The following is a 115,343-nucleotide window of genomic DNA, read 5'->3' as shown; positions in this document are numbered from 1 at the left end:
TCTCGAAGGCCATCCCGGCCTTCTCGCTGCCCGAGGTCTTCCTCGGCCTGGTTCCCGGCTGGGGCGGCTGCGCCATCCTGCCGAACCTGATCGGCGCCGAGCGCGCGGTCTCGGTGATCATCGAGAACTCGCTCAACCAGAACAAGCAGCTGCGCGGCAAGCAGGTCTTCGACCTGGGCATCGCCGACGCGCTGTTCGAGGGCGCGGACTTCCTGGAGCAGTCGCTCCTGTGGACCGCGAACGTCCTGAACGGCACCACCGAGGTCGTCCGCGACGAGATCGACCGCGGTGAGGCCTGGGACGCGGCCGTCGCCAAGGGCCGCGCCATCGCGGACTCCAAGGTGCACGGCGCCGCTCCGGCCGCCTACCGTGCCCTGGACATCATCGCCGCGGCCAAGTCCGGCGACCTCCAGGCCGGCTTCGACGCCGAGGACACGGCGCTGGCCGACCTCATCATGGGCGGCGAGCTGCGCTCGGGCATCTACGCCTTCAACCTGGTCCAGAAGCGCGCCAAGCGCCCGGCCGGTGCCCCGGACAAGTCCCTGGCCCGTCCGGTCACCAAGGTCGGCGTCGTCGGCGCGGGCCTGATGGCCTCGCAGCTGGCGCTGCTCTTCCTGCGCCGCCTGGAGGTGCCGGTGGTCCTCACCGACATCGACCAGGAGCGCGTGGACAAGGGCGTGGGCTACGTCCACGCCGAGATCCAGAAGCTGCTCGGCAAGGGCCGCATCAACCAGGACAAGGCCAACCGCCTGACCGCCCTGGTGACCGGCGTCCTGGACAAGGCCGAGGGCTTCGCGGACGCGGACTTCATCATCGAGGCCGTGTTCGAGGAGATGTCCGTCAAGCAGAAGGTGTTCGCGGAGGTCGAGGCGGTCGCCCCGGCGCACGCGATCCTCGCCACCAACACCTCCTCGCTGTCGGTGTCGGAGATGGCGTCCAAGCTCCAGCACCCGGAGCGCGTGGTCGGCTTCCACTTCTTCAACCCGGTCGCGATCCTCCCGCTGCTGGAGATCGTCCGCGGTGAGCAGACCGACGACGCCTCGCTGGCCACGGCCTTCGGCGTCGCCAAGAAGCTGAAGAAGACCGCGGTCCTCACCAAGGACGCCCCGGCGTTCGTCGTGAACCGCATCCTGACCCGCTTCATGGGCGAGATCCAGAACGTCATCGACGAGGGCACCCCGGTCGTCACGGCGGAGAAGGCCATCGAGCCGCTCGGCCTGCCGATGTCCCCGCTGGTGCTGCTGGAGCTCGTGGGTCCGGCGATCGGCCTGCACGTCTCCGAGACCCTGAACCGCGCCTTCCCGGAGCGCTTCACCGTCTCGCCGAACCTCAAGCGGGTCGTCGAGGCCGGCAAGCGCGGCTTCTACGTCTACACCGCGGAGAACGGCTTCAAGCCGGAGCTGGACCCCGAGGTCGCCGCTCTCCTGGTGCAGGGCGACGTCGTCCTGACGGAGGAGCAGGTCCGCGACCGCGTCCTGGACGCGGTGGCGCAGGAGATCGGCCTGATGCTGGAGGAGGGTGTCGTGGCCGAGGCCCAGGACATCGACCTCTGCCTGATCACGGGCGCCGGCTGGCCCTTCCACCTGGGCGGCGTGACGCCGTACCTGGACCGTGAAGGCGTCTCGGAGCGCGTGAACGGCAAGAAGTTCCTCGCCCCCGGCGTCGCGAGCATCCCGGCCTAGTCCGGGTCTCAAAGGGTCGTTCGACGGCTCGGCCCGCCCCTTCCGGGGGGCGGGCCATCGCCGTTCGAATACCTGTCTAAGATTCACCCCCATGACGGAAAAGCACGCGCGGCCCAGACGCCGCCGCCGCATTCTGCGGATCACCCTGCTGCTGGTCGCCGTGCTGATCCTGGGCACGGCCGGGGCCGGCTGGTGGACGTACAGCCACCTCAACTCCAACATCGACAGCGTCGACCTGGACCAGGCGATCGGCGACAACCGGCCCGCGAAGGTCGTCGCGAACGCCCAGAACATCCTGGTGCTCGGCTCCGACTCGCGCGCCGGGGCCAACGGCGATCTCGACCACGGCGATGTCAGCGGTGCCCGCTCGGACACCGCGATGCTGGTGCACATACCCGAGGGCCGGGCCAAGGCGACCGCGGTGAGCATCCCCCGCGACACCCTGGTCACCCGGCCCGAGTGCAAGGACGGCAAGGGCAAGACGCTGCCGGCCGCGAAGCGGGTCATGTTCAACTCGGTCTACTCGCTCGCCGGACCGGCCTGTGTGGTCAACACGGTGGAGCAGCTGTCCGGCGTCCGCGTGGACCACTTCGTCGAGGTCGACTTCGCCGGCTTCAAGGGCCTGGTCGACGCGCTGGGCGGGGTCACCGTCACCCTGGACAAGCCGATGAGCGGGGCCAAGGGCGGTTTGAAGCTCGACGCGGGCACGCACCGGCTGGACGGCACCGACTCGCTGAAGTTCGTCCGTACCCGCTACGGCTACGGCGACGGCAGCGACCTCGGACGCATAGGCCTCCAGCAGCAGTTCATGCTGGCGATGCTCTCCGAGATCAAGAAGCAGGACGCCCTCGGCAACCCGGCGCGCCTCTACAAGCTCGCGGACGCCGGCACCAAGTCGCTGACCACCGACTCCGACCTCGGCTCGCTCACCGCGCTCGCCGACTTCGCGCAGAGCATGAAGGGCGTGAACCCGGAGACGATGGAGACGATCATGCTGCCGGTCGCCTACGACAAGGTGGACCCCAACCGCGTGATCGTGGCCGAGCCGCAGGCGACGCAGCTGTGGGACGCCATCCGCAAGGACCAGCCGGTCCCGGCTTCGGCGAAGAACTCCCCCGCCAAGGGCTGAGCAGCTCAAGGGGCCCGGGCCCGCGTCCGCCGCCCGGGCCGCGGCCCGTCCTCACCCGGCGCGCCGCCCCCGCACCGCCCAGGCCCGGGCGGTGAGCTCGACGGATCCGCCCGGCCCGCACGGGAGCGCCGCGCGGAGCGCGTCCCGCACCCTCTCCCGGTCCGCCGCGGACAGGGTGGCCAGGTATCCGGGGGCCGGGCCCTGCCCCGTCAGGAACGGTTCCCACAGGTCCGCGAAGTCGGCGAACACCGTGGGCACCTCGATCGGGGCGACCGACACCTCGCCGAGTCCCGCCTGCGTCCACAGCGCGCCCAGCGCGTCCGGACGGCACAGGGGGAAGCGCCGGCGCTCGTCCAGCGCGGCCGCGGACGGGTCCGCGTCGACGGCCGCGCCCCAGAAGAGCCGCAGGAGGTCCATGCCTCCCGCGTAGTCCCACACGTACGCCGCGACCAGGCCGCCCGCGCGGACCGTGCGGACCATCTCGGCGACGGCCGCGGCGGGCGGCGCGAGGAAGTTCAGGGTCAGGCCGCTGACCACCGCGTCGCACGCCCCGTCGCGCACCGGCAGGTCCCTCGCGTCCGCCACGACGACGTGGGTCCCGGCCGTGGCCGCGGCCCGCGCCCAGCCGGCGTACCCCGGTGACCGGTCGATCGCCAGGACCTCGAGGGGACGGCACCGGGCGGCCACCGCGGCCGACAGCCCGCCGGTGCCGCATCCGACGTCGAGCCACCGCAGCCGCTGCGGGCGGCCGAGCCAGTACGTGAACCGCTCCGCGACGGGGCGGCTCCACCGGCCCATGTACCGCTCGTAGCCGGCACCGGCCGTCCACACGTCGAACCGGTGCTCCTCCCCGTGCGCCATGACCGTCCCCGGGGTCCGGGACCCGCCGCCGGCCGCGGACCGGCGCGGGTCGTACGGGTGGCCCGTACGACCCACGCCGGTCCGCCGCGGCGGACGGGTCGGCGGCTAGAACTCCGCGTCCTGGCCGACCTTGTGCAGGCGGCTGCTGCGGTAGCCGTAGGCGAAGTAGACGATGATGCCGACGGCCATCCAGATGCCGAAGCGCAGCCAGGTCTCGGCCGGCAGGTTGAGCATCAGCCAGAACGAGGCCGCGATCGACAGGATCGGGACGAACGGCACCCACGGGGTGCGGAAGGCCCGGTGCAGGTCGGGGCGGCTCTTGCGGAGGATGATCACGCCGAGGGCGACCACCACGAAGGCGAACAGGGTGCCGATGTTCACCAGTTCCGCGAGGGTCTCCAGGCTGGTGAAACCCGCGACGACCGCGATGACCCCGCCGAGCAGCAGGGTCGCCCGGTAGGGGGTGCGGTACTTCGGGTGCGTCACGGAGAAGACCCGCGGCAGCAGTCCGTCACGGCTCATCGCGAAGAACACGCGGGTCTGGCCGAGCAGCAGGATCATGCACACGGTGATCAGACCGACGGCCGCGCCGAGGCTGATGGCACCCGAGAAGAACGGCTGGTTCACCGATTTGAAGGCTTCGGCGAGCGGCGCGGTCGGGGACATCTCCGAGTACTTCTGCATGCCGGTGACCACCAGGGTCACGGCGACGTAGAGCACGGTGCAGATCAGCAGCGAGCCGAGGATGCCGCGCGGCATGTCCCGCTGGGGATTCTTGGTCTCCTCGGCCGCCGTCGCCACCACATCGAAACCGATGAAGGCGAAGAAGATGAGCGAGGCCGCCGTGAAGATGCCCATGACACCGAAGTTCGTGGGCTCGTAGCCGAAGAGCAACTGGACCAGGGGCGAGTGCCAGCCGCTGACGCCCTCGGCCTGTGGCTGGGCCGGCGGGATGAACGGCGAGTAGTTGTCGGCCTTGATGAAGAACAGGCCCGCGACGATGACCAGCAGGACGACCGTCACCTTGATGGCGACGACGACCGCGGTGATGCGGGCCGAGAGCTTCGTACCGACGACCAGGATCCATGTCAGCGCCAGGACCAGCAGGAACGCCAGCAGGTCGAAGTGGCCGCCGGCATCGGGGCCGGACAAGGACGTCGGCAGGGTCCAGCCGAGGTTGGTGTCCATGAGGTGGCGGACGTACCCGGACCAGCCGACCGCGACCACCGCCGTGCCGAGTGCGAATTCCAGTACCAGGTCCCAGCCGATGATCCAGGCTGGCAGCTCACCGATCGAGGCGTACGAGAACGTGTACGCCGACCCGGCCACCGGGACGGTGGACGCGAACTCGGCGTAGCAGAGCGCCGCCAGGGCGCAGACGATGCCCGCGGCCACGAAGGCCAGGGCGGTGGCGGGACCGGCGTTGTTCCGGGCGGCGATGCCCGTGAGGACGAAGATGCCGGTGCCGATGATGACGCCCACACCGAAGACCGTGAGGTCCCAGGCGGAAAGCGACTTCCGGAGCGCGTGTTCCGGCTCCTCCGTGTCGCGGATGGACTGCTCCACCGTCTTGGTACGGAATGGGCTGTTCAGATCCTTGCTCACCGACGCCTCCGAGAGGTGACGACGCACGAACGGGCCGGGAGGCCCACTCTTCCAGAGTGATCTCCCGGCCCGTGACGTGCAACCGCGCGTCGATCTACGAGCGGCGCGCGTGGCGAGATCCGGACTAGTCGACGGCGGCGGCCGGCTCGCTCTCGTAGCGGCCGTCCAGCTTCGCGACGAGGCCGGTGACCTGCCGGGCGATGTCCGGCGCGGTCAGGCCGATCTCGGCCATGATCTCCTTGCGGAGGGCGTGGTCGAGGAAGCGCTGCGGGATGCCGAAGTCGCGCAGCGGTACGTCGACGCCCGCGTCCCGCAGGGCCTGCGAGACGGCGGCGCCCACACCGCCGGTACGGCCGTTGTCCTCGACGGTGACGACCACGCGGTGCCGGTCCGCGAGCGGGGCCAGGGCCTCGTCCACGGGCTTGACCCAGCGGGGGTCGACCACGGTCGTGGAGATGCCCTGCTTGTCCAGCAGGTCGGCGATCTCCAGGCACATCGGGGCGAGCGCACCGACCGAGACGAGCAGTACGTCCGGACGGGTGACCTCGGCGCGCGGGGCGCGCAGCACGTCCATGCCGCCGATCTTGCCGACGGCCGGGACGGCCGGGCCGACGACGCCCTTGGAGAAGCGCACCACGGTCGGCGCGTCCTTGACCTCGACGGCCTCGCGCAGCTGGGCGCGCAGCTGCTCGGCGTCGCGCGGAGCGGCGAGCCGCAGGCCCGGGACGACCTGGAGGATGGACATGTCCCACATGCCGTTGTGGGAGGCGCCGTCGGTGCCGGTGATACCGGCGCGGTCCAGGACGAAGGTGACCCCGCACTTGTGCAGGGCCACGTCCATCAGGACCTGGTCGAAGGCGCGGTTGAGGAAGGTGGCGTACACCGCGAAGACCGGGTGGGCGCCGCCGGTGGCGAGGCCCGCCGCCGAGGTGGCGCCGTGCTGCTCGGCGATGCCGACGTCGTAGATGCGGTCCGGGAAGGCGTCCGCGAACTTCTTCAGGCCGACCGGCTGGAGCATGGCCGCGGTGATGCCGACGATGTCCTTGCGCTCCTGGCCGAGCTTGACCATCTCGTCGGCGAAGACGGAGGTCCAGCTGGCGGCGTCGGTGCTGACCGGCAGGCCGGTGTCCGGGTGGATCACGCCGACCGCGTGGAAGCGGTCCGCCTCGTGCTCCAGGGCCGGGGTGTAGCCGCGGCCCTTCTGGGTGAGGCAGTGCACGATGACCGGGCCGCTGAAGCGCTTGGCGCGCTGCAGGGCGGACTCCAGGGCCTCGATGTCGTGGCCGTCGATGGGCCCGATGTACTTGAGCCCGAGGTCCTCGAACATGCCCTGCGGGGCGATGAAGTCCTTGAGGCCCTTCTTGGCGCCGTGCAGGGTCTCGAAGAGCGGCTTCCCGACGACCGGGGTGCGCTCCAGGATCTCCTTGCCGCGGGCCAGGAAGCGCTCGTAGCCGTCCGTGGTGCGCAGGGTCGCCAGGTGGTTCGCGAGGCCGCCGATGGTGGGGCCGTAGGAGCGCTCGTTGTCGTTGACGACGATGACCAGCGGGCGGTCCTTGGCGGCGGCGATGTTGTTCAGCGCCTCCCAGGCCATGCCCCCGGTCAGCGCGCCGTCGCCGATGACGGCGGCGACGTGGTGGTCCTCGCGGCCCAGCACCTCGTTGGCCTTGGCGAGGCCGTCGGCCCAGCCGAGCACGGTGGAGGCGTGCGAGTTCTCGATCACGTCGTGGTCGGACTCGGCGCGCGAGGGGTAGCCGGACAGGCCTCCCTTGGAGCGCAGGTTGCCGAAGTCCTGGCGGCCCGTGAGCAGCTTGTGGACGTAGGCCTGGTGGCCGGTGTCGAAGAGGACCTTGTCCTTGGGCGATTCGAAGACCCGGTGCAGGGCGATCGTCAGTTCGACCACGCCGAGGTTGGGGCCGAGGTGCCCGCCGGTCTTGGAGACGGCGTCGACGAGGAAGGACCTGATCTCTGCCGCGAGCTGGTCGAGCTCCTCCTGGCTGAGCCGGTCCAGATCGCGCGGTCCCTTGATGCGGGTCAGCAGCACCCGTGCCTCCTTGCAGTTGCTTGCTGGTCTGTCGAGTCTAATGTTCCGTCCCCGGCCGCGGTCATCGGGCCGTCCCGGGGGCGTCACACCTTTGTCATACATGTACGCACGGCCTGACGGCCACACATCACATACGGGCGTATACCCGTACATGAGTACCCCGTACATGCACGCACGGATGCCCGGCGCCACGAGAAGTGGCGCCGGGCACTGTGACCGGTCTTACCGCCGGAGGTGAGTCCGGCGCGGGGTCGGGCGCGCGATCAGGCGCGTCCGGCCGTCTTCTGGGTCTTGCGCGTCACCGAGTCGATCACCACGGTAGCCAGCAGCACCGCGCCGGTGATCATGTACTGGATCGGCGTCGCAATGCCTTCCAGAGCCAGACCGTACTGGATCGAGACGATGACCATGACGCCGAGGAGGGCGTTCCAGGTACGGCCCCGGCCACCGAAGAGGCTGGTGCCGCCGATGACGGCCGCGGCGATCACGTTCATCAGCAGGTCGCCGGCGCCGGCGCTCTGGTTGGCCGCCGCGATCTTGGAGGCCCAGAACAGGCCGCCGATCGCCGCGAAGGTGCTGGAGATCGCGAAGACCGTGATCCGGATCCGGGTCACGTTGATGCCCGCACGGCGGGAGGCCTCGACGCTGCCGCCCAGTGCGAAAACGTTTCGCCCGAAGGTCGTGCGGCGCAGCAGGAAGTCCGTGACGACCAGGGCCAGCAGGAAGAGCACCACCGCGAGCGGCAGGCCCTTGTACTGGTTGAACAGCACGGCGGGGCCGAAGGTGCACAGCGCGAGCAGGCCGATGCGCAGCAGGATCTCGACGAGCGGCCGGGAGGGCATCCCGGCGGCCTCGCGGCGCCTCGCGTCGAGGAAGGCCGCAATGAAGTAGCCGGCCACCGCGAGTGCGGCCAGACCGTAGGCGACGGCCACCTCCGAGAAGAAGTACGTGGTCAGCTGGCCGACCACGCCGTCGGAGTCGATGTTGATCGTGCCGTTGCTGCCGAGGATCTGCAGCATCGCGCCGAGCCAGAAGAGCAGGCCCGACAGGGTGACGGCGAAGGCCGGGGCACCGACCTTGGCGAAGAAGAAGCCGTGGATGGAGCCGATCAGGGCGCCTCCGACGATGGCCGCGAGGATGGCCAGCCATTCGTTCACGCCGTGGGTGACGGCGAGTACGGCGACGATCGCACCCGAGACACCGCTGACCGAGCCGACCGAGAGGTCGATCTCACCGAGGAGCAGCACGAAGATGATGCCGATGGCGATCATGCCCGTGCCGGTCATCGTGATCGCGATGTTGGTGAGGTTCTCCGGGGAGAGGAAGTTCGAGTTCAGCCCCTGGAAGATGGACCAGATCACGATCAGGCCGATGACGACCGGGAGGGAGCCCAGGTCGCCGGCCTTCATCTTGCGCTTGAACTCGCCCCAGTAGCCGGCGAGCCCCTCCTCCCTGACGAGCAGGCGGGGGTCCACGGCCGGGATCGCGTCGTGCGCGGCCGCCGGGTTGACCGGGTCGATGTGCTCCTGCTGGTCGACGGAGCCCTTGTCCAGTGGACCGGTGGCAGGGTTCTGGGTGCTCACTTGCCGGCCTCCGAGGTGCGGGCCGCCCGGCGGGTCACGGCGTTGTCCGTGGCACCGGTGATGGCGGAGATGATCTCTTCCTGCGAGGTGTCGGCGACGTTGAAGACACCGTTGTTGCGGCCCAGCCGCAGGACCGCCACCTTGTCGGCGACGGCCTTCACATCGGCCATGTTGTGGCTGATGAGGATGACGGCGTGGCCGCGCTCGCGCAGCCGCTCCACCAGGTCGAGGACCTGTGCGGTCTGCTCGACGCCGAGGGCGGCGGTGGGCTCGTCGAGGATGACGAGCTGGGGCTCGCCCAGCATGGAGCGGGCGATCGCCACGGTCTGACGCTGACCGCCCGACAGCGAGGCGATGGGGATCCGGACACTGGGGATCCGGATGGACAGGGTGGTCAGGAGCTCGCGGGCGCGCCGCTCCATCTCCACCTCGTCGAGGACGCCGAACTTCTTGAGCTCTCGGCCGAGGAAGAGGTTGCCGACGACGTCGATGTTGTCGCACAGCGCCAGGTCCTGGTAGACCGTCGCGATGCCCAGGTTCTGGGCGTCGTGGGGCTTGCCGATGGAAACCGGGCGCCCCTCCCACTCGATGACACCTTCATCGATGGGGTGCACGCCGGCGATCGTCTTGACCAGCGTGGACTTTCCGGCACCGTTGTCGCCGACGAGGGCGACCACTTCACCGGAGTGGATCTCGAGTTCTACGTCGGTGAGGGCCTGAACGGCGCCGAACCGCTTCGAGACCCCTCGCAACGCCAGCACGGGCGCAGCGGACACATGAACCATCTCCTTCGCCGCCTGACCGGCGGGGATGTCGTGCAAAAGAGCAGGAGCGGGACGAATGGGGGAGGAACGTTTCTGCCCGGCGCCCCGCCCGGTGGCGGGGATGGAGTGGGAGGGGCGCCGGTCAGGCACGTGGGGCCGCCTCACGGGGAGGCGACGGGGGCCGCTACTTCAGGCCGGCGGCGGCGCAGGCGGCCGCGTACTTGTCGGTGCAGATCTCGTCGACCGTGTAGACACCGTCCTTGACGACGCTGTCCTTGATGTTGGCCTTGGTCAGCGAGACGACCGGGATCAGCACGGAGGGAACGCCCTTGGTGGTGGGGCTGTCGACCGTGGAGGTGGTGCCTTCGGGCTTCCCGCCCTTGGCGAGGGCGACGGCCATCTTCGCGGCGGCCTCGGCCTCGGGGGCGTACGGCTTGTAGACGCTCATGAACTGCTCGCCCGCGACGATGCGCTGCACACCGGCGAGTTCGGCGTCCTGGCCGGTGACCGGCGGCAGGGGGGAGACGCCGGCGGCCTTGAGGGCGGTGATGATGCCGCCGGCCATGCCGTCGTTGGCGGAGTAGACGCCGATGACCTTGTCCTTGCCGAGCGCGGAGAGCGCGGCCGCCATGTTGGTGTTGGCGTTCTCCGGCTTCCACTCGACGGTGTCGTACTCCTTGCCGACGTTCACCTTGCCGTCGAGCTCGGAGTGGGCACCGGACTTGAAGAGCTTGGCGTTCGGGTCGGTGACCGAACCGTTCATCATGACGATCTGGCCGTCCTTGGCCTTGTCGCCCAGCGCCTCCAGCAGGGCCTTGCCCTGGACCTTGCCGACCTCTTCGTTGTCGAAGGAGGTGTACGCGTCGATCGGGCCCTCGGCCAGGCGGTCGTAGGAGACGACCGGGATGCCGGCGTCCTTGGCCTTCTTGACCGAGCCGGCGATGGCCTTGGAGTCCACCGCGTCGATGATCAGGACGTCCACCTTGTTGGTGATCATCGTGTCGACCTGGGAGTTCTGCGTGGTCGCGTCCTGCTTGGCGTTGGCGTAGACGACCTCGCCCTTGCCACCGGTGAGCTCGGCGACCTTCTTCTCGATCAGCGGCTTGTCGAACTTCTCGTAACGCGCGGTCTGGTTCTCCGGCAGGAGCAGACCGACCTTGATCGCATCGCCCTTGGCAGCGCCGGAGGACGCCTTCGTCGTGTCGCCGGCCTCCTTCGCACTGCCACAAGCGGCGAGCGAAACGGCCATGGCACCAGCGGCGACAGCTACGGCGGCTCTGCGCATACGCGTGTTCATTACTTGAACCTCCCTGACGAGGCCGCAGCGGCGCGGCCGAGGTGGATGTGAGTCAACCCCGGCCGCGTTTTGCCGTCAAGGAGTGAATTCTTAACGAGATGACAACGGTGCCATTCGTTATCTACCTGAAGACAAGACGGCTGGAGCTCGCACTCCACTTCCATGATCTGACAAAAGTGTCGAATCGCCCATCTCGCTGAGGACGAGCGCCAGCGCGCCCAGCACCTCGGCCCGCCCGCCCAGGTTCCCCGTCAGCACCGACAACTGTCGGGCCGCACTGGGGATCGCGTACCGTCCCACCGATTCGCGGATGGGGGCGAGGACGAGTTCACCGGCCTCCGCCAGCGAGCCGCCCAGCACCACCCGGCTGGGGTTCAGCAGGTTGCACAGACTGGCCACCCCGCTGCCGATGTGCCGGCCCACGTCCGTGATCACCCGGCGGCAGCCCGGGTCCCCCTCGCGGGCCAGCTCGACCACCCGCTCCATCGTCAACTCGGGGCCGTGCGTGCCCTGGAGCAGCGGCAGTACGTACCGTGCGGCCGCGAACGTCTCCAGGCAGCCGCGGTTGCCGCAGCGGCAGACCGGGCCCGATTCGTCCAGGGTGATGTGCCCGATCTCGCCCGCCGTGCCGCCGGGTCCGCGGTAGATCTGGCCGTTGATCACGAGGCCCGCGCCCACGCCGCTGGCCACCTTGATGTAGGCCAGGTCCTTCACTCCCCGCCCGCTCCCCCAAACGAGTTCGCCGAGGGCGCCGAGGTTCGCGTCGTTGTCCACGTACACGGGCACCCCGAGGCGCTGGGAGAGCTCCTGGCGGGGGTTGATGCCCGCCCAGCCCGGCAGGATCGCGGTCGAGCCCAGGGTCCCGGACTCCACGTCGATCGGGCCGGGCACGCCGAGCCCGACGCCGATGACCTTCTCCAGCCCCACGCCGATGTCCGCGATCAGCCGTCCGACCAGGGCTTCCGCCCGGTCGAAGCCGTCCGCCCAGGACGCGTCGACGTCCAGCGGCTCGGTCTCCTCGGCCAGCACCTGGTGGGCCAGGTTCCCCACCGCCACCCGCAGGTGGGTGTGTCCGAAGTCGACACCGATGACGATCCCCGCGTCGCCGCTGAGCGAGACGCTGCGCGCCCGGCGGCCGCCGGCCGAGGTGTCGGTGACCTCGACGGTCCCGCCGTCCTTCAGTTCCCGGACGATGTTGGAGACCGTGGCCGCCGACAGTCCGGTGGCGCGGGCGATCTCCGCCTGGGTCAGCGATCCCGCGAGCCGCACCGCCCGCACGACCCGTTCGAGATTCGCGCGATGCAGTGACGACTGCGATCCGGGAGTCTGCACGACTCATCCACTCCTGCCCATTAGCGACGGCCAACCGTCGCCCCCCGGCCGGGGCACGTCACGGCTTCACGCTCCGAGACCCGGCATCTCTCCAACTTGTGAACCTTAAGTCGAGCCTTTGCACATCCAGACGTCAAGAGGCTGACGCGGCATGAAACAGCCCCTACTGACCTAAAAGGGGAGAGAAGCGGCCCCTTGGATCGTGTTACGGTCACTGGGACGCCGATCATCTGTGGCCTTTCCCGCCGGATCGGGCGTTTCGTCATGACCGCGCTACGCAAGGAGGTGTTCGGGATGAGTCCCGATCGAAGTCCTTGCAGCGCTCTCGTCGGCTGACCTTGTAACCGGCTGACCTTGTGACCGGCTGACCTTTCCCTGCGTACGCACGGCAGCGGTGGACCGCTGTCCCCGTGCGCGCTCGCGTTGCTGCGCGTTCCCTTCTTCCACACTCCCTTCCTTCCGCATGCCCTGCCAACTCCGCCGGGCGTGCGTCATCCGTGCCCGTCGGCGTGCCCGCGGCCCATCGGGGTCCCCGCACGCCGACCCCCGATCACTCCACGTGACCGCTCGGCTCCGCGCTGCCCGGACACCGTGGAGGGAGGTATTCGTCATGACCATGCTCACCCCCCGTACCCCGACCAAGCTCGCACCGCCGGGCCCCTCCCGCCGCGAGCGCAAGGCCGCCGAGCTCCAGGCCCGTACCCGGCTCGTCGGCGAGCGCCTGGCCTCGATCAGTGCCCGCTCGGGCGTCCAGGTCCTCCAGGATGTGGACACCTCCCCGGCCGGCCTCACCCACGCAGAAGCCGCGCTGCGCCTGGAGCGGCACGGCTCCAACACCGTCGCCCACGAGCGCGCCCCCCGCTGGTACCGCCAGCTGGCCAAGGCCTACTGGAACCCCTTCATCGGCGTCCTGGTCTTCCTGGCGGCGGTCATGTACTGGCAGGACCCCGCGGACCCGGGCGTCGTCATCCTCTCCGTGATGGTGGGGATCAGCGGTCTGCTGCGCTTCTGGCAGGAGTTCCGCTCGGGCCGCGCCGCCGACGCGCTGAAGGAGCTCGTCACCACCACGTGCGCGGTGCAGCGCCGGGCCGGCAGCGGCTCCGCGCCCACCACGTTCGAGGTGCCCATGGACCAGGTGGTCCCGGGCGACGTGGTCAAGCTGGCGGCCGGCGACCTGATCCCGGCCGACCTGCGCATCGTCACGGCCAAGGACCTGGGCGTCAGCCAGGCCGCGCTGTCCGGCGAGTCCCTGCCGGTGGCCAAGGCCGACACCCGTGCGCAGGACCTCGGCCAGCAGGACACCACCGACCCGGTGGAGGCCGACAACCTGGTCCTGATGGGCACCTCGGTCACCTCCGGCACCGCCACCGGCGTCGTGGTCGCCACCGGCGCCGACACCTACTTCGGTTCGATGGCCGGCTCGCTCGTCGGCGAGCGCCCGCAGACCAGCTTCGACACCGGCGTGCGCAGGGTCAGCTTCCTGCTGATCCGCTTCATGCTGGTGATGGTCCCCGTCGTCTTCATGATCAACGGTTTCACCAAGGGCGACTGGGACGAAGCCTTCCTCTTCGGCATCGCCGTCGCCGTCGGGCTGACCCCCGAAATGCTGCCGATGGTCGTCTCCGCCAACCTGGCGCGCGGCGCGGTCGCCATGTCCAAGCGGAAGGTGGTCGTCAAGCGGCTGGGCGCGATCCAGAACCTGGGCGCGATGGACGTGCTCTGCACGGACAAGACCGGCACCCTCACCGAGGACCGGATCGTCCTGGACCGCCACCTCGACGTGCACGGCAACGAGGACGGCGAGGTGCTGGAGTACGGCTACCTCAACGCGCGCTTCCAGACCGGCCTGAAGAACCTGATGGACCAGGCGGTCATCGACCGCGTGGACGAGGCCGAGGAGGTTGTCGTCGACGCACGGTTCTCGATGGTCGACGAGATCCCCTTCGACTTCGCCCGGCGCCGGATGTCCGTGGTCCTGGCCCGCAACCCGCTCGTCGGCGACGCCGCACAGCGCGAGCACATCATGATCACCAAGGGTGCCGTGGAGGAGGTCCTGGACCGATGCACGCACCTGACGGACCGCGGCGAGAGGGTGGAGCTGACCGAGCAGCTGCGGTGGCACGTCACCCGGATCGCCGAGGACGACAACCGGCAGGGCCTGCGCGTCCTCGCCGTCGCCACCCGCACGATCGACACCCCGCGCGAAACGTACGCGGTGGCCGACGAGGACGGGCTGACGCTGGTCGGCTTCCTCGCCTTCCTCGACCCGCCGAAGGCCGACGCCGCCCGGGCCCTGACGGGCCTGGCCGACAAGGGCATCGCGGTCAAGGTCGTCACCGGCGACAACGACCTCGTCGCCGCCCGGGTCTGCGCCGACGTCGGCATCGACGTCGGGCAGGTGGTGCTCGGCCCCGAGACCGACCGCCTCGACGACGCGGAGCTGCGCCGGCTCGCCGCCCGTACGACGGTCTTCGCCAAGGTCAACCCGGTCCAGAAGGCCCGGATCGTCCGGGCCCTGCAGGCCGACGGACACACCGTCGGGTTCCTCGGCGACGGCATCAACGACGCGGCCGCGCTGCGCGACGCCGATGTCGGCATCTCGGTGGACACTGCCGTGGACATCGCCAAGGAGTCGGCCGACATCATCCTGCTGGAGAAGGACCTGACCGTCCTGGAACAGGGCGTCGTCCAGGGCCGGACCACCTTCGGCAACACGATCAAGTACATCAAGATGACCGCGTCGTCGAACTTCGGCAACGTCTTCTCGGTCCTGGTGGCGAGCGCCTTCATCCCCTTCCAGCCGATGCTCGCGATCATGCTGCTGGTCCAGAACCTGGTCTACGACATCTCGCAGCTGGCGACCCCCTGGGACCGGATGGACGAGGAGTACCTCCGCGAGCCCCGCAACTGGGACGCCAAGGGCATCGGCCGCTTCATGGTCACCATCGGCCCGATCAGCTCGATCTTCGACATCTCGATGTTCCTGATCATGTGGCACGTCTTCGCGGCGAACAGCGAGGCGAGCCAGTCCCTCTTCCAGTCCGGCTGGTTCATCGAGGGCCTGCTCTCGCAGACCCTGATCGTCCACATGATCCGCACCCGGAAGATCCCCTTCATCCAGTCCCGCGCCTCCTGGCCGGTGATGGTGATGACCGTCCTCGCCGTGCTGACCGGCCTCTGGCTGCCCTTCTCGCCGCTGGCTCCCTCGCTGGGCTTCGTCGCCCTGCCGGCGAGCTACTTCCCTTGGCTGATCGGCGTACTCCTCGCGTACTGCACGCTCACCCAGTTCGTGAAGACGTGGTACGTCCGCCGGTTCGACACCTGGCTGTAGGAGCCACGACGAAGGAGCTCGGACTCGGAGCGGCCATCGGCCTGGAGCGGTAGCGGCGGGCCCGCCTCGCGGGGCTGCGTACGCTGCTCTCGCAGTACGGCTTCCTCAGCGCGGCCCCGGAGGTGGAGTACGACGGCTCACGGGTCGCCGCCCAGATCGTGTCCGGGATCGGCTTCCCCGGGGCCGGTGTGATCATGCGGGACGGAGTGAGCGTGCGGGGCCTGAACACGGCCGCCACCCCGTGGTGTTCGGCGGCCGTCGGCTGCTTGGCCGGCGTCGGCCTGTTCGTCCTCGCCGTCTGCGGCACGGCGGGCGCGGTGGGAGCCAACCTCCTGCTGCGCCCGCTGGGCCGGCGCCCGGACCGGCGGTCAGCTGGTCGGTGGTCCCCTCGTGAGGCGGGCAGGACGAATGAATTGAACACGTTCAGCCCGGCTGGCACTATGGATCCAGGACGTCGCCGGCCGGGCGGACCCGTGGGTCCGCCGTGCCACGAGGGGGATTGATCGTGCATCAGAAACGGTCGTACGGGGTCGTGCTGGTGGTCTCGACGCTGGTGGGGCTCCTGGAGGTCGCGCTCACCGTCGTGGTGGTCCTGCTGTACGTACGGACGCAGCCGCCGCCGGACAAGGCCCCGAACTACGTAGAGATCGGGGCGGCCCTGGTCGGCACCGTGCCCCTCATCGGCTTCATCTCGTTCCTGCTGTCGCTGGTCTTCGTCCTGCCTGCGGTCGCGCTGGCCGACCTCCTCGGCCGCTGGCTCGGCAGGCGCGCGGCCTGGTGGTCGGCGCCGCTGATCGTGGCGGCCCTGCTGGCACCGCCCGTCTTCGGCTTCGCGGCGTACAACGACGCGCAGACGCGGGCCACGCTGCTCTTCTGGGTCTCGGCCACGGCCTCGCTCTCGCTGGGCGCGCTGATCGCCCTGCCCCGGGACGAGGGACTGCTGGGGCGGGTGGCGCGGTGGGGCACGGCGGCGGTGGCGGGGACGGGCCTGTTCGGCGCGCTCGGGCTCGCCGTCGGCCTGCTGCCCGCGTACGAGCCGCCGAGGATCGGGCCGGAGACCATGGTCGGCCTCTGGAACGACCGCATGGGCCACGACCTGGTCTTCACCTCGGACGGCCGGGTCACCGCCACCGGCGTCGGCGGGCGCTACGCCAACGACTACCCCAACGACCCGTCGCCGGGCTGCTGGGGCTCCGGGACCTGGGTCTACGAGGGCGGCCGGGACGTCTGGACGCAGCGGGTCCGCATAGACATCCCGGGGTGCAGCTCGCCCACGTGGGAGGTCGGCGGCACCGCCGAGGACCTCCGGATCTTCCAGCACATCGGCGGACCGGGTTCCGGAGATCTCTACAGGCTGGACAAGGCCCCCGACGGCTCCTGGCCCCGGGGCTCTACTTCAGGGTCGCCGAGGTGAGGCCCGCCTGGATCTGGCGCTGGAAGGAGAGGTAGACCACCAGCATCGGGACCATCGCGATGGTGGCACCGGCGAACAGCACCGGCAGGTCCGTCTCGTAGCCCATCTGGTACTGGAGCTGGATGAGCCCCTGGGTGAGCATGTACCGCTCCGGGTCGGCGCTCGTCTGCGGCTGCATCAGCACGGCGGGCAGGATGTATTGGTTCCACTGGCCCAGGACGTTGAAGATCCCGACGCTGATCAGGCCGGGCTTGGCCATCGGCAGCATCACCTGGAAGAAGATCCGGGTGTCGGAGGCCCCGTCGATGACCGCCGCCTCGTGGATCGCGGTGGGCAGCGTCCGGAAGAAGGAGTGCATGAAGAAGACCGTGAAGGGCATCGAGTAGGCGACGTACACCAGGACCAGGCCCTGGTAGGTGTTCAGCATGTCGAAGCGCTTGACCATGAAGAAGAGCGGTACGAGCGCCAGGAACACGGGGAACATCGCCCCGCTGACGAAGAAGTAGTAGATGAGCCGGTTGCCCGTGAAGGGGTAGCGGGCCAGTACGTACGCGGCCATGGAGCCGAACAGCATCGTCAGCGGGACCGAGAACACCAGCACGATGAGGGTGTGGGCGAAGTACCCTCCGATGCCCTTCGTCCAGGCCCGCCCGAAGGCGTCGAGGTGCCAGTTGGAGGGCCAGCTCAGGGCCGAGCCGCCGATCTGCGCGTCGGTCTTGAAGGCGCCGAGCGCGAGCCAGAGCAGCGGCAGGACGATCATTATCGCCCAGACGACGAGGAAGCCGTGCGAGAAGACGTTGAGGGTCGTGCCCTCGGAGCGGCGTCCCTCCCGCTTCCCCGACCGCCGTGCGCCGCCGGACCGCTCCGGGGCCTGCTCGCCCGGAGCCTTGATCACTGTGGACTGTGTGGTCATCGTGGAACTCCGCTCAGAACTCGATGCGCTCGCGGCGGGTGGCGCGCAGCGTGATGACGGAGAGGATCATGGTCAGGGCGAGCATGACCACGCCCATGGCGCAGGCGTATCCGCTCTTGCCGAAGTAGAGGAAGTTGCGCATCAGTACCGTCGACATGACCTCGCTGTGGTGGTCGGGTCCGCCGCCGAACTGGCCCGAGGTCATGGTCGACACCAGCACGAACATGTCCATCGCGGCGATGCCCAGGTAGACCGCGGAGGTCTGCACGGAGTCCCACAGCAGGGGCAGCGTGACCTTGAAGAAGGTCTGGGCGCGCCCGGCGCCGTCGAGCAGCGCGGCCTCGTAGATGTCCTTGGGGACGGACTGCATGGCCGCGGAGAAGAGGACGAGGTAGAAGCCGACGCCGTGCCAGACGACGACGAGGAGCAGGCACCACAGGACGAGGTCCGGCTCGTTGAGCCATTCGACCGGGTGGTTCGCGTCGATCAGGCCGAGCTTGGTCAGGAAGCCGTTGAGCAGGCCGCCCTCGTCGCTGCGGTAGATCGCGCCGAAGAGCACGGAGAGGATGGCGAGGGAGAGGACCTGCGGGAAGAAGTAGACGACCTTGTAGAAGCGCGAGCCGCCGACCCCCTGCACTCCGCCGGCCCCGCCGCGCCCGCCCGCGTTCACCATGAAGGCGAAGAAGAGGGCGAGGAGGATGGTGACGAGCGGGACGAACACCAGGAGCAGCAGGTTGTGCCACAGCGCGCCGCGGAAGACCTCGTCCTTCAGCAGGGCCGCGTAGTTGTCCGTGCCGACGAAGTCGAACGTCGGTGACTGCCCGGTCCAGTTGGTGAAGGAGTAACCGAACGTCTGCACGTACGGCCAGATGACGAAGGTCAGGTACAGCGCGAGGGGAGCGAAGAGGAAGCCGGCGATGAAACCGTACTTCCCCCTCCCCTGGGCTACATGGCTCATGGTGTCCGTCCCCGCAGTGGTCAGCTGCGCTTGTTGTTCTTGGCGTTCGGGTCCTGGGCCGCCTTGTTCACCGCGGCCTGGGCCCGCTTGATCCACTCCTTGGGCTGGATCCGCTGCGCCATGAGCTCATTGGACGCGTTCTGGATCTCCGTGTCCATCTCGCTGTACCAGTCGGGGTAGCGGTAGCTGAAGGTGTTGCCGCCCGCGGCCTTGAGCGCCTCGACCGCCGACTGGGTGCCGGGCCGCAGCGTGACGCTCGGGTCCACGCCGTCCTTGACCACCGTGAGCGAGTTGGCCTGCTGGGCGAAGATCGTCGACCATTCCCGGGACAGCATCGAACGGAGGAACTCCAGGGCCGCGGCCTTGTTGGCGGCCTTCTCGGGGACGATGAACGGCTCGTCGACGCCGGCCCGGATGGCCTCCAGGGGCATCTTGCTGTCGGCGAGCAGGGGCACCGGCAGGAACTTCATGTCGAAGTCTTCGGGGGTCTGCTTGAGCTGCTCGTTCTCCAGCCAGGAGCCGGAGGGGATGAAGGCCGCCTTGTACTGGTTCCAGGCCGTCTGGGACTCCGTGTGGGTGAGGCCGTTGGTGCCCGGCATCAGCAGGCCCTTCTCGACCACCTCGTAGACCGCCTCGACCGCGGCGAGGGCGGCCGCGTTGCCCTCGAAGGCGTTCGGTTCGAGGTTGTCGATCGCCTTCACCGCGTCCAGACCGCCCTTCTTGGCGATCAGGTCCATGATGACGACGTTGATGTAGTACGGGAACTTGCCCTGGTGGGCGAGGCCGCCGATGCCCGCGTCCTTGGCCTTCGTGCAGACGTCGAGGAACTCGTCCCAGGTCTTGGGCGCCGCCCAGCCCTTCTCCTTGAAGAGCTTGCCCGAGTACCAGAAGCCGAACACGGCGTACACGTACTTCAGGACGAGGTACTTGCCGCCCAGCATGCCCTGTTCGACGGCCCCGTCCACCAGGGTGTCGCGCACCTTCTTGCTCGGGTCGTCGAGCGAGGGCGCGTCGAGCACGGCGTTGAGGTCGGCCAGCTGGCCGCCCTTGCCGAGCACGTCCAGCGGGATCTTCTGGGCACCGGAGTCGTCGACGACGTCCGGCGGGTTCCCGCCGTTGAAGCGGGGCTGCAGCTTGGCGGTGATCTCCTGGGTGCCCAGGTGGGAGCTGGTGGTGCCCCACTTCTTGTCGAAGGCGGCCTCCCAGGCCTTCGCGTAGTCGTCGCCGAACCCGCCCTTGAAGACGACGACGTCCAGCTTGCCGCCCTTCGCGACGCCGAAGGGGTTCTCCTTGGTCACCGCCGCCTTGGCCGGGCCCTTCGTCGAGTTCTCCGCACCGCCGGAGGCGCAGGCGGACAGGAAGCTCATCGTCGGTACCGTGATCAGTCCGAGTGCTGCCGAGCGCTTGATCAGGTCGCGGCGTCCGAGGCCCTCACCAGTGGATCCCATGCTCATGTCCTCGCCTTCGTCAGAAGTGTGAAGGAGGCCGGAGATTCACGGTGGTGGCCGTGCATGCGGACATCACCACAGGGCCCCGCCCGTCCCCCGGCCCGGAGCCACTCGCCTCGCGGTGATCCGGACGGGCACAGGTATAGTCCACTTGCGCTCGTGTGAGCAAGATCATGCACATTTATGGCCACCAGTTTTTCCGAGTTGAGACCTGTCCGTCACATGGACACGCCGCCGGACGAACGGAAGGGCCGTACCCCCTGGACGGGGGTACGGCCCTTCGGCGCCTATGCCGTGGCTCAGCCGCGGATGAGGTTCCGGAGCACGTACTGCATGATGCCGCCGTTGCGGTAGTAGTCCGCCTCACCCGGCGTGTCGATGCGGACGACCGCGTCGAACTCCACACCGGTGTCGGTGGTCACCTTGACGGTGCGCGGGGTGGTGCCGTTGTTCAGCTCCTCCACACCGGTGAAGGCGAAGGTCTCCTCGCCGGTGAGGCCGAGGGAAGCCGCGGTGACACCCTCCGGGAACTGCAGGGGCAGGACGCCCATGCCGATCAGGTTGGAGCGGTGGATGCGCTCGTAGGACTCGGCGATGACGGCCTTGACGCCGAGCAGCGCGGTGCCCTTGGCGGCCCAGTCGCGGGACGAGCCCGAGCCGTACTCCTTGCCCGCCAGGATGACCAGCGGGATGCCGGCGGCCTGGTAGTTCTGCGAGGCGTCGTAGATGAACGCGACCGGCGCGCCGTCGACGGTGAAGTCGCGGGTGAAGCCGCCCTCGGTGCCCGGCGCGATCTGGTTGCGCAGGCGGATGTTGGCGAAGGTACCGCGGATCATGACCTCGTGGTTGCCGCGGCGGGAACCGTACGAGTTGAAGTCGCGGCGCTCGACGCCGTGCTCGGTGAGGTACTTGCCGGCCGGGGTGTCGGCCTTGATCGCACCGGCCGGGGAGATGTGGTCGGTGGTGACCGAGTCGCCCAGCTTCGCCAGCACGCGGGCGCCGGCGATGTCGGAGACCGGGGTGGTCTCCATGGTCATGCCCTCGAAGTAAGGGGGCTTGCGCACGTAGGTGGACTGCGGGTCCCACTCGAAGGTGTTGCCGGTGGGGATGGACAGGGCCTGCCACTGGGCGTCGCCCGCGAAGACGTCCTGGTAGGACTTGCTGAACATGTCCTCGCCGATGGCGTTCGCCACGACGTCGTTGACCTCGGCCTCGGACGGCCAGATGTCCTTCAGGAAGACCGGCTTGCCCTCGGTGTCGGTGCCGATGGCGTCCTTGGTGATGTCCACCTTCATGGAGCCCGCGATGGCGTACGCGACGACCAGCGGCGGGGAGGCCAGGTAGTTCATCTTGACGTCGGGGTTGATCCGGCCCTCGAAGTTGCGGTTGCCGGAGAGCACCGAGGTGACCGCGAGGTCGTGCTCGTTGATCGCCTTCGAGATCTCCTCGTCCAGCGGACCGGAGTTGCCGATGCAGGTGGTGCAGCCGTACCCGACGAGGTTGAAGCCCATCTTGTCGAGGTACGGGGTCAGGCCGGCCTTGTCGAAGTAGTCGGTGACGACCTTCGAGCCCGGGGCCAGGGTGGTCTTGACCCACGGCTTGCGGGACAGGCCCTTCTCGACCGCCTTCTTGGCCACGAGCGCCGCGGCGACCATGACGTAGGGGTTCGAGGTGTTGGTGCACGAGGTGATCGCGGCGACGGTGACGGCGCCGTGGTCGATCTCGAAGGAGGTGCCGTCGGCCAGGGTGACCTGGGTCGGGCGGCTCGGCACGCCGTTGCTGGAGGCCGGGGCGTCGGAGGCCGGGAAGGACTCCTTGCCCGCCTCGTCGTCGTCCTCGACGTAGTTGCGCACGTCCTGCGCGAACTGCTGGGCGGCGTTGGCGAGGACGATGCGGTCCTGCGGGCGCTTCGGGCCGGCGATGGAGGGGACGACCGTGGAGAGGTCGAGCTCCAGCTTCTCGGAGAAGTCCGGCTCGGCGGCCGGGTCCAGCCACAGGCCCTGCTCCTTGGCGTACGCCTCGACGAGCGCGACCTGCTGGGCGTCGCGGCCGGTCAGGCGCAGGTACTTCAGGGTCTCGTCGTCGATCGGGAAGATCGCGGCGGTGGAGCCGAACTCCGGCGACATGTTGCCGATGGTGGCGCGGTTCGCGAGGGAGGTGGCGGCGACGCCCTCACCGTAGAACTCGACGAACTTGCCGACGACGCCGTGCTTGCGCAGCATCTCGGTGATGGTCAGCACCAGGTCGGTGGCGGTGGTGCCGGTGGGCAGCTCGCCGGTCAGCTTGAAGCCCACGACGCGCGGGATCAGCATGGAGACCGGCTGGCCGAGCATCGCGGCCTCGGCCTCGATGCCGCCGACGCCCCAGCCCAGCACGCCCAGGCCGTTGACCATGGTGGTGTGCGAGTCGGTGCCGACGAGGGTGTCGGGGTACGCCTGGCCACCCCGGACCATGACCGTGCGCGCCAGGTGCTCGATGTTGACCTGGTGGACGATGCCGGTGCCCGGCGGGACGACCTTGAAGTCGTCGAAGGCGGTCTGGCCCCAGCGCAGGAACTGGTAGCGCTCCTTGTTGCGGCCGTACTCCAGCTCGACGTTCTGCGCGAAGGCGTCCTTCGTGCCGAACTTGTCGGCGATGACCGAGTGGTCGATGACCATCTCGGCGGGCGACAGCGGGTTGATCTTCGCCGGGTCACCGCCGAGCGCCTTCACGGCCTCGCGCATGGTGGCGAGGTCCACGACGCAGGGGACGCCGGTGAAGTCCTGCATGATCACGCGGGCCGGCGTGAACTGGATCTCCTCGCTGGGCTGGGCCTGCGAGTCCCAGTTGCCGAGCGACCGGATGTGGTCGGCGGTGATGTTCGCGCCGTCCTCGGTGCGGAGCAGGTTCTCCAGCAGCACCTTCAGGCTGTAGGGAAGGCGGGCAGCGCCCTCAACCTTGTCCAGCCGGAAGATCTCGTACGACTCGTCGCCCACCTGCAGCGTGCTGCGGGCGTCGAAGCTGTTCGCCGACACGACAGTCTCCTTCATGCATGAATTCGCGCGTATTACCGCAATCCTGCCGCCACGCCCCTTGGCCAATCCGCTAAGGTAGGGCTAAGTTAGGTAACCCTTACCAGCGGGGGCGGCTGCGGTACGCCTTCGGCAGATATCTCGATGTCGAGATAACTCTAGTACATGTCCGGGGGGAGGGACGAGGCGCGCACCCGCAGTCCCGCAGGAACCGTCAGCTGACCAGGCGATTCCGCATGCCCGGATTCGATCAGGTTGACCAGGACAGACACCGCCGAAGCGGCGATCCGCTCGGGATTGAGGGTGACGGTGGTCACGGCGGGTTCGATCTCGGCGTAGGCCGGATCCTCGCTGGCGCAGACGAGCAGCAGCCCGTCATGCCCCGGTTTGCCGGTTGTGCCGGGCGCGCCGGGTGTACGCAGACCGTGGCGCGCCGCGGCGGCCAGCACCTGCCGGCCCCCCGGGTCGTACACGCAATAGACGGCGTCGGGGCGGTCCGGCCCGGCGAAGGCGGAGTCGAAGGCGTGCCCCGCGGCGTCGTCCGGGTCGAAGGGGATCAGGAGGGGGGCCAGGCCGCGCTCCGCGCACCACTGTTCGTAGGTCGAGGTGACGGCCCCGGTGTAGAACTCCCGGCCGTAGCCCGTGTGCAGTGCGATCCGCCGCGCCCCGGACGCCGCGAGGTGGTCGAGCACCTCCCGGGTGGTGGCGGTGTGGTCGTTGTCCACCCACACGTCCCCCGGCCAGGGGTCGGGCGGCCGCCCGTCGAAGACCACCGGCAGTCCCCGCGCCCGCAAGGCCCGCAGCACCGGGTCGCCGGCCGGGCTGTCGAGGAGCAGCATCCCGTCCACGGCGAGGGTGTGCCACAGCGGCTCGGCGCCCCGGTCGGCGGGCAGGGTCGTCAGGGCGTACCCGTGCGCGTGCGCGGCCGAGGTCGCGGCGGTGAGCAAGCGGGAGAAGTAGGCGATCCCCACGAAGTCCCAGGCGTCCCCCGCGTACGTGGTCACCGCGACGCCGAGGGTACGGGTGCGCGGGCCGCGGCGGGCTCCGTAGCCGAGCGCGCCCGCCACCTCGCGGACCCGTCGCCGGGTGGACTCGCCGAGGCGGCCGGTGCCGTTGAGCGCGTGCGAGACGGTCGCGGTGGAAACCTCGGCGGCGCGCGCGATGTCGGCGAGGGTCGGTCCCGGCGTCGGTCCCGGCGTCGGTCCCGCCGTCGGTCCCGGCGCGGGTGGGTGCTCTGGCACGCGGCCATCGTACGGATTTCGTCGCCGGAGGCGGCTTCTGGTTAAGCGGTTAATCAAACAGTGTCCTGGTCACATCAACGTTTGGAGTGGGCATGACGTCTTCTTCGCACCTTTCCCGCCGGGGACTCCTCGCCGCCGCGGGGATCACCGGGGTCGCCGGGGCCGCGGGCCTGCTGGGGGCCGCTCCGGCCGCGGCCTCGCCGGCGCCCTCGGCCGCTCCCTCCACCGGGCGCGGTTCGGCGGCCCTGGTGGTCCACCACGCGTCGGTGTTCACCGGGACCGGCGGCCGGGCGCCCGTCGAGGCCGTCGAGGCCGTCGCGGTCGGCCGGGACGGCAAGATCTGTGCCACCGGGACGAACGCGGCGCTGCGCCGGTACGTGGGCCGGGACACCGAGGTCGTCGACGCCCGGGGCAACACGGTCATGAGCGGCATCCACGACGGCCACGTCCACCCGCTCGGCGCGGGCGAGCGCTCGCTGTCCCCCTCGCTGGAAGGCGCGGAGACCACCCTGGCCGCGCTCCAGGAGCTCCTGACCGGCTTCCTCGCCGAGACGGGAGGCGCGGGCGCGGAGCCCGACCGCTGGCTGGTGGTCGAGGACTGGAACCCGGTCGGCCTGCTCCCCGTGGGCACCAACCCGCACCACACGATGCTGGACGCGCTCCCGACCCGGCGGCCGATCGCCCTCGTCGGCGGCGACGGGCACAACCTGTGGGCCAACCAGCGGGCCCTGGACATCGCCGGGATCACGGCGGCCACGCCCGACCCGGTCGGCGGCAAGGTGGTCAAGGGCCCGGACGGGCGGCCGACGGGCGTCCTGAAGGACGACGCCCAGGGCCTGGTACGGCGGCACGTACCGGAGCCCACCCGGGCCGACCTGGTCGCGGCCTGCGCCAAGGTGCTGGAGCTGGCGGCCGCGTCCGGGGTCACGACGATGATGGACGCGCTGGTGGGACGGCACGAACTGGAGCTGTACCAGGCCCTGTCGGCGGCGGGGAAGCTGCCGCAGCGGATCGTCCCGGCGATCCGGCTCGAGGCGGAGCAGACCAAGGACCCGGCGGGGGCGCTGGCGTACGCGCGGGGCCTGCGGCGGGAGTTCGCGGGCGTGCGGGGGCTCCGGTTCGGGATGGTCAAGGTCTTCCTGGACGGGGTCATCGAGTACCCGGCGCAGACCGCCGCGCTGCTGGAGCCCTACCTCGACGGGCAGGGCCGGCCGACCGCCAACCGGGGCGAGCTCTACACCTCGGCGGCGGACTACGGCCGGCTCAGCGCCGCCTTCAACGGGGCGGGTTGGCAGATGCACGCGCACGGACTCGGCGACCGTGCGGTGCGCACCGCTCTGGACGGGTACGCGTACGCCAAGCGGGTGACGGGGCTGCGGGACGCCCGCAACGCCGTGGCACACCTCCAGCTCGTGGACCCGGCGGACCTGCGGCGTTTCGCACAGCTGGGGGTCACGGCGTGCATGCAGCTCCAGTGGGCGGCGAAGGACACCTGGACGATGGAGGCGCTCCTGCCCTACATCGGACCCGAGCGGCACCGGTGGATGTACCCGGCGCGGAGCCTGGAGAAGGCGGGGGCGCGGCTGTCGGGCGGCTCCGACTGGCCCGTGGACGCCCTCCAGGTGTGGAACCAGCTGCGGACGGCGATCGACCGCCAGGGCGCCTTCGGGGCGGGCCCGCTGTACCGCGAACTGGAGGGGCTCGGACGGGACGCGGTCCTGCGGATGCACACGTCGGGGACGGCGTGGCAGCTGCGCCAGGAGGAGCTGACGGGCACGGTGGAGCCGGGCCGGGCGGCGGACCTGGTGGTGCTGGACCGGGACGTGACGCGCTGCCCGGTGGCCGACATCAGCGGGACGGGGGTACGGATGACCCTGGTCGGCGGCCGCGTGGTGCACGACGCGGATTCGGCGTCGGGCAGGGCGGCCTCGGCGCGGGTGGCGGGCGCCGCCTCGGGCCCGCGCCCGGCCTCGTACGCCACGGTGCACGCCGGAGGGCGCCACCACGCCTGCAAGCACTGAGCGGGGCGCCGCCGGACTCGGCTCCGGGCTCGGATCCGGGCTCGGCCCCGGGCTCGGATCCGGGCTCGGCCCCGGGCTCGGCTCCGGGTTCAGCCCGCCGCGAGGCCGTGGCGGACGGCCCAGGAGTTGACGGCGGCGGCGATCTCCTCGGGCCGGTCCTCGGGGCAGAGGTGGGCGGCCGGGCCGCAGTACTCGGTCTCCAGCGCGGAGACGTTCTCCTCGCACCAGGCGACCGTCTCGGGGCCGACCATCAGGGCCGGTGAGCCGTCGAAGGTGAGCAGCAGCTTGGGCACGTCCGGGCTGTCGGCCAGCCAGGCGTCGTACGTCTCGACGACGGCGTGCACATCGGCCGGATCGCCGTCGATGGGCAGCGAGCGGGCCCACCGCAGCATGGGCAGCCGGCTCTCGCGGGTCGGGTAGGGGGCGGCGTAGACGGCGTGGTCCGCCTCGCCCATCGGGTTCAGCACCGTCTGCCGGATGCTGTCCTCGATGAAGACGTTCCGGTCCAGCACCATCTCCTCCCCCACGCCCGGGGTGCGGATCGCCTCGAACCGGGCCCGCGCGGCGGGCGGGTACTGCGCCCAGCTCAGCGGCCGCACGATCGTCTCCATGAAGGCGATGCCGCGGACCCGCCCGGGGTGGCGGGCGGCCCGGTCGAAGGCGAGCGCCCCGCCCCAGTCCTGACCGACCAACACCACCTCGTCGAGCCCGAGGGCGTCGAACCACGCGTCCAGGTAGCGGGCGTGGTCCTCGAAGCGGTACTCCCCGCCCGGCTTTCCGGAGCGGCCCATCCCGATGAGGTCCGGGGCCAGGACGCGGACCCCGGCCTCGATCCGGGGCAGGACGCCCCGCCAGAGGTGGGAGGAGGTCGGGTTGCCGTGCAGGAACACGAAGGGGACGCCGCCGGAGCGGGCGCGGTCGGCACCGAGGTCTTCGTAGTGCATCGTCGAGTCGAGTACGTCGATCGTGGGCATGGGAAGCCCCTTCCGCAATCGTTGGCCTGACTAACGTTGGTGGCGCGAACGAAATTATATCGTTAGTGCCACTAACGCAATGGGTAACATCGCCCCCATGACCACGGAAGAGAACGGACCCCTCGTCCCCGCACGGCTGCGCGAACTGCCCAGCCGCCTGCTGGGGCAGGCGTCCACCCACGCGCAGCGACTCGTGACCGAGGGACTGAGCGGGGCAGATGCCCACAAATGGCATTACGCGGCCCTGGTCGCCCTGGAGGAGTGCGGCCCGGCGAGCCAAGCCGCCCTCAGCGCCCGCACCGGCATCCACCGCAGCGACCTGGTCGCCGTCATCAACGAACTCGCCGCGCGCGCACTGGTGGAGCGGACCCCCGACCCCGAAGACCGCAGGCGCAACGTCATCACCCTCACGCCGCCCGGCCGGCGACACCTGCGCACACTGGAACAGATCCTCGCCACGGCCCAGGAGGAGCTACTGGCCCCGCTGTCCACCGGGGAGCGCGAACAGCTCACCCGCCTCCTGGGTCGCATCGTCGACCATCACGCGTACGGGGAACCCGCCATGGGACCTGATGGCCGGTAACTTCCACTCAATTCACCCATTTGCCGCACCCAACGCAAGGGTCATCTCATATCTGAGATAGCGTGCCCCCATGGCAGACGACTACCTCGTACGCATCGGCAAGCTCATCCGTGACGCCCGGCAGCACCGGGGCTGGACACAGAGTCAGCTCGCTGACGCCCTCGGCACCAGCCAGAGCGCAGTGAACCGGATCGAGCGCGGCAACCAGAACATCAGCCTTGAGATGATCGCCCGCATCGGCGAAGCGCTCGACAGCGAGATCGTCTCCCTGGGCTACGCCGGTCCGATGCACCTGCGCGTGGTGGGCGGCCGCCGACTGTCCGGCGCCATCGACGTCAAGACGAGCAAGAACGCGTGCGTCGCCCTGCTCTGCGCCTCGCTGCTCAACAAGGGCCGTACGGTGCTGAGGCGAGTGGCCCGCATCGAGGAGGTCTACCGCCTGCTGGAGGTCCTGAACTCCATCGGCGTGCGCACCCGCTGGATCAACGACGGCGTGGACCTGGAGCTGATCCCGCCGGCCCGCCTCGACATGGAGGCCATGGACGCGGACGCCGCCCGCCGGACCCGCTCCATCATCATGTTCCTGGGCCCGCTGTTGCACCGGATGGAGACCTTCCGGCTCCCCTACGCGGGCGGCTGCGACCTCGGCACCCGCACCATCGAGCCGCACATGATCGCCCTGCGCCGCTTCGGCCTGGACATCACCGCGACCGAGGGCATCTACCACGCGAAGGTCGTCCCCGGGATCTCCCCGGACCGCCCGATCGTGCTGACCGAGCGCGGGGACACCGTCACCGAGAACGCGCTGCTGGCCGCGGCCCGGCACGACGGCGTGACCGTCATCCGCAACGCCTCCTCCAACTACATGGTCCAGGACCTGTGCTTCTTCCTGGAGGCCCTGGGCGTCCGGGTCGACGGCGTCGGCACCACCACGCTCACCGTCCACGGCGTCCCGAGCATCGACGTGGACGTGGACTACTCCCCCTCCGAGGACCCGGTCGAGGCGATGAGCCTGCTCGCCGCCGCGGTCGTCACGGAGTCGGAACTCACCATCCGCCGGGTGCCGATCGAGTTCATGGAGATCGAGCTCGCGGTCCTGGAGGAGATGGGCCTGGACCACGACCGCTCGGCGGAGTACAACGCGGACAACGGCCGCACCCGCCTGGTCGACCTCACGGTCCGCCCCTCGAAGCTCGAAGCCCCGATCGACAAGATCCACCCCATGCCGTTCCCCGGGCTGAACATCGACAACGTGCCCTTCTTCGCGGCCATCGCCGCCGTGGCGCAGGGCCAGACCCTGATCCACGACTGGGTGTACGACAACCGGGCCATCTACCTGACGGACCTGAACCGCCTCGGCGGCCGCCTCCAGCTCCTCGACCCCCACCGCGTCCTGGTCGAGGGCCCCACGCGCTGGCGCGCGGCAGAAATGATGTGCCCGCCGGCCCTGCGCCCGGCGGTGGTCGTCCTCCTGGCGATGATGGCGGCCGAGGGCACCTCGGTGCTGCGCAACGTCTACGTGATCAACCGCGGCTACGAGGAACTGGCCGAACGCCTCAACTCGGTGGGCGCCCAGATCGAGATCTTCCGCGACATTTAAGTACGCCGGGGGGCAGGACGGGCTCCCGTCCCCCGGGCCGACGACGGTCTTGCGCGCTCGCGTTGCGCCCGCGAGCGCCCTCGCCGCCGACCGGCGTGCTCCTAGCGCGGAGGCGGAGACCAGTTCGTGGGGTCCGACGCCGTCTGCTCGCCCGTTGCCAGATTCTTCACCTCGTGCGCCGCCCCCTCCTCGAAGGGCGGGAACCAGACGAACGCAATGCCCTTCCGGGACGCGTAGCGGACCTGTTTGGCCACCTTGTCGGCCTGGTGGTAGAGCTCGACGTTCATCCCCCGCCCGCGCAGGCGCGCGGCCGCGGTCTCGGCTTCCTTCCATCGATCGGCCCGCGGGACGACCACGAGAACGTCACTGGGGCACTTCGCGCCGGTCTCCAGGAGCCCCTCCGCCAGGAGCTTGGCGAAGATGCGCGTCAGTCCGATCGACATTCCCACGCCCGGAAGGCTGCGCCGGATGAAGGATCCGGTCAGGTTCTCGTAGCGCCCGCCGGAGCAAATGCTGCCGTAGTTCGGCCAGTCGACGAACTTTCCTTCGTAGACCGTTCCCGTGTAGTAGTCGAGCCCACGCGCGATCGAGAGGTCGGCGACGACGCTGCCGGCCGGCAGGTCGTCCAGGGAATCCAGTACGTAGCTCAGCTCGTCGAGGCCTTCGGTGAGCAACTCGGACGTCACGCCCAGACCCTTGACGCCGTCCACGACGGCCGGGCCGCTGCCGCGCATCCGGGCGAGCGCGAGGCAGGAGTCGACGGTCCGTGCGGACAGGCCGACTTCGCCGGAGAGGATCCTCGCCACGCCCTCGGGACCGACCTTGTCCAGCTTGTCGACGGCACGGATCACGGCCAAGGGATCACCGATGCCGAGCCCCTCGTAGAAGCCCTGAAGGACCTTCCGGTTGTTGATGTCGAGCGTCCAGGCGGGCAGGTTCAGGCCGGTCATGACCTCGTGGATCAAGCGCGGCAGCTCGGCGTCGAAGTGCAGCGGCAGGTGGTCGACGTTGATCACGTCGATGTCACATTGGGTGAATTCACGGAATCGCCCGTCCTGAGCCCGCTCGCCGCGCCATACTCGCTGCATCTGATAGCGCTTGAACGGGAACACGAGCTCGTTGAAGTGCTGGGCCGTGTAGCGCGCGAACGGCACGGTCAGATCGAAGTGAAGGCCGATCCGGGAGTCACCGGCGTCATCACCATCTTCCTGCAACCTCCTGAGCGCATACACCTCGTTGGAGGTTTCGCCTTTGGCGGTGAGCACGGAAAGGGGCTCCACCGAGGGCGTCTCGATCGAGCAGAATCCATACCTCTCGAATCCCGACCGAATGAGATCGAGCCATTTCTGCTCCACCATGCGGACTTCGGGTAACCATTCGGGAAATCCGCTGACGGGAACAGGGCGGACCAGCGGGGACTCGGTCATCGGCGGCACTCTCTCTTCGCTCTGAGCGACCCAGCGTCCTACAGAGACCCGTGCGCCATCAACCGAGTTGAAGCGGTGTGCGACGGACTTCGGCGCGTCGAACCACTCGCATCTCCAATTCATCCCCCGCACACACTAGTAGCGAATTCAACTTTCTGGGTATCTTGAACGCCGCTCAACAAACACTCACGACCCAGGAGTTCGCGATGACCACCATGCCCCGCGGTAAGTCGATGAAGTTCAAGCAGGGCTGTAGAGGCGCCGTCGCCGTCATAGCCGCCGTTCTGGCGCTCGCCGCCTGCGACCCGGCCGCGCCGGCCACCACCCCGAGCACCAGCGCCGCCACCACCGCGAGTGCTAGCCCCAGCCCCTCCGCGGTGTCGGCCAGCCCGAGTCCGAGTGCCAGCGCGACCCCGACCGCCGACCCCACCACGGCGGCGCCGACGCCTGCGGCCCCGGCCGCCGAGCCCACCACCCAGGCGCCGGCGCCCACCAAGGCCGCCCCCGCCCCGCCGGCTCCCACCCGCACCCAGGCCCCCGCGCCGGCGCCCACCAAGGCGAGCACCGACTGCTATCCCCGCTCCAACGCCGGCAACTGCTACAAGGCCGGTCAGATCTGCCGGAAGGCCGATGTCGGCACGTCCGGCCGGGACGCCAACGGGCGCACGATCCACTGCCGCGACGACGACAGCGTCGGCCAGCGCTGGGGCTACTGACACCGCCCCCGGTGACCCTGCCGCCCGTCGCGCTGAGCGCTCACGGCCGCAGGCGTTCTCCCTGCGGATCGAAGCAGACGAGTCCGTGTTCACGGGCCAGCGCGGCGGCGTACTCCGATACTTCCTCAGCCTTGCCGTAGGACATGAGCAGGTACACGATCGGGCCCGATGCCTCGTCGATGACCGGCGGTGAGGCCCAGACGGCCTCCAGGTAGCGCTCGTAGAGCTCGTCATGGGTCGAGCCCGCTTGATGGTCGTCGCGCGGACGGTCCCCGTCCCACACTGCAAGGCCATAACTCACAGGCGGATCGTCGCAGGCAGCAGTTCCGCCGACGCCGGCGCCGACAGGCCGCTTCGGGAACCGGTCCGGCCGGCAACACGGCGGGTACGGCGGGGAGTACGACGCCGCCGAACCGTACGGCCGCACCCACCGGTGCCGTCCCGTCGCCGGTCCTCGGCGCCGTCGGCTGATCCGGCGCCAGGCCTACGCCGCCTGCGGGGTGAAGGGGTGGAGGGAGTCCCTCCCCGGCTCGACGATGCCGAAGGTGCTCTCCGGGACCTCGTTCCAGGCGCCGGGGAGGTCACCGAGGGGTTCGGAGACCACCAGGCGGGTATCGTCCGAGACTTCCTGGAGGAACTCCATGTCGGGGTGGAGCCTGCGCAGCGCGTCCACCCGGCTGCTGTAGAACAGCGTCCTCGACGCGCTCTGGCTGGAGTAGCGGAAGGCCCAGAGGCGTTCGCCGTCGCTGATGGCGAGGGTCATCTGGAGCGGGTACTCCACACCGTGCTCGCGGCCGACGCGTTCCACCACGCCCGCCATCTGGGCCACCGCGCCCGGCGGGTCCGCCTCCAGACCGAAGGTGAGGGCCAGGTGGAACATCACCTCGGAGTCCGTCGTCCCCTCCACATCGGGGTACAGCGCGGGGTCGACGAGCAGGGTGAGGTCCCGCCGCATCCGGTGGAACTCGGTGATGGCCCCGTTGTGCATGAACAGCCAGCGGCCGTGCCGGAACGGGTGACAGTTCGTCTGCTGCACCGCCGTGCCGGTCGATGCCCGGATGTGGGCGAAGAACAGCGGGGAGCGGACGTGGTCCGCGATCTCCCGCAGGTTCCGGTTGTTCCAGGCGGGACCGATGTCCCTGAAGGTCGCCGGGGTGGCCGTGGGCTCCTGCGTGTACCACCCGACGCCGAACCCGTCGCCGTTCGTCGTCTCCACGCCCATCCTGGAGTGCAGGCTCTGGTCGATCAGCGAGTGGGCCGGTTTGTAGAGGATGGTTTCGAGCAGCAGGGGTGTTCCCGAATACGCGAGCCATCGGCACATGACCATCACCTCGGGGTGCAACGCAGATAACCCCTCCATTGTGGCCGCGCCCCCTGCTGACCGCCACGCGGAACGGGCCGGGCCACCGGCGGCAAGGTGGCCATCCGGCCACTCTTCGGCCTGATGGGACGCCGTCCTGGCCAGGGGCGCGCGGGCGCGGCAGAATCGGGCTTCCGTAGGACGAAGGGGGCGGCCGTGGCCGTGGGAACGAACTCCGCAGCGGAGACGGGGAAGGCGGTGCCCGGGCTCGCCGGGGTGCCGTTGCTCGGGTCGCTGTTCGACCTGAAGTCCGACTCCCTCGGTACCTATCTGCGGGCCCAGCACCAACACGGTGACCTGGTACGCATCACGGCCGGTCCGCCCGGGATGCGCGCCGAGCTCTACTGCGTCTTCTCCCCCGCGGGCGCCCAGCAGGTGCTCGCCTCCGACGCGGCCCGCTTCCGCAAGGACAACCACTTCTACCAAGAGGTCCGGGAATCCTTCGGCAACGGGCTGCTGACCAGTCAGGACGAGGACTACCTGCGCCAGCGCCGGCTCGTGCAGCCGCTGTTCACCCGGCGCCGGGTGGACGGCTACGCCGGGGCGATCGCCGCCGAGACCGCGTCGGTCATCACCGCCTGGGGCGACGCCCCGGGCGGCATCGTGGACGTCTCCGACGAGATGGCGCACCTCGCCCTGCGCGCCGTCGCCCGCATCCTGTTCGGCACCGACGTCGAAGCCACCGCCCACGTCGTGGCCGAATGCTTCCCGGTCATCACCGACTACGTGCTGCGCCGCGGCTACTCCCCCGCCAACGTCCCGCGGCACTGGCCCACCCCCGGCAACCGGCGGGCGGCCGCCGCGATGGACGAGCTCTACGGGGTCTGCGACAGGATCATCGCGGAGCGCCGGCGCGCCGGGAACGGGGCCGGGACCGGGGCCGGGGCCGCGACCACGACCGGGGCCGGGGCTCCCGGCGAGGACCTGCTGACGCTGCTCGCCGCCGCCCGGAGTTCGGACGACGGGGAGTTCGACGCCGCCGAGCTGCGCGACCAGGTGCTGATCTTCCTGCTCGCCGGGCACGAGACGACCGCCACCTCCCTCTGCTTCGCCCTGCACCTGCTGGCCCGCCACCCCGAGCAGCAGGACCGGGCCCGCGAGGAGGTCTCCCGCGTCCTGGGCGGCCGTACCCCCGGCGCCGCCGACCTGGAGCGGCTCCCGTACCTCACCCAGGTCCTGAAAGAGGCCATGCGGCTGTACCCGGCCGCGCCGGTCATCGGGCGCAAGGCCGTCGCCACCACCCGGATCGGCGAGCACACCGTCCCCGCGGGCGCGGACGTGATCCTGGCGCCCTGGGTGACGCACCGCCACCCCGCCTACTGGCCGGACCCGGACCGCTTCGACCCCGAGCGCTTCACGCCCGAGGCGGAGGCGGGGCGGCCGCGCTACGCCTGGTTCCCGTTCGGCGGGGGCCCGCGCGCCTGCATCGGGCAGCACTTCTCGATGCTGGAGTCGGTGATCGCGCTGGCGATGATCCTGCGGGCCTACTCCTTCGAGGCCGTGGACACCGAGATCCCGGTCGGCGCCGGGATCACCCTGCGGACGAACGGCCCGGCGCGCTGCCGGATCCATCGCCTGGACACCCCGTAGGGGGTGCCTTGTCACGGAAATACGGGATGCGGGCAGGTCAGGGCAGGCAATAGTGTCGATGCCCGTGGAACCACTCACCGAGAAACAGATCCGCTCGTCCTTCGTGAACTGTACGAAGGGCGAGGCGGCGCGACTGCGCCTGCCGCTCGACTTCGCCGAACTGCCCTGGAAGGACCTGGACTTCCTGGGGTGGGTGGACCCGGGAGCGCCCCTGCGGGCCCATCTCGTGCTGCCCCGGGAAGACGCGGGCGGTCCGCTGGGGATCTCGCTGCGGGTGCCGGCCGTCGGCCGCACCAGTGTGGTGAAGTCCAGCCTGTGCCAGATCTGCCTGACGGGTCACGCCTCCTCCGGGGTCACCCTGCTCGCCGCGCCACTGGCGGGCGCCCGCGGCCGCGAGGGCAACACGGTCGGCACGTACATCTGCGCGGACCTCGCCTGCCCCCTGTACGTACGCGGCAAGCGCCAGCCGAAGCTGCGCGCCGGGCGGTACGAGGAGTCCCTGACGCTGGACGAGCGGCTCGCCCGCATGTCCGACAACCTCGACGCCTTCGCGGCCCGCGTCACCGCGGCGTAGGGAGGGGTAGCGCCACCGGGGCCCCCGTCCCTCAGGTCCGGTCGACCGCCGGCTTGTGGTTGCCCTGGAGGCGCGCGAGGTCCGAGGGGCGGACCTGGATGACGAACAGTGCGATCAGCGCTCCGACCAGGGTGAACAGGGAGGCCACGACGAAGGCCGCGCTGATGCCGGAGGTGAGGACCTGGTCGCCCCACGGTTTCGGGAGCTGCCCGGTGCGCTGGAAGAAGGCCTTCTGCACCGGGCCGGCGGTGCTGAGGAATTCCGGTATCTGCTGCTTGGCCTCGTTGCGGCTCGCCGTGCCGTAGACGGTCACCAGGATCGACAGGCCCAGCGAGCCGCCCACCTGCTGCATCGTGTTCAGCAGTCCGGACGCCGCTCCCGACTCCCGGTCGGTGACGTTGGACAGGGCCATCAGCGTCAGCGAGACGAACTGCAGGCCCATGCCGAGGGCGAAGAGCAGCATCGGGCCCAGGATGCTGCCGAGGTACGTCGAGTCGACGTCGGTCTGCGTCAGCCAGGCGAGTCCGGCCGCCGAGGACAGCGCGCCGGTGACCATGAAGGGCTTGGGGCCGAACTTCGGCAGCAGTTTCGCCGTGATCGCCGCACCCACGGCGATCACCGCGCTGACCGGCAGGAAGGCGAGGCCGGCCTGGATCGGGCTGAAGCCCAGCACGATCTGCACGAACAGGGTCAGGAAGAAGAACATGCCGAAGATCGCGCAGGCGAGCATGAGCATGATGCCGTAGGTCCCGGCCCGGTTGCGGTCGGCGAACATGTGCAGCGGGGTGATCGGCTGCGGCGAGCGCCGTTCGTTGAGGATGAAGAGGGTCAGCAGGACCACGGCGGCGCCGAAGGAGCCGAGGGTGATGGGGTCGCGCCAGCCCTCCTGGGATGCCCTGATGAAGCCGTAGACGAGCGAGACCATGCCCAGGGTGGACAGCAGCGCGCCCGCGAAGTCGAAGTGTCCCGGGTGGCGTTCGGACTCGTGCAGGACCTTCGTGGCCAGTACGGCGATCACGATGGCGATGGGGACGTTGACGAAGAGCACCCAGCGCCAGTCGAGCCATTCGACGAGGATGCCGCCCGCGAGGAGTCCGATCGCACCGCCGGCGGCCGAGACGCCCGCGAACACGCCGAAGGCCCGGTTGCGGGCCGGTCCTTCGCGGAAGGTGGTGGTGATCAGCGCGAGGGAGGTCGGGGAGGCGATGGCGCCACCGACGCCCTGGAGGGCGCGTGCGGCCATCAACTGGCCCTCGTTCTGGGCGAGTCCGCCCAGGAGCGAGGCCAGCCCGAAGAGCAGGACGCCGAAGATGAAGACCCGTTTGCGGCCGAGGATGTCGCCGGTGCGGCCGCCGAGGAGCAGGAGTCCGCCGAAGGCGAGGGTGTAGGCGTTGACGACCCAGGAAAGGCTCTCGGTCGAGAAGTCGAGAGCGGTCTGGATGTGCGGCAGCGCGATGTTCACGATCGTGATGTCGAGAACCACCATGAGTTGGCAGGAGGCGATGACGAACAGGGCGAGTCCGCTGCCGTTTCCCCGGACCTTGCCTTCGGTCCCGCTGTTGCTCGGCGATGCGTTCGGATCCACCTTTTCGACGCTAAGCCCGCGCCTCCGGGGTCACCACTCGAACAGCCTAGTGGCAGTGACATTTCACATGTCACACTACGATCATGGATGACTTCCTCAGGCTCTCCGCGAGCACGGCCCGCTTCACCCACGGCGCCCCGCGCGCCTTCGCCTTCGGGGACGACGGCCGGCTGCTCTGGTTCCTCCGGTCGACCGGCCCTACCGACGCCTTCGACTCGCTCTGGGTGCTCGACACCACCACCGGCGCCGAGACCCGGCTGGCCGATCCCCGCGCCCTGTGCCCCGAGCCCGGACCCCTCCCCGCGGCCGAGCGCCGACTGCGCGAGCGGACCCGGCTCGTCGCCGCCGGAATCGGCTCGTACGCCCTGTCCGGCGACGGCCTGCACGCCGCCTTCGCGCTGTACGGGCGGCTCTTCGAGGTCGCCGCGGGCGGCGCCGGAACCCCGAAGGAGATCCCGGCCGCCGGACCCGCGCTGGACCCGCGGCCGAACGCCGACGGCTCGCGCACCGCGTACGTCGCCGACGACGTCCTGTACGTGGCCCCGGGCGGCCGGATCAGCCCGGACGACGGGGCCCGCTGGGGCCTCGCCGAATTCGCCGCCGCCGAGGAGCTGGGCCGCCACCGGGGCCACTGGTGGTCCCCGGACGGCGTCACCCTGCTGGCCGCCCGCGTCGACGAATCCGCCCTCCAGCGGCGTTACTTCGCCGACCCGGCGCATCCGGAGCTGCCGGCCGAGGACTTCGCCTACCCCGAGGCGGGCGGGCCCAACGCCGACGTCCAGCTGTGGGTGCTCGGCGACGGCGGGACCCGGATACGGCTCGACTGGGACGCCGACGCCTACCCGTACGTCTCCGACGCGGGCTGGGAGTCCGCCGACGAGATCCTGCTGACCGTCCAGGACCGGCTCCAGAGTTGCGTCCTGCTGCTCTCCGCCGACCCGGCCACCGGCCGCACCCGGGAGCTGTCCCGCACCACGCACCCGCAGTGGGTGGACCCGCTGGTCCCCGGCACCCCGGCCCGCCTCGCCGACGGGCGGATGCTGACCTGCGCCGACACCCCGGGCGGGGCCGCGCGCGCCCTCGCGGTGGACGGCGCACTCCTCACCGGGGACGGGGTCCAGGTCCGCGCCGTGGCCGGGGTCCACGCGGGCCTGCTGCTGATCGAGGCGGGCCTGCGCGACCCGTCCGAGCAGCAGGTGCTGCTGTTGGACCCGGCCACCGGGGAGCTGACCCCGGTCGCCGACGGGCCCGGCGTGCACACCGTGTCCGCGTCCGCCGGGACCCTGCTGCTGACCTGCGCCGACGCCGACGGCGTACGGCGCACGGTACGCACCCCCGACGGGCGGGAGTTCACCCCCGCCGACCTGTCCGAGCCCCTGCCCTACCGGGTGGACGCGGTCCTGGAGCGGGTCACCGAGCACGGCATCCCCACCGCCCTCGTACTGCCCCGCGACCACGTCCCCGGCCGGCGGCTGCCCGTCCTGGTCGACGGCTACGGGGGTCCCGGCATGCAGGACGTCACCGCCGACCAGCGCCGCCGCCAGCACCGCCAGTGGTGGGCCGACCAGGGCTTCGCGGTGGTCACCATCGACAACCGCGGGACCCCGTACGTCTCCCCCGCCTACACGCACGCCATGTACCGCGGCTTCTCCGACGTCACCCTCGACGACCAGGTCGCGGCGCTCCACGCGCTCGCCGCCCGGCACGGCGACCTCGACCTCGGCCGGGTCGGGGTGCGCGGCTGGTCGTACGGCGGCTACCTCTCCGCCATGGCGGTGCTGCGCCGCCCGGACGTCTTCCACGCGGCGGCCGCCGGGGCGGCGCCGACCGACTTCCGGCACTACGACACGGCGTACACCGAGCGGTACCTGGGCCTCCCGCAGGACCACCCGGAGGTGTACGAGCGGGACTCCCTCATCCCGGACGCCCCGCAGCTGTCCCGCCCGCTGCTGCTGATCACGGGCCTGGCCGACGACAACGTCCACCCGTCCCACACCCTGCGGCTGTCCCGGGCGCTGACGGAGGCGGGCCGCCCGCACCAGCTGCTGGCCCTCCCCGGCGTCACCCACATGACCCCGGGCGGCACCCGGGAGAAGCTGATGGCGCTGGAGCTGGAGTTCTTCCGCCGGGAACTGGCCTGAGCCCGGCCCCCTGCGCCCCGCCGGCCCCGCCGCCGGCGGGGTCCGCACCGTACGGCGGTGCCCCGGGGACGCCTTTGTCTCCGGGGCACCGCCGCTTCCCGTGGGTCCCCGTCAGTCACCAGGGAAGTGGCAGGCCACCTCGCGGGAGGCGGCGGGTCGCAGCAGCGGGCGCTCGGTGCGGCAGATCTGCTGCGCCTTGGGGCAGCGCGGGTGGAAGGTGCAGCCGGGGGGTGGAGCGGCCGGGCTCGGCGGGTCGCCGAGCAGCACGATCCGCTCCCGCCGCCGCTCCGCTGCCGGGTCGGGCAGCGGTACGGCGGACAGCAGCGCCCGGGTGTACGGGTGCTGCGGGTCCTCGTAGAGGGACTTCTTGTCCCCGATCTCGACGATCCGGCCGAGGTACATGACGGCGACCCGGTCGCTGACCCGTTTGACCACCGACAGGTCGTGCGCGATGAACACGTAGGCGAGACCGAGTTCCGCGCGCAGCCGTTCCATCAGGTTGACGATCTGGGCCTGGACGGAGACGTCCAGCGCCGAGACCGGCTCGTCGGCGACGATCAGCCGGGGGCTGGTGGACAGTGCGCGGGCGATGCCGATGCGCTGGGCCTGGCCGCCGGAGAACTCGTGCGGGTAGCGGTCGATGTGCTCGGGGATCAGGCCGACGAGCTCCATCAGTTCGGCGGCGCGGCGGCGGGCGTCCCCCGCGCTCCAGCCCTGCACCAGCAGCGGGTCCGAGATGATCCGGGCCACGGTCTGGCGGGGGTTGAGGGAGGAGTGCGGGTCCTGGAAGACCATCTGGACGTGCTTGCGCAGCGGGCGCATCGCGGACGGGGAGAGGCGGCTGATGTCCTTGCCCTCGAAGGCCACCCGGCCCGAGGTGGGCTCCAGCAGGCGCACCAGCATCCGGCCGGTGGTGGACTTCCCGCAGCCCGACTCGCCGACCAGGCCGAGGGTCCGGCCGGCCGCCAGGTCGAACGACACCCCGTCCACGGCGCGCACGGGCGCCCCCCGGCGCCCGGTCACGGATCGTCGGCCGGGGAAGGTCATGGTGAGGTCCTGTACGGACAGCAGCGGCGCGACCGGGTCGGGCCGTGCGGCGGCCCCGGCTACGGCCTTGGCTGCGGCGTTCGCGGAAGGATCGGCTCCGACGGTCATCGGGACACCCCCGGGGCGGTCGAAGGGGACACGGGCGCGGAGCCGCCCGGTGGGGTCGCGGCGGATCCCGCGAAATGGCACGCGGCCAGCCGCCCCGACGCACCGTACGGGGCGGGTTCGGGCCGCTCGCCCGAGCAGCGCGCCCTCCGGTCGTCCGGACCGGCGGCGGCCACGGGGCAGCGCGGGGCGAAGGCGCAGCCGGGGGCGGGCGCGAGCAGGGAGGGCGGGGAGCCGGGGATGAAGGGCAGGGGGACGTCGTCGGCGGTGTCGAGGCGGGGCAGCGAGTCGAGCAGGCCCCGGGTGTAGGGGTGGGCGGGGTCGGCGAACAGCTCGTCCACGGGGGCCTGTTCGGCGGCCCGGCCGCCATACATGACGAGCACCTCGTGGGCGACGCGGGCGACGACGCCCAGGTCGTGGGTGATCATCACGACGCCGAGTCCGCGGTCCTGCTGGAGCCGGGCGATCAGTTCCAGGATCTGCGCCTGCACGGTGACGTCCAGGGCGGTGGTCGGCTCGTCGGCGATCAGCAGGTCGGGTTCGCAGGCCAGGGCCATGGCGATCATGGCGCGTTGGCGCATGCCGCCGGAGAACTGGTGCGGGTACTCCCCGGCACGGCGGGCCGGTTCCGGGATCCCGACCTCGCCGAGCATGTCGACGGCGCGCCTGCGGGCGGCGGCCCGGCGGGCCTTGAAGTGCACGCGGTAGTGCTCGGCGATCTGCTCGCCGACCGTGTAGTAGGGGTGCAGGCTGGAGAGCGGGTCCTGGAAGATCATGGCTATCCGGCGACCGCGGACCGTGGACAGTTCCCGTTCCGGGAGCCCGGTCAGCTCGCGTCCGGCGAGGGCGACGGATCCGCCGACCTCGACCGGGCCGCGGTGCAGGCCCATGACGGCGAGCGAGGTGACGGACTTGCCGGAGCCGGACTCGCCGACGATGCCGAGGGTGCGTCCGGCCTCGACGGTGAAGCCGATCGAGTCGACGGCCCGCACGGTCCCGCGCCCGGTGGTGAAGGTGACGCTCAGGTCGCGTACGTCGAGGAGCGGAGCGGCCTCGGCCATCAGTACCTCACTCTCGGGTCGATGACGGCGTACAGGAGGTCGACGACGAGGTTGGCGACGACGATGAAGAAGGCGGCGAGCAGGGTGACGCCGAGGACCACGGGCTGGTCGGAGTTGACCAGGGCTCCGTAGAACAGCCGCCCGATGCCGGGGAGTCCGAAGATGGACTCGGTGATGACGGCTCCGGCGAGGAGTCCGCCGAGGTCCATGCCGAAGATGGTGAGGATCGGGGTCATGCCGGAGCGCAGCCCGTGTTTGACGACGACCGTGCGCTCGGGCATGCCCTTGGCGCGGGCGGTGCGGATGTACGGCTCGGCCATCGCCTCGATCATCGAGCCCCGGCTCTGGCGGGCGTACATGGCGGCGTAGAGCAGGGCGAGCGCGATCCAGGGCAGCAGCAGGTTCGAGGCCCAGGCGAGCGGGTCGTCGGTGAAGGCCTGGTAGGTCGGGTAGGGCAGGAGGCCGGCGACGCGGATGACCCCGTAGATGAGCATCACGGAGGTGAAGTAGACGGGGAGCGAGGCGGCGGCGACGGCACCGACCATCAGGGCCTTGTCGGTGGCGGTGTCCTTGCGCAGGGCGGCGGTGACCCCGGCGCCGAGGCCGAGGAGCAGCCACAGCGCGGCGGCGCCGACGGCGAGGGAGGCGGAGACCGGGAGCCGGTCCATCAGCAGGTCCCAGACGGGCAGCGAGTTCTCGTAGCTGTAGCCGAGGCAGGGGAAGTCGCAGGCGACGGCGTACTGGCCGGTGCCCAGGGTCCGACCGGTGAAGATGCCGGTGAGGAAGTCGGCGAACTGCCGCCACAGGGGCTGGTCGAGGCCCAGGTACGCGCGTACGTCGGCCAGGCGTTCGGCGCTGCAGGTCTTGCCGCAGGCGGCCGCGGCCGGGTCGGCGGGCAGGACGTAGAAGATGAGGAAGGTGACGGCAGCGATGGCGAGGAGCACGCCGGCGAGGGCGAGCAGCCGGCGGCCGAGGTAGAGGATCAACTGCGGCCGCCCCTCGGGTCGAGGATGTCGCGCAGGGCGTCGCCGAGCAGGGTGAAGGCGAGCACGGCGAGGAAGAGGAAGACGCTGGGGATGACGAAGTACATGGGGTCGGTCTCGTAGTAGGCCACGGACTCGGCGATCATCTGGCCCCAGGAGGGGGTGGGCGGGCGGACGCCGACGCCGAGGTAGCTGAGGGCGGCCTCGGTGCTGATCATTCCGGGGATCAGCAGGGTGGTGTAGGCGATGACGGGGCCCGAGACGCCCGGGAGGATGTCGCGGGTCAGGATCCGCCAGGGGCCGGAGCCGCCCACGCGGGCGGCGTCGACGTACTCGCGGTGTTTGAGGGAGAGGGTCTGGCCGCGCACCACGCGGGCGACGCCGGGCCAGCCGAAGACCCCGATGACGGTGGTCATCAAGGCGATCCGGTTGACGTCCTTGGCCACGGACAGCATCGCGATCATGAAGATCAGCGAGGGGAAGGACATGGTCAGGTCCATGAGCCGGGACAGGATCGTGTCGGTGCGGCCGCCGAAGTAGCCGGCGGCGATCCCGGCGGCGGTGCCGGCGACGACCACGATGGCGGTGGCGGCGAAGGCGATCAGGAGGGAGACCTGCGCGCCGTGGATCACGCGGGCGAACAGGTCGCGGCCGGTGACGGGTTCGACTCCGAGCCAGTGCTCGGGGCTGATCCCGCCGAGGGTGCCGAGTGGCTGGCCGCCGAGGTAGGGGTCGACGGCGGTCTTGTCGAACTCGTGCGGGGACCAGCCCCCGAGGGCGCCCAGCCAGGGGGCGGTCACGGCCATGAGGACGAAGAGGAGGACGACGCAGAGGCTGACGCGAACGGCGGGGCGGCGGCGGAGTTCCCGCCGGGCGAGCTGCCAGGGGCTGCTGCCGGGCGCTGCCGCGGGCCGGGCCGTGGCGGTATCGGGAACCGGGGCACTGCCGGAGGGCGGGGTGCTGCCCGAGGGCGGGGTGCTGCCCGAGGGCGGGGTGCTGCCCGAGGGCGGGGTGCTGGCCGGGGCCGTGCCGGGGGCTGGGGCCGTGCCGGGGGCTGGTGCGCTGGCAGGGGCTGGTGCGCTGCCGGGGGCGCGGGCGGCGCCTGGGGCCGGGGGGCCGTCGGGGCCCAGGGGTGTCCGGTCGTCCGGGACCGGTGCTGTGGTGGTCATGGCTGCGGGGATCCTTCGGGCCCTCAGCCCTGGCTCTTCGAGGGGTCCTTGAGGCCGACGGTCCCGTAGTCGATGGTGCCGGTCCACACCGGGTGGCCGAAGGCGCCCGCGATGTTGGTGCCGACGAGGAGCGGCTTGCGCTCCAGGAGGAGCGGGACGTTCGGGGACTTGGCCATCAGGGCGGCGTCGAGGTCGATCCAGGCCTGGTTGGCCTCCTTGGCGTCGGCCATGGCGTTGATCTCGTCGATCCGCTTCGTGGTCGCCTCGTCGCGGAACTGGCTGTAGTTGCCCTGGTTGCCCTTCTCCTTGATGGTCCGGCCGTCGAAGACGAACGGGATCCAGGTGGAGCCGGACGGGTAGTCGGGGCACCAGCCGGTGAGGGTCATGTCGGGGGTGGTGGAGAGGTCGCCGATGACGTCGTAGTAGGCGCCCGGGTCGACGGTGTCGATGACGACCTCGATGCCGGCGCGGGACAGGCCCTGCTGGATGGCCTCCGCCTTGCCCTTGTCACCGGTGGAGACGGACAGGGAGACCTTCAGGGTCTCCTTGCCGGCGGCCTTGAGGAGTTCCTTGGCCTTGGCCGGGTCGCCGGCCGGGGCGATCTTCAGGACGTCGGCCTGCTTGCCGCCGGAGAGGGCGGGCGGCAGGTAGGCGGTGGCGATCTCGTTGAGGGCCGGGCCGCCTCCCGCGGTGATGACGGCTTCCTTGTCGACGGCGTACTGCATGGCCTCGCGGACCTTCGGGTCGTCGAAGGGGGCGCGGGAGTTGTTCAGGTGCAGCATTTCCGTACAGCCCTGGGACTCGGCGAGCAGCCGTGCCTTGATCTCCGGCTTGGGCAGCACCTTGGGGGCGCTCTCGGGGCGCATGTCGGCGTACTGGACGGTGGAGGCGTCGGCGCCCTCGCCGGCGATGATCCGGTCGTCGATCTGGCCTCCCTTGAGGCCCATGACCACCACGAAGCGGTCCGGGTAGGCCTTGCGGACGGTGTCGGTCCCCGGGTCCCAGTGCTCGTTGCGGACCAGGACCAGCTTCTTGTCGCGGTCGTACGACTCGATCTTGTACGGGCCGGAGGAGAAGGGTCGGGCGTCGTACTGGGTGCCCTTCTCCTGGGACGGCGGCACCGGGGCGAAGGTCGGCAGGGTCGCGGTCGCGGAGAACTCTGCGACCGGGCGCTTCAGTTCGAAGACGATCGTGCGGTCGTCGGGGGTCTTGACGGAGTCCAGGTGCTGCCCCTGGAGCGGGCCCTTGTAGCCCTCGGTCCCGGCCAGGTACTGGGCGGCGTAGTCGGGGCCGCCGGTGAGGTCGGGGCTGAAGGACCGCTCGACGTTGTACTTGACGTCCTGGGCCTTGACCGGCGTGCCGTCCTCGTACTTGACGCCCTCCTTGAGGGTGAAGGTCCACGTGCGGCCGCCGTTGGAGGGGGTGCCGAGGTCGGTGGCGAGGTCGGGGACCAGCTCGCTGCCGGCCTTGCCGGGCTCGGCCTTGAAGGTGACGAGCGTGCGGTAGAGCAGCCGGGTGCCGAAGTCCATGGTCGGCATGGTCCAGTTGCGGGCGGGGTCGAGGTGCGCGAAGTCCTGGTTGGACAGGACGGTGAGGGTGCCGCCCTTGACCGGGGTCCCGCCGAGGACCTTGCCGTCGTTGGCGGCGGCGGGGTTGGCGCCGCCCGCGCCGGACGAGCCCTTCTTGGTGTCGGAGCAGCCCGAGGCGCCGAGTGCGAGAGCTGCCACCAGGGCGGTGGCGAGGGCGAGTTGGGTGCGCTTGGTCATGGTCACTCCAGTGAAGGGCCGCGCTCTAGGATGTGACCGGTAACATAGTAATGTGAAATTGCACTGACAAGGGGTTGGTACCGCCGTTATCCAGCCGTGTCCAAAGCGTCGGTCGGCGCGTCGGCACGACAGCCGGCCCGGCGGGCGGGAACATGCCGGATGTGATCACGCAGGCCAAGGCCACGCAGCGGAGCAGGAGTTCACGGCAGGAACCGGGGCGGCGGGAACCGGGGCGACCGGAACCGGGGCGGCGGGACTTCCTCACCGCGATGGGGGCCGTGGCGGCGACCTTCGCGCTCGGGGTCCCCGCACGGGCCACCGCCGACGCCCGGGACGCGGCCACCGCCGCCGAGTACGTCGACGTCCAGCTCCTCGACATCACCGATCTGCACGGCTATCTACAGGGCGCACCCGGCAGCAACTCCGTCATCGTCGGCAACGGCGGCCGCAGCTACACGGTCGGCGGCGTCGCGTACATGGCCGCGCACCTCGAACGGCTCCGCGAGGGGCACCCCAACTCCCTGTTCTTCACCCCCGGAGACGCCTTCTCCGGATGGGAGTTCGACGCCGCGGCCTTCGCCGACGAGCCGACGATCGAGGCCCTGAACCGCATGGGGCTCGACTTCGCGACGGCCGGCAACCACGAGTTCGACAAATCGCCCGCCATGCTCCAGCGCCACATGGAGCAGGGCGTCCCGTTCCCGGTCGAGGGCCGCGACACCTCCTTCACCGACTCCTCCGGCCTGCGCTTCCACGGCGCCGACTTCCGCTACTACAGCGCCAACCTCGTCCGGGGCCAGGACGGGACGACGGTCCTGCCCGCCTACAACATCGAGCGGGTCCCCACCGCCGACGGCCGGGAGCTGCCCATCGGGTTCATCCACCTCACCGCCGTGGGCAGCGAGCGCTTCCCCGGCTCCTACCAGCCGGGCCTCGCCACCCTCGACGCGGTCGCCACCGCCGACCGCTACGCGGCCCTGCTGAGGAGCCAGGGCGTGAACGCGATCGTGCTCAGCCTCCACGACGGGGCGGTGGCGGGAGCCGACTTCAACAGCGGCGTCGACCCCTCGGGGCCGGCCCTCGACCTCGCACTACGGGTCTCCCCGGACATCGACGCGATCGTCACCGGGCACTGGCACTGCCGGTTCAACATGATGGTCCCCGACCCGAACGGCGTCCCCCGCCCGTTCGTCGAGGCCGGCTGCTACGGCCAGGTCATCAATGAGATCAACCTGCGGCTCGACCCGCTCACCGGCCGGGTGGTCCGGGAACTGACCGTGTCCACCAACCACCCCAACACCCGGGACGTCGCCCCTCATCCGGGGCTGCAAGAGGTCGTCACCTACTGGGCGGGACAGGCCGCCGCACGCGACCGGACCCGGATCGGTCAGCAGAGCGGCTCGTTCCTGCGCACCCGGAACACGGCGGGCGAGAGCACCATGGGCAACCTGGCCGCCGACTGGGCACTGTGGGCGGGCAGCAGGCCCACCGACCCCGAGAACGACGCCAACGTCCACCCCAACGTCCCGGCCCAGCTCGCCGTGATCGCCGCGGCGCCCCGCGTCGGCCAGGCGGTCATCGCCGGGGACCTCGTCCTCGACGCGGCGTCGGGCGGCGCCGTCACCTTCGGCAGCGCCTGGCGGGCCATCGGGTTCGGCGATCCGATCGTCAGCGCGTGGGTGACCGGGCAGCGGATCCACGACGCGCTGGAGGAGCAGTGGACGACGACGGAGAGCGGCGACCTGCGCTTCGCTCCCCTCGCCGTCTCCCGGAACGTGCGCTACAGCTTCGACGCGCGGGGGCCGGCCGGGGACCGGGTGGATCCCGCGGAGGTCTTCGTCGACGGCGTCCCGCTGGACCCGGGCCGCAGCTACCGGCTCGCGGCCCCCTCGTACACGCTCCTCGCGAGCGACGGTTATCCGGCCCTCTCCGAGTTCCAGGAGCCCTACCGGCACCAGCGGGACTTCGAGAGCTTCGTGGCGTACGTACGGGAGGCGGGGGTGTTGGCCCCGCAGCCCAGGGGGCGGGTCACGGCGGCGAACACGAGCGCCGCGGCGGCCGACGTGGGAACCGTGGTGGACCCGCCGGTACTGCTCCTGCCCGACGGCACCCCGGTACCGCGCCCGGAGGCGGCGATCATCTCGGCGGACCGGCCGCTGTCGGCCCGTGACGGCGGCCGACCGCCCTGCTGATCCGGTGCCGACCGCCGGCCGCCGACCGCCGGGAGGCTACTGGAGGCCGGAGCCGAGGCCTCCGGGGACGCGGCCGACCGGCTCGTCACGGCCCTGGGCCCACAGGGAGCGGACGTGGCCGAGGTGGCGGAGCATGCACTCCTGCGCCGCCTCGGCGTCACCGCTCAGCATCAGGTCGAGCAGCTCGATGTGCTCCTCCGCCGAGGAGACCAGCTTGCCGGCCTCGTCCAGACCGGTCAGGCCGTAGAGCCGGGACCGCTTGCGCAGGTCGCCGACCGTCTCCACCAGCCGGTCGTTGCCCGCGAGGGCCAGCAGGGAGAGGTGGAAGCGGCGGTCGGCCTCCAGGTAGCCGATGAGGTTGTGCTCGCGCGCGCTGGTGACGATCTCCTCGGCGACGGGACGCAGCGCCTCCAGCTGCTCGGCCGTGGCGATCTTCGTGATCCGGCCGATGGTCGGCACCTCGATCATCGTGCGCAGTTCGGTGAACTGGTCCAGATCGCGCTCGCTGACCTCGGTGATCCGGAAGCCCTTGTTGCGGACCGGCTCGACCAGTCCTTCCCGGGCCAGGTCGAGCATGGCCTCGCGGACGGGGGTGGCCGAGACGCCGAGTTCGGCCGCGAGGCCCGGTGCGGAGTAGACGCTGCCGGGGCGCAGCTCGCCCGCTATCAGCGCGGCCCGCAGGGCGTGGCCGACCTGGTCGCGGAGGCGCTCCTGGGCCTTGATGAGACTGTGCTGCTTCAGGTCACCCATTGCTATTCCTCCGAGACCCCCGACACCACCGACGAGGAGAGCAACAGCGTACAATGTCACGTTGCGCTGCTCACACTCCGGCGGCCTCGAACAGCGCGACCGCCACAGCGAGATCTTCCCAGGCCATGCCCACGCTCTTGAAGAGCTGTGGACAACTCCGCGGCCCGCCCGCCGGCATCCGGCCGCCCACCAGGTCGGCGAGGGTGCCGGTGATGTGACCGGGCCCGATGGCCCCCTCGACCTCCGGGACCAGGAGGTCCCCCGCCTCGCGCAGGACCGCCGCCCGGGACTCCACGTACACCGCCGCGCGTCGCACGAGGGCGGTGTCCGTCTCCCGGGCCGTCGGCTCGTGCGAACCGACGGCGACGACGGTGGCCTCCGGACCGATGAGGCGCCCGTCGAAGAGCGGTTGCCGGGCCGTGGTGCAGCAGATCACCAGATCGGCGTCGGCCACCGCCTTCGGGGTGCCGGTCCGGGCGGCCGGGCCCAGGGTGCGGGCGTACGCGGCGAGCCGCTCCGCGCCCCCCGGGTCGCGGGCGACCACCACCACCTCGGCCAATTCCCGCACCGCCAGGGCCGCTTCCAGATGTCCGTACGCCTGCGGCCCCGAGCCGAAGAGCACCAAGCGCAGCGGCCGCCCGGCGGGCGCCAGGTGGCGCAGCGCGAGGGCGGAGACCGCCGGGGTGCGCAGGGCGGTCAGCGCCGCGCCGTCGAGCAGGGCCAGCGGGCGCAGGGTGGGCCCGTCCAGGAGGAGGTAGGAGCCCGTGATCCGGGGCAGCCCGCGGGCCGGGTTCCCGGGCGCGACCCCGGCGATCTTCACCCCGGCGTACGCGCCGGACGCGGCCGGCATCAGCAGCAGCTCGCCGCCGCCGGGCACCTCGATCGCGGAACGCGGCGGGCAGCTCTCCGGGTCGAGGCCGCCGAGCAGGGCGGCGGCCACGGCGTCGGCGGCCGCCGCCGGGGTGAGCAGGGCGGCCATCGGCCCGGCGGCGAGCTGGGGGATGCCCGTCACAGGAGGAATCCGGTGCCGAGCGCGTCGTGCGGGTCCGCCACGAAGGCGTGTTCGCCGGTGCGGTGGGCGGTGCCGGTGACCTCGGTGCCCCCGCCGTCCAGCATCCGCCCGGTGAACACCGTGCCCGTGACCGACTCGTGCAGCAGGTCCTCGCCCGGGCCGAGCCGCCCGTCCTCGGCGAGCAGCGCGAGCCGCGCCGAGGTGCCGGAGCCGCAGGGCGAGCGGTCGACCTGCCCGTCGGCGAAGACGGTGACGTTGCGCTGGTGCGGCCCGAACGGGGTGTCGGGCAGCTCCTCGTGGAGGATCACCCCGTAGACCCCGGAGAGCAAGGGGCCGTCCGGGTGCCAGGTGGCGGGGTGGGTGGCCAGCGCCGCCCGGATCTCCTGTCCGGCCCGCACCAGGGCGGGCAGCGCCGCCCGGGTCACGTCCAGACCGAGGTCGCGCGCGCGGACGGCGGCGTAACAGGCCCCGGCGTGCGCGATGTCCACCTCGGCCAGCCCGAACGAGGTGGCGACGGGGACCTTGCGGGCGCCGACCCGGGCCGGGACGTTGCGGAAGGTGACCCCGGTGGTGCGGCCCCCGCCGCGGTGGACGGTGGCGGTGACGCGCCCGGACGGTACGTCGATGCGCACCGGGGCGTCCCCGTCCTCCGGGGCCGCGACCCGGCCGGTCTCCACGGCCCAGACCCCGAGGGCCATGGTGCCGTGGCCGCAGGCGGTGGAGTAGCCGTCCTTGTGCCAGAACAGCACACCGAAGTGGGCGCCGTCGTCGTCGGCCGGGACCACGAACCCCCCGTACATCCCGGCGTGCCCGCGCGGCTCCTGCACGAGCAGGCGCCGTACGTCGTCCAGCGCGCCCCGGCGCGGGGCGGTCCCCGAGCCTCCCGGGCCGATGACGGTGGCGCAGCGCTCGGCGACGGTGTCCCCGGGGACCGGCGGCATCCCTTCCAGGGCGCAGTCGACGATCCGGAAGGGCTCGCCGGCGGTGTGGTAGTCCACCGTACGGACGGTGATCACAGCAGGAACCCTCCGGGGAAGGGGTCGGTCGGGTCGAGGAAGTACTGGGCGGTGCCGGTGATCCAGGCCCGGCCGGTGACGGTGGGGACCACGGCCGGGAGGCCGCCGACGGTGGTCTCCCCGACCAGCCGGCCGGTGAACTCGGTGCCGATGAAGGACTCGTTGACGAAGTCCGCGCCGAGCTCCAGCAGGCCGCGGGCGTGCAGCTGGGCCATCCGCGCGCTGGTGCCCGTACCGCAGGGCGAGCGGTCGAACCAGCCGGGGTGGATGGCCATGGCGTGCCGGGAGCGGTGGGCGTCGGAGCCGGGGGCGGCGAGGTAGACGTGCTTGACCCCGGCGATGGAGGGGTTCTCGGGGTGGACGGGCCGGTCCGGGCCGGCGTTGATCGCGTCCATGACGGCCAGCCCGGCGGCGAGCAGGTCGTCCCTGCGGGCGCGGTCGAAGGGCAGGCCGAGAGCGTCGAGTTCGACGAAGGCGTAGAAGTTGCCGCCGTAGGCCAGGTCGTAGGTGAGCGTGCCGAAGCCGGGGACCTCGGTCTTGAGGTCGAGGCCGACGCTGAAGGAGGGCACGTTGGTGAGGGTGACGGCGGTCGCCGCCCCGTCCTCGACGCGGACGTCGACGCTCACCAGCCCGGCCGGGGTGTCGAGCCGGACGGTGGTGACCGGCTCGACGACCGCCACCATGCCGGTCTCGACGAGGACGGTGGCGACCCCGATGGTGCCGTGCCCGCACATGGGGAGCAGGCCCGACACCTCGATGTAGAGGACGCCGTAGTCGGCGTCCGGGCGGGTCGGGGGCTGGAGGATCGCGCCGCTCATCGCGGAGTGTCCGCGCGGCTCGTACATGAGCAGGGTCCGGACGTGGTCCATGTGCGCGATGAAGTGGAGCCGCTTCTCGGCCATGGTGGCGCCGGGGACCACCCCGACTCCCCCGGTGATGACCCGGGTCGGCATGCCCTCGGTGTGCGAGTCCACCGCGTGGTAGACGTGGCGCGTGCGCATGTGCGGTTCCCCCGGACGACTAGTTGAGGCCCTCGGCGAGGGCCTTCTCGGTGGCGGCGCGGACGGCGGCCTCGGTCTCGCCCGTGAGCGGGAAGCGCGGCGGGCGGGTGGCGCCGCCGGGGCGCCCGGCCAGGTCCATGGAGAGCTTGATGGCCTGGACGAACTCGGTCTTGGAGTCCCAGCGCAGCAGCGAGTGCAGGGACTTGTAGAGCGGCAGGGCGGTGTCGAGGTCCCCGGCGACGGCGGCCCTGTAGAGGGTGGCGCAAGCGTTCGGGAGCGCGTTGGGGTAGCCGGCGATCCAGCCGACGGCGCCCGCGAGGGCGAGTTCGAGGAGGACGTCGTCGGCGCCGATGAGCAGGTCGAGGCCGGGGGCGAGCTCGGCGATCTCGTAGGCGCGGCGCACGTCGCCGCTGAACTCCTTGACGGCGACGATGGAGCCGTCGGCGTGCAGCCGGGCGAGCAGGTCCGGGGTCAGGTCCACCTTGGTGTCGATGGGGTTGTTGTACGCGACGACGGGCAGCCCGGCGCGGGCGACCTCGGCGTAGTGGGCGCGTACGGCGTCCTCGTCGGCCCGGAAGGCGTTGGGGGGCAGCAGGAGTACGGAGCCGGCGCCGGCCTCGGCGGCCTGGTCGGCCCAGCGGCGGGCCTCGGCGCTGCCGTAGGCGGCGACGCCGGGCATCACGCGGTCGCCGTCGCCGGCGGCCTCGACGGCGGTGCGCACGACGCGTGCCCGCTCCTCGTCGGTGAGGGTCTGGTACTCCCCGAGGGAGCCGTTGGGGACCACGCCGTCGCAGCCGCCCGCGATCAGCCAGGCAACGTGTTCGGCGTATGCGTCGTAGTCGACGGTGAGGTCCTCGCGCAGCGGGAGCGCGGTGGCGACCATGATTCCGTGCCAGGGGCGGGTGCGGGTGCGGGGCGCGGGGGTGTGCGCGTGGGTCATGTGAGAGCTCCCTAGAGTGGTGTGTGACATTTTACTAGCGGGTGCGGCGTGGCCACAAGGGCCCCGGCGCCCCGATCAGTGCTCGGCGGGCGGAAGTTCGGCGAGGTGGCGCAGCGGAACGGGGCAGGACAGCGGCCGCCGGTCGGGCGCGGGCTCCTCCCCGGCCAGGGCCGCGACGGCCGGGCCGCACATCCGGCCCTGGCACCAGCCCATGCCGGCCCGGGTGAGGAGCTTGACGCTGCGGGCGTCCCGCGCGCCGAGGTCGCCCGCAGCCTCGCGGATCCGCCCGGCCGGCACCTCCTCGCAGCGGCAGACGACGGCGTCGTCCCGGAGCCAGCCGGTCCACCCCTCACCGGGGCGGTGGGCTGCGGCCATCGCGTCGGCGAAGGCGCGCAGCCGGGCGCGGCTGCGGGTGAGCCGGCCCCCGGGCAGCGCACCCGCGATGGAGTGCGCGGCCAGTTCGCCCTCGGTCATGGCCAGTTGGGCCCCGCCGATGCCACCGGTCTCGCCCGCCGACCAGATGCCCGGGACGGAGGTCCGCTGCTCGGCGTCGAGGACGAGGGCGACGGCGCCGTCGGGGCCGGTGCGGGTTGCGCAGCCGAGGCCGGTGGCGAGTTCCAGCTGGGGCACCAGCCCGTGCCCGACGGCCAGGGCGTCGCAGGGGATCCGGCGGCCGGTACCGGGCAGCGGTCGCCAGTCGCGGTCGAGCCGGGCCACGGTGACGGCCTCGACCCGGTCGGTGCCGTGCGCCTCGGTGACGGCGTGCCGGGTGAGGAGCCGGACGCGGTGACGGGCCAGCGCCCCGCCGTAGGTGGCGGCCTCGACGAGCTTGCCGGGGTTGCGCAGCAAGGTGGGGACCCGGCCGGCGTACGCGGTGTAGGCGGCGGCTTCCACCACGGCGGGCACGGCGGCTCCGGCGGCGGCGAGGGACCCGGCCACGGCCAGCAGCAGCGGCCCGCTCCCGGCGACGACCACCCGCTTGCCCGGCAGGACCAACCCGCCCTTGAGCATGGCCTGCGCCCCGCCGGCCCCGACCACTCCCGGCAGGGTCCAGCCGGGGAAGGGCAGTTGCCGCTCGTAGGCACCGGTGGCGATGAGCACGGCCCGGGCCGTGACGGCGGTGGCCCGCTCCTCGGGGGCGTGACCGGCAACGGCGTGCAGGACCCACTCCGTGGCGGGCCCGGCGTGTCCGCGGCGCGCCCCGGCCGCCCCGCCCGGGACGACCGTCCACACGTGGTGGAGCGGGAGGTACGTGATCCGGCCGGCCGACTCGTGGGCGCGCAGGGCGGCTTCGCGGGTGGCGAACTCCGCCCAACCGTGGTGCAGCGCCTCGGGGCGGGCCGCGCCCAGTCCCGGGGCGGGGTGGCGGTAGAACTGCCCGCCGGGGCGGTCGCCCGCGTCGAGCAGCGTGACCCGCAGCCCGAGGCAGGCTGCGGTGACGGCGGCGGCGAGCCCTGCCGGACCGGCCCCGACGATCGCGAGATCGGCACGGGCCGCCGCGGACGCGGCGGCGGCGGACGCGGGACCTGCGGCAGACGCGGGCGCCGACGCAGGACCGGCGGCAGACGCAGACGCGGGCCCGGGACCGGCGGACGTAGGACCGGCGGCAGACGCGGACGCCGACGCCGCGGCAGACGCGGACGCCGACGCCGCGGCAGACGCGGACGCGGACGGCGGTGCCGACGCGGTGGCGGGCGCGGGCGCGGTGGGGGGATCCGCGCGGCCCGCGCGACCGGCGGGCTCAGACGGCGAGGTCGGCACGGCCCGTTCCTTCCTGGGTGGTGACGGAGTCCCCCGGCCGGGCCGGGACCAGACAGGCGCGCTGGTTCGGGCGGCCGTTGACGGTGACGAGGCAGTCGTAGCAGCTGCCGATCCCGCAGAACGCACCGCGCGGGGCGCCGCCCTCGCGCGTGGTCCGCCAGGCGAGGATGCCCGCGCCCCAGAGCACGGCGGCGATGCTCTGGCCGGGCAGGGCGGGCAGTTCCCGGCCGTCGAAGGTGATCTCGTGCACGGCTGCCGGGCTGCCGCCGACCAGCGCGCGGGGGCTGCGCATCAGTGCTGCTCCTCAGGGGTGGTGTCGGTGGCGGCCGGGTCCGCGGCGAAGCGGTCCGGACGGAACGGGTGGGCGGGGAGCGGCGGTTCGGCCCCCGTCAGGGCGGCGGCGATCAGCAGCCCGGTGGCGGGCGCCAGGCCGATGCCCGCGCCCTCGTGCCCGCAGGCGTGCAGCAGCCCGGGACGCCGCGGGTCCGCCCCGATCGCCGGGAGGTGGTCGGGCAGGTAGGGGCGGAAGCCGTGGTAGGCGCGCATCACCCGGACGTCGGCCAGGACGGGGAAGAGGGCCGCGGCCTGGGCGGCCAGGCGGCGCAGGGCTTCCGTGGAGAGGGTGCGGTCGAAGCCGACCCGCTCCCGGGTGGCGCCGATCAGGACCGGGCCGGACGGGGTGCCCTCGACCACCGCCGAGGACTGCAGGGCCGCGGAGCCGCTGGCGACGTCCGCGATGTAGTCGGCGGCGTAGACCTTGTGCCGGACCACCCTCGGCAGGGGTTCGGTCACCAGGACGAAGCCGCGGCGCGGGAGGACGGGGAGGGTGACCCCGGCCAGCGAGGCGATGTGGCCGCCCCAGGTGCCGGCCGCGTTCACCACGGCCGGGGCGAGGAGTTCGCGGCGGGGCGTGCGCACCCCGCGTACGGCGCCCCGGTCCAGCAGGATCTCCGTCACTTCCTCGCCGAGGTACACCTCGGCGGCCGCGGCTGCGGCCGCCGCCCCCGGGGCGCGCGCCGCGGCCAGCAGGCGGGCCGCCGCCTGGGCGGGCTGGACCTGGGCGTCCTGCGGGTAGTGGAAGCCGCCCGCCAGGCCCGGGGCCAGGTGCGGCTCCAGGTCGTGCAGGGCGTCCGCCGCCACCGGGGCCGCCTCGACGCCGGCCGCGCGCTGGCCCTCCGCGAACTGCCGCAGGGCCTTCACGGTCCGCTCGTCGGGGGCGACGACGAGCCCGCCCTTGGGCTCGTACTCGATGTCCGGCGGGAGGACCGCGGCGAGTTCGGTCCACAGGTGGGCGGACAGCAGGGCGAGGTCGAGTTCGGGTCCCGCCTCCTTGTCGGAGACGAGCAGGTTGCCTTCGCCGGCACCGGTGGTGCCGCCCGCCACGGGGCCCCGGTCGACCACGGCCACGGAGAGTCCGGCGCGGGCCGCGTAGTAGGCGCAGGCCGCCCCGACGACGCCGGCGCCGATGATCACGGCGTCCAGGGAGTGTCTCTTGAGCACGACAGTAATATGTCACATTCTTTAGGGCCTGCCCAGATGCCCGGACCGGTCCCGCACCCCCCTCGGATGCGGGACCGGTCCGGCGCCGGGCAGGTGGCCGGTCAGCTGCGGAGGGGGCCCTCACAGCTGTAACTGGAGCTGCCCGCCACCTTGTTGGTCCAGATCTCCACCGGGCCGAAGGAACAGTTCATGTCGGCGAGGTTGTTCGAGGCCGCGCCCGCCCGGTCGAGGATGAAGTAGTCGACCGTCTCCGACATGTCCTTGAAGTTCTGGTCGTCGTTGCGCCAGTTCTTCAGGTTCGCGGTGATCCGGCCGGTGCAGGTGAAGCGCCGCTTGCCCGGGTCGCCGTTCTCCACGCAGTCCGGCGTGTTGTACGTGGCCGTGGCGAAGGACGACTTCACCGAGGCGAGCGCCGCGTCGCGCAGCCGGTCGTTGGGGGTGAAGGAGGTGTTCGGCACGTAGAGCTGGTCGACCTTGGCGATCTGCGCGTCCAGGAAGCGGTCGTAGTCGCGCTGGAGGTAGGTGTCCGCCCCCATGCGGTAGCGCCAGGCGTCGTACGCCGCCACGTCGTCGGCCCGCAGGTGCGCGTACATCTCGCGCAGCAGGGTGGGCTTCTCGGTCCACAGGAACTCGAAGAAGGTGCCCGCGTAGCTGTAGAAGCGGAAGCCGTCGCCGTCGTAGGTGGCGTTCAGCAGCTGCTCGACGCTCATGCGCGGGCCGCCGCCGGCTGTGTCGCTGATGATGCTCTTGACGAGGGACTTGCGGACGGCGATGCCGTTGTCGCGGGTGGCGCCGTCGAAGAACTCGGCCGTGCCCTCGTCCATGGCGGTCGTGCGGTCGCCCTCGTACCAGGGGCCCTGGCCGAAGAAGCCGGGCACCGCGAAGCGGCCGTTGAGGTAGTGCGTGTACTCGTGGCGGAAGAGCTCCTCGAGGGTGAGGGAGGAGTCCTGCGGGACGCGGCGCTGGTAGGTGTAGAAGGTGGCGCCGTTCTCGATGTAGATGCCGCCGTTGTTGGTTCCGTAGCCGGTCAGGATCGGGTGGTAGTTCACGTAGTCGGCGCGGGAGGCGTAGAGCACGATGTTCAGCGTGGAGTTGGGGTCGCCCGCGAGCGGCTGGTCGGTGCCGAGCACGCGGTGGTACTGGGCCTTGACCTGCTTGCTCGCGTAGTACAGCTGGTCGACGGTGGCCCGGTCCAGGGCCGTGCGGACCTTGATGGCGCCGTTGTCGTAGGAGTAGGTGTGGGGGAACAGCTGCTTCTCGATGTCCTCCTTGCACACCCCGTACGGCTTGCAGGCCTCGTAGAAGTTGAGCCAGGAGACGACCTTGGCCCAAGGCTCGCTGCCGTCGCCGAAGGCGGAGCGGACGGGGCCGAGCATCGCGCCCAGGTCGGCGACGACCCGCTCCCGCAGCCCCTCGACCTGGCCGAAGCGGGCGTACTCGCTCAGCGCGTCGCGCACCACCCAGGCGTTGCCCGTGTCCTTGAGGTGCGTGTAGGTGGAGAAGGCCTTGAAGGCGTCGCGGTAGGAGGCGTCGGCGGCCACCGCGGAGTGGAAGGCGGCGTCCTGGTTGCCCGGGTAGACACCCAGGTAGGTGACGGAGAGGGCGGCCAGCGCGGCGCCGCCCCAGCCGGCGTCGAGGTGGGTGGCCGGGTGGGCCGGGTCCATGGTGGCCAGCACCTTCTTGATGAGGCCGAGCTGGTGCTGGCGCAGGCCGGGCGCGCTGCCGGCGTAGAGGGCCTCGCGCAGGGTGCGGGCGTTGCTCGGGGTCGCGTCGAAGGTGTGGGCGGCGGCGCCGAAGTCGGCGATGGCGCGGCGCATCGCGTCGACGGTGGGGGCGTCGGTGACGTCGATCTCGGAGCGCGAGTAGTCGTGGTAGGCGACCGCGTGCAGGTACGTGAACATCTCCTCCAGGTGGGAGGAGTTGCGGCCGTCGTGGGCGGCGGCCAGGCCGGATATCCGGCGGGAGACGGCCTGGACGTGCGCGTCCGACATGACCGGCACCAGTCGGGCGTCCCAGGTCCAGATGAGCCCGCGCAGGCAGCCGTCGGCGAGGACGGCCTGGTCGCCGAGGAAGTCGGCGAACTGCTCGGGGCTGAGGCCGGTGATCCCGTCAAGGGTGCAGGGGACGCCCGCGGCGACGCTCTTCGCGGTGGGGGCCGCCTTGGCCGTCTTGCCGCGCTTCTGTAGGTCGTCGACGGGCGCGGAGGCGGCCGGGGCCGCGCCGGGGACCTGCCCGGCGATGTCCTGCCCGCCGGGTGCCGGCGCCGGCGCCGGGGTGTTGTCCTTCTGGTCGGCCAGGCGGTCGACCTCGTCGAACGGGTTCCCCGTGGGGCCGGGGGCGGTGGCGGGGGCGGCCTGTGCGCCGGTGAAGGGGGCCGGGGCCGCGAACTCGGCGGCCTGCGTGGTGGCCTGCCCCGCGGTGGCGAGGAGGGTCACGGCTACGGCGGAGGCGAGAAGGGAAGAGCGCACAGCTCTGTGCTTGAGCACCGAGAACTCCTGGGGGAGAGGTGAGGTGGGGGGTGGTGCGTGAACTGCCCTGCGTCACACGGCGTTTGACGGGGATTAACGTGCCGCGATGTGAGCTGTAACATAGTAATGTGAAATTGCACTGACAAGACCTGTGCGCCCACCAGTTCGCATCTTTCTTGAGGGAGTCCTCGTGACCGACGCGTCCGTCCGCCTCAACACGGGCAGTCACGACCGCCCGGTGTCCCCGGAGTTGTCCCGGTTCATGGCGGGCGACTGGGCCGCGACCCCGCTGCCCGACTCCGCCCGCGCCCCCGGCCACGCCGTCACCCCGGCCCGCCGGGCGCGGCTCTCGGCCCGCTTCCCGGGCGAGCGGCTGATCATCCCGGCCGGGGAGCTGAAGGTCCGCTCCAACGATTGCGACCACCGCTTCCGCCCGCACAGCGCGTACGCCTGGCTGACCGGCCTCACCGGCGAGGACCAGGCGGGCCACGTGCTGGTCATGGAGCCGTCGGGCCCGCACGCCCACGAGGCCGTGCTGTACCTGCGGCCGCGCTCGCCGCGGGCGGACGGGGACGGGGAGTTCTACCGGGACCGCCGGTACGGGGAGTTCTGGGTGGGCCGCCGGCCGGACCTCGCGGAGGCCGAGCGCCTCACCGGCATCCGCTGCGCGCACCTGGACGGACTCGGCTCACCGGCCGCCGGCCGCCATGCGGCCTCCGATTCCGAACTGGCCGCCGCGCTCTCGGAGCTGCGACTGGTGAAGGACGCGTGGGAGGTGGAGCAGCTCCAGCTGGCCATCGACCACACGACGGCCGGATTCGAGGACGTCGTACGGGCCCTGCCGCGCGCGCTGGCGCATCCGCGCGGGGAGCGGTGGATCGAGGGGGTCTTCGGCCTGCGCGCCCGGGCGGAGGGCAACGGCACCGGGTACGAGACGATCGCGGCGTCCGGCGCCCACGCCTGCACCCTGCACTGGATCCGCAACGACGGCCGGCTGAACGGGACGGAACTGCTGCTTCTGGACGCGGGCGTGGAGACGGACACCCTCTACACGGCGGACATCACCCGCACCCTCCCGCTGTCGGGCCGCTTCTCCCCCGTCCAGCGCCAGGTGTACGAACTGGTCCTGGCCGCCCAGGAGGCGGGCATCGCGGCCCTGCGCCCCGGGGCGAGCTTCGGGGACTTCCACCGGGCCGGGATGCGGGTGATCGCGGAGGGCCTGGCGGAGTGGGGCGTCCTGAAGGACGCGGAGGGCGACCTGCACCGGCGGTACACGCTGTGCAGCAGCGGCCACATGCTGGGGCTCGACGTGCACGACTGCGCGAAGGCCAGGGCGGAGACCTACCTGGACGGCGTCCTGGAGGAGGGGCAGGTCCTGACGGTGGAGCCGGGCCTCTACCTCCAGCCCGACGACGAAACCCTCCCGCCGGAGCTACGGGGCATCGGCGTCCGCATCGAGGACGACCTGGTCATCACGGCGAACGGCGCCCGCCTGATGTCGGGTGCGCTGCCGCGCACGGTGTCGGGCATCGAGGACTGGATGGGCCACCTCCTGGACGCCCCCTAGGCACCCCCTAGACGCCGTGCGGGGTGGTGAGCCGGGCGGTCAGCTCTTCGACGAAGGCCTCCAGGTGGGGTGGGCGCGGTCCGGTGCGGGTGGCACAGAACCAGGTACGGGTCAGCGGCTGCGCGCCGATGCCGACGAGGGCGAGGCCGTGCGAGGCCGCGTAGGGTGCGGCCACCCAGTTGGGCAGCACGGTCACGCCCTGGCCGCCGGCCACCATCTCGATCACCAGATCGGTCACCACCGGCATGGTGGTGATCCGGGCCGGCCGGGCCCCGACGGGGATCGGCAGCGGCATCGACGGGATCCGCTTCTGGTCGTAGAAGTCGTAGAGGACGAGGTCGGCGCCGTCGAAGTCACGGGCGGTCAGGTGCGCGCGCGAGGCCCACGGATGGCCGGCGGGCACCACCGCCACCATCTCGTCCTCGAACAGCCTGGTCAGCGACACCCGGTCCATCTGCAGGTCCGGCTTGGTGACCAGCGCGACGTCGACGAGGTCGGCGAGCAGTGCCGGGATCGGCGCGTCGTCGGCAACGGTCTCGATGCGCACGTCGATGTCCGGCGCGCGCTCGCGGAAGGCGCGGAGCACGGGCGGCAGCCACGGGAAGGTCGTGCTGCACTGCGCGGTGAAGCGGACCCGGCGGTCGCGCCCGTCACGGATCTCGCGCAGGTCCCGGGCCGCCGAGTCCAGTTCGCCGAGGACGTGGCGGGCCGCGACCAGTAGTCGGCGGCCCGCGGCGTTGGGGACCAGGCGGCGGCCCTTGCGGTCGAAGAGGGCCATGCCCAGGCGGGCCTCCAGCCGGGTGAGCCGCTGGCTGAGGGCGGGCTGGCTCACGTAGAGCCGCTCGGCGGCGGCGGTCAGCGAGCCGGCCTCGGCGGTGGCGGCCAGGAGCTCCAGGTCACGCAGATCCACATCCATAACCGGGGATTATCACACGCTCCAATCTTCGTCGTGGTGTTATCAGTTGGGCGCTCCTAGGTTCGTGGTGTCAGCCGGTCGGGACCCCGACGGACGACACCGACGAAAGGCACGGCGCCATGGCCGACACCCGCACGGACATCAACGACACCGCCACCACCGCTCTGGTCACCGGCTCCTCCAGCGGCATCGGCCTGGACATCGCCCGCGCCTTCCTCGCGAGCGGCGCCAATGTCGTCCTGAACGGCCGGGACGCCGACCGCCTCGCCAAGGCCGCGGCCACCCTCGGCCACCCCGGCCGGATCGCGTGGGCCGCGGGCGCCATCGCGGATCCGGCGACGGGGGAGGCCCTCGTCCGTACCGCCCTCGACCGGTTCGGCCGCATCGACGTCCTGGTCAACAACGCGGGCACCTTCGCGTCCAAGCCCTTCACCGAGGTCACCGAGGAAGAGCTCGACGGCTTCCTCACCGGCAACCTCAAGGGCACATACCTCACCACCCAGGCCGTCGTACGGGCGCTGCGCGCGCAGGGCCGGGGCGGCAGCATCGTCAACATCGGCACCGTCCTGGTGGACCACGCGCTGGCGGGCTTCCCGTCCTCCGCGCCGGTGGTCAGCAAGGCGGGGGTGCACGCGCTGACGACCAGCCTGGCCGCCGAACTCGCAGCCGACGGCATCCGCGTGAACCTCGTGTCCCCCGGCATCATCCGCACCCCGCTGCACGCGGGATCCGACGTGGACTCCTTCGGCGGGCTCGCCCTGCTGAACCGGGTCGGCGAGGTCGCGGAGATCTCCGAGGCGGTGCTCTACCTCGCGGGCGCCACCTTCGTCACCGGTCACGCCCTGCGCGTGGACGGCGGCCACGTCACCGGTCGCGCCTGATCCCGCTACCCACCCACCTGCACCGGAAGGACGTCCCTCACCATGCCGTACGTCAACGTAAGGATCACCCGTGAAGGCGCCACCGCCGCCCAGAAGGCCGAGATCATCGCCGGTGTGACCGACCTGCTGGTCCGGGTCCTCGACAAGGACCCGGCCACCACCTTCGTCCTCATCGACGAGGTGGAGCTGGAGGACTGGGGCGTGGGCGGCGTCCGAACGGACGAGTACCGCCGCATCCGCGCACAGGGCTAGGCCTGTCGGACCCCGCCCCCGGGCGGGGTCCGGGGGCGGGGACACGGCGGGGTGTCCCCGCAGAACGAGCGCGCGACCGCGGCCCGGCACGACCGGGCCGCCCCGCCGCTACGCGAGGACCGCGACCCCGTCGAGTTCCACCAGGGCCTGGTCGTCCCAGAGCCGGACCACGCCGATGACGGCCATCGCCGGATAGTCGCGGCCCGCCGACCGCCGCCAGATGCGGCCCAGTTCGGCCGCGTGGGTCCGGTACGCCGCCACGTCCACCGCGTACACCGTCACCCGGGCCAGGTCCGCCGGGGTGCCGCCCGCCGCGGCGAGGGCCGCAAGGAGGTTGGCGAGGGCGACCTCGAACTGCTCCGGGAGGCTCTCGCCCACCACCTTGCCCGCGCCGTCCAGGGCGGTCTGGCCCGCCAGGAACACCAGCCGGGTGCCCGTGGCCGCGACCGCGTGCGAGAACCCCGTCGCGGGCGACAGCTCCGCCGGATTGATCCGCTGAAGGCTCATCGCGCCGCCACCGCCCCGTACAGCTCCTTCGCGATGATCGTGCGCTGCACTTCGCTCGCCCCCTCGTAGATCCGCGGTGCCCGTACTTCCCGGTAGAGGTGTTCGAGCAGGTGGCCGCGCTGGAGGGCGACCGCGCCGTGCAGTTGGACCGCGTGGTCGACCACGTACTGGGCCGTCTCGGTGGCCAGCAGTTTCGCCATCGCCGCCCGGCGCGGAACGTCCCCGGCCCCCCGGTCATAAGCCCCGGCCGCCGCGTACACCAGCAGTCGGGCCGCTTCCGTGCGGGTGGCCATCTCGGCCACCCGGTGCGCCACCGCCTGGAGATCGCTCAGGGTTCCGCCGAACGCGGCCCGGTCCGCCGTGTACGCGAGCGTCGCGTCGAGCGCGGCCCGGGCCATGCCCACCGCGAAGGCGCCGACGCTCGGCCGGAAGAGGTTCAGGGTGTCCATCGCGACGCGGAAGCCCCGCCCGGGTTCGCCGAGCAGGTCCCGCGGGCCGACCGGCACCCCGTCGAAGGCGAGGGAGCCGATGGGGTGCGGGGAGAGCATGTCCAGGGGTGCGCCGGAGAGTCCGGGCCGGTCGGCCGGGACCAGGAAGGCCGAGACCCCCTTCGCCCCCGGCCCCTCCCCCGTTCGGGCGAACACGGTGTAGAAATCCGCCTCGGGGGCGTTGGAGATCCAGCACTTCTCACCGCTGAGCCGCCAGCCACCCCCCGCGGCCGCCGTATCGGCGGTCGCGGCCAGGGCCAGCGCCGCCGCGTCCGAGCCCGCCCCCGGCTCGCTCAGCGCGAAGGCCGCCACCGCCCGCCCGGTGCGCACCCGCGGCAGCCAGCGCTCCCGCTGCTCCTCGCTCCCGGCCCGTAGGACCGGGTACGCCCCGAGCCCCTGCAGGGCCAGCGCCGTCTCTGCCTCCGTGCAACCGTAGGCGAGGGATTCCCGCAGCAGGCACAGTTCCAGCGCGCCCGAGGCGAACACCCGCTCCAGCAGGCCCAGCTCCCCCAGCGCCGCCAGCAACGGCCGGTTGACCCGCCCCGGTTCCCCCTTCTCGGCCAGTGGCCGCAGCCGCTGCACCGCCAGTGCGCGCAACTGCCCGCACCACTCCTCCTGGTCCACCCCGAGCGCGAATCCGGTCATCCGAATGTCCCCGCATCTATCGCGTCCTGTTGACTGCCGTCACCATCACGATACGCTCCTGGAAGGACCTCCGGCCGTGGCCGGGGGAACCACCGCACGGCCGGCTCCACCCCACCCCGGACCGCTGCAAGGGGGGCGACCCGCCTTGGACCTCAAGCCTTCCGCTCACACCGACACCTTCGCCCGCGACCACCTGCCACCCGCGGACACCTGGCCGGAGCTCCTCTTCGATCTGCCCGAGCTGGCCTATCCGGACCGCCTGAACTGCGGGGCCGAGCTGCTCGACGCCACCATCGCCCGGTTCGGTCCGGCCGGCGCCGACCGCCCGGCCTTCCGCAGCGCCGCGGGCGAGGTGTGGACGTACGGGGACTTGCGCGAGCGCGTGGACCGCCTGGCCCACGCGCTCACCGCCGACCTCGGCGTGGTCCCCGGCAACCGGGTGCTCCTGCGCGGGCCCACCGGCCCCTGGCTCGCCGCCTGCTGGCTCGCGGTGATGAAGGCGGGCGCGGTGGCCGTCACCGTACTGCCCCAACAGCGCGCCCAGGAGCTGGCCACCGTGTGCGCGATGGCCCGGGTGGGGCACGCCCTGTGCCACGCGGACGTGCTGGACGACCTGGTCAAGGCCGAGGTGCCGGGGCTGCGGATCACCGTGTACGGGGGCCCGGACCCCGGGGACCTGCTCCGGCTGGCCGAGAGACATCCCGCTCCCTTCCCGGCCGCCCCGACCTCCGCGGACGACGTCGCCCTGATCGCCTTCACCTCGGGGACCACCGGGCGACCCAAGGGCTGCATGCACTTCCACCGCGACCTGCTCGCCGTCGCCGACACCTTCTCCCGCAGCGTGCTGCGGCCCCGCCCGGACGACGTCTTCGCGGGCAGCCCGCCGCTCGGCTTCACCTTCGGCCTCGGCGGACTGGTCGTCTTCCCGCTGCGCGCCGGCGCCTCGGCGCTGCTGCTGGAGGAGGCGGTGCCGCGCCGGCTGCTGCCCGCGCTCGCCGAGCACCGGGTGACGGTGCTGTTCACCGCGCCCACCGCCTACCGGACGATGCTGGACGCGCTGGGCCCGTACGACGTGGGCATGTACGACCTGTCGGCGCTGCGCCGCTGCGTCTCGGCCGGGGAGAACCTGCCCGCCGCCACCTGGCAGGCCTGGTACGAGCGCACCGGCCTGCGCATCATCAACGGCATCGGGGCGACCGAGCTGCTGCACATCTTCATCTCCGCCGCCGACGAGGACATCCGGCCCGGTACGACGGGCCGGGTGGTCCCGGGCTGGGAGGCCCGGGTGGTGGACCGGGCCGGCCGCCCGGTCCCGGACAACGAGCCGGGCCTGCTGGCCGTGCGCGGCCCGGTCGGCTGCCGCTACCTGGCCGATCCCCGGCAGGGGGAGTACGTACAGGGCGGGTGGAACCTGACCGGCGACACCTACGTCCGCGATCCGGAGGGCTACTTCCGCTACGTCGCCCGGGCGGACGACATGATCGTCTCGGCGGGTTACAACATCGCGGGCCCCGAGGTGGAGGAAGCCCTGCTGCGCCACCCGGACGTGGTGGAGGCGGCGGTGGTGGGCCTCCCTGACGAGCGGCGCGGGCAGATCGTGGTGGCGTACACCGTGGCGCGCGACGGCGCGGTGCTGACGGAAGAGGTCCTGCGCACCTTCATGCGGGCGGAACTGGCCCCGCACAAGTGCCCGCGCTCCTTCGTCTTCCTCCCCGCCCTCCCCCGTACCGCGACCGGCAAACTGCAGCGCTTCCGGCTGCGCGATCCGGGCGCCCGACCCGATCCGCCCGACAGGATCTAGAGTGAACCCGTGGTCGAGCAGCACACTCCGCGATCCTTGATCGTCACGTTCTACGGAGCCTACGGGCGGGCCTTCGAGGGCCCGGTCCCGGTGGCCGCGCTGATCCGCCTGCTGGGCGCGGCCGGCGTGGACGCCCCGTCGGTCCGCTCGTCGGTGTCCCGGCTGAAGCGGCGCGGCTTCCTGCTGCCCGAGCGCGCGGCGGACGGTTCGGCGGCGTACGGGCTCTCCGAGGAGGCCCGGCAGCTGCTCGACGACGGTGACCGCCGGATCTACGGCAGCCAGCAGCTGACGGACGAGTGGCTGGTGGCGGTGTTCTCGGTCCCGGAGCAGGAGCGGAGCAAGCGGCACCTGCTGCGCTCGCGGCTGGCCCGGCTCGGTTTCGGCGCGGTGGCGCCGGGCGTGTGGATCGCCCCGGCCCGGCTGTCCGAGGAGACCGCGCACACCCTGGAGCGGCTGCACCTGACCCCGTACGTGGAACTCTTCCGCGGCGCCCACCTCGGTTTCGCCCCGACCGCCGAGGCGGTGGCCCGCTGGTGGGACCTGGCGGCCCTGGCCAAGCAGCACGAGCAATTCCTCGACCTGCACGAACCCGTCCTGCGCGCGCTCCGGTCGGGCCCGGAACCGCCCCCGGAGCAGGCCTACCGGGACTACCTCCGCGCGCTGGACACCTGGCGCCGGCTGCCGTACGCCGACCCGGGCCTGCCGCGGGAACTGCTCCCGGCGGACTGGCCGGGCGACCGGGCGGCGGCCGTCTTCGCCGAGCTGCACGAGCGGCTGCGCGACGTCGGGGCCGGGTTCGCGCAACCGTAGGCGGAGGAGAGCGTGTCACGAGGTGGTGTGACGCATTCCGATCCCCCTCCGCACCCGTCGCGGCCCCCGTCCCCGTCCCCCTCGTACCCACCGCCCCCGGCGCGGACCCGGCACCAGGCGTCCGCGGGGCCGCCCGGGCGGCGGGCCGGGGTCCTCCTGCTGGTGGCGGCGGCGCTGGTCGGAGCCGTGGCCGGGTGGGCCGCCGTCGCACTCGCCTCCCACGCCCGCGCGTACTGCGACGCGGGCTGGGAGGCGGGCGGTCGGTTCGAGATGGCCTTCCTCCTGGTGCTGATGGTGCCGGGGTGCGTCGTGCTCGCGCCGCTGATCGCCTTCCTCTCGCGCCCGCTGCCCCTGTGGTCGCGGCCCGTGCCGGTCCTGCTCGTGCTCGGGGTGGTGGTGCTCGTCTTCTTCGCCTCGAAGGGGACGCTGGACGGCTACCCCGGGAACCCGGAGCGGTGCGGGCCGGACAACGTGCCGCCGTGGTGGCCGGGGTGGCTGCCCGCGTGAGAAACCCGGGTGCGGGCGGACCGCGCGCCGCGCCAGGATGGGTCATGACTTGGACCTTCACCACGGACCTGACGGCCTATCTGGCCGCTGCGGGCCCGGCCGCGGCCGCGCGCCCCGTCTCCAACACCCTTCTCCTGACCGTGGCCGACGCGCTGCGGCGCCGCGGGCCCGGGGCCTACGGCGACGGCACCCCCTTCTTCGGCTGGTGGACGGGGGCCGACGGCGCCGTCGCCGGGGGCCTGCTGTGCACCCCGCCGTTCCCGGCCGTGCTCGGCGTGCTGCCCGGGGAGGCGGTCCGGGCGCTCGGGGCCGCCCTCGCCGACGAACCACTGCTCGCCGGGGCGCCCGGGTTCAACGCCCGCCGCCCGGACGCGGAGGCGTTGGCCGAGGCCTGGGGGCGGCCCACCCGGATCGCCGAGGAGGTGCGCCTGTACCGGCTGGCCGGCCTGGTCGCCCCGGATCCCGCTCCGGCCGGGCGGGCCCGGCCCGCCACCGGGGCCGACCTCCCGCTGCTGCTGGAGTGGGTCACGGCCTTCAAGGCGGAGGCCGGCGTTCCGGGCAGCGCCTCCGAGACCGTGCTGCGCGACCGGATCTCCTACGGCGGGCTCCGGCTGTGGGAACACGCCGGGACTCCCGTCTCGCTGGCCGGCTTCTCCCGCACGATCGGCTCGACCTCCCGCGTCGGCCCCGTCTACACCCCGCCCGAGCACCGCGGCCGCGGCTACGCCGCCGGGGTCACGCACGCGGTGAGCGAAGCGGCGTACGCGGCCGGCGCCACGGAGGTCCTCCTCTTCACGGACCTGGCCAACCCCACCAGCAACGGCGTCTACCTGCGCCTCGGTTACACCCCGGTCGAGGACCGCGCCGAGATCGTCGCGGCGTGACGGGTCCGGACCGCGGCGGGATCGGAACCGGCCTGCGGGCCGGGCCTTGACCTCAAGGGCACTTGAGGTCCGATGGTGATCCACATGACGACCGAAAGCACCGACCGGACCACTGACATCGAGGCCATTCACCAGGTGGTGGCCGCCGTCGAGGCCTCCCAGCAGGCCAAGGACCCCGACGCCTTCCTCTCCCTCTTCCATCCCGACGCCCTGTGGACCACCGGCGGCGGCAAGGTCCTCATCGGCCTCGACGCCATCTCCGAGTTCACCCGCGCGGTCCTCCCCGGCGCGAGCTGGGACGGCCGGGTCAGTTACACCGTCACCCACCTCCAGTTCCTCCGCCCGGACGTGGCCGCGGTCAAGGTCCGCCAGCTCTACGAATCGGCCGACGGCCCCGGGGACGAGGGCGTCCCGACGTACGTGATGACCAAGGACGACGACGGCCGCTGGCTCCTGACCGTCTGCCAGAACACCCAGGTCCCCAAGGCGCAGGCCGCCTGACCGGACGCCGGCTTCCCCGTGGGGCCCGCCCCCGTATTCGGGTGAACCTCGGGTCGGGCGGCGGGCAGGGACGGCCGTACCGGCGTGGCGCAGTCCCCGCCGCGGAGTACAAGGCGGGACAAATCCCCACAGAGAGGCCCACGTCCCTCATGCGCCGTCGATTCCTGCTCGCCGCCTCCGCCGCGGCGACCGCCTTCACCGCCACCCTGTCGCTCGCCCTGACCGCACCCGCCGCCTCCGCCGGAACGGGCGGGGGCGGCGACGAGCACGAGCCCTGGGTGGTGCGCTCCGCCGCACAGCGCACGGACGCCGAGGCGTTCCGCTCGCTGTGCGGCGAGCAGAAGGAAGGCAGGCCCGAGCGTCGTACGTTCCCGCCCTTCGGCCGCAGCAAGGGCTTCACCGCGGTGCAGGACTTCCAGCACCAGGAGCCGGACGGGACGGTGTACTGGGGCGGGCACGACCCGAAGAACCCGGAGAACACCATCTCCGTGTCCGCCATCGGGGCCTGCACCGAAGGACCGGTCACCCTCTCCGGCGTCATCACGATCGGCTTCCGCCAGTACGCGTACCAGCCGCTGGCCGAACGCCCGGGCTGGTACGAGCTGCAGGAGATCGACTCCCTCGCACTGCCGCCCAGCGGAATCGGTGTCGACACGGTCAACGTCCCCGCGAAGAAGCCGCACAAACCGCACCACCCGCACAAGCAGAACAGGCCGGGTCTGCGGGCCGCCACGCCCAACGACCCGGCCGCCATCGACATCGTCGTCGCCTACACGCCGGCCACCGTCGAGGTGATGGGCAGTGTCCAGGCGGTCCAGTCCCGCATCTCCTACGGGGTGAACCAGCTCAACCGGGCGCTCGCCACCGACACCGTGCCGGCCAGCGTGCACGTCGTCCACTCCTACCAAACGGCGGCCACGGGCGTCCCCCGCGAGAACGTCAACACCCTGCTCAACATGATCAGCAACCCCGCGAACACCGTCCTCGGAGCCACGGCCGCCGCCCGGCGCAACCAGTACGGCGGCGACCTGGTGGCGCTCCTCGCCGCCGTCCCCTTCGAGGACAGCTCCGGAGCGGCGAGCCTGCCCGACCCGGGCCCGACCTCGACGACCGACAGTGCCGCCTTCTCGGTCACCAGCATCGGATCCGTGACGGCCTGGGAGAACCTCGCCCACGAGATCGGCCACAACTTCGGCATGAAGCACGACCGTCTGACGGTCACCAGCCAGGGCGGCGCCACCCCCGCGGGCACGTTCAACTACGGCTGGGTCACCCCCAACGGCCAGCACCGCACGCTCATGGCGTACTCCAGCGCCTGCCCCCAGGCGTGCAACGTGGTGAACTCGTACTCCACCCCCGATCGCACCTGGAACGGCCAGATCCTCGGCAACGCCCAGAACAACAACGCCGCCGTCGCGCTGCAGAACGCGGACACCCTGGCCGGATACCGCGCCTCCCTCGTGACCAACCGCAGCTCCCTCACCCTGCTGCACGACCCCGTGGGCGCGGGCACGGTCCGGGTCAGCGAGTACGGTCCGTACGACCCCGGCACGCAGGTCACCGTCGCTGCCGTCCCCAACCCCGGCTTCCAGTTCGACGCCTGGGCCGTCGACGGCATCGAGCTGGAGGGGAACAACCCGAACTACCAGCTCACCATGAACGCGAACCGGACCATCAACGCCCTGTTCGTCCCGATCCCACAGCCGTAGGCACCCGCACGCACCACTCGGCTCCCCCCACGGGCCGCGGCCTAGCCGCGGCCCGTCGGCGGTGTGCGGCTGCCCGCACGGTACGGGGCCGGCCAGGGCGCGCCCGGGCCTTCGTAGGACTGCTCGGCGGCCGCGTGCAGGGTCCAGTGGGGGTCGTAGAGGTGGGGGCGGCCGAGGGCGCAGAGGTCGGCGCGGCCGGCCAGCAGCAGGGAGTTCACGTCGTCCCAGGAGGAGATGGCTCCGACGGCGATGACGGGGACGCCGAGCGCGCCGCGGATCCGGTCGGCGTACGGGGTCTGGTACGAGCGCCCGTACTCGGGGGCCTCGTCCGCGACGACCTGGCCCGTCGAGACGTCGATGGCGTCCGCACCGCGGGCGGCGAAGGCGGCCGCGATCCGGACGGACTCCTCGGGCGAGGTGCCCCCGGGTGCCCAGTCGGTGGCCGAGAGCCGGACCGTCATCGGGCGGTCCCCCGGCCACACCGCCCGCACCGCGTCGAAGACCTCCAGCGGGAAGCGCAGCCGGTTCTCCAGAGCGCCGCCGTACTCGTCGTCACGGTGGTTGGTCAGGGGGGACAGGAAGCCGGAGAGCAGGTAGCCGTGGGCGCAGTGCAGTTCCAGCAGGTCGAACCCCGCGTCGGCGGCGCGGACGGCGGCGGCCGCGAAATCGGAGCGCAGCGCCTCCAGGTCCGCGCGCGCGAGGGCGCGGGGCAGCGCCGAGACGCCCGGCCGGTAGGGCAGCGCGGAGGCGGCCACCAGCGGCCAGTTGCCCTCGGGCAGCGGGTCGTCCATGCCCTCCCACATCACCCGGGTCGAACCCTTGCGGCCGGCGTGCCCGAGCTGGACGCCGAGGGCGGTGCCGGGCGCAGAGGTGTGGACGAAGTCGGCGATCCGCTTCCAGGCGGCCGTCTGTTCCCGGGTGTAGAGGCCGGTGCAGCCGGGGGTGATGCGGCCCTCGGCGGACACGCAGACCATCTCCGTCATCACCAGTCCGGCCCCGCCGAGGGCGCGCCCGCCCAGGTGTACGAGGTGGAAGTCGCCCGGCACCCCGTCTTCGGCCGAGTACATGTCCATCGGTGAGACGACGACCCGGTTGCGCAGGGTCAGCCCCCGCAGGGTGAAGGGCGTGAACATCGCGGGAGTGCCGTCCGGGCAGCCGAAGTCCGCTTCCACCGCCCGCGTGAACCGTGCGTCGCGCAGCCTCAAGTTGTCGTGCGTGACCCGGCGGCTGCGGGTGAGGAGATTGAAGGCGAACTGCCGGGCGGGCTGGTCGACGTAACCGGCGATCTCCTCGAACCAGTGCCGGCTCGCGGCCGCCGCCCGCTGGGTGCTGGCGACCGCCGGCCGGCGGGCCGCCTCGTACGCGGCGAGGGCGGCCGGGACGTCGTCCGGCGCGGCGCCCACGGCCTCGGCGAGCGCGAGCGCGTCCTCCACCGCCAGTTTGGTCCCCGACCCGATGGAGAAGTGGGCGGTGTGCGCCGCGTCGCCGAGCAGCACCGTGTTGCCGTACGACCAGCGCGCGTTGACGACGGTGCGGAACTGCGTCCACGCGGAGCGGTTGCCGTGCAGCGGTCGTCCGCGCAGGGCCTCGCTGAAGATCTTGGCGCACCGGGCCGCCGATTCGTCCTCGTCGCACAGGTCGAAGCCGGCCGCCCGCCACACCTCGTCGCGCATCTCCACGATCACCGTGGAGGCGCCGAATTGATTCTGCGGCCCGGAGGGCCCCGATGAGGGGTGGTGGTCGGGCGACGGGCGGGCGTAGGGGTAGGCGTGCAGCTGCATGACCCCGTGTTCGGTCTCCGCGATCTCGAAGCGGAAGGCGTCGAAGGCGAAGTCGGCAGCGAGCCAGATGTAGCGACAGCGCCCGCCGGTCAGGGTCGGCCCGTAGTGCGCGGCGTCGGCCTCCCGGATCGCACTGTGCACGCCGTCGGCCGCGACCACCAGGTCGTACGAGGCAGCGAGCTCGGCCGCCGCCGGGGCCTCGGAGCGGAAGCGGAGGCGGACGCCGAGGCCCGCGCAGCGCTCCTGCAGGATCTCCAGCAGCCGGCGCCGCCCGATGGCCGCGAAGCCGTGGCCGCCGGAGGTCAGCAGTCGGCCGCGGTGCACGATGTCCACGTCGTCCCAACGCACGAACTCCGCGCTCAGGGCCGTGTGGACGACGGTGTCGGCCCGCTCGATGCCGCCGAGGGTCTCGTCGGAGAGCACGACGCCGAAGCCGAAGGTGTCGTCCGGGGCGTTGCGCTCCCAGACTTCCACCGTGTGGCCCTGGCGGGCCAGCAGCGCGGCGGCGTACAGCCCTCCCGGTCCCCCGCCGACGACGGCGACCCGCATGGCACCAGGAGTCATGCGCCTACCTGCCCTTCCACTCCGGCGGCCGCTTCCCGGTGAAGGCGGCGTGGAACTCCGCGTAGTCCTGGCCGTGCATCAGCAGGGCCTGCGTGTTGGCGTCCAGCTCCACGGACGCGGCCAGCGGCATGTCGAGCTCGGCGGTGAGCAGCGCCTTGGTCTGCGCGTGGGCGAGGGCGGGGCCCGCGGCCAGGCGCGCGGCGAGTTCGGCGGCCCGCACGTGGGCCTTGCCCTCTTCGGTGAGCTCGCTGAGCAGGCCGATCCGCTCGGCCTCGGCCGCGTGGACGGGCTCTCCAAGCATCAGCAGGCGGGTGGCGTGGCCGAGGCCGACGACCCGGGGCAGCAGGTAGGCCGCGCCCATGTCCCCGCCGGAGAGACCGACGCGGGTGAAGAGGAAGGCGAAGCGGGCGGTGGGGTCGGCGATCCGGAAGTCGGCGGCGAGCGCGAGGACGGCACCGGCCCCGGCGGCGACCCCGTGGACGGCGGCGATCACCGGGAAGGGGCATTCGCGCAGGGCGCGCACCACCTGGCCGGTCATCCGGTTGAAGTCGAGGAGCTGGGCGGTGTCCATGGCGAGGGTGGCGCCGATGATCTCGTCGACGTCCCCGCCGGAGCAGAAGCCGCGCCCCTCGCCGCCGAGCACGAGGGCGCGTACGGAGCGCTCGCGGGACAGTTCACCGAGCAGATCGCGCAGGTCGGCGTAGGCGCCGAAGGTGAGCGCGTTCAGCTTCTCGGGGCGGTCGAAGGTGACGGTGGCGACGCCGTCCTGCCGGGTGACCCGGAGGTGGTGCCACCGTTCGGTCGCTGGTGTGGAACCGGTGAAGGGGCTCACACCACCGACGGTATCACCAGATCGTGACTGCCGTCACAGAAGCGCGACATGTTCGTTTCGTCGGCGGCCCCGTGCGGCCCTGCGGGGCGAAGGTCCCGGCCGCGGCCGTGCCGGGGTGCCCTGCGGAATGAGAATTCGACTTCGTATCGTTGAAACCGGGAGTTCACCCCACGTGACCTAGACGTGACCCAGACCCCGGGAGGATGGTCCCTCCTTGCCCGACACCTCCGCCTGGCGGATCGCCCTGCCCCACACGGCGGCTGCCGTACCCATGGCCCGCGCCCTCGTCCGCACCGCGCTGGCCGACACCGACGCGCCCGCCGACCGGGACACCGCGGAGCTCCTGACGGCCGAACTGGTCGCCAACGCCGTGGAGCACACCAGCTCCGGCGCCCCGATCGAGCTGGTCGTGGAACTGCTCGCGAACGGCTGTCAGGTCGAGGTCCACGACGGCGATCCGTGCCCGCCCGGCGACCTGTCGACCCGCCCGGAGGCCGGCCGGCCCGACCCCTGGCAGGAGCACGGCCGCGGCCTGCTGCTGATCCGGAGCCTGAGCTCGGACTGCGGCCACCGCCCCACCGCGCACGGCAAAGCCGTGTGGTTCACCCTGCCCGCGCAGCGCTCCGGCCCCGCCGGCGTATGACTATGCGTCACTCCGGCCGGGTCGGCCGAGGGTGGCGACGAGCACGGCCTTGATGGTGTGCAGCCGGTTCTCGGCCTCGTCGAAGACGATCGAGTGATCCGACTCGAACACCTCGTCCGTCACCTCCAGGGAGTCGAGCCCGTGCCGCTCGTGGATCTCCCGGGCCACCTTGGTGCCGAGGTCGTGGAAGGCCGGCAGGCAGTGCATGAACTTCACGTCCGGGTTGCCGGTGGCGCGCAGCACGTCCATGGTCACCGCGTAAGGGGACAGGACCGCGATCCGCTCGTCCCAGACCTCCTTGGGCTCCCCCATGGACACCCAGATGTCGGTCACGACGAAGTCCGCCCCGGCGACCCCCTCGGCGACCTCCTCGGTCAGGGTGAGCCGGGCTCCGCTCTCCGCCGCGAGCTCCCGCGCCGCGGCCACCACCGACTCGGCGGGCCAGTAGGACCGGGGTGCGACGATCCGCACGTCCATGCCCAGCAGCGCACCGGTCACGAGGTAGGAGTTGCCCATGTTGAAGCGGGCGTCACCGAGGTAGGCGAAGGCGATCCGGTCCAGCGGCTTGGTGGTGTGCTCGGTCATGGTGAGCAGGTCGGCCAGCATCTGGGTCGGGTGCCAGTCGTCGGTGAGACCGTTGAAGACGGGGACGCCCGAGTGGGCGGCGAGCTCTTCGACGGCCTGCTGGCTGTCACCCCGGTACTCGATCCCGTCGAACATCCGGCCCAGCACCCGGGCGGTGTCCTTGACCGACTCCTTGTGGCCCATCTGGGAGCCGGCGGGGTCGAGGTAGGTGGTGTGCGCGCCCTGGTCCGCGGCGGCGACCTCGAAGGCGCAGCGGGTCCGGGTGGAGGTCTTCTCGAAGATCAGGGCGATGTTCCGACCCTCGAGCAGGCGCTGCTCGGCCCCGGCCTTCTTGGCCGCCTTCAGGTCGGCGGCGAGCTCGATCAGGCCGCGGAACTCGGCGGCCGTGAAATCCAGCTCCTTGAGAAAACTGCGGCCGGCGAGGTCGGTGGCCATGGGGTCGCTCCAGCGTCACGGTGACAGGGGATGTTGGAAGTCTATACGATCCTCTGTATTGATATACAGACCGGGCCCGGGGTCTTTCCCCGGACCCGGGACCCCTCCCCCGGCCCGGCCCGCCTCAGACCGCGTCCCGCTCGACGGGACAGCTCATGCAGCGCGGCCCGCCCCGGCCCCGCCCCAGCTCGCTGCCCGGGATCTCGATCACCTCGATGCCCATCTTGCGCAGGTGCGTGTTGGTCGTCACGTTCCGCTCGTAGGCGACCACCACCCCCGGCTCCACGGCGAGCACGTTGCACCCGTCGTCCCACTGCTCGCGCTCGGCCGAGTGCACGTCCTGCGTCGCGGTCAGCACCCGGATCGAGTCCAGGCCGAGCGCCCCCGCGATGGCCCGGTGCATGTGGTCCTCCGGGTGGTCGGTCACCTTGAGCTCGTGCGGCCCGCCGCCCGGCTCGATCGTGTACGAGGGGAGCATCCCGAGCCCGGCGTACTGAGTAAACGTATCTCCGTCGACCATCGTCATCACCGTGTCCAGGTGCATGAAGGCCCGCGACTTGGGCATGTCGAGCGCCACGATGGACGTCGCCGAACCGGCCGCGAACAGGCCGCGTGCCAGCATCTCCACCGCCTGCGGGGTGGTCCGCTCGCTCATCCCGATCAGCACCGCCCCGTTGCCAATGACCAGGACGTCCCCGCCCTCGATCGTCGAGGGGTAGTCCGACTGCCCCTGCGACCAGTAGTGGAAGGCGCCGGAGGTGGTGAAGAGCGGATGGTGCTTGTAGATCGCCTCGAAGTGGACCGTCTCGCGCTGCCGGGCGGGCCAGCGCATCGCGTTGATGGACACCCCGTCGTAGATCCAGGCGGAGGTGTCCCGGGTGAAGAGGTGGTTGGGCAGCGGGCCCAGCAGGAAACCGTCCAGGTCCAGGGCGTGGAAGCGCACCGACACCGGCTCGGCGTGCCGCTCCAGGAACTCCCGCTTGGTCATCCCGCCGACCAGGGCCTCCGCCAGCTCGGCCGAGGTCAGCCCGTCGAAGGCCGCCCGCAAGTGGTCGGTGGCGAGCGGCCCGTACTCCTTCTCGTCGAAGACCCGGTCCAGTACGAGGTGCCTGGCCTCCGGGATGTCGAGGGCCTCGCACAGGAGGTCACCGAAGAGGTGGACCTCCACGCCCCGGTCCCGCAGCACGTCCGCGAATCCGTCGTGCTCCTGGCGGGCCCGGCGCACCCACAGCACGTCGTCGAAGAGGAGCGCGTCCTTGTTGCTCGGTGTGAGCCGCTTCAGCTCCAGGTCGGGCCGGTGGAGGATGACGCGGCGAAGCCGCCCGGTCTCGGAGTCGACATGGAATCCCATGCCGTACACATTCCCAGACCGAACGGCTTTTTGACGTGGCGTCCGCTCAGCGAGGGGTGCCGAGGCCGAGAAGCGCCGAGGGGGCGCCGGTGAGCTCCGGTGTGGTCAGGCCCAGTTCGGGCGCGATCAGGTTCGGCACCCCGGAGTTGGAGGCGTCCGGCATCGTCAGCAGACCGCCGGCGACCAGGCCGGGGGTCCGGGCGAGCAGGTCGGTGGCCGGCGCCTCGAGGGAACCCTCGCCGTCCGTCTCCGGCTTGCCCAGCAGGTTCGGCACCGGGGAGGTGACGAGGGTCTTGCCGAGCTCGGTGCCGACCGGCACCGACGGGAGCAGTGGGGTCGGGAGCATGTTCCCCTTGTGGAAGCGGGGCGACTCGGGCGCGCCCACGACCGGCACCGGCACACCGGTGCCCACGCGCGGGGTGTCCACGCCCAGCGTGGTCTTCACGGCGTCCAGCGGGACACCGACCGGCACCGACTGGGCCACGGCCGGGGTGGCCGCGCCGGCCGCAGCCATACAGGTCATGAGCGCCGCAATGCTTCCGCGCGCGGTCATCTTCATAGGTGACGTTCCGTCCTTCCAGGGTCGCGGACATTCCGCTGCCCTGGATGAACGATCCCGCCGGTGGTTTTCCCGGAGTTCTCCGCGAAAGTTCCCCCATACGACCTAATTCGAGGCCGTACGGGGGCCACCCCTTTACGGGCCGTGCTGACGCGGCCCGCCCTCGCGACGGTGCCGGCTCACAGGCGCGGGTCGACCGGCTCCGACTCCAGCGCGAGCACCGCGAAGACCGCCTCGTGGACCCGCCACAGCGGCTCGTCGGTCGCCAGCCGGTCCAGCGCCTCCAGCCCGAGCGCGTACTCGCGCAGCGCGAGCGAGCGCTTGTGCCCGAGGAACCGTTCGCGCAGCCGCGTCAGCTGCTCGGGACGGGTGTACTCCGGGCCGTAGATGATCCGCAGGTACTCGCGCCCGCGCACCTTGACTCCGGGCTGGACCAGTCGGCCCCTGTCGTCCTTGGCGTACGCCTGGAGCGGCTTGACGACCATGCCCTCGCCGCCGGCGGCCGTCAGCTCCAGCCACCAGTCGGTGCCGGCCCGTACGGAGTCCTCGTCCGCGGTGTCCACCAGGATCCGGCCGGTGCGCCGGAGCAGTCCGGTGCCGCTCGCCTCGTCGGCGGCGACCAGCCGGTCCAGCCAGAACAGCTGCTCGTCGTGGGGAACCGCGGCCAGCGACCGCCCGGCCACCGCCAACAGCTGGAACGGCGCGAACCGTACGCCGTCCAGCCCGTCGGTGGTCCAGCAGTAGCGCCGGTAGGCGTCGGTGAAGGCGGCCGCGTCGGCGGCCCGGCCGCGCTGGCGCTCCAGCAGCTCGCCGGTGTCGACGCCCCGGGCGGTGGCCGCCTCCAGGGCGGCGATGGCGCCCGGGAAGACGGCGCCGGAGGCCGCACCGACGGCGGCGTACTGGTTGCGCAGCAAGCCGGTGGACTTCAGCGACCAGGGCAGGAGTTCCCCGTCGAGCAGCAGCCAGTCGGTATCGAGCTCCTCCCACAGGCCCGCGCCGGTGATCGCCGCGCGCAGCCGGGTGAGGACCTCCTCGGTGACCTCCGGCTCCTTGAAGAAGGGCCGCCCGGTGCGGGTGTAGACGGAGCCCGTCGGACCGTCGACCCCGAAGCGGGTGCGGGCCGCGTCGGCGTCCTTGCAGACGAGGACGGTGGCGCGGGAGCCCATGTGCTTCTCCTCGCACACCACCTGGGCGATGCCGTCCCCCCGGTACTGGGCGAAGGCCTCGGCCGGGTGCTCCAGGTAGCCCTCCTCGCGGGAGGTCGCCGTGGGCGCCATGGTGGGCGGCAGGTACGGGACGAGGCGGGGGTCCACCGCGAAGCGGCTCATGACCTCCAGGGCCGCCGCGGCGTTCTCCTCGCGCACGTTGACGTTGCCCAGGTGCCTGGTCTCCACGACCCGGCGGCCGTGCACGTCCGCCAGGTCGAGCGGGCGGCCGTCGTGCCCGCCCGGCGCCTCGGCGGCGAGCGGCTTGACCGGCTCGTACCAGACCTTCTCGGCCGGTACGTCGACCAGTTCGCGCTCGGGCCAGCGCAGGGCGGTCATCCGGCCGCCGAAGACCGCGCCGGTGTCGAGGCAGATGGTGTTGTTGATCCAGGTGGTGTCGGGGACCGGAGTGTGGCCGTAGACCACGACGGCCTTGCCTCGGTAGTCCTCGGCCCACGGGTAGCGCACGGGCAGGCCGAACTCGTCGGTCTCACCGGTGGTTTCCCCGTAGAGGGCGTGCGAGCGGACCCGGCCGGAGGTGCGGCCGTGGTACTTCTCGGGCAGCCCGGCGTGGCAGACCACCAGCTTGCCGCCGTCGAGGACGTAGTGGCTGACGAGGCCGCGGATGAACTCCCTCACCTCCTGGACGAACTCCTCCGGCTCCCCCTCCAGCTGCTCGATGGTCTCGGCGAGGCCGTGGGTCCGCTGGACCTTGGAGCCCTTCAGGTAACGGCCGAGCTTGTTCTCGTGGTTCCCGGGCACGCACAGGGCGTTGCCGGACTTGACCATGCCCATGACGCGGCGCAGCACGCCGGGGCTGTCGGGGCCGCGGTCGACGAGGTCGCCGACGAAGACGGCGGTGCGGCCCTCGGGGTGGACCCCGTCCTCGTAGCCGAGCTTGGCGAGCAGGGTCTCCAGCTCGGAGGAACAGCCGTGGATGTCACCGACGATGTCGAAGGGGCCGGTGAGGTGGGTGAGGTCGTTGAACCGCTTCTCCAGGACCACCTCGGCGGTCTCGGCCTCCTCGACGGAGCGCAGCACGTGGACCTTGCGGAAGCCCTCGCGCTCCAGACCGCGCAGCGAGCGCCGCAGGTCACGGCGGTGCCGCTGGATGACCGCGCGGGGCAGGCCGGCCCGGTCGGGGCGGGCGGCGTTGCGCTCGGCGCAGACCTGCTCGGGCATGTCCAGGACGATGGCGATCGGCAGGACGTCGTGCTCGCGGGCGAGTGCGACCAGCTGCCGGCGGGCCTCGGGCTGGACGCTGGTCGCGTCGACGACGGTCAGGCGGCCGGCCGCGAGGCGCTTGCCCGCGATGTAGTGCAGGACGTCGAAGGCGTCGCGGCTGACGCTCTGGTCGTTCTCGTCGTCGCAGACCAGGCCCCGGCAGTAGTCGGAGGAGATGACCTCGGTGGCCTTGAAGTGCTTGCGGGCGAAGGTGGACTTGCCCGATCCGGTGGCCCCGATCAGAACGACGAGGGACAGGTCGGTGACGGGAAGTGTGCGCGTACGGGGGGTCTCGGTGCTGGTCATGCTGCCTCGCCCTCCTTCGGGGTGTCGGTGGTGCGGATCGTGTCGGTGGTGCTGGCCGCGTCGGTGGTAGCGGCCGCGTCGGTCGGGTGGGTGGTGCCGGCCGCGTCGGTGCCGTCGGTGCCGTGAGTGCCGTCGTTCTGGGTGAAGACGGCCATCTGGGTCGGCGGCCCGACCTCGGGGTCGTCGTCGCCGACGGGCACGTACCGGACCCCGTAGCCGTGGCGCCGCGCGACCTGCTCGGCCCAGGCCCGGAACTCCTCGCGGTTCCACTCGAAGCGGTGGTCGCCGTGGCGGACGTGCCCGGCGGGCAGGGTCTCCCAGCGCACGTTGTACTCGACGTTCGGGGTGGTGACGAGGACCGTGCGGGGGCGGGCCGAGCCGAAGACCGCGTACTCCAGCGCGGGCAGCCGCTCCGGGTCCAGGTGCTCGATGACCTCGCTGAGCACGGCCGCGTCGTAGCCGGCCAGCCGCTTGTCGGTGTACGCGAGCGATCCCTGGAGGAGCGTGAGGCGCGAGCTCTGCCGCTCGCCCATGCGGTCCAGCCGCAGCCGTCGGGCCGCGATCTGCAGGGCCCGCACGGACACGTCCATGCCGACGATCTCGGCGTACGCCGGGTCGCCGAGCAGTGCCTGGAGCAACTGCCCCTGGCCGCAGCCGAGGTCCAGCACCCGCTGGGCGCCGGCGAGCCGCAGGGCGGCGAGGATCGCCTCGCGCCGCTGCACGGCGAGCGGCACGGGCCGCTCCTCGGTGTCGCGGGTCTCGTCCACCGCGTTGTCGAGCTCCTCGACCTCGCTGCCGTCGGCCTCGGCGAGGCGGACCAGTTCCAGGCGCTCGTTGGCGTCCTGGGTCAGCCGCTTGTGGCGGGCCAGGTAGCGGGAGGTGATCAGCCCGTGCTCGGGGTGGGTGGCGAGCCAGCCGTCTCCGGCGCGCAGCAGCTTGTCGACCTCGTCCGGGGAGATCCAGTAGTGCTTGGCGTCGTCGAGGACCGGCAGCAGCACGTAGAGCTGCCGCAGGGCGTCGGCGAGGCGCAGCTCGCCCTCCAGGACGAGCCGTACGTAGCGGGAGTCCCCCCATTCGGGGAACTGCTCGTCGAGCGGTACGGGCTCGGCCTCTACGAGGTCCCAGCCGAGCGGGCCGAACAGCCGGTGCACGAGCGCGGCGCCGCCGCGGGCGGGCAGCACCGGGATCTCGACGCGCAGCGGCCGGGTCTGCTCCGGGAGCTCGGGGCGGGCGGTGCACTGTCCCTTGAGCGCCGTGCGGAACACTCCGCTGAGTGCGACGGCGAGCAGCGAGGACGCGGCGTACGGCCGGTCGTTCACGTACTGCGCGAGCGCGGCGTCCGGCGCCCCGCCCCGGCCCTTGCCCCGGCCGTGGCGCACGAGCGCGACGGGGTCCACCTCCAGCAGCAGGGCCGCCGTGCACCGTTCGACCGAGGCCTCGGGGTAGAACACGTGGGCGGTGCCGTGGGAGGTGGAGAACGCCTGCGTCTTGCCGGGATGCTTGTGCAGCAGGTAGCCCAGGTCGGTAGCGGGTCGTTCGGGGGAGCCGGTGGTGGAGATCGTCAGGAACACGTGACCGATTATCGCTGGTCACCTGCTCAGTCTGCCCCTGGTTTTTCGGTGCCCCCGGCTCACCTCGGCCGGTCCGGCAGCAGCGTCCCGAGGGCGGCGATCCGGTCCGGGCCGATCCGGCAGCAGCCGCCGATGAGGCGGGCGCCGGTGGTGTACCAGGCCCGTGCGGGCCAGGGGACGGGGGTTTCGGGGGCGTGCCAGGTGCGGGTGGTGGCGTTCCAGACCGAGCCGTCGTTGGGGTAGGCCAGCAGCGGTCCGGCAGTGACGGCGGCCGCGGCTTCGAGGGCGGGCAGGACATCGGCCGGATCACAGCAGTTGACGCCGACCGCGATGACCTCCGGGGCCGCGGCGGCGAGGGCGAAGGCCTCGCGGAGGGGCTGCCCGGCCCGCGTGCGGCCCCCGGCCACCGTGTACGAGAGCCAGGCGGGTGCGCCGGTCTCGGCGAGGACGGTGAGCAGCGCCTCGGCCTCGTCGCTGTCCGGGACGGTCTCGACGGCCAGGACGTCGGGGCCGGCGGCGAGCAGGGCCTCGATGCGGGGGCGGTGGAAGGCGGCGAGTTCGCGCACGCTCAGCCCGTACCGGCCGCGGTACTCGGAGCCGTCCGCGAGCACCGCTCCGTACGGTCCGACGGAGGCGGCCACCCACACCTCGTGGTCGGCGGCTTCGGCGGCCCGGGCGGCCAGGCGCACGCTGCGGTGGAGCAGGGCGGTGGTCTCGGCGCGGTCGTGGCCGTGGGCGGCGAAGGCCTCGTAGCCGACCTGGTAACTGGCGGTGATCAGCACCTCCGCGCCGGCCCGGACGTACGCCGTGTGGGCGGCCGCCACCTGGTCCGGGTGCTCGGCGAGCACCCGGCCCGACCAGAGGTCGCCGGACAGGTCGCAGCCCTGGGCGGCGAGCTGGTTGCTGAGCCCGCCGTCCAGGAGAACGGCCCTGCGGGCCAGGGCTTCGGCGAGCGGGCCGGACGCGCGTGGCATCGGTTCGCCTCCTTCCTAACGGAGCTGGGAGAGCACCCGGGTGGAGATCAGCTCCAGGTGGTCCAGGTCGTCAAGGTCGAGGAGCTGGAGGTAGACGCGGGAGGAACCGACAGCGCCGTAGGCACCGATCTTGTCCACGACTTCGGCCGGGGAGCCGGCCAGGCCGTTGGCCTTCAGCTCGTCGACGTCGCGGCCGATGGCGGCGGCGCGGCGGGCCACCTCGGCGTCGTCCTTGCCCACGCAGACGACGAGGGCGTTGGAGTAGCGCAGGTCGTCGGCCTTGCGGCCGGCCTCCTCGGCGGCCTCCCGGACCCGGGCGAACTGCCGCCCGCTGTCGGCGATCGACGCGAAGGGCATGTTGAACTCGTCCGCGTACCGGGCGGCGAGCCGCGGGGTGCGCTTGGCTCCGTGGCCGCCGATGAGGACGGGGACCTTGGTCTGGGCGGGCTTGGGGAGCGCGGGTGAGTTCTCCACCTGGTAGTGCTTGCCGGCGTAGTCGAAGGAGGCGCCGGCCTCGGTGGCCCACATTCCGGTGACGATGGCCAGCTGCTCCTCCAACCGGGACATCCGGTCCGCCGGAAAGGGGATGCCGTACGCCTTGTGCTCCTGCTCGAACCAGCCGGCGCCGAGGCCCAGTTCGATGCGTCCGCCGGACATCTGGTCGACCTGGGCCACCTGGATGGCGAGGACTCCGGGCAGCCGGAAGGTTCCTGCCGTCATCAGCGTGCCCAAGCGGATCCGCTCGGTCTCCCGGGCCAGGCCCGCGAGGGTGATCCACGCGTCGGTGGGTCCGGGCAGACCGTCGGCGGCGCCCATGCTCAGGTAGTGGTCGGAGCGGAAGAACGCGTCGAAGCCCAGGTCCTCGGTGGCCTTGGCGACGGTCAGGAGCGTGTCGTAGCTCGCACCCTGCTGGGGCTCGGTGAAAATGCGAAGATCCATGCCCCCCATCCTGCACTTCCCGCCTCGGCAGGGTGAATCTTCGTCAACCGGACGGCCCACGCCCGGGCCCGCCAGTGACCGGCCCGTACGGGGATCGTTGGCTCGGACGGAGCCGGACCGCCCCGGCCCGCGCGCCGGCGGCGTCCCGCTGGTGCGTCCACCGCCCCCTTCCGCCCCGGAAGGGCCAGGGCCGAGGAGGCCGCCATGTCCCACGAGGCCGTGCCGGAGACCCGCCGACACACCGGACCGACCGGACGGGCAGCGCAGTCAGCACACGACCGGGCAGGTCAGGAGTCCGAGGCCGCCGATCAGGCCGGCGGCGCGCCGAAGGGTTCCATCCAGCAGATGGAAGACCTGATGGCCGCGCTGAACGCCGACCTGTCGCAGCTCGATGCCGAGCTCCAGGCCTCCACGGACCGCACCCCCGAGGGCGAGCGCCCGTCCCACCGACCGTCCTGACCGTGCGGGTCCCGCCGCGCACGGCGGGACCCCTAGAGGGTGTCACCCTCAGGCCACGCCCGAGGCCGACCCCCGCTCACGGACCGCCATGCGGCGCAGGATCGCCCGTACCCGGTCGCTCGACTCGTCGGCCGCGTCGATCGACTCTATGCACTGCCAGTACAGGGCCTCGTCGTCCGTCCCGCAGGCCACCCCGACCAGGGCTATCCCCACTTCACCCAGCAGCGCCTGGAGTCCGAGCAGCGCCTGCCGGACGTCCGACACCCCGCTCAACTGCGCGGCTCGCGGCGGATATGCGGGCGCGCTGCCCTCTCCGCGCAGGGCCGCCCGATCGAGCACCCCGCAGCCTCTACTTCCCGCTTCCCCCAGTCCCCGTGCCTCCGGTCTCAGTTCGGGCGGCCCGGTGACCGCCAGATAGCTCCCTATGCCCTGCGCGAGCGCCTGGGCCTGCCAGGCCTCGCCCACGATGTCCCACGCGACCCCACTCTGTGCCAGCGCGTGCCGGCCGGCCGCGATGAGCCGTACCGCATCCATATGCCGTCCCCCGTCCGCACGACATCCCGCCGTCCTCACCACTACCCAGAGTGAGGGCAATGAGCCAGTAAAGCCAGGGGTATTCGGAAAATGTGGACACAAACGTGATTGTGGATGAGTCCATCACTCCGAAGAGTGACTATTTGGTGTCGATGTACCCGGCACGGGAAAGCGGAGTTCATTCCTCTCGATCTTCGCGGCGAGCGCATCCAGCACATCCACCCCGAGAACCTCACAGAACTGCAGCAGATACGCGAGCACGTCGGCCACCTCATCGGCCACGCGGTGGGCCGATTCCGGCTTCTCCATGATCTTCGCCGACTGCTCGGGTGTCAGCCACTGGAAGATTTCGACCAGTTCGGACGCCTCCACGCTGAGCGCCACCGCCAGGTTCTTGGGCGTGTGGTACGGCTCCCAACCGCGCGCCGCAGCGAACTGCGCGAGCCGGCGCTGCAGTCGGTCCAGCCGCTCCTCGGGTCGCTGTTCGGACGGCTGGGGCGGCTGGGCCGGCCGGGCCGGCGGCTGCGTCTCGTTCATGCCCCCAGGTCTACCATCGCGACGCCCGCGAGGTCGCGGGCGGCGGCCGCGGCCCCCTCCCCCACCGCCGCCACCAGCCGGATGTGACCGCGACCGCAGGACAAGACGGCGAGGCGCAGCAGTTCGGCGCTCTGGCGCCGGTCGAGGCCCCGGTCGAAGTCGTCGGCCAGCACCGTCAGCGCCTGCCGCGCGGAGAGCAGTTCGGCCGCCGGGTCCACGGCCAGCACTCCCGGCCCGGTCAGCAGGACCAGCGCCAACGCGAGGAAGCGGAGTTCGCCCGCGCCCAGTCGGGCCAGCTCCGTGGCGGGCCGGTCGGGGCCCCGGTCCAGTACCGCCGCGACGGGGCCGCCGCCCGCGGCCCGTACGTCCAGCCCCGCGACGGGCCCCGCGCAGCCGGTGCGGGCCGCCTCCGCCAGCAGCGCGTGGCGGGTGCCGCATTCGCTGCGGGTCCGGCGCAGCACGTCGGCCAGGTTGGCGCAGTCGCCCAGCAGCCGGCCCTCGCCCGGCGGGACGGCGGCGCGCATCAGGTCCGGGCGGGGGTCGCAGGGGAACACCGCGCGCAGGGCCACGACCACTTGTTCGGCGGCGGCCAGGACCTGGCGCTGGCCCGCGGTGGAGCCGGCGACGCGGAGCGGGAGCAGTGCCGTGCCGAGCCGGTCGTCGGGCAGCGGCGCCCTGGTGACGCCGATGGCGCCGCCGGTCAGCCAGGCGGCCTGGACCGAGCTCCGGCCGGGGTCGCGCAGGGCGGTGGCGAGCAGGACCTGCCCGTCCTGCGAGAGCCGTTCGCCGACGATGCGCAGCGCGGGCTCGGCCTGGACGGCGAGGTCGAGCCGGACCGGGCCGACGGGTCCGTCCACGGTGCAGCCGAGGCGGAACCCGCGCCGGCGCTGCGCGTCGGGGACGGCCCGGTCTGGGATGCGGGCGCGCGGATCCGGGAAGACCTCCTCCAGCACGGCGCCGGACGCCAGCCCGGCCAGGGCCTCGTAGGCGGCCAGGGCCTGGGACTTGCCGCTGCCGCTCGGCCCGGCGAAGAGGGTGAGGGGGCCGAGCGGGAAGACCGCCGAGCGGTGCGGCCCGAAGGCGGAGAGCCGCAACTCGGTGACGACGGGCCGGGGCTGGCGCTGCGCGGGCTCGGCGGCGGGCAGCTCGCCGGCCGGTCCGGCCTCGGGGGAATCGGTGCGGGGGTCGGCTAACGCGACGGCGGCGGCGGTGCGCTCGGCCGTCGCGTCCGGGGTGGCGTCCATGCGCGGGACGGTACGGCCCGCCGGACCCCCCGCGGCTCCGGCGAACCGTTCCCTCTCGGGGACCTTCCTACGATCGGGGGACGGCCGCGGCCGCGATCCCCTCGACCTCGGTCCCCACCGGCGCGAGCAGGAAGACGTTCCGGTCCACCCGGTGCATCCCGCTGCCCAGGCCGAAGACCACACCGCTGCTGAAGTCCAGGATCCGCTTGGCCACTTCGCTGTCCGCCCCGGTGAGGTCGAGCAGTACCGGGATCTGCGCGATCAGGTACTCCGCCACCTCCCGCGCGTCCGCGAAGATCTGAACTCTGATCACCACGAAGCGCCGCTGTTCCGCCGCCGACGCCCCGGGCGCCGTCGGAATCGTGCGGTGGTCCACCCGGGAGGGCCATTCGTTGCGACTGCGCAGGGGGACCACCTGCGCGAGCCCCTCCCACTGTTCGTCGGTGACGTCGTACCTGCTCACCGGGCCGCCTCGGCCGTGCGCTTCATGTGCATCCCCCCATCCTCTCGCGTTTCACCCGTTCAGCCCAACAACGACACGAGCATGCCGGGTACTCTCGAAGGGCCAGATAGGTTAGGTTAGGCATACCTAAGTCACTCGGACGAGGAGAGATCCGCATGCGCCTGTTCGGTGCCCCCGCCACCCCGGCCGACCGGCCCACCGATGCCGAGCGCATCCGGTCGATCCTGACCGCCGCGCACTCCATGACCGTGGTGACCGACGGACTGCGCTCCGAGGTCCGCCACCTCGACGGCGGCGACCCGATGGGACGGCTGCACCTGCACCCCGTCGAGCCCGGCGGCGGGTCCGAGTACCGGCCGTCGATCCGGCTGGAGTTCACCGACATCGCCCCCACCCCCGTGCGGGACCGGGTGCGCGCCCGCGTCACCGTGCTGGGCCGCCTCCTCACCCCCTACTCCGACCTGGCCGAAGGCTCCGGAGCCGACTCCACCTGCATGGAATTCGACCGGGCCGTCCTGGAGACCCCGGAAGGCGTCTCGCACGTCGGCCTCGAAGAGCTGGACGCGGCCCGCCCCGACCCGCTGTCCCCGTACGAGGCGGGCATGCTCACGCACCTCCTCGACGACCACCACGACCTGGTCACCCTGCTGCTGCGGCTGGTCCGGCCGCAGCCCACCGCCGCGGTGCTCCGCGCGCTGCCGGTCGCCATGGACCGGTACGGGATCACCCTGCGGCTGGAGGAGCGGCGCGGCCACCGCGACGTGCGGCTGGCCTTCCCCTCGCCCCTCGACGACGTCGAGCAGGCCGGTACGCAGATCCAGGCGCTCTTCAGCGCGGCCCGGCGGAGCTCGCACCGCAACACCCTGCCGGCCTGACGGACCGGAATACCCGGCCGCGGACCCGCGTTGGGGACGATCATGAAGGCCATCGCATACAGCGCATACGGAACTCCCGCCACGCTCCAGCTCGTTGACGTACCGACGCCCAAGGTGGGACCGGGCGAGGTGCTCGTCCGCGTCAAGGCAGCCGGCGTCAATCCGGTGGACTGGAAGCTCGCCGCCGGATACCTCGACCCGATCCTCGAAGTCCGCTACCCGGTCATACCCGGCTGGGACGTGGCCGGAGTCGTCGAAGCGGTCGGCGAGGACACCTTCGACTACGCCGTCGGCGACGAGGTCTACGGCTACGTCCGCAAGGAGTGGGTCGAACTCGGCACGTACGCCGAGCTGGTGTCCGCCCCCGTCCGCACCCTCGCCCGCAAGCCCCGCGAGCTGAGCTTCGAGCAGGCCGCGGGCCTCCCGCTGGCCGGCCTCACCGCCTACCAGTCGCTCACCCGCGCCGGCCTCAAGGCCGGGGAGACCGTGGTCATCCACTCCGCGGCCGGCGGCACCGGATCCTTCGGCGTACAGATCGCGGTCGCGCTCGGCCTGCGGGTCATCGGCACGGCGGGCGCGCACAACCACGACTACCTGCGCTCCCTCGGCGCGGAGCCCGTGCTGTACGGGGAGGGGATGGCGGACCGGATCCGCGAACTCGCGCCCGACGGCGTCGACGCGGGCCTGGACTTCTACGGCGACGGGGTGATCGAGACGCTCCAGTCCCTGGTCAAGGAACGCCACCGGGTGGTCTCCATCGCCGACTACAACGCGGCCGCCAAGGGCGCCCACCAGCTGTGGGTGCGCCCGGACACCGCCGACCTGACCTTCCTGGCGGACTTGGCCGACGCGGGGAAGCTCACGGTCAACGTGGAGCACGCGCTGCCGCTCGCCGAGGCCGCCGGGGCCTGGGAGCTGAGCGCCGCGGGCCGCACCCGCGGCAAGATCGTCCTGACCGTCTGAAGACCTGCCCCACTGACCTGCTGACCTCCTCCGGCGGCACACGGGGTCCCCGTGGTCGGCCGATGAGCCACCTTGCGCCCGGAAACGGGCCCGTCTCCCCGCCTTTCCCGAGATCGTTTTTCGGCGGGACCTCCTGGGCCCCCACGCGTGCGCGCCGCCGGAGCGCTGGGTTCCGGCGGCGCGCACGCGCTCAGGACGTGATCGGCGGCGCGGACCGGCCCAGCGGCGGCCCGATCGCCCGCAGCGATCCGGGCGTCCGCCCTTCGCCCCAGCCGATGTGGCGCCGGTAGCTGCCGAGCAACCCCCGGCTCACCAGCCCCGCTTCGTCCCGTACGGCCGGATCCTCCGGAAGGGGGCGGGTCAGCGGGGCCACGAACAGCGCGTCCACCGGGCAGTTCGCCTCGCACAGGAAGCAGGTCTGGCAGTCCTCCTGCCGTGCCAGCAGCGGAATCCCCTCGGGCCCCCGTTCGAAGACGTCCGTCGGGCACACCTCCACGCACTTGTCGCCGGGGGCGCCTCCAGGCCGAAGGCCTAGGGGGAGATGCAGCGCCCCGCCGACACGAGTTCGGTCACGCCGCCACCCCCGCCCGCGCCGCCGGCCTGGTCCACACCCGGTCCAGTCCGCCGACCAGGATCCGGTGGTGCTGAGCCGGGTCCTGGTCCGGGTGGTCGAGGCGCTTGGCCATCCCCCGGGTCTCGGGCCGGGCGAGGGCGGCCGCGTACATCCACCGCGCGTGCGCCGTCATCGCCGCCGCCTGCCGGGCCCTGACCAGATCGGCCCCCTCGCCGTGCAGGCCCGCGCGCAGGTGCGTCCACGCCGTGTCGAGGGTGCGCAGGGAAGCCGCCAGGACGTCGCCGCGGCGGAGGTAGTTCTTGTCGTAGGGGAGCGCCTCCTGCTGTACGAGCGCCACGGCCTCGCGGTGTTCCGGTCCGGCGGCCGCGCTCCCCGTCGGACGCAGGCCCGCACCGCCGGCGCCGGTGACGGGGCGGCCCGCGGCCCGGTCGGCGCCGAGGGACAGGGCGTGTCCGGCGGCGCCCCGGCCCGCCCAGCTGCCCGAGGAGATGGCCCAGGCGGCGTTGTGGCTGCCGCCTCCGGTGAAGCCCCCGCAGATCTCCTCACGGGTGGCCGCGTCGCCGGCGGCGTACAGCCCGGGGACGCCGGTCGCGCAGTCGTCGCCGGTGATCCGGATGCCGCCGGTGCCGCGCACCGTGCCCTCGGCGAGCAGGGTGACCGCGAACCGGTCGGTGAAGGGGTCGATGCCGAGCCGGTCGAAGGTGAGGAAGAAGTTGGGCTGTGCGAGGCGCATCGCGGCCCGGACTCCTTCGTCGGCGCGGTCGATGCGCGCGTAGACCCGCGCGCCGGTGAGGAGTTCGCGGGCGATCACCGAGCGGCCGCCCTGGCTGGCCGCGCCCTCCAGGACACTGCCGTCCTCCTGGTAGAAGGTGGCGAAGGAGTAGAAGGCGGTCTTGGTGACGGAGGTGCCTTCGGGGGCGATCCCGTAGGCGTTGGAGAACTCCATCCCGGAGAGCTCCGCTCCGGCCTCGGCGGCGAAGAGCGCGCCGTCGCCGGTGTTGGTGTTGGTGCCGAGTGCTCCGCTGAGGAAGGCGCAGCCGCCGGTGGCGAGGACCACGGCGCCGGCCCGGACCCGGTAGGACTCGCGCAGCTGACGGTGGTAGCCGGCGGCGCCCGCGACGGCCCCGTCCGCGTCGGTGAGCAGCTCGGTGACCGGGCTGTGGTCGAGGACGCGGACCCCGGCCCGGCGGATCCGGATGCGCATCCGCCGCATGTACTCGGGGCCCTGCAGCCCGTTGCGGAGCGGCTGCCCGTCCGGGCCGGTGGGGAACGGGTAACGGCCCTGCGTGGCCAGCTCGTTCATCCGGTCGTAGGTCTCGTCGAGGACCCGGGCCATCCAGCGGCGGTCGGCCAGGTACCCGCCGAGGCCCTCCCGGGAGGCCATGGCGGCCTCCCGGGCGGCGGGCTCGGGCGGGACGTACCAGACACCGGTGCCGCCCGCGGCCGTGGCGCCGCTCGTTCCGCAGTAGCCCTTGTCGGCGAGGACGACCCGGGCCCCGGCCCCGGCGGCCTTGAGGGCGGCCCAGGTGGCGGCCGGTCCGCCGCCGACGACGAGGACGTCGGTGGCGTGGTCGGTCATGAACTCTCCCGCGTGTACCGGTTGACGGGGCGGGCCAGGCCGTAGTTCTCGCGGAGGGTGGCACCGGTGTACTCGGTGCGGAAGAGCCCGCGCCGCTGGAGGATCGGCACGACGTGGTCGACGAAGGCGGTCAGACCGGTGGGCAGGACCGGCGCCATGATGTTGAAGCCGTCGGCGGCTCCTTGCGTGAACCACTCCTGGAGCTGGTCGGCGATCTGCTCGGGGGTGCCGGCGAAGACGCGGTGACCACGGCCGGCGCCGAGGCGGGCGATCAGCTCCCGCAGGGTCAGGCCGTCGCGTCGGGCGAGCTCGGCGACGAGGGTGAAACGGCTCTTGTTGCCGTTGACGTCCCGCTCCTCGGGCAGATCGGGGAGCGGACCGTCCAGCGGCAGGCCGGTGAGGTCCACGTTCAGCATCCCGGAGAGCTGGGCGAGGCCGTACTCCGGCACCTGGAGGTCGGTGAGCTGCTGCTCCAGGGCCTTCGCCTCGGCCTCGGTGGATCCGATGACGGGGGCGATGCCGGGCAGGACGAGGAGGTCGGACTCGGCGCGGCCGTACTTGGCGAGGCGGGACTTGAGGTCCTTGTAGAAGGTCTGGCCGTCGGCGAGGGTCTGCTGGGCGGTGAAGACGGCCTCGGCGTACTGGGCCGCGAACTCCTTCCCGTCCTCGGAGGAACCGGCCTGCACGAGCAGCGGGTGGCCCTGGGGGGAGCGCGGGACGTTGAGCGGTCCGGCGACGCCGAAGTGCTCGCCGCGGTGGGCGGCGGGGTGCAGCTTGTCGGTGTCGGCGTAGATGCCGCGCTCCTTGTCGAGGACGATCGCGTCGTCCTCCCAGCTGTCCCAGAGCTTGGTGGCGACGTCCAGGAACTCGCGGGCGCGCTCGTAACGGAGGTGGTGCTCCAGGTGCTCGTCGCGGTTGAAGTTGCGGGCCTCGTCGACGGTGCCGGAGGTGACGATGTTCCAGCCGGCCCGGCCGCCGCTGATGTGGTCGAGGGAGGCGAACTTGCGGGCCAGGTTGTAGGGCTCGTTGAAGGTGGTGGAGACGGTGGCGATGAGCCCGATGTGCTCGGTGACGGCGGCGATGGCGGAGAGCAGGGTGAGCGGCTCGAATCCGCCGAGGGCGTTGTGGCGGGCCTTGCCCCAGAGGGCGACCCCGTCGGCGAAGAAGATGGAGTCGAGCAGTCCGCGTTCGGCGGTGCGGGCCAGGTCCTGGAAGTAGCGCAGGTCGGTGATCAGCTCGGGCCGGCTGTCGGGGTGGCGCCAGGCGGCGTCGTGGTGACCGGCGTTCATCAGGAAGGCGTTGAGGTGGAGGGTGCGGTTCGCGGTCATGGCTGTTCCCTGTGTTCGGTGGCGTTGCGTGCGGTGGCGGCCCGGACGGCGGGGGCGGGGCGGGCTGCGCGGAGCGGGCGGCACGGAGCGGCCGCGCGGGCGTCAGGCGGGGCGTCAGGCGGGGACGCGCCAGGTGCTCAGGCGGCGTTCGATCGTGACCAGGAGCTGGTTGAAGGCCACGCCGACGGCGGAGATGGTGATGATGCCCGCGTACATCTGCGGGATCGCGAAGTTGTACTGCGAGGCGTTGATCAGGTAGCCGAGGCCCGCCTTGGCACCGATCATCTCGGCGGCCACCAGGACGAGGATGGAGACCGCGCCGGCCAGCCGGATGCCGGTGAAGATGGCCGGTACGGAGGACGGCAGGATCACCTTCTGGAAGAGCCTCGGGGTGGACAGGTCCATCGAGCGGGCCAGCCTGACCAGAGTGGGGTCGGCGTTGCCCACCGCGCTGATGGTGTTCAGCAGGACCGGCCAGAGGCAGGCGTACACGACGATCGAGACCTTCGAGGTCTCGCCGATGCCCAGGAGCAGGACGAAGACCGGCAGCAGGGCCAGTGCGGCAGTGTTGCGGAACACCTCCAGCAGTGGGCCGAGCAGCGCGGCGACCGGCCGGTACCAGCCGATGAGCAGGCCGAGCGGGACCGCGATGACGACGGCGATGCCGAAGCCCCCGAAGGAGCGGGCGAGGCTGGCCCGGGTGTGCTGGCCGAGCTGTCCGTTGCCCAGGAGGTCCCACCAGGCCGTGGCGACCTCGCTGACCGGCGGCAGGAAGGTGGCGTCGACCAGGCCGAGGCGGGGGGCGGTCTCCCAGAGGGCGAGCAGGGCGACGAGGGCCGCCGAGCGGAGGGCGGCGGCGCGCAGCAGGCGGCCGAGCGCCCCGGCGGCCTTGCGGACGGCGGACGGCGCCCGGCCGGCGCCCTTCGGCACCGCCACGACATCCGGTCCGGTGACGAAAGCCACCGGGGCGGCGGGCACCGCCGGGACCGCGGAATCCGCTGGAGCGGCGGAAGCTGGGGCCGTAGGGGCTGCGGAAGCCACAGGGGCGGCCGAAGCATCCGGGGCGGCGGGAGGCGCCGGAGCCGCAGGGGCGTCCGGAACCGCGGAACCTGCCAGGGCCGCGGGAGCGTCCGGGGCGGCAGGAGCGGCGGGAGCCGCCAGGGCCGCGGGAGCCAAAGAATCCGCCGGGGTCGCGGGGGCCGCAGGAGCGAAAGAGTCCGCCGGGGCCGCGGGGGCGGCAGGAGCCGCAGGAGCGTCCGGGGCGCCAGGAGCGGCGGAAGCTGCCAGGGCCGCAGGAGCGGAAGAATCCGCCGGGGCCGCCGGGGCCCCCGGGGCCTGGTTGGCGCGGCCTAGTTGGCGTGTCAGCAGCGACGGGACGCCGGGGCGGGGCCTGCGGGGCTTTCGCTCGGCGGGTGCGGGAGCCGCGGGCGCCGGGTCCTCCCCGGCCGGGGCATCGGCTTCTGCGGGCGTGGTGATGTCGGTGGTCATACGGTGGCCTCCTCCTTCTCCAGTTGCTGGGCGCGGGCCACTTCGTCGTGGAGCAGGGTCCAGATCTCGTGGCGGTAGCGGGCGAACTCGGGGCTGGAACGCAGGTCCTCGCCCTGGAAACCGGCACTGCGGGCGCCGAACGTGACCGGGACGATCTGCTTGACCCGGCCGGGGCGGGAGGTCATGACGGCCACCTTCTGGCCGAGGTAGACCGCCTCCTCGATGCCGTGCGTGATGAAGACGACGGTCTTGCCGGTGCGCTGCCAGATGCGCCGCAGCTCGTCCTGGAGGGACTCGCGGGTCTGCGCGTCGAGGGCGGCGAACGGCTCGTCCATCAGCAACACGTCCGGGTCGTACGCCAGCGAGCGGGCGATGGCGACGCGCTGGCGCATGCCGCCGGAGAGTTCGTGCGGGTGCCGGTCCTCGAAGCCGGTGAGGCCGACGAGGTCCAGGAACTCCCGGGCCCTCGCCGCCCGTTCACGGCGCGGGACGCCGGTCGCCTCCAGGCCGAACTCGACGTTGCCGAGCGCCGTCCGCCAGGGCAGCAGCGCGTACTGCTGGAAGACGATGCCCCGGTCCAGGCCCGGCCCGGTGATCGGCTTCCCGTCGAGCAGGATCCGCCCGGACGACGGCCGGGTCAGCCCGCCGAGCAGGTCCAGGAGGGTGGACTTGCCGCAGCCGCTGGGGCCCACGACCACCACGAACTCCCCCGCCTCGATCTCCAGGTCGATGCCGTCGAGCGCGGTGAACTGCTCCTTGTCCTTCTTGCCCTTGGTCGGGAAGGTCTTGGTCACGTGCTCGAACACGATCTTCGCCATGCCGGGTCAGCCCTTCCCGAAGCCGTTGAACTCGTTCGTGTAGAGGTCGGCGGCCTTGAGCTGCCCCTGCTTGATCTCGCCGCGCTCGCCGAGCCAGTCGAGCCAGAGCTGGAACTCCTTGTCCTCGATCCGGCCGCCCGTCTCGGCGACGCCGTACGAGCGCCAGTACTGGAGGGTGGCGGTGTCCTCGTTGCGGCCGCGCTTCTTGACGATCTCGGTCTGCCGGGCGATGACCTCCTCGCGCGGGGTGGTGCGGGCCCACTCGATGGCCTTGGCCACGCCCGTCACGAAGGTCCGTACGGTGTCCGGGTTCTCCTTGATGAAGCGCTCGGTCATGATGTAGGAGCCGGCGCTGAACTTGCCGAGCAGGTCGAAGTCGGTGAACAGCGGCCTGATGCCGCCGCCCGCCACGGCCTTGTCGCGCAGGATCCCGCCCAGCACGCCCACGTCGATCTGCTTCTGGCGCAGCACCTGGTCGGTGTTGACGGGCGGTACGACGAGCGACTCGACCTTCGAGGAGTCGGCCTTGGCGAGGCCGTTGCGGTTCAGGTAGATGTCGAGGACGGCCTGGGAGTGCGCGCCCAGGGTGTTCATGCCGACCTTCTTGCCGAGGAGGTCGCGGGCGGAGCGGATCGGGCTGTCCTCCAGGACGTAGTAGCCGCTGTACGAGTGCTCGTCGACGCCGTAGTAGGAGATGACGGCCTTGATGGGGGCCTTGCTGGAGGCGAGCTTGACGATCGCGCCGTTGAAGGCGCCGCCGAAGTGGGTCTGGCCGGTGGCGGCGGACTGGATGTCCTGCGGGCCGCTGATGGTGTTGCCGACCCACTCCAGCGTGAGGTCGCCCAGGTATCCGAGGTCGGCGGCGAGTTCGGGGAGGGTGACGGCGCCGACCGAGCCCTGGTACTTCAGGGTCTTGACCTGGGCCCCGGCACCGGAACCGCCGCCGCGCGCGGTGGCCGTGCCGCAGCTCACCGCGGCCGCCGAGATGCCGAGCAGGGCGAGGAACTGGCGTCGGGAGGTGGTGGTCGAGGTGAAGGCTGCGGGCATGACGGTTCCTTGTCGGTGCGGGTCGCGTGGTGGTGGCGGTGCTACGGGGCGGTGGTGAGGGCGGCTGCGCTGACGGCGGGGGCGGTGACGGCGGCGGGGGCGGTGAGGGCGGCGGTGACGGCGAGGGCGGCGGGCGTGGAGCGAAGTGCCGCGGCGAACTCGTCGACGGCCTGGTAGAGGTCCAGTTCGGCCTCGGGCCGCAGCCGGTCGGGGCCCGAGCCGCGCTCGATGGAGGAGTCCAGGACGAACCGGCCGGCGGTGATGTGCCGGGCACCGAGGGCGGCGAGCACGGGGCGCAGGGCGTAGTCGATGGTCAGGACGTGGGCGAGGCTCCCGCCGGTGGCCAGTGGCAGGACAGTCTTGCCGTCGAGGCCGTCCTGCGGGAGCAGGTCGAGGAAGGCCTTGAGCAGTCCGGTGTACGAGGCCTTGTAGACGGGGGTCGCGATGACCAGGCCGTCGGCCTCGGCAACGGCTTCGAGCGCGCGGCGGATCTCGGGCTCGCCGCGGCGGGCGGCGAGGAGGTCGGCGGCGGGGAGCTCGCGCACGGACAGGTGCGCGGTCTCGAAGCCGGAGTGGGACAGGCGGCGCAGTACGTGGTCGGCGACGACGGCGGTGCGGGAGTGGGCGGAGGGGCTGCCGGTGATGGCGAGCAAGTTGGGCACGGCGGGCGCTCCTTGGTGTCGTCAGGCGGAGGTGGAGACGGAGGTGGAGGCGGAGGCAGAGGCAGAGGCGGCGGACGTCGACGTGGAGGCGCCGGAGGCGATGCCGAAGGAGGGGTCCGGGACGGTCTCCGGGCTGATCAGGCGGGAGGGCTCGCCGTCGGGGCCGACCGGGACGTCGCCGTCGACGGTGACGCGGCGCAGGGTGCGCTCGTGGTCGTCGGAGTCGTCCACGCCGTAGTGCTGGGTGGCGCGGTTGTCCCAGATCGCGACGTCGCCGGCCCGCCACTGCCAGCGGACGGTGTTCTCGGGGCTCTCGATGTGCGCCTGGAAGAGGTCCTGGAGGACGCGCGAGTCGCGGCCGGTGAGGCCGTTGATCCGCTGGACGAAGTTGCCGAGGAGCAGGGTGCGTTCGCCCGTCTCGGGGTGGACGCGGACCACCGGGTGCTCGGTGAGGAACGTGGTGGAGGTGAACACCTCGCGGTACTGGGCCAGGGCCTCGGGCAGGGCGTCGGGCTTGAGGGCGGCGTAGTCGTACTCGTTGGTGTGGACGGCGCGCAGGCTGTCGGCGAGGGCCCGAAGCGGCTCGGGGAGGTTGCTGTAGGCGGTGGCCGTGTTGGCCCAGAGGGTGTTGCCGCCGTACGGGGGGATGGTGACGGCGCGGAGGATGGAGAAGGCGGGGTAGGCGGGGACGAAGGTGACGTCGGTGTGCCACTGGTTGGCGCGGGCGCCGTGGTGGGAGTCGATGCCGAGGGCGTAACGGCCGTCCGCGGAGGGGACGGTGGGGTGCGCGACGGGCGCGCCGAGCAGCTGGGCGAAGGCCTCGTGACCGGCCTCGTCGAGGTGGTCCTGGCCGCGGAAGAAGACGACCTTGTGGGCGAGGAGGGCGGCCCTGATCTCGGCGACGGTGGCGTCGGGCAGGTCGCCTGCGAGCCGTACGCCGCCGATCTCGGCACCGATGCGGCCGCCGATCTTGGTGACGGTGGCGGTGGCAGTGGCAGTGGAGGTGGCAGTGGCCATGAGGACTCCCTGGTGTGGGCCGCGGGGATTATTTCCGCAGCGGAAGAAATAGCGTTACGGGGGCGCCGGGCGCTGCACTGCGCCGAGCGGTACGGGTATAGATGCGTACGGGTGCGTATGGGTACGTACGGGTACGGGTGCGCGGTGCGGGAACCGGCCGCCCGGGGCCGCGGAGGCCCCCCGGGCGGCTTCGGCCCCGCCCGGAACCACGAAGGGCGACCGTGCGCCCGCCCGGTCGGGTGTCCCGGGGCACCACCCCTGGGGGTGCCCCGGGACGGGAACGGGATCGGGAACGGGATCGGGCCGGAACGGAACGGGCGGCGCGGCTCGGGAGGACCCGAGAGGCGGCCCTGCGGGGCACCGGCGGGACGGCACCGGGCCGGGGCCGGGCGGACCCGGTCAGCCGGGGCGCCGGACCGGCGGGATCAGGCGCGGCCGGGGGCCGGACAGCGGCCCGGACACTCACCCGGCGCGGTACGCAGGCCGGGGGTGTGGAGCCGCGGGGCGAGGAGTGCGTTCGCGGACATGTCCCGGAGCGTGTCAGCGGCCCCCGCCGGGGTCAACCCCCGTCCGTGGCCACCGAACGCGCCTCTCGCCGACCTCCGCGTCCACCCCGTACACCCACTGCGACCTGCGCTTTCCCCCGCGCTTAGACCCGCGCACCGCCTCACCTCGGCGGCCGAAAAGCGTGGCCGGATTTCATGGCCCCGAAATGCGGCCGCCACGCGTTCGCCGAGATCCGCCCCTGCTCCCGGCTCGCGGGACCCGGGGCGTGTCCGAAGGTCCCGGGCCCCGCGGGCGGGCCGGCCCATAAGGCCTGGCACGCACGCTCGCCGCGCCGTCACGCCGCGCACATACGACCGCCACCGCTGCCGCGCGGACACGCCCCATGGCTCGCCCTGCCAATCGGACCGAACCCCGGGCGTGCCCGAAGATCCCGAGCCCCCCAGGCGGGCCGGCCCATAAGGCCTGGCACGCACGCTCGCCGCGCCGCGCACATACGACCACCGCCAATGCCGTGCAGACACGCCCCATGGCTCGCCCTGCCAATCGGACCGGACCCACGGCGGGTCCGAAGGTCCCGGGCCCCGCGGGCGGACCGGACCCGGGGAACCGCCCCTCCCGGCCGCCCCTTCCGGATCCAGCCGGGCCCGGCCGCCCGGCCTTGCGGCGTACCGCGCCGGGCGGCCCGGGCTCGTCCGGCAGGATCCCGGAGGGACGGCCGGGACACCCCGCCGCCCCCGCAGGGGAACCGGCATGATCGGGGGACACACCCCACCCCCCGAGGAGACCGCGTGACGCGTATGGCCGGTGACAGCCGGGCCGCCGCCAATGCCGCGACCGTGCTGCGGACGGTGCTCGACCACGGCCCGGTCGCGCGCAGCGCGATCGCCCCGCTGTGCGGGCTGAGTCCCGCCGCCGTGTCCCGGCAGACCACCGGGCTGCTCCGCGGCGGGCTGCTGCGCGAGCTGCCCGGGCCCGGCGGCGGTGTGGGGCGGCCGCGGATCCCGCTGGACCTGAACACCGGGGCCGTCGGCGGGCCGGTCGCCGCCGGGCTGCACATCGGGGTGCCGTATTCGACCTTCAGCCTCGTCGACCTCCGGGGGCAGCTGCTCGCCCGGCGGTCCTTCCCCCACGAGGGGCGCCCGGCGGACGGGCTGTCCGCCGAGATCGCCTCCGAACTCGGCCGCTTCCTGGGCGCGTACGACTCCGGGCGGCCGCTCCTCGGTGTCGGCGCTGCCCTGGGCGGATGGGTCGGCCCGGACGAGGGGACCGTCGTACGGCACCCCGCACTGGGATGGCGCCGCAAGCCGCTCGCCGCCGAACTGTCGGCCGCCCTCGGGCTGCCGGTGTGGGTCGACAACCACGCCCGGGCCGTCGCGCGGGCCGAGATCCTCTTCGGGCGGCCCGAGGCCCGCCGGAGCCTGGTGCACCTGTTCATCGGCCGGGTCGTCGACGCCGCCTTCGGGATCGAGGGGACCGTGCACCAGGGTCCGGGCGCGGCGGCCGGCGACGTGGCCCACCTGCCGGTGCCGCGCTCGCAGGCCCCGTGCGCGTGCGGGCGTACCGGCTGCCTGGAGGCGACCGCGTCCGACACCGCGCTGGGCGCCGAGGCCGTGCGCCGGGGCATCGTGCCGGACCCTTCGGTGAACCTGCTGGTGGACGCGGCCGCCACCGGCGATCCGCGCGCCGACCGGCTGCTGCGCGAGCGCGCCCGCGCGGTGGGCCGCGCGGCGGCCCTTCTGCTGGATGTCTTCAATCCGGCGGTCATGGTCGTGACCGAGTTGGCGAGCGTCCTCGACGAGGGATATCTGGAGGAGATCCGGGCCGCCGCGATGGAGCTCTCGCACGTGTGCGACGATCCCGAGCGGATCGTGGTGCCGCACGCGGGTCCTGCCGTACTCCCGGAGGCGGCGGCAACCGTACTGCTCAGCCGGGTGTTCCAGGACCCCTTCGGCAGGGCCCGAGAGGGCGAGATCACACCCACCGGTATGGTGCCACCTGAGCGCGCTCACCTACATTCGAGCCATGACGGTCCTGCCTGACGACGGGCTCTCCCTGGCCGCCGAGTTCCCTGACGCGACGCATGAGCAGTGGCAGCGCCTTGTAGAAGGCGTACTGCGCAAGTCGGGCAAGGAAGTCTCCGGCGAGGACGCAGAAGACGCGTTGTCCACCCCAATCGAGGACGGGCTCACCACGCGCCCGCTGTACACCGCGCCACCCGACGGGTCGGCTCCCGACACCGGTTTCCCCGGCTTCGCACCGTTCGTCCGCGGGGGCAGGCCGGAAGGCACCACCGCGAACGGCTGGGACGTGCGCCAGCGCCTCGCGGGCTCGGATCCGGTACGCGTGAACGAGGCGGCCCTCGCCGATCTGGAGAACGGGGTCACCTCCCTCTGGCTCACCGTGGGCCGGGGCGGTCTCCCCGTCGAGGGCCTCGCCCGGGCGCTGGACGGGGTCTACCTGGACCTCGCCCCCATCACCCTGGACGCCGGAGCCCAATACGCCGAGGCCGCGAGCGCGTTGCTGCGCCTGTTCACCGAGAGCGCGGTGGCCCCCGAGGTCGCTCGGGCCTCGCTGGGCGCCGACCCCCTGGGCCACGAGGCCCGTACGGGTGAGGCGCTGGACGTGGCCGGCGCCGCCCTGCTGGCCCGGGAGGCCGCCGCCGGCTGGCCCGGGGTGCGCGCCCTGACCGTGGACGCGCTGCCGTACCACGAGGCCGGCGGCAGCGCCGCCGAAGAACTGGGCCTGTCCCTGGCCACCGGCGTCGCCTACCTGCGCGCCCTGACCGAGGCCGGGCTGAGCACCGAAGCGGCGCTCGGACAGCTGGAGTTCCGCTACGCCGCCACCGCAGACCAGTTCCTGACCATCGCCAAGCTGCGCGCCGCGCGCCGGCTGTGGGCCCGTATCGCCGAGGCCTCGGGGGCCCCGGAGGCGGGTGCCCAGCTCCAGCACGCGGTGACCTCGCCGGTGATGATGACCCGCCGCGACCCGTGGGTGAACATGCTGCGCACCACGGTGGCCTGCATGGCCGCGGGCGTGGGCGGCGCGGACGCCGTGACCGTGCTCCCCTTCGACAACGAGCTGGGTCTGCCGGACGCCTTCGCGCGCCGGATCTCCCGCAACACCTCCACCATCCTGCTGGAGGAGTCGCACCTGGCCCGGGTGATCGACCCGGCCGGCGGCTCCTACTACGTCGAGCGCCTCACCGACGAACTCGCCCACGCGGCCTGGGAGTTCTTCCAGACCCTGGAGAAGGCCGGCGGTCAGGCCGCCGCCCTGCGCTCCGGGTTGGTCGCCGAGCGGCTCGCCGCCACCTGGGCCGCCCGCTCCAAGAAGCTGGCCAAGCGCCGCGAGCCGATCACCGGCGTCAGCGAGTTCCCGCTGCTCTCGGAGAAGCCGGTCGTGCGCGAGCCCGCGCCCGCGGCCCCCACGGGCGGGCTGCCGCGCGTGCGGCGCGACGAGGCCTACGAGGCCCTGCGCGCCCGCAGCGACGCGCACCTGGCGGCGACCGGCGCCCGGCCGAGGATCTTCCTCGCCGCTCTGGGCCCGGCGGCCGCGCACACCGCGCGCGCCACCTTCGCCTCGAACCTGTTCCAGGCGGGCGGCATCGAACCGGTGCACGACCCGGTGTCGGTGGACCCGGCGACGGCCGCCAAGGCGTACGCGGCGAGCGGGGCGGACGGCATGGCCGTGCTCTGCTCCAGCGACGCCCTGTACGAGGAGCAGGCCGCGGCGGTGGCCGGGGCGCTGCGCGCTGCGGGCGCCACGACCGTCTTCCTCGCCGGCAAGCCGGGCACCGCTGAGGCTTCCGTGGACGAGTACGTCTTCGCCGGCTGTGACGCCGTCGCCGTGCTGTCCTCCGTACTCGACCGGATGGGAGTGCCCGCATGAGCATCCCCGATTTCTCCGAGCTGGCGCTCGACCCCACCGCCGTCGCCGGGGTGTCCGAGGAGCAGTGGCGCTCCGCGGTGAAGGAGTCCACCGGCACGGCGGCCGCCGACCTGCTGTGGGAGACGCCCGAGGGCATCGGCGTCAAGCCGCTCTACACCGGGCGGGACGTGGAGGGCCTGGACTTCCTGCGGACGTACCCGGGCGTGGCCCCGTACCTGCGCGGCCCGTACCCGACGATGTACGTCAACCAGCCCTGGACGATCCGGCAGTACGCCGGCTTCTCCACGGCCGAGGAGTCGAACGCCTTCTACCGGCGCAACCTGGCGTCCGGCCAGAAGGGCCTGTCGGTGGCCTTCGACCTGCCGACGCACCGCGGCTACGACAGCGACCACCCCCGGGTGACCGGCGACGTCGGCATGGCGGGCGTGGCGATCGACTCGATCTACGACATGCGGCAGCTGTTCGACGGGATCCCGCTGGACAAGATGTCGGTGTCGATGACGATGAACGGCGCGGTGCTGCCGGTCCTCGCGCTCTACATCGTGGCGGCGGAGGAGCAGGGCGTCTCCCCCGACAAGCTCGCCGGGACCATCCAGAACGACATCCTCAAGGAGTTCATGGTCCGCAACACCTACATCTATCCGCCGAAGCCCTCGATGCGGATCATCTCCGACATCTTCGCGTTCACCTCGCAGAAGATGCCGCGGTACAACTCGATCTCCATCTCCGGCTACCACATCCAGGAGGCCGGTGCCACGGCCGACCTGGAGCTGGCGTACACCCTCGCGGACGGTGTGGAGTACCTGCGGGCCGGGCAGGCCGTCGGGCTGGACGTGGACGCGTTCGCACCGCGCCTGTCGTTCTTCTGGGCGATCGGCATGAACTTCTTCATGGAGGTCGCGAAGCTGCGCGCGGCCCGCCTGCTGTGGGCGCGCCTGGTCAAGCAGTTCGACCCGAAGAACGCCAAGTCGCTGTCGCTGCGCACGCATTCGCAGACCTCGGGCTGGTCGCTGACCGCGCAGGACGTCTTCAACAACGTGACGCGCACCTGCATCGAGGCGATGGCGGCGACCCAGGGCCACACCCAGTCGCTGCACACCAACGCCCTCGACGAGGCGCTCGCGCTGCCGACGGACTTCTCGGCGCGCATCGCCCGCAACACGCAGCTGCTGCTCCAGCAGGAGTCGGGGACCTGCCGGTCGATCGACCCGTGGGGCGGCAGCGCGTACGTCGAGAAGCTGACGTACGACCTGGCGCGCCGCGCCTGGCAGCACATCGAGGAGGTCGAGGCGGCCGGCGGCATGGCGCAGGCCATCGACGCGGGCATCCCGAAGCTGCGCGTGGAGGAGGCCGCGGCGCGCACGCAGGCGCGGATCGACTCGGGCCGCCAGCCGGTGATCGGCGTCAACAAGTACCGCGTGGAGAACGACGAGGCGATCGACGTCCTGAAGGTCGACAACTCCTCGGTGCGCAGCCAGCAGATCGCCAAGCTGCGGCGGCTGCGCGAGGAGCGCGACGAGGCGGTCACGCAGGACACCCTGCGGGCGCTGACGAACGCGGCCGAGCGGGGCGACGGCAACCTGCTGGCCCTGGCGGTGGACGCGGCGCGCGCCAAGGCCACCGTCGGTGAGATCTCGGACGCATTGGAGAAGGTGTACGGGCGGCACGCGAGCCAGATCCGTACGATCTCGGGTGTGTACCGCACCGAGGCAGGCGAGTCCCCGTCCGTGGAGCGCACCCGTGCCCTCGTCGACCGGTTCGAGGAGGCGGAGGGGCGTCGTCCGCGCATCCTGGTCGCCAAGATGGGCCAAGACGGGCACGACCGCGGCCAGAAGGTGATCGCGACCGCCTTCGCCGACCTGGGCTTCGACGTGGACGTCGGCCCGCTGTTCCAGACCCCGGCGGAGGTGGCCCGCCAGGCCGTCGAGGCGGACGTCCACGTGGTGGGCGTGTCGTCGCTGGCGGCCGGTCACCTGACCCTCGTCCCGGCGCTGCGCGAGCAGCTGGCGGAGGAGGGCCGCGAGGACATCATGATCGTGGTGGGTGGGGTGATCCCGCCGGCCGATGTCCCGACGTTGCTGGAGATGGGCGCGACGGCGGTCTTCCCGCCGGGCACGGTGATCCCGGACGCGGCCCACGACCTGGTGACGCGGCTGGCCGCGGACCTGGGCCACGAGCTGTAGGCGGCCGCCGGTGCCGAAGATCGACATCGAGGCCTACGCGAAGGGGGTGCTCGACGGGAAGCGCGCGTTCATCGCGCGTGCGATCACCCTCGTCGAGTCCACCCTGCCGGCACACCGGGTGCTGGCGCAGGGCCTGTTGACGGAGCTGCTGCCGCACACGGGCCGGGCCCGCCGGATCGGCATCAGCGGTGTGCCGGGGGTGGGCAAGTCCACCTTCATCGACGCGTTCGGCACGATGCTGACGGGGCTCGGCCACCGGGTGGCGGTGCTCGCGGTGGACCCGTCGTCGACGCGCACGGGCGGCTCCATCCTGGGTGACAAGACCCGGATGGAGCGGCTGTCGGTGGACCCGGCGGCGTTCGTCCGCCCGTCGCCGTCGGCGGGCACGCTGGGCGGGGTCGCCAAGGCCACCCGCGAGTCGATGATCGTGATGGAGGCGGCGGGCTACGACGTGGTCCTCGTCGAGACGGTCGGCGTGGGCCAGTCGGAGACCACGGTGGCGGGGATGGTCGACTCCTTCCTCCTGCTGTCCCTGGCCCGTACGGGCGACCAGCTGCAGGGCATCAAGAAGGGCGTCCTGGAGCTGGCGGACGTACTGGCGGTGAACAAGGCGGACGGCCCGCACGAGCGGGACGCGAAGGCCGCGGCCCGGGAACTGTCGGGTGCGCTGCGGCTGATGCACCCGGTGGACGCGGCCTGGACGCCGCCGGTCCTGACGTGCAGCGCGCGGGAGTCGACCGGGCTGGACGAGGTGTGGAGCCGGCTGGAGCAGCACCGGACCCTGCTGGACGCGGGGGGCCGGCTGGCGGCGAAGCGGGCGGCGCAGCAGGTGGAATGGACCTGGTCGATGGTCCGCGACGAACTGCTGGAACGCCTGCGGGCGGACCCGGCGGTACGGGAGCTCGCGCCGACCCTGGAGGCCGCGGTCCGGGCGGGCTCCGTCACCCCGACCTCAGCGGCGGACCGCATCCTGGCGGCGTTCGGCCGGGCCTGACCCGGGTGCGTGCGGCGGCGTTGCGGGGGTCCTGCCCCGAACGCCCGCGGGGCTGGATTTCCAGCCCCGCCGGCGCTTGAGGCGCGGGGTCCGGGGCGGAGCCCCCGCTCTTCCAGCCCCGCCGGCGCTTGAGGCGCTGGGCCCCGGGAAGCGGAGCCGCCGGCGGGCCATCGGCAGGCGGGGGTCAGACCTCGGCCAGGACCGGGCTCGCCCCGTTCACGGCGAGGCGCAGGACGCGGGTCTGCTCCACCGGGTTCTCGGTGGCGAGGAGCGCGGCCAGGACCGCGATGCGGGCCTGGCCGGCGCGCAGGGTTCCGGTCGGAACGGCTCCGGCGGCCACCAGGTCCACCGCGCCGCCGTGGGTGTAGATCTCGGTGACCGGTCCGGCCATGACGCGGGTGGTCAGCGCGACCAGGACCCCGCGGGCGACGGCGGCGCGGACGGCCTCCACGATCTCCGGAGTCGCATTGCCCGCACCGGTTCCGACGAGGACGATGCCGCGCGCGCCGGCCTCGACGGCGGCGTTCAGCAGGACCGGGTCACCGTTGGCGTGGTGCACCACCACGTCCACGCGCGGCGGGAGCTCCGGCATCGCGGGCAGCGGGAGCGGCGCGGGGCGCTGCGGGGTGCGCAGGATGGTGACCTTGCCGAAGCCGATCTTCCCGAAGAGTTCCTTCGAGGGGTCGGCGAACGCGTCCAGCTCCACGGCCTGGGTCTTCACGGTGCCGCGGGCGGCGTGCACCCGGCCGGCGAAGGCGATCAGTACGCCGAGCCCGCGCGTGTTCGCGGCGGTGAGCAGGGCGTCGTAGAGGTTCCCCGGACCGTCCCCGTCGGCGGTGCCCATGGGGCGCTGCGAGCCGGTGAAGACCACGGAGCGCGGGTCGTGGTGGTGGAGGTCGAGGAAGAACGCCGACTCCTCCAGGGTGTCGGTGCCGTGCGTGACGACGATGCCGTCCACGCCGGGGTCGGCGAGCACCTCGTGCACGGTGCGGAGCAGGGTGAGCTGGTGCGCGGTGGTGAGTCGCGGGCTGTTCACGCTGAACAGGTCGACCAGTTCGACGGTGATGCCCTCGGGAAGCGGTGCGGTGGCGATCACCTCGTTCCCGTCGGCGTCCGCTGCGAAGCCGGAACCCTGCCAGCGGCTGGCTATCGTTCCGCCGGTGCTGATCACGACGATCCGTCCCATCGGCCGTGGCCGCCCTTCACTCGAGTCACTCGTGTCACTAGTACGTCACTCGTACATATGTACTCAAAGCAGCAATGATAGAGCGATCTAGGCGCAATGTGATTGCGCATTCCCTCAGGCCCGGTCACAAACACTGGGCGATAATTGCGCCATGGATGCCATTGACCGAGATATCTTGCGCGAGCTCCAGGCCGATGGCCGCCTGACCAACCAAGAACTCGCCCAGCGCGTCGGACTGACCCCTTCCCCTTGCATGCGCCGGGTGCGCCAGCTGGAACAGGACGGGGTGATCCAGGGCTACCGCGCCGTGATCTCCCCCGAAGCGGTGGACCGCGGCTTCGAGGTGCTCGTTTCGGTCGAGGTGCGGCGCGACCGGGAGGCGGTCGAGGCCTTCGAGGCGGCCCTCCAGGACATCCCGGACGTCATCGAGGCCTACCGCCTCTTCGGCAGCCCCGGCTGCCTGCTGCGGATCGCCGTCGCCGACCTGCGGGCCTACGAGCGCCTGTGGATCGAGAAGCTGACGGCCCTCACCGGTATCACCGAGGTCAACTCGCAGATCATCATGAAGCGCATCAAGGAACCGAACGGCCTTCCCGTCGACTTCCGCTGACGCCCGTGAACGACAGGAAGCAGCACCACATGAAGCCCCTCGGCGCCGGTGATCCGATCCGGCTCGGTCCGTACCGCGTGCTCGGCGTCCTCGGCGAAGGCGGCATGGGCAAGGTGTACTTCGGCCGGGAGGACGGCGGCCGCACCGCGGCCGTCAAGGTGCTGCTGCCCGAGCTCGCGCACGACCCGCACCTCGTCCAGCGCTTCCTGCGCGAGGCGCACACCGCCCGGGCGGTCACCAGCGGCGGCGTCGCCCGCGTCCTGAACGCGCGGATCGACGACCACGACGGCCGGCCCTGGATCGCCACCGAGTTCCTGTCCGGACCCACCCTCGACGACGCCGTGCGCCAGTACGGGCCGTTCGGCGCCGACGGCGTACGCGCGCTCGCCGCCCCGCTCGCCGCCACCCTGCGGGACATCCACGCGGCCGGGCTGGTCCACCGCGACCTGAAGCCGGCCAACATCGTGCTCACCTCGGCGGGACCGCGCGTCATCGACTTCGGCATCGCGCGGCCCGAGCACGGGCTGACGCTCACGACGACGGGCCAGGTGCCGGTCACCCCCGGGTACGGCGCCCCCGAGCAGGTGCTCGGCCGGCGCGTCGGCCCGGCCGCGGACGTCTTCTCGCTGGGCGCGGTCCTGGCGTACGCGGCCACCGGGCAGCGCACCTTCGACGGGACCCATGTGGCCGCCGTGCAGTACGAGGTGGTGCACGGGGAGCCCCGACTGGACTCCGTACCGCCCGAGTTGCGGCAGCTGATCGCCCCCTGCCTCGCCAAGGACCCCGCGCACCGCCCGACCCCCGAGGAGATCGCGGGCGCCTTCGCGCCTCCGCCGGGCGCGGACCGGATCTGGCGCACCGGAGCCCTGGCCGGGGACATCGAGCGTCGGGGAGCCGAGGCCGACCGGCAGGCCACGGTCGTCGGGCAGGAGTCCGGGAGCGGGCCGTCCCGCAGGCGGCTGCTGCGCACCGCGTTGGCGGCGGGGGGCGTCCTGGCCGCCTCCGGCGGGGCCACGGGCGCCTGGTGGCTGCTGCGCGAGGAACCGCGCAAGATCCCCCCGGCCGGACCGGCCAGGGACGCCGAGGCGCTGTCGATCCTGGTCGGGCAGCACGGGACGCCTCCGGGCGAGCTGTGGGGTCCGCTGCCCGTGGCGGCGGGACCGGTCGACGGCGTGGTCACCGCACCGCTCCCGGTACTCGACGTCGTCGTCTTCGCGGCTGCCGGCGGCGGCCTCGCGGCGCGGCTGACGACCGACGGCAAGGAGAAGTGGCGGCTGCCCGACGTCCGGCCGGCCGCCGGACTCGTGGGACTGCCCGGCAACCGGTTCGTGACCGCGGGCTCCGGCGGGGCGCTGCTCTGCTTCGAAGCCTCCACCAGCACGCAGGAATGGTCGGTGGCGGGCGCCGATACCGGCCGCATCCTGGCCGCGGACGCGTCGGCGGTCTACCTGGTGACACGGGGCGGGAAGCTGCGCGCCGTGGACACCGCCGCACGCAAGGTCCGCTGGACGGTGCCGCTGCCCGAGGCGGCGGTGAAGGCGCCCGGGCCGCGGGCCGCGGTCGGGACCGGCCGCCTCGTCGTCTTCGGCGCCGACGGAAACGTCACCGCCGTCGACACCTCCTCCGGAGCGACGGTCTGGCAGGTCGGCAACCAGGCGGGTTCCGCCGTGCAGCCGCTCGTCCTGAAGGACGTCGTCTACCTCGGCGGCCGGAGCCTGACGGCCCTGGACATCAAGACGGGCGTCGCGGTGTGGAAGGAGAAGGAGACCGGGGCCACCGAAGCCCCGCAGGCGGGGGCCGGCGGCTGGGGGCCGGCGGCCGCGTGGCGCGACCGGGTGTTCGCCATGGACGGCACCGCGCTGTGCCAGGTGTTCACCGAGCTCGGCGGGGCCCTTCCGATAGACCGCAGCGCGAAGGGCCCGCCGCCGCACCATCCCCCGCACGTGGAGGCCGGCACGCTCTGGGTCGTCCAGGCGGACGGTCAGGGCGTCTCGGCCCACTCCACCGTGAGCGGCCGGCGGTACTGGACCTGGTCGGCCGGATCGCGGGGGCCCTGGGGCGTGTCCGGCGCGGGGAACCGCGTCTTCCTCGTCAACGACGGGAAGCTGACGGCCATGCCCACCATCGAGTGAGGCGCGCTCCCGGCCCGTTCCCCCGCACGCGGTTCCCGCCCGGTTCAGCCGCCCCGGCAGGCACCGCTTAGGCTCGGGGCCGATCATCCGACCCGGGAGAGCGCACATGGAACGCCTACGTCACGACGACCCGCCGCACGTCGGGCCGTACGTGATCCTGGCCCGGCTCGATTCCGAGACCGCCGAGCGCACCGTTCCCGAGCGCCGCTACCTCGGGCGCACCGCCGACGGGCAGCGCACCGTCCTCGTCTGCGCGCCCCGGGTCGGCGCCTGCCCCTCCCGGTGGGCGATCGAGGCCGAAGGAGCCCGGCGGTTGTCCGTGCCCCGCTTCCTGCGCGTCGAGGAGGTGGGCGGCACGGCCGGCTTCCCCTGGTACGCGTCCCCGTACACGCCCGTGCTGCCGCTGCCGGCCGTGCTCGCCGCGTACGGCGGGCCGCTGCCCGAGGACACCGTCCGCAGGCTCGGCGCCGCACTCGCGGAGGGGCTGACCGCCGCACACGCCCGGGGGGTGACGCACGCGGGACTGTCACCGGCCGCCGTACTGGTCACCGCGGGCGGGCCGGTGCTGGCCTGCTTCGGTGCCGTGCGGGCCGCGGCTCCCGACGGGACGCGGCGGACGGGGCTGCCCGGGCTCGATCCGGGCTGCCTGGCCGTGGAGCAGGCGTCGGGGGGCGCCCCGGGGCCGCTCGGGGACGTCTTCGCCCTGGGCGCCGTCCTCGCCTACGCCTCGACCGGTCACACCGTGCCCGAGCAGGGCGAACTGCCGCCGGGCCTGCGGACGCTGGTCGGATCCTGCCTGTCGTCCGACCCGGCGGTCCGGCCGCATTCCGCGCAGGAAGTGCTGGGCGAACTCGTGTCCCCCGGGACGGGACCCGCCGCGCCCGAGGCCCCGTACGCGCAGGCCGGAACGGTCCTCGACCACGGAGCGGTGCCGCTGCCGGGCCGGGTCGTCGCCGCGCTCGCCGCCCAGTCGGCCGCGCTGCTCGCGGCAGAACTCCCCTCCCCGCAACAGCCGTTCGCCGCGGCCCAGAAGGTGCACTGACCCGATGTCCGCCCCGCTCGCACCACTCGCACTGCCCGCACCGCCCGCACTGCCCGCACCGCTCGCACCGCTCACGCACGACGATCCGCAGCACCTCGGCGACTTCCGGCTGCTCGCCCGGCTCGGCAGCGGCGGCATGGGCACCGTCTACCTGGCCCGTTCGGCGGCCGGGCGGACGGTCGCGCTGAAGACCGTGCACGCCCGGATCGCCGCCGACACCACCTTCCGTACCCGGTTCCGGCTGGAGGCGGACGCGGCCCGGGTCATCGGCGACCGTTACGGGGCCCGGGTCTTCGCCGCGGACGCCCTGGCCGGCACGCCGTGGCTGGCCACCGAGTACGTCATCGGGCCGCAGCTGGACGAGGCGGTCGGGCTCGCCGGTCCGCTGCCCGAGCCGTGCGTGCGCGCCCTGGGCGCGGACCTCGCCCGGGCGCTGGGCCAGTTGCACCGCTCGGACGTGGTGCACCGCGACCTCAAGCCCTCCAACGTCATGCTCACGGCCGCCGGACCCAAGGTCATCGACTTCGGCATCGCGCGCGCCCTCGGCGACGAGCGGTTGACCCGTACCGGAGCCGCGGCCGGCACGCCCGCCTTCATGTCGCCGGAGCAGGCCGGCGGCCTCGAACACGCCCCGGCCGGCGATGTGTTCGCGCTGGCCGGCGTCCTGATGTTCGCGGCCTGCGGGCACGGCCCCTTCGGCAGCGGGCAGGCCGCGGACCTGCTCTACCGGGTGCGGTACGCGGAAGCCGACCTGAGCGGCGTACCGGCGGCACTGGCTCCGCTGCTCGCCCGCTGCCTGTCCAAGGACCCGGCGCAGCGCCCCACGACGGCCGAACTGGCGGACCTGCTCGCCCCCGGCGACGGCCCGTTCGCGGACCGGCTGCCACAGCCGGTGCTCGCGAACATCGCGCGGCGCGCCGCGGCCGTGTGGCAGGAGCCGCCGCTCCGGCTGCCGGCCCCCCGCGGGGAGGCGGACACCGTCGTCGCCGACGACGCCGGCATGTCACGCCGGAGGCTCTTCGCGGTCTCCGGGGCCGCGGCCGGCGCCGTCGCGCTCGCGGCGGGGGGCGGGCTGTGGGCCTGGCTCGGCAGCCGCGCAGAAGACGGGGGCGGAGCGGTGGACGCCGGGCAACCCGCCCTGGAGTCACCGCCGGACCCGCTGTGGAAGGTCGAGCTGGACCGCCCCGTGGTGGACGGCGCCCCGCTGTCGGTCAACGGCATGCTCGTCATGGCCACCGGAGCCACGACCACCGGGATCTTCCAGCAGGACGGCAAGCGCCTGAGGGAGGTCCAGGGGTTCTCGCACGGCTGGCGCCTCGCCACCGACGGCAACGCCCTCTACGGGGTCAGGAAGCCGGACGCCGCGGACAAGGCCCTCGCGGTGGTGCCCCTGTCCCTGTCCCTTTCCCTGGAGGACGGCAAGGAACAGGCGCCGCTCGTCCAACTCCCCGCGTACGACGGCACGAACCAGCTCAACCAGATCCTCGGCGTGGCCGGCGACACCGTGTTCCTGTGCGCCAAGGCGGCCGGGAGCGACCAGTGGTCCGTGGTGGCCGCGAGCCTGAAGAGCGGCAAGGAACTGTGGCGGCAGCCGACCTCGGCCCCCACCCGGCAGCAGGTGGAGTTGGGGCGCCCCTCCCCCGTCCGCGTCAAGGCCGTACGCGGCGGGGTCCTACTGTGGCATCACGGCGAGACGGGCGGCGCCTCCCGGCTGTCGCTGCACGACGCCGGCAGCGGCGCCGCGCGCTGGACCGTGTCGCTGGACGGGCCGCCGGGCGCCACGCCGGACCAGCTGGCCACGGATGACGACCGCGTGTACATCGGCGCCGAGAAGGTGCACGCGCTGCGGCTCACCGACGGCGAATCCGCCTGGGTCTTCGGCGCGAACCGGGACGCGGGCGAAGTCGGCGCCCAGCGCCGGTACGGCGTGCCGACCGTCCGCGACGGGATCGTCTACGCCGTGGAGGGCACGCGCGGCGTCGTCGCCATCAGCGCAGTCTTCGGCACGTTGCAGTGGATGGACGTCCTGCCGGAGGGCACGAACCCACATCGCGACATCGCCCCCGTGGTCACCCCGAGCCACGTCTACACCATGGGCGCGGCGGGCCTGCGGGCCGTCCGCATCCGCACCCAGGCCCCGGTCTGGCGCTACGGGACGACCGCCCACGCCCTGACGGCGGATCCGGACGGCAAACGGCTCTACCTCCGCGAGGAGAAGAGGCTGATCGCCCTCCTGCTCCCTTAGGGCCGCAGCGGGAACGCCCGTACGCCGGCGGCTCGGGCCCGTCGGCGTACGGGCGTTCCGTTCGGTGGACCGGGGCGGCGGCCGCCCGACCGAGCCGGGCTGGGCTGGGCTGGGCTGACGGCACGGATCGTCCGGTGGAGGGCCGACGGCGTGGTTCGGCCGGCCCCGGCCGTCACCCCGACGGAAGGGGACCTTCAGCGCACCGGGAGGACCGGCTCGGTGAGTCGGCGGTCCTGGTCCTTGCCATCGCCTCCCCCGCGCGAGGGCCCTGCGCGTCGTCCGTCCTCGGTGCGGGAAACGAGGCCCTCCCCCTCGTCCCGCGTGGACGGCATCTGCGACCCCGCCACGGTGAAGGCGCTGCAGCCTGCACTGAACCGGGGCCGGTTCTCAGGAGAAGGCGGGCGGCCTTGGCGCACACCCCGGGCCCGAACGGCCTCCGGGTACGCTGGGCCGCATGGAGTCCCCCCGCCCCTCCGTCCGCATCGTGTGCGTTGATTCCGACCAGCGGATCCTGTTGTTGCGCTGGCGCGATCCCGCGACCGGGAACCACATCTGGGAGCCGCCGGGCGGCGGCATCGAGGCGAACGAGGACCCGCTCGCTGCGGCCCGGCGGGAGCTGGACGAGGAGGCCGGACTCCGGGACGCCCCCATCGGCGAGCGCTCCATCATCGTTGCGCGGAAGCTGAGTTGGAACGGCGTGGATTTCGCCGGAGAGGAAGCCTTCTTCCTGTGCCTGCTCTCCTCGGCCCCCGAAGTCCGCCCGGGCGGACTGGAACAGTACGAGGTCGAGCAGCTCCAGGAGCACCGATGGGTGCCGTGGCGCGAGTTGGACGACCTCCCCGACCCGGTCGAGCCACCGCAGCTCCTCGACGTACTGACGGAACTGGCCCCCAACGGCCCTTGGGCCAGCACCTCGGCCTGATCGGCGAACGAGCCGCCGGCGCGACGTAGCCGCGGCGCCCGGGCCGTTGGCCGAGCTCACCCCCGTGAAGCTCAACCCCGACCCGGCTGGCGCCGCCGCCACCACCCCCTCGACACTTCAGTGGCGAAGCAGCGTTGGTAACGTACACCAGAGTGACTGTCCGGCGTCAACCAAAGTGTTGCCGGTGCCGGCCCGAGGGGCTTCGAGAAACACTGTGGTGGGCATAGGCTCGGCATCACGCCTAGGAGGTCGTGTACATGGAGGCTGACCAGTCGCCCACCTTCGCCCAGCTCTTGGACCACCTCTTCCGCGAGGTGCACCCCCCGTCCCGGGGGCCCTACACCTACGCGGAGGTCGCCGAGGGCATCCGCAAGGCCGCGACCGGAGAGGGACGCGGGGTGACGGCGAGCGCCATCCAGCAACTGCGCACCGGCACCAAACGGAACCCGACGCGGCACACCATCAAGGCCCTGGCCGACTTCTTCGGCGTACCGGCGGGCTACTTCGTCGACAGCGCGACGGCCGAACGCACCAAGGCCGAGATCGACCTCCTCGCCGCCATGCGTGACCAGGACGTCCGCAAGGTGGCCCTGCGCGCCAACGGCCTGAGCGTCGACAGCCTGAAGATGCTGTCCACCGTGATCGAGCAGGCCCGGAGACTCGAGGGGCTCACCACCGACGACCCCGCGCAGGGCCTGAACCTGGACGACTAGGCCGCCGCTTCCGGCTCGCGCCGGGCCCGACGACACCACGCCCCTCTGTAGCCGCTCATCGCCAGGGGGGCATCCGGCGTTTCCCGGCACAAGCCCGGCATCCCGGTCCGCACGGCGCCTCTCCGGCCGCCCCCCGCCCTCGGAACGAGGCGGCGAACATGCCAACATGGGCGCGCGTACCGGGCTTCCGGGGGGAGGTTCGCCACGGCCGACCGTCCCCGAACGGCGTCACCAGAGTGAGGACATGGACCTTGAGCAGCTTCGCGCCGCGTGTGAGGCACGCGTCGAGGCGCTTCGGCTCCCGCACCGTTTCAGCACCCGCGACCTGCGCGACGCCGTGGCCGAACAACGCGGACGCCCCATCATCCTGCGCCCCCTGAGCACCCTGGGCGCCTTGGACGCTCCGTGCGGCATCCGCCTGGAGACCCCGGACGCCGACCTGTTGTTCTACGAGGAGGCCACGTCGCCCCTCCATCAGAACCACATCCTCGCCCACGAGATCAGCCACATCATCTGCGACCACCCCGGCAGTCTCGAACTGGACCAGGACACCCTGCGCGCGATCGGGTTCAACCCCACCCTCGTGCAGCGCATGTCCGGCCGCACCAGTTACACCAGCGAGGACGAACGCGAGGCCGAGGTGATGGCCAGCGTGATCCGACAACTCATGTACCGGGGACGCGAAGGCCCGTCGAGCCGGCCCGCCAGCGGCGCCGAGAGCTGGGACGCGCTGTTCGCCAAGCCACACAGGAAGAAACGCCACCGGAAATGATCAACATCCTCTTCACGGGCACGGCCGTCGTACTGCTGTGCTTCGCCGCCTACTGGGTGCGGGGCCGCGGCGGACACCGCCCCACGGGCACCTGGGCGATGGCGGCGCTGCTGACCTCGTTCGCCCTCGCCTTCGCCTCCTACGCCCCCGCCGTGGAGCGCGCGGTCGAATCGGTGGTCCCCCACGTCGCCCGGCTCCTCAGCAACACCTTCACCCTGACGGCGGCCACCTCGGTCCTCGCCTTCCTCTTCCAGCTCAACCTGGACCGCGAGCGGGCCCACCGGCAGATCCGACTGCGCGTCATCGCCCTCGCGATCTCCGTCGCCGGCATGACCGTCTTCTTCGCCGCCGAGCAACTCACGGGCCGCAACCCGGCGTTGTACGCGTGCTACGTACTCATCTACATCTCCTTCCTGGGGTACACGGCCAAGGACTTCCTGCTGCAGACCTGGGCCCAGTCCAAGCGCTCGGCGCGACGCAGCCAGCGCTGGGGCCTGCGCACGACGTCGGTGGGCTGCGGCTTCGCCCTCGTCTACGCCGCGTACAAGCTCTTCGCCCTGGTCTCCATCGGCCTCGGTCTGGGGCTCGTGCCCGACCACGCCCGGTGCTCAACGCCGCTGACCCCCTTCCGCTGCGCGTTCAGCGTGAGCGCGCCCGCCGTCGCCGTGCTCCTCATCACCGTCGGGCTCACCCTCCCCGCCCTGCTGTGGCCGCTGAGCCAACTGCGCCGCCGCCGTTGGGAACGGAACTCGTTCACCGCGCTGGAACCCCTGTGGCGGGAGGTCACCTCGGCGGTCCCCGAGGTCGTGCTCGACCCGGGGAGCACCGACGCCGACACCCACGACCTCGACTTCCACCTGCACCGCCGGGTCATCGAGATCAACGACGGCGTGCTGGCCCTGCGCCGGTACCGTCAGGCAGCGGTACGGGACGCCGCGGCCGCCGAGGTCGCCCGTCGGGGCGCGGCCGACGCCCCGGAGGGCGACGCCGAGGTGGAAGCGGCGGTCATCGCCGCGGCCGTCGCCGCGAAGCACGCAGGAACCGTCCCCGAGGGCGACGAGGCCCCGCCCGCCACCGGCACCGCCTCCCGCAAGGGCGACCTCCCGGCGGAGACCGCGTGGCTGCTGCTCGTGGCGAACGCCTACGTGCCCCACCGGGCACCCGAGCACGCGGGCGCGGCCTCGTGACCGCGCCGCGGCAGGACCCCCTGCGCGACCCGCGCTTCTTCGCCGACCCCTACCCCACCTACGACCGGCTGCGCGAAGGCTGCCCGGTCAGCCGGATCCCCACCGGCTCCGGCGGACACCACGCGTACGTAATCACCGGCCACTCCGAGGCCCGCGAGGCGTTCACCGACCCCCGCCTGTCCAAGGACACGGCCCGCTTCTTCGCCGACCGGCCCTCGAACCGCGACCTGCACCCGGCGATCTCCCGCAACATGCTGGCGAGCGATCCCCCGGCGCACACCCGCCACCGACGGGTGGCGACCCGGCTGTTCACGACCGGCCGCGTCCGGGAACTGCGCCCGTTCATCTCCCGGGTCGTGGACGACCTCATGACCGCGTGGCGACCGGGCACGGACATCGACCTGGTGGCGGACCTGGCGGTGCCCCTGCCGGTCACCGTCGTCTGCGAACTCCTCGGCGTGCCGGAGTCCGACCGCGCCACGCTCGCCGACTGGTCCCACGCCCTCTTCGACGCGACCGACACCGACCGCGTCGACGCCGCGTCGCACCGGATCGGCGACTACCTGACCGACCTCGTCGACACGGCCCGCACCACCCCCGGCGACGGCCCGCTCCGCTCCCTCCTGCGCGACTGCGACGAGGGCGGCCTCGACCGGGACGAGGCCGTCTCCCTGGCCGCCCTCCTGCTGGTCGCCGGCCACGAGACCACCACCCACTTCATCGGCAACGCCGTCCTGGCCCTGCTCCGGCACCCGGAGGCGTTCGACCGCCTGCGCCGGGACCCGGACCTGATCCCCGGCGCGCTCGACGAACTGCTGCGCTTCAACTCCCCGGTGAGCGTGGCCACCTTCCGTCACAGCACGGAAGACCTGAGCATCGGCGGGATCGACATCCCGGCGGGCTTCCCGGTGCTCATCGCCCCCGGAGCCGCGAACCGCGACCCGTCCGCATTCGCGGACCCGCACCACCTGGACCTCGACCGCGA

General features: G+C 72.3%; 94 protein-coding genes and 1 pseudogene (2 of these 95 only partly in view). 39 read left to right on the top strand and 56 right to left on the bottom strand.

The genetic code is table 11. The features are described from left to right. On the top strand, positions 1-1,682 hold the 3' portion of the coding sequence (locus OG594_RS33095) for a 3-hydroxyacyl-CoA dehydrogenase NAD-binding domain-containing protein (RefSeq protein WP_266606060.1). The gene continues 457 nt to the left of window position 1, outside the view; 1,682 of the gene's 2,139 nt are visible here — the last part of the coding sequence; its start codon lies off the left edge, out of view; its stop codon occupies positions 1,680-1,682. Between the two features lie 91 nt (positions 1,683-1,773). Next, the gene (locus tag OG594_RS33090; RefSeq protein WP_266606059.1) at positions 1,774-2,811 is read left to right on the top strand and encodes an LCP family protein; all 1,038 of its coding nucleotides are present in this window, start codon (positions 1,774-1,776) and stop codon (positions 2,809-2,811) included. A 51-nt stretch (positions 2,812-2,862) separates the two neighbouring features. On the opposite strand, the gene OG594_RS33085 is transcribed toward OG594_RS33090, so the two are convergent. The 7 genes from OG594_RS33085 to OG594_RS33055 form a co-directional block, all read right to left on the bottom strand. Next, a complete protein-coding gene (locus OG594_RS33085; protein WP_323185364.1) occupies positions 2,863-3,747 on the bottom strand; it encodes a class I SAM-dependent methyltransferase in 885 nt (294 codons plus the stop codon). A 30-nt stretch (positions 3,748-3,777) separates the two neighbouring features. Next, the gene (locus OG594_RS33080) at positions 3,778-5,277 is read right to left on the bottom strand and encodes an amino acid permease (RefSeq protein WP_266606058.1); all 1,500 of its coding nucleotides are present in this window, start codon (positions 5,275-5,277) and stop codon (positions 3,778-3,780) included. Between the two features lie 124 nt (positions 5,278-5,401). Further along, a complete protein-coding gene (gene dxs, locus OG594_RS33075; RefSeq protein ID WP_266606057.1) occupies positions 5,402-7,318 on the bottom strand; it encodes a 1-deoxy-D-xylulose-5-phosphate synthase in 1,917 nt (638 codons plus the stop codon). Positions 7,319-7,581: 263 nt separating this feature from the next. Further along, a complete protein-coding gene (locus OG594_RS33070; protein WP_266606672.1) occupies positions 7,582-8,838 on the bottom strand; it encodes a sugar ABC transporter permease in 1,257 nt (418 codons plus the stop codon). Between the two features lie 59 nt (positions 8,839-8,897). After that, a complete protein-coding gene (locus OG594_RS33065; RefSeq protein WP_030847635.1) occupies positions 8,898-9,686 on the bottom strand; it encodes an ATP-binding cassette domain-containing protein in 789 nt (262 codons plus the stop codon). A gap of 163 nt (positions 9,687-9,849) precedes the next feature. After that, positions 9,850-10,962 carry a sugar ABC transporter substrate-binding protein gene (locus OG594_RS33060; RefSeq protein WP_266606056.1) on the bottom strand — a complete coding sequence of 371 codons (1,113 nt, stop codon included), beginning with the start codon at positions 10,960-10,962 and terminating at the stop codon, positions 9,850-9,852. Between the two features lie 117 nt (positions 10,963-11,079). Then, the gene (locus OG594_RS33055) at positions 11,080-12,294 is read right to left on the bottom strand and encodes an ROK family transcriptional regulator (RefSeq protein ID WP_266606055.1); all 1,215 of its coding nucleotides are present in this window, start codon (positions 12,292-12,294) and stop codon (positions 11,080-11,082) included. A 610-nt stretch (positions 12,295-12,904) separates the two neighbouring features. On the opposite strand from OG594_RS33055, the gene mgtA reads away from it, so the two are divergent. The 3 genes and pseudogenes from mgtA to OG594_RS33040 all read left to right on the top strand — a co-directional run bounded on the left by mgtA (position 12,905) and on the right by OG594_RS33040 (position 17,039). Further along, positions 12,905-15,625, top strand: a complete 2,721-nt coding sequence (mgtA, locus tag OG594_RS33050) for a magnesium-translocating P-type ATPase (protein ID WP_266606054.1) — start codon at positions 12,905-12,907, stop codon at positions 15,623-15,625. Positions 15,626-15,693: 68 nt separating this feature from the next. After that, a pseudogene (locus OG594_RS33045) lies at positions 15,694-16,128 on the top strand (MgtC/SapB family protein); the annotation flags it as partial. A 2-nt stretch (positions 16,129-16,130) separates the two neighbouring features. Next, positions 16,131-17,039, top strand: a complete 909-nt coding sequence (locus OG594_RS33040; RefSeq protein ID WP_266606053.1) for a hypothetical protein — start codon at positions 16,131-16,133, stop codon at positions 17,037-17,039. Here OG594_RS33040 and OG594_RS33035 read toward each other — a convergent pair. The 5 genes from OG594_RS33035 to OG594_RS33015 all read right to left on the bottom strand — a co-directional run bounded on the left by OG594_RS33035 (position 17,017) and on the right by OG594_RS33015 (position 24,610). Next, the gene (locus OG594_RS33035) at positions 17,017-17,952 is read right to left on the bottom strand and encodes a carbohydrate ABC transporter permease (protein WP_266606052.1); all 936 of its coding nucleotides are present in this window, start codon (positions 17,950-17,952) and stop codon (positions 17,017-17,019) included. The two genes, OG594_RS33040 and OG594_RS33035, sit on opposite strands and share 23 nt — an antisense overlap. A 13-nt stretch (positions 17,953-17,965) precedes the next feature. Next, the gene (locus OG594_RS33030; protein WP_266606051.1) at positions 17,966-18,910 is read right to left on the bottom strand and encodes a carbohydrate ABC transporter permease; all 945 of its coding nucleotides are present in this window, start codon (positions 18,908-18,910) and stop codon (positions 17,966-17,968) included. 20 nt (positions 18,911-18,930) lie between these two features. Further along, positions 18,931-20,364 carry an N-acetylglucosamine/diacetylchitobiose ABC transporter substrate-binding protein gene (ngcE, locus tag OG594_RS33025; RefSeq protein ID WP_266606050.1) on the bottom strand — a complete coding sequence of 478 codons (1,434 nt, stop codon included), beginning with the start codon at positions 20,362-20,364 and terminating at the stop codon, positions 18,931-18,933. A 293-nt stretch (positions 20,365-20,657) separates the two neighbouring features. Next, on the bottom strand, positions 20,658-23,372 hold the full coding sequence (gene acnA / locus OG594_RS33020; RefSeq protein ID WP_323185362.1) for an aconitate hydratase AcnA: 2,715 nt from the start codon (positions 23,370-23,372) through the stop codon (positions 20,658-20,660). A 155-nt stretch (positions 23,373-23,527) separates the two neighbouring features. Next, a complete protein-coding gene (locus OG594_RS33015; RefSeq protein WP_266606046.1) occupies positions 23,528-24,610 on the bottom strand; it encodes a LacI family DNA-binding transcriptional regulator in 1,083 nt (360 codons plus the stop codon). A 92-nt stretch (positions 24,611-24,702) separates the two neighbouring features. On the opposite strand from OG594_RS33015, the gene OG594_RS33010 reads away from it, so the two are divergent. Continuing rightward, positions 24,703-26,631, top strand: a complete 1,929-nt coding sequence (locus OG594_RS33010) for an amidohydrolase (RefSeq protein WP_266606044.1) — start codon at positions 24,703-24,705, stop codon at positions 26,629-26,631. Positions 26,632-26,720: 89 nt separating this feature from the next. Here the strand turns inward: OG594_RS33010 and OG594_RS33005 are convergent, their stop codons facing one another. Next, positions 26,721-27,605, bottom strand: a complete 885-nt coding sequence (locus OG594_RS33005) for a haloalkane dehalogenase (protein ID WP_266606042.1) — start codon at positions 27,603-27,605, stop codon at positions 26,721-26,723. A 97-nt stretch (positions 27,606-27,702) separates the two neighbouring features. Between OG594_RS33005 and OG594_RS33000 the strand changes: the two genes are divergently transcribed. Beyond that, entirely contained in the window at positions 27,703-28,188 is a 486-nt protein-coding gene (locus tag OG594_RS33000; protein WP_266606040.1) for a MarR family winged helix-turn-helix transcriptional regulator, read from the top strand. 70 nt (positions 28,189-28,258) lie between these two features. Next, a complete protein-coding gene (locus OG594_RS32995) occupies positions 28,259-29,788 on the top strand; it encodes a UDP-N-acetylglucosamine 1-carboxyvinyltransferase (protein WP_266606038.1) in 1,530 nt (509 codons plus the stop codon). Positions 29,789-29,889: 101 nt separating this feature from the next. Here OG594_RS32995 and hisS read toward each other — a convergent pair whose 3' ends face one another. After that, positions 29,890-31,215 (bottom strand): histidine--tRNA ligase, encoded by a 1,326-nt coding sequence (gene hisS, locus OG594_RS32990; RefSeq protein WP_266606036.1) that lies wholly within the window; start codon positions 31,213-31,215, stop codon positions 29,890-29,892. Between the two features lie 206 nt (positions 31,216-31,421). Here hisS and OG594_RS32985 point away from each other — a divergent pair, with 206 nt between their 5' ends. Further along, positions 31,422-31,931, top strand: a complete 510-nt coding sequence (locus OG594_RS32985) for a hypothetical protein (protein ID WP_266606034.1) — start codon at positions 31,422-31,424, stop codon at positions 31,929-31,931. 40 nt (positions 31,932-31,971) lie between these two features. Here the strand turns inward: OG594_RS32985 and OG594_RS32980 are convergent, their stop codons facing one another. Continuing rightward, positions 31,972-32,232, bottom strand: coding sequence for a hypothetical protein (locus OG594_RS32980; protein WP_266606032.1), 261 nt, complete (start codon positions 32,230-32,232; stop codon positions 31,972-31,974). A 183-nt stretch (positions 32,233-32,415) separates the two neighbouring features. Further along, positions 32,416-33,252, bottom strand: a complete 837-nt coding sequence (locus tag OG594_RS32975) for a class II glutamine amidotransferase (RefSeq protein WP_266606030.1) — start codon at positions 33,250-33,252, stop codon at positions 32,416-32,418. A gap of 195 nt (positions 33,253-33,447) precedes the next feature. On the opposite strand from OG594_RS32975, the gene OG594_RS32970 reads away from it, so the two are divergent. Both OG594_RS32970 and OG594_RS32965 read left to right on the top strand, forming a co-directional pair. Then, positions 33,448-34,881, top strand: coding sequence for a cytochrome P450 (locus tag OG594_RS32970; RefSeq protein ID WP_266606028.1), 1,434 nt, complete (start codon positions 33,448-33,450; stop codon positions 34,879-34,881). A gap of 64 nt (positions 34,882-34,945) precedes the next feature. Next, positions 34,946-35,455 (top strand): FBP domain-containing protein, encoded by a 510-nt coding sequence (locus OG594_RS32965; RefSeq protein WP_266606671.1) that lies wholly within the window; start codon positions 34,946-34,948, stop codon positions 35,453-35,455. A 31-nt stretch (positions 35,456-35,486) separates the two neighbouring features. On the opposite strand, the gene OG594_RS32960 is transcribed toward OG594_RS32965, so the two are convergent. Then, on the bottom strand, positions 35,487-37,040 hold the full coding sequence (locus tag OG594_RS32960; protein WP_266606026.1) for an MFS transporter: 1,554 nt from the start codon (positions 37,038-37,040) through the stop codon (positions 35,487-35,489). Between the two features lie 83 nt (positions 37,041-37,123). Here OG594_RS32960 and OG594_RS32955 point away from each other — a divergent pair, with 83 nt between their 5' ends. Next, positions 37,124-39,181: an alpha/beta fold hydrolase gene (locus tag OG594_RS32955; RefSeq protein WP_266606024.1), complete on the top strand. Its 2,058-nt coding sequence runs from the start codon at positions 37,124-37,126 to the stop codon at positions 39,179-39,181. A 111-nt stretch (positions 39,182-39,292) separates the two neighbouring features. Here OG594_RS32955 and OG594_RS32950 read toward each other — a convergent pair whose 3' ends face one another. The 5 genes from OG594_RS32950 to OG594_RS32930 form a co-directional block, all read right to left on the bottom strand. Beyond that, complete coding sequence (locus OG594_RS32950) at positions 39,293-40,228, bottom strand: ABC transporter ATP-binding protein (protein WP_266606670.1); 936 nt, start codon at positions 40,226-40,228, stop codon at positions 39,293-39,295. A gap of 104 nt (positions 40,229-40,332) precedes the next feature. Beyond that, entirely contained in the window at positions 40,333-41,394 is a 1,062-nt protein-coding gene (locus OG594_RS32945) for an ABC transporter ATP-binding protein (protein ID WP_266606022.1), read from the bottom strand. Next, the gene (locus OG594_RS32940) at positions 41,394-42,380 is read right to left on the bottom strand and encodes an ABC transporter permease (RefSeq protein WP_266606020.1); all 987 of its coding nucleotides are present in this window, start codon (positions 42,378-42,380) and stop codon (positions 41,394-41,396) included. The genes OG594_RS32945 and OG594_RS32940 overlap by 1 nt, the downstream gene beginning before the upstream one ends. Continuing rightward, positions 42,377-43,546 (bottom strand): ABC transporter permease, encoded by a 1,170-nt coding sequence (locus tag OG594_RS32935; RefSeq protein ID WP_266606018.1) that lies wholly within the window; start codon positions 43,544-43,546, stop codon positions 42,377-42,379. The genes OG594_RS32940 and OG594_RS32935 overlap by 4 nt, the downstream gene beginning before the upstream one ends. Positions 43,547-43,569: 23 nt before the next feature. Continuing rightward, positions 43,570-45,312, bottom strand: a complete 1,743-nt coding sequence (locus tag OG594_RS32930; protein WP_266606016.1) for an ABC transporter substrate-binding protein — start codon at positions 45,310-45,312, stop codon at positions 43,570-43,572. A gap of 269 nt (positions 45,313-45,581) precedes the next feature. On the opposite strand from OG594_RS32930, the gene OG594_RS32925 reads away from it, so the two are divergent. Further along, the gene (locus OG594_RS32925; protein WP_266606669.1) at positions 45,582-47,504 is read left to right on the top strand and encodes a bifunctional UDP-sugar hydrolase/5'-nucleotidase; all 1,923 of its coding nucleotides are present in this window, start codon (positions 45,582-45,584) and stop codon (positions 47,502-47,504) included. A gap of 36 nt (positions 47,505-47,540) precedes the next feature. Here the strand turns inward: OG594_RS32925 and OG594_RS32920 are convergent, their stop codons facing one another. The 9 genes from OG594_RS32920 to OG594_RS32880 all read right to left on the bottom strand — a co-directional run bounded on the left by OG594_RS32920 (position 47,541) and on the right by OG594_RS32880 (position 57,970). Beyond that, positions 47,541-48,254, bottom strand: coding sequence for a GntR family transcriptional regulator (locus OG594_RS32920; protein WP_030719658.1), 714 nt, complete (start codon positions 48,252-48,254; stop codon positions 47,541-47,543). A gap of 70 nt (positions 48,255-48,324) precedes the next feature. Continuing rightward, positions 48,325-49,233 carry an ornithine cyclodeaminase family protein gene (locus tag OG594_RS32915; RefSeq protein ID WP_266606668.1) on the bottom strand — a complete coding sequence of 303 codons (909 nt, stop codon included), beginning with the start codon at positions 49,231-49,233 and terminating at the stop codon, positions 48,325-48,327. 29 nt (positions 49,234-49,262) lie between these two features. After that, entirely contained in the window at positions 49,263-50,282 is a 1,020-nt protein-coding gene (locus OG594_RS32910; RefSeq protein ID WP_266606013.1) for a proline racemase family protein, read from the bottom strand. After that, positions 50,279-51,283 carry a proline racemase family protein gene (locus OG594_RS32905; RefSeq protein WP_266606011.1) on the bottom strand — a complete coding sequence of 335 codons (1,005 nt, stop codon included), beginning with the start codon at positions 51,281-51,283 and terminating at the stop codon, positions 50,279-50,281. The genes OG594_RS32910 and OG594_RS32905 overlap by 4 nt, the downstream gene beginning before the upstream one ends. 19 nt (positions 51,284-51,302) lie before the next feature. Beyond that, on the bottom strand, positions 51,303-52,223 hold the full coding sequence (locus OG594_RS32900) for a dihydrodipicolinate synthase family protein (protein WP_266606009.1): 921 nt from the start codon (positions 52,221-52,223) through the stop codon (positions 51,303-51,305). A 75-nt stretch (positions 52,224-52,298) separates the two neighbouring features. Continuing rightward, positions 52,299-53,699, bottom strand: coding sequence for an FAD-dependent oxidoreductase (locus OG594_RS32895; RefSeq protein WP_266606667.1), 1,401 nt, complete (start codon positions 53,697-53,699; stop codon positions 52,299-52,301). A 265-nt stretch (positions 53,700-53,964) separates the two neighbouring features. Next, the gene (locus OG594_RS32890) at positions 53,965-54,276 is read right to left on the bottom strand and encodes a (2Fe-2S)-binding protein (protein WP_266606007.1); all 312 of its coding nucleotides are present in this window, start codon (positions 54,274-54,276) and stop codon (positions 53,965-53,967) included. Then, positions 54,276-55,484: an FAD-binding oxidoreductase gene (locus OG594_RS32885; RefSeq protein WP_266606005.1), complete on the bottom strand. Its 1,209-nt coding sequence runs from the start codon at positions 55,482-55,484 to the stop codon at positions 54,276-54,278. Before OG594_RS32885 ends, OG594_RS32890 begins: the two co-directional genes overlap by 1 nt. A 101-nt stretch (positions 55,485-55,585) precedes the next feature. Beyond that, entirely contained in the window at positions 55,586-57,970 is a 2,385-nt protein-coding gene (locus OG594_RS32880) for a collagenase (RefSeq protein WP_266606003.1), read from the bottom strand. A 172-nt stretch (positions 57,971-58,142) separates the two neighbouring features. Here OG594_RS32880 and OG594_RS32875 point away from each other — a divergent pair, with 172 nt between their 5' ends. Continuing rightward, positions 58,143-59,519, top strand: coding sequence for an aminopeptidase P family protein (locus tag OG594_RS32875; protein ID WP_266606001.1), 1,377 nt, complete (start codon positions 58,143-58,145; stop codon positions 59,517-59,519). A 7-nt stretch (positions 59,520-59,526) separates the two neighbouring features. Here the strand turns inward: OG594_RS32875 and OG594_RS32870 are convergent, their stop codons facing one another. Further along, complete coding sequence (locus tag OG594_RS32870) at positions 59,527-60,435, bottom strand: LysR family transcriptional regulator (protein WP_266605999.1); 909 nt, start codon at positions 60,433-60,435, stop codon at positions 59,527-59,529. Positions 60,436-60,554: 119 nt separating this feature from the next. Between OG594_RS32870 and OG594_RS32865 the strand changes: the two genes are divergently transcribed. Then, entirely contained in the window at positions 60,555-61,316 is a 762-nt protein-coding gene (locus OG594_RS32865) for an SDR family NAD(P)-dependent oxidoreductase (protein WP_266605997.1), read from the top strand. A gap of 42 nt (positions 61,317-61,358) precedes the next feature. Then, positions 61,359-61,568, top strand: a complete 210-nt coding sequence (locus tag OG594_RS32860; RefSeq protein ID WP_266605995.1) for a 4-oxalocrotonate tautomerase family protein — start codon at positions 61,359-61,361, stop codon at positions 61,566-61,568. Positions 61,569-61,676: 108 nt separating this feature from the next. On the opposite strand, the gene OG594_RS32855 is transcribed toward OG594_RS32860, so the two are convergent. Continuing rightward, positions 61,677-62,075: a RidA family protein gene (locus OG594_RS32855; protein WP_266605993.1), complete on the bottom strand. Its 399-nt coding sequence runs from the start codon at positions 62,073-62,075 to the stop codon at positions 61,677-61,679. Next, a complete protein-coding gene (locus OG594_RS32850; RefSeq protein ID WP_266605991.1) occupies positions 62,072-63,208 on the bottom strand; it encodes an acyl-CoA dehydrogenase family protein in 1,137 nt (378 codons plus the stop codon). Before OG594_RS32850 ends, OG594_RS32855 begins: the two co-directional genes overlap by 4 nt. Before the next feature lie 145 nt (positions 63,209-63,353). Between OG594_RS32850 and OG594_RS32845 the strand changes: the two genes are divergently transcribed. From OG594_RS32845 to OG594_RS32820, 6 genes are all read left to right on the top strand, one after another. Beyond that, complete coding sequence (locus tag OG594_RS32845) at positions 63,354-65,009, top strand: AMP-binding protein (RefSeq protein ID WP_266605989.1); 1,656 nt, start codon at positions 63,354-63,356, stop codon at positions 65,007-65,009. Positions 65,010-65,018: 9 nt separating this feature from the next. Then, complete coding sequence (locus tag OG594_RS32840) at positions 65,019-65,819, top strand: PaaX family transcriptional regulator C-terminal domain-containing protein (RefSeq protein ID WP_266605987.1); 801 nt, start codon at positions 65,019-65,021, stop codon at positions 65,817-65,819. Between the two features lie 27 nt (positions 65,820-65,846). Further along, on the top strand, positions 65,847-66,326 hold the full coding sequence (locus OG594_RS32835; protein ID WP_266605985.1) for a hypothetical protein: 480 nt from the start codon (positions 65,847-65,849) through the stop codon (positions 66,324-66,326). Between the two features lie 44 nt (positions 66,327-66,370). Then, entirely contained in the window at positions 66,371-67,210 is an 840-nt protein-coding gene (locus OG594_RS32830; protein ID WP_266605983.1) for a GNAT family N-acetyltransferase, read from the top strand. 84 nt (positions 67,211-67,294) lie between these two features. Continuing rightward, on the top strand, positions 67,295-67,711 hold the full coding sequence (locus OG594_RS32825) for an SgcJ/EcaC family oxidoreductase (RefSeq protein WP_266605981.1): 417 nt from the start codon (positions 67,295-67,297) through the stop codon (positions 67,709-67,711). A gap of 149 nt (positions 67,712-67,860) precedes the next feature. Continuing rightward, positions 67,861-69,420 carry a M12 family metallo-peptidase gene (locus OG594_RS32820; protein WP_266605979.1) on the top strand — a complete coding sequence of 520 codons (1,560 nt, stop codon included), beginning with the start codon at positions 67,861-67,863 and terminating at the stop codon, positions 69,418-69,420. A 41-nt stretch (positions 69,421-69,461) separates the two neighbouring features. Here OG594_RS32820 and OG594_RS32815 read toward each other — a convergent pair whose 3' ends face one another. Both OG594_RS32815 and OG594_RS32810 read right to left on the bottom strand, forming a co-directional pair. Continuing rightward, on the bottom strand, positions 69,462-71,765 hold the full coding sequence (locus tag OG594_RS32815; protein WP_266605977.1) for a bifunctional salicylyl-CoA 5-hydroxylase/oxidoreductase: 2,304 nt from the start codon (positions 71,763-71,765) through the stop codon (positions 69,462-69,464). Between the two features lie 4 nt (positions 71,766-71,769). Beyond that, positions 71,770-72,597, bottom strand: coding sequence for an enoyl-CoA hydratase family protein (locus OG594_RS32810; RefSeq protein ID WP_189739142.1), 828 nt, complete (start codon positions 72,595-72,597; stop codon positions 71,770-71,772). A gap of 214 nt (positions 72,598-72,811) precedes the next feature. Here OG594_RS32810 and OG594_RS32805 point away from each other — a divergent pair, with 214 nt between their 5' ends. Then, on the top strand, positions 72,812-73,240 hold the full coding sequence (locus OG594_RS32805; protein WP_266605973.1) for an ATP-binding protein: 429 nt from the start codon (positions 72,812-72,814) through the stop codon (positions 73,238-73,240). Here the strand turns inward: OG594_RS32805 and argF are convergent, their stop codons facing one another. From argF to OG594_RS32770, 7 genes are all read right to left on the bottom strand, one after another. Further along, positions 73,241-74,260 (bottom strand): ornithine carbamoyltransferase, encoded by a 1,020-nt coding sequence (gene argF / locus OG594_RS32800; protein ID WP_266605971.1) that lies wholly within the window; start codon positions 74,258-74,260, stop codon positions 73,241-73,243. Positions 74,261-74,384: 124 nt separating this feature from the next. Beyond that, a complete protein-coding gene (locus OG594_RS32795; RefSeq protein WP_266605969.1) occupies positions 74,385-75,611 on the bottom strand; it encodes an arginine deiminase in 1,227 nt (408 codons plus the stop codon). Positions 75,612-75,657: 46 nt separating this feature from the next. Next, complete coding sequence (locus tag OG594_RS32790) at positions 75,658-76,170, bottom strand: hypothetical protein (protein ID WP_266605967.1); 513 nt, start codon at positions 76,168-76,170, stop codon at positions 75,658-75,660. Between the two features lie 179 nt (positions 76,171-76,349). Then, positions 76,350-78,905, bottom strand: a complete 2,556-nt coding sequence (locus tag OG594_RS32785) for a polynucleotide kinase-phosphatase (protein ID WP_266605965.1) — start codon at positions 78,903-78,905, stop codon at positions 76,350-76,352. Further along, on the bottom strand, positions 78,902-80,476 hold the full coding sequence (locus tag OG594_RS32780; RefSeq protein ID WP_266605963.1) for a 3' terminal RNA ribose 2'-O-methyltransferase Hen1: 1,575 nt from the start codon (positions 80,474-80,476) through the stop codon (positions 78,902-78,904). Before OG594_RS32780 ends, OG594_RS32785 begins: the two co-directional genes overlap by 4 nt. A gap of 59 nt (positions 80,477-80,535) precedes the next feature. Beyond that, positions 80,536-81,450, bottom strand: coding sequence for a homocysteine S-methyltransferase (mmuM, locus tag OG594_RS32775; protein ID WP_266605961.1), 915 nt, complete (start codon positions 81,448-81,450; stop codon positions 80,536-80,538). 15 nt (positions 81,451-81,465) lie between these two features. Further along, on the bottom strand, positions 81,466-82,389 hold the full coding sequence (locus OG594_RS32770) for an LLM class F420-dependent oxidoreductase (protein WP_266605959.1): 924 nt from the start codon (positions 82,387-82,389) through the stop codon (positions 81,466-81,468). A gap of 204 nt (positions 82,390-82,593) precedes the next feature. Here OG594_RS32770 and OG594_RS32765 point away from each other — a divergent pair, with 204 nt between their 5' ends. After that, the gene (locus OG594_RS32765; protein WP_266606709.1) at positions 82,594-82,848 is read left to right on the top strand and encodes a hypothetical protein; all 255 of its coding nucleotides are present in this window, start codon (positions 82,594-82,596) and stop codon (positions 82,846-82,848) included. Positions 82,849-82,896: 48 nt separating this feature from the next. Here the strand turns inward: OG594_RS32765 and OG594_RS32760 are convergent, their stop codons facing one another. The 4 genes from OG594_RS32760 to OG594_RS32745 form a co-directional block, all read right to left on the bottom strand. Further along, entirely contained in the window at positions 82,897-83,382 is a 486-nt protein-coding gene (locus tag OG594_RS32760) for a DUF6099 family protein (RefSeq protein WP_266605957.1), read from the bottom strand. A 123-nt stretch (positions 83,383-83,505) separates the two neighbouring features. After that, positions 83,506-83,919, bottom strand: a complete 414-nt coding sequence (locus tag OG594_RS32755) for a nucleotide pyrophosphohydrolase (protein WP_266605955.1) — start codon at positions 83,917-83,919, stop codon at positions 83,506-83,508. After that, on the bottom strand, positions 83,916-85,163 hold the full coding sequence (locus OG594_RS32750) for an ATP-binding protein (protein ID WP_266605953.1): 1,248 nt from the start codon (positions 85,161-85,163) through the stop codon (positions 83,916-83,918). The genes OG594_RS32755 and OG594_RS32750 overlap by 4 nt, the downstream gene beginning before the upstream one ends. A gap of 67 nt (positions 85,164-85,230) precedes the next feature. Continuing rightward, positions 85,231-85,626, bottom strand: coding sequence for a cell division protein SepF (locus OG594_RS32745; protein ID WP_030012729.1), 396 nt, complete (start codon positions 85,624-85,626; stop codon positions 85,231-85,233). A gap of 155 nt (positions 85,627-85,781) precedes the next feature. On the opposite strand from OG594_RS32745, the gene OG594_RS32740 reads away from it, so the two are divergent. Both OG594_RS32740 and OG594_RS32735 read left to right on the top strand, forming a co-directional pair. Then, entirely contained in the window at positions 85,782-86,501 is a 720-nt protein-coding gene (locus OG594_RS32740; protein ID WP_266605951.1) for a DUF2470 domain-containing protein, read from the top strand. Positions 86,502-86,543: 42 nt separating this feature from the next. Then, positions 86,544-87,464, top strand: coding sequence for an NADP-dependent oxidoreductase (locus tag OG594_RS32735; protein WP_266605949.1), 921 nt, complete (start codon positions 86,544-86,546; stop codon positions 87,462-87,464). A gap of 190 nt (positions 87,465-87,654) precedes the next feature. On the opposite strand, the gene OG594_RS32730 is transcribed toward OG594_RS32735, so the two are convergent. The 8 genes from OG594_RS32730 to OG594_RS32695 all read right to left on the bottom strand — a co-directional run bounded on the left by OG594_RS32730 (position 87,655) and on the right by OG594_RS32695 (position 95,977). Next, positions 87,655-87,954: a ferredoxin family protein gene (locus OG594_RS32730; protein ID WP_266605947.1), complete on the bottom strand. Its 300-nt coding sequence runs from the start codon at positions 87,952-87,954 to the stop codon at positions 87,655-87,657. A gap of 79 nt (positions 87,955-88,033) precedes the next feature. Then, a complete protein-coding gene (locus tag OG594_RS32725) occupies positions 88,034-89,617 on the bottom strand; it encodes an FAD-binding protein (RefSeq protein WP_266605945.1) in 1,584 nt (527 codons plus the stop codon). Then, a complete protein-coding gene (locus OG594_RS32720) occupies positions 89,614-90,945 on the bottom strand; it encodes an LLM class flavin-dependent oxidoreductase (RefSeq protein WP_266605943.1) in 1,332 nt (443 codons plus the stop codon). The genes OG594_RS32725 and OG594_RS32720 overlap by 4 nt, the downstream gene beginning before the upstream one ends. 114 nt (positions 90,946-91,059) lie before the next feature. Beyond that, complete coding sequence (locus OG594_RS32715) at positions 91,060-91,908, bottom strand: ABC transporter permease (RefSeq protein WP_266605941.1); 849 nt, start codon at positions 91,906-91,908, stop codon at positions 91,060-91,062. Between the two features lie 521 nt (positions 91,909-92,429). After that, positions 92,430-93,251, bottom strand: coding sequence for an ABC transporter ATP-binding protein (locus OG594_RS32710; RefSeq protein ID WP_266605939.1), 822 nt, complete (start codon positions 93,249-93,251; stop codon positions 92,430-92,432). A gap of 6 nt (positions 93,252-93,257) precedes the next feature. Further along, on the bottom strand, positions 93,258-94,298 hold the full coding sequence (locus OG594_RS32705) for an ABC transporter substrate-binding protein (protein WP_266605937.1): 1,041 nt from the start codon (positions 94,296-94,298) through the stop codon (positions 93,258-93,260). Positions 94,299-94,339: 41 nt separating this feature from the next. Continuing rightward, positions 94,340-94,960: an NADPH-dependent FMN reductase gene (gene ssuE / locus OG594_RS32700; RefSeq protein ID WP_266605935.1), complete on the bottom strand. Its 621-nt coding sequence runs from the start codon at positions 94,958-94,960 to the stop codon at positions 94,340-94,342. Positions 94,961-94,981: 21 nt separating this feature from the next. Continuing rightward, positions 94,982-95,977 (bottom strand): TauD/TfdA family dioxygenase, encoded by a 996-nt coding sequence (locus tag OG594_RS32695; protein ID WP_266605934.1) that lies wholly within the window; start codon positions 95,975-95,977, stop codon positions 94,982-94,984. A gap of 1,304 nt (positions 95,978-97,281) precedes the next feature. On the opposite strand from OG594_RS32695, the gene OG594_RS32690 reads away from it, so the two are divergent. From OG594_RS32690 to meaB, 4 genes are read left to right on the top strand one after another with little or no spacing between them, the layout of a single operon-like run. Then, positions 97,282-98,523, top strand: coding sequence for an ROK family protein (locus OG594_RS32690; protein WP_266606666.1), 1,242 nt, complete (start codon positions 97,282-97,284; stop codon positions 98,521-98,523). Then, positions 98,507-100,372: a methylmalonyl-CoA mutase family protein gene (locus tag OG594_RS32685; protein ID WP_266605932.1), complete on the top strand. Its 1,866-nt coding sequence runs from the start codon at positions 98,507-98,509 to the stop codon at positions 100,370-100,372. Before OG594_RS32690 ends, OG594_RS32685 begins: the two co-directional genes overlap by 17 nt. Further along, on the top strand, positions 100,369-102,555 hold the full coding sequence (gene scpA, locus OG594_RS32680; protein WP_266605930.1) for a methylmalonyl-CoA mutase: 2,187 nt from the start codon (positions 100,369-100,371) through the stop codon (positions 102,553-102,555). The genes OG594_RS32685 and scpA overlap by 4 nt, the downstream gene beginning before the upstream one ends. A gap of 10 nt (positions 102,556-102,565) precedes the next feature. Continuing rightward, complete coding sequence (meaB, locus tag OG594_RS32675; protein WP_266605929.1) at positions 102,566-103,549, top strand: methylmalonyl Co-A mutase-associated GTPase MeaB; 984 nt, start codon at positions 102,566-102,568, stop codon at positions 103,547-103,549. A 184-nt stretch (positions 103,550-103,733) separates the two neighbouring features. Here meaB and OG594_RS32670 read toward each other — a convergent pair whose 3' ends face one another. Then, entirely contained in the window at positions 103,734-104,735 is a 1,002-nt protein-coding gene (locus tag OG594_RS32670; RefSeq protein ID WP_266605927.1) for an asparaginase, read from the bottom strand. 151 nt (positions 104,736-104,886) lie between these two features. On the opposite strand from OG594_RS32670, the gene OG594_RS32665 reads away from it, so the two are divergent. The 9 genes from OG594_RS32665 to OG594_RS32625 all read left to right on the top strand — a co-directional run. Continuing rightward, on the top strand, positions 104,887-105,345 hold the full coding sequence (locus tag OG594_RS32665; protein WP_266605925.1) for an Lrp/AsnC family transcriptional regulator: 459 nt from the start codon (positions 104,887-104,889) through the stop codon (positions 105,343-105,345). Between the two features lie 5 nt (positions 105,346-105,350). Further along, positions 105,351-107,477 (top strand): serine/threonine-protein kinase, encoded by a 2,127-nt coding sequence (locus OG594_RS32660; protein ID WP_323185361.1) that lies wholly within the window; start codon positions 105,351-105,353, stop codon positions 107,475-107,477. Between the two features lie 106 nt (positions 107,478-107,583). Then, positions 107,584-108,519 carry a serine/threonine protein kinase gene (locus tag OG594_RS32655; protein ID WP_266605923.1) on the top strand — a complete coding sequence of 312 codons (936 nt, stop codon included), beginning with the start codon at positions 107,584-107,586 and terminating at the stop codon, positions 108,517-108,519. A 4-nt stretch (positions 108,520-108,523) separates the two neighbouring features. After that, positions 108,524-110,764 carry a protein kinase gene (locus OG594_RS32650; RefSeq protein WP_266605921.1) on the top strand — a complete coding sequence of 747 codons (2,241 nt, stop codon included), beginning with the start codon at positions 108,524-108,526 and terminating at the stop codon, positions 110,762-110,764. Positions 110,765-111,218: 454 nt separating this feature from the next. Continuing rightward, positions 111,219-111,686 carry an NUDIX hydrolase gene (locus OG594_RS32645; protein ID WP_266605919.1) on the top strand — a complete coding sequence of 156 codons (468 nt, stop codon included), beginning with the start codon at positions 111,219-111,221 and terminating at the stop codon, positions 111,684-111,686. 257 nt (positions 111,687-111,943) lie between these two features. After that, positions 111,944-112,399, top strand: a complete 456-nt coding sequence (locus OG594_RS32640) for a helix-turn-helix domain-containing protein (RefSeq protein ID WP_266605917.1) — start codon at positions 111,944-111,946, stop codon at positions 112,397-112,399. Positions 112,400-112,643: 244 nt separating this feature from the next. Continuing rightward, entirely contained in the window at positions 112,644-113,171 is a 528-nt protein-coding gene (locus tag OG594_RS32635; protein WP_266605915.1) for a regulator component, read from the top strand. Then, positions 113,168-114,358, top strand: coding sequence for an MAB_1171c family putative transporter (locus OG594_RS32630; protein ID WP_266605913.1), 1,191 nt, complete (start codon positions 113,168-113,170; stop codon positions 114,356-114,358). Before OG594_RS32635 ends, OG594_RS32630 begins: the two co-directional genes overlap by 4 nt. Then, a protein-coding gene (locus OG594_RS32625) for a cytochrome P450 (RefSeq protein WP_266605911.1) crosses the window boundary here: on the top strand, positions 114,355-115,343 show its 5' portion. Its footprint extends 202 nt past the window's final position; the window shows 989 of its 1,191 coding nt (coding positions 1-989); its start codon is at positions 114,355-114,357; its stop codon lies beyond the right edge, outside the window. The genes OG594_RS32630 and OG594_RS32625 overlap by 4 nt, the downstream gene beginning before the upstream one ends.

Origin of the sequence: Streptomyces sp. NBC_01214 (assembly GCF_026340975.1) — a bacterium.
Taxonomy (GTDB): domain Bacteria; phylum Actinomycetota; class Actinomycetes; order Streptomycetales; family Streptomycetaceae; genus Streptomyces.
This window is presented reverse-complemented; position numbering and strand designations above follow the sequence as displayed.

Bases quoted from the DNA above. Each gene is read 5' to 3' on its own strand.
- OG594_RS33000 (WP_266606040.1), top strand. From the start codon at position 27,703: ATGACCACGGAAGAGAACGGACCCCTCGTCCCCGCACGGCTGCGCGAA.
- OG594_RS32635 (WP_266605915.1), top strand. From the start codon at position 112,644: ATGGACCTTGAGCAGCTTCGCGCCGCGTGTGAGGCACGCGTCGAGGCG.
- mmuM (WP_266605961.1), bottom strand. From the start codon at position 81,450: ATGCCACGCGCGTCCGGCCCGCTCGCCGAAGCCCTGGCCCGCAGGGCC.
- OG594_RS32820 (WP_266605979.1), top strand. From the start codon at position 67,861: ATGCGCCGTCGATTCCTGCTCGCCGCCTCCGCCGCGGCGACCGCCTTC.
- OG594_RS32950 (WP_266606670.1), bottom strand. From the start codon at position 40,228: ATGACCTTCCCCGGCCGACGATCCGTGACCGGGCGCCGGGGGGCGCCC.
- OG594_RS32650 (WP_266605921.1), top strand. From the start codon at position 108,524: ATGTCCGCCCCGCTCGCACCACTCGCACTGCCCGCACCGCCCGCACTG.
- OG594_RS32925 (WP_266606669.1), top strand. From the start codon at position 45,582: ATGGGGGCCGTGGCGGCGACCTTCGCGCTCGGGGTCCCCGCACGGGCC.
- hisS (WP_266606036.1), bottom strand. From the start codon at position 31,215: ATGACCGAGTCCCCGCTGGTCCGCCCTGTTCCCGTCAGCGGATTTCCC.
- OG594_RS32755 (WP_266605955.1), bottom strand. From the start codon at position 83,919: ATGAACGAGACGCAGCCGCCGGCCCGGCCGGCCCAGCCGCCCCAGCCG.
- OG594_RS32790 (WP_266605967.1), bottom strand. From the start codon at position 76,170: ATGAAGATGACCGCGCGCGGAAGCATTGCGGCGCTCATGACCTGTATG.
- OG594_RS32920 (WP_030719658.1), bottom strand. From the start codon at position 48,254: ATGGGTGACCTGAAGCAGCACAGTCTCATCAAGGCCCAGGAGCGCCTC.
- OG594_RS32740 (WP_266605951.1), top strand. From the start codon at position 85,782: ATGCGCCTGTTCGGTGCCCCCGCCACCCCGGCCGACCGGCCCACCGAT.
- OG594_RS32640 (WP_266605917.1), top strand. From the start codon at position 111,944: ATGGAGGCTGACCAGTCGCCCACCTTCGCCCAGCTCTTGGACCACCTC.
- OG594_RS32945 (WP_266606022.1), bottom strand. From the start codon at position 41,394: ATGGCCGAGGCCGCTCCGCTCCTCGACGTACGCGACCTGAGCGTCACC.
- OG594_RS33010 (WP_266606044.1), top strand. From the start codon at position 24,703: ATGACGTCTTCTTCGCACCTTTCCCGCCGGGGACTCCTCGCCGCCGCG.
- OG594_RS32655 (WP_266605923.1), top strand. From the start codon at position 107,584: ATGGAACGCCTACGTCACGACGACCCGCCGCACGTCGGGCCGTACGTG.
- OG594_RS32770 (WP_266605959.1), bottom strand. From the start codon at position 82,389: ATGGATCTTCGCATTTTCACCGAGCCCCAGCAGGGTGCGAGCTACGAC.
- OG594_RS32935 (WP_266606018.1), bottom strand. From the start codon at position 43,546: ATGACCACCACAGCACCGGTCCCGGACGACCGGACACCCCTGGGCCCC.
- OG594_RS32955 (WP_266606024.1), top strand. From the start codon at position 37,124: ATGGATGACTTCCTCAGGCTCTCCGCGAGCACGGCCCGCTTCACCCAC.
- OG594_RS33035 (WP_266606052.1), bottom strand. From the start codon at position 17,952: ATGACCACACAGTCCACAGTGATCAAGGCTCCGGGCGAGCAGGCCCCG.
- OG594_RS32975 (WP_266606030.1), bottom strand. From the start codon at position 33,252: ATGTGCCGATGGCTCGCGTATTCGGGAACACCCCTGCTGCTCGAAACC.
- OG594_RS32905 (WP_266606011.1), bottom strand. From the start codon at position 51,283: ATGCGCACGCGCCACGTCTACCACGCGGTGGACTCGCACACCGAGGGC.
- OG594_RS32630 (WP_266605913.1), top strand. From the start codon at position 113,168: ATGATCAACATCCTCTTCACGGGCACGGCCGTCGTACTGCTGTGCTTC.
- OG594_RS33090 (WP_266606059.1), top strand. From the start codon at position 1,774: ATGACGGAAAAGCACGCGCGGCCCAGACGCCGCCGCCGCATTCTGCGG.
- OG594_RS32750 (WP_266605953.1), bottom strand. From the start codon at position 85,163: ATGGACGCCACCCCGGACGCGACGGCCGAGCGCACCGCCGCCGCCGTC.
- OG594_RS32795 (WP_266605969.1), bottom strand. From the start codon at position 75,611: ATGGGATTCCATGTCGACTCCGAGACCGGGCGGCTTCGCCGCGTCATC.
- OG594_RS32915 (WP_266606668.1), bottom strand. From the start codon at position 49,233: ATGGCCGCCCTGCTCACCCCGGCGGCGGCCGCCGACGCCGTGGCCGCC.
- OG594_RS32985 (WP_266606034.1), top strand. From the start codon at position 31,422: ATGACCACCATGCCCCGCGGTAAGTCGATGAAGTTCAAGCAGGGCTGT.
- OG594_RS32670 (WP_266605927.1), bottom strand. From the start codon at position 104,735: ATGGGACGGATCGTCGTGATCAGCACCGGCGGAACGATAGCCAGCCGC.
- OG594_RS32830 (WP_266605983.1), top strand. From the start codon at position 66,371: ATGACTTGGACCTTCACCACGGACCTGACGGCCTATCTGGCCGCTGCG.
- OG594_RS33060 (WP_266606056.1), bottom strand. From the start codon at position 10,962: ATGAACACGCGTATGCGCAGAGCCGCCGTAGCTGTCGCCGCTGGTGCC.
- OG594_RS32865 (WP_266605997.1), top strand. From the start codon at position 60,555: ATGGCCGACACCCGCACGGACATCAACGACACCGCCACCACCGCTCTG.
- OG594_RS32665 (WP_266605925.1), top strand. From the start codon at position 104,887: ATGGATGCCATTGACCGAGATATCTTGCGCGAGCTCCAGGCCGATGGC.
- OG594_RS32690 (WP_266606666.1), top strand. From the start codon at position 97,282: ATGGCCGGTGACAGCCGGGCCGCCGCCAATGCCGCGACCGTGCTGCGG.
- OG594_RS33030 (WP_266606051.1), bottom strand. From the start codon at position 18,910: ATGAGCCATGTAGCCCAGGGGAGGGGGAAGTACGGTTTCATCGCCGGC.
- OG594_RS32850 (WP_266605991.1), bottom strand. From the start codon at position 63,208: ATGACCGGATTCGCGCTCGGGGTGGACCAGGAGGAGTGGTGCGGGCAG.
- argF (WP_266605971.1), bottom strand. From the start codon at position 74,260: ATGGCCACCGACCTCGCCGGCCGCAGTTTTCTCAAGGAGCTGGATTTC.
- OG594_RS32685 (WP_266605932.1), top strand. From the start codon at position 98,507: ATGACGGTCCTGCCTGACGACGGGCTCTCCCTGGCCGCCGAGTTCCCT.
- OG594_RS32890 (WP_266606007.1), bottom strand. From the start codon at position 54,276: ATGCGCAGCCCCCGCGCGCTGGTCGGCGGCAGCCCGGCAGCCGTGCAC.
- OG594_RS32705 (WP_266605937.1), bottom strand. From the start codon at position 94,298: ATGCCCGCAGCCTTCACCTCGACCACCACCTCCCGACGCCAGTTCCTC.
- OG594_RS32695 (WP_266605934.1), bottom strand. From the start codon at position 95,977: ATGGCCACTGCCACCTCCACTGCCACTGCCACCGCCACCGTCACCAAG.
- ngcE (WP_266606050.1), bottom strand. From the start codon at position 20,364: ATGAGCATGGGATCCACTGGTGAGGGCCTCGGACGCCGCGACCTGATC.
- OG594_RS32725 (WP_266605945.1), bottom strand. From the start codon at position 89,617: ATGACCGACCACGCCACCGACGTCCTCGTCGTCGGCGGCGGACCGGCC.
- OG594_RS33065 (WP_030847635.1), bottom strand. From the start codon at position 9,686: ATGGTTCATGTGTCCGCTGCGCCCGTGCTGGCGTTGCGAGGGGTCTCG.
- scpA (WP_266605930.1), top strand. From the start codon at position 100,369: ATGAGCATCCCCGATTTCTCCGAGCTGGCGCTCGACCCCACCGCCGTC.
- OG594_RS32995 (WP_266606038.1), top strand. From the start codon at position 28,259: ATGGCAGACGACTACCTCGTACGCATCGGCAAGCTCATCCGTGACGCC.
- OG594_RS32815 (WP_266605977.1), bottom strand. From the start codon at position 71,765: ATGACTCCTGGTGCCATGCGGGTCGCCGTCGTCGGCGGGGGACCGGGA.
- OG594_RS32825 (WP_266605981.1), top strand. From the start codon at position 67,295: ATGACGACCGAAAGCACCGACCGGACCACTGACATCGAGGCCATTCAC.
- OG594_RS33005 (WP_266606042.1), bottom strand. From the start codon at position 27,605: ATGCCCACGATCGACGTACTCGACTCGACGATGCACTACGAAGACCTC.
- OG594_RS32855 (WP_266605993.1), bottom strand. From the start codon at position 62,075: ATGAGCCTTCAGCGGATCAATCCGGCGGAGCTGTCGCCCGCGACGGGG.
- OG594_RS32720 (WP_266605943.1), bottom strand. From the start codon at position 90,945: ATGACCGCGAACCGCACCCTCCACCTCAACGCCTTCCTGATGAACGCC.
- OG594_RS32900 (WP_266606009.1), bottom strand. From the start codon at position 52,223: ATGACCCACGCGCACACCCCCGCGCCCCGCACCCGCACCCGCCCCTGG.
- OG594_RS32930 (WP_266606016.1), bottom strand. From the start codon at position 45,312: ATGACCAAGCGCACCCAACTCGCCCTCGCCACCGCCCTGGTGGCAGCT.
- mgtA (WP_266606054.1), top strand. From the start codon at position 12,905: ATGACCATGCTCACCCCCCGTACCCCGACCAAGCTCGCACCGCCGGGC.
- OG594_RS32870 (WP_266605999.1), bottom strand. From the start codon at position 60,435: ATGGATGTGGATCTGCGTGACCTGGAGCTCCTGGCCGCCACCGCCGAG.
- OG594_RS32785 (WP_266605965.1), bottom strand. From the start codon at position 78,905: ATGACCAGCACCGAGACCCCCCGTACGCGCACACTTCCCGTCACCGAC.
- OG594_RS32760 (WP_266605957.1), bottom strand. From the start codon at position 83,382: ATGGATGCGGTACGGCTCATCGCGGCCGGCCGGCACGCGCTGGCACAG.
- OG594_RS32645 (WP_266605919.1), top strand. From the start codon at position 111,219: ATGGAGTCCCCCCGCCCCTCCGTCCGCATCGTGTGCGTTGATTCCGAC.
- OG594_RS32710 (WP_266605939.1), bottom strand. From the start codon at position 93,251: ATGGCGAAGATCGTGTTCGAGCACGTGACCAAGACCTTCCCGACCAAG.
- OG594_RS32765 (WP_266606709.1), top strand. From the start codon at position 82,594: ATGTCCCACGAGGCCGTGCCGGAGACCCGCCGACACACCGGACCGACC.
- OG594_RS32860 (WP_266605995.1), top strand. From the start codon at position 61,359: ATGCCGTACGTCAACGTAAGGATCACCCGTGAAGGCGCCACCGCCGCC.
- OG594_RS32735 (WP_266605949.1), top strand. From the start codon at position 86,544: ATGAAGGCCATCGCATACAGCGCATACGGAACTCCCGCCACGCTCCAG.